Annotated in this window: 78 protein-coding genes and 1 riboswitch; of the genes, 37 read left to right on the top strand and 41 right to left on the bottom strand. The window is 65.3% G+C overall.

All coding sequences use genetic code 11. The features are described 5' to 3' along the window. Positions 1-363: 363 nt before the first annotated feature. On the top strand, positions 364-1,416 hold the full coding sequence (locus ACQR1D_RS24335; protein ID WP_434839227.1) for a hypothetical protein: 1,053 nt from the start codon (positions 364-366) through the stop codon (positions 1,414-1,416). 93 nt (positions 1,417-1,509) lie between these two features. Here the strand turns inward: ACQR1D_RS24335 and ACQR1D_RS24330 are convergent, their stop codons facing one another. Next, the gene (locus ACQR1D_RS24330) at positions 1,510-3,096 is read right to left on the bottom strand and encodes an alpha/beta fold hydrolase (protein ID WP_434839226.1); all 1,587 of its coding nucleotides are present in this window, start codon (positions 3,094-3,096) and stop codon (positions 1,510-1,512) included. A 417-nt stretch (positions 3,097-3,513) separates the two neighbouring features. Here ACQR1D_RS24330 and ACQR1D_RS24325 point away from each other — a divergent pair, with 417 nt between their 5' ends. Next, complete coding sequence (locus ACQR1D_RS24325) at positions 3,514-3,924, top strand: SRPBCC family protein (protein ID WP_434839225.1); 411 nt, start codon at positions 3,514-3,516, stop codon at positions 3,922-3,924. Between the two features lie 902 nt (positions 3,925-4,826). On the opposite strand, the gene ACQR1D_RS24320 is transcribed toward ACQR1D_RS24325, so the two are convergent. Together ACQR1D_RS24320 and ACQR1D_RS24315 are read right to left on the bottom strand one after the other, a co-directional pair. Continuing rightward, positions 4,827-6,176, bottom strand: a complete 1,350-nt coding sequence (locus tag ACQR1D_RS24320; RefSeq protein ID WP_434839224.1) for a malonyl-CoA decarboxylase — start codon at positions 6,174-6,176, stop codon at positions 4,827-4,829. 126 nt (positions 6,177-6,302) lie between these two features. Continuing rightward, positions 6,303-7,109, bottom strand: a complete 807-nt coding sequence (locus ACQR1D_RS24315) for an AraC family transcriptional regulator (RefSeq protein WP_434839223.1) — start codon at positions 7,107-7,109, stop codon at positions 6,303-6,305. A gap of 62 nt (positions 7,110-7,171) precedes the next feature. Between ACQR1D_RS24315 and ACQR1D_RS24310 the strand changes: the two genes are divergently transcribed. The 4 genes from ACQR1D_RS24310 to ACQR1D_RS24295 all read left to right on the top strand — a co-directional run bounded on the left by ACQR1D_RS24310 (position 7,172) and on the right by ACQR1D_RS24295 (position 10,775). Further along, the gene (locus ACQR1D_RS24310) at positions 7,172-8,365 is read left to right on the top strand and encodes an MFS transporter (protein WP_434839222.1); all 1,194 of its coding nucleotides are present in this window, start codon (positions 7,172-7,174) and stop codon (positions 8,363-8,365) included. Positions 8,366-8,526: 161 nt separating this feature from the next. After that, positions 8,527-9,414 (top strand): hypothetical protein, encoded by an 888-nt coding sequence (locus tag ACQR1D_RS24305; protein WP_434839221.1) that lies wholly within the window; start codon positions 8,527-8,529, stop codon positions 9,412-9,414. A 164-nt stretch (positions 9,415-9,578) separates the two neighbouring features. After that, entirely contained in the window at positions 9,579-9,812 is a 234-nt protein-coding gene (locus ACQR1D_RS24300; RefSeq protein WP_315805809.1) for a hypothetical protein, read from the top strand. A 165-nt stretch (positions 9,813-9,977) separates the two neighbouring features. Continuing rightward, positions 9,978-10,775, top strand: coding sequence for a transporter substrate-binding domain-containing protein (locus ACQR1D_RS24295; protein WP_434839220.1), 798 nt, complete (start codon positions 9,978-9,980; stop codon positions 10,773-10,775). Positions 10,776-10,842: 67 nt separating this feature from the next. Here the strand turns inward: ACQR1D_RS24295 and ACQR1D_RS24290 are convergent, their stop codons facing one another. The 3 genes from ACQR1D_RS24290 to ACQR1D_RS24280 all read right to left on the bottom strand — a co-directional run bounded on the left by ACQR1D_RS24290 (position 10,843) and on the right by ACQR1D_RS24280 (position 14,021). Next, on the bottom strand, positions 10,843-11,637 hold the full coding sequence (locus ACQR1D_RS24290; RefSeq protein WP_434839219.1) for a substrate-binding domain-containing protein: 795 nt from the start codon (positions 11,635-11,637) through the stop codon (positions 10,843-10,845). A 158-nt stretch (positions 11,638-11,795) separates the two neighbouring features. Then, positions 11,796-13,283, bottom strand: a complete 1,488-nt coding sequence (locus ACQR1D_RS24285; RefSeq protein ID WP_434839218.1) for a flavin-containing monooxygenase — start codon at positions 13,281-13,283, stop codon at positions 11,796-11,798. Between the two features lie 288 nt (positions 13,284-13,571). Then, positions 13,572-14,021 (bottom strand): cupin domain-containing protein, encoded by a 450-nt coding sequence (locus ACQR1D_RS24280; protein ID WP_315805785.1) that lies wholly within the window; start codon positions 14,019-14,021, stop codon positions 13,572-13,574. A 131-nt stretch (positions 14,022-14,152) separates the two neighbouring features. Between ACQR1D_RS24280 and ACQR1D_RS24275 the strand changes: the two genes are divergently transcribed. Further along, positions 14,153-15,196, top strand: coding sequence for an AraC family transcriptional regulator (locus ACQR1D_RS24275; protein ID WP_315805784.1), 1,044 nt, complete (start codon positions 14,153-14,155; stop codon positions 15,194-15,196). On the opposite strand, the gene ACQR1D_RS24270 is transcribed toward ACQR1D_RS24275, so the two are convergent. Further along, positions 15,186-16,406: a polyhydroxyalkanoate depolymerase gene (locus tag ACQR1D_RS24270; RefSeq protein ID WP_316177794.1), complete on the bottom strand. Its 1,221-nt coding sequence runs from the start codon at positions 16,404-16,406 to the stop codon at positions 15,186-15,188. The two genes, ACQR1D_RS24275 and ACQR1D_RS24270, sit on opposite strands and share 11 nt — an antisense overlap. A gap of 190 nt (positions 16,407-16,596) precedes the next feature. Here ACQR1D_RS24270 and ACQR1D_RS24265 point away from each other — a divergent pair, with 190 nt between their 5' ends. The 3 genes from ACQR1D_RS24265 to ACQR1D_RS24255 all read left to right on the top strand — a co-directional run bounded on the left by ACQR1D_RS24265 (position 16,597) and on the right by ACQR1D_RS24255 (position 18,812). After that, positions 16,597-17,250 (top strand): glutathione S-transferase family protein, encoded by a 654-nt coding sequence (locus ACQR1D_RS24265; protein WP_434839217.1) that lies wholly within the window; start codon positions 16,597-16,599, stop codon positions 17,248-17,250. A gap of 350 nt (positions 17,251-17,600) precedes the next feature. Further along, positions 17,601-18,035 (top strand): cupin domain-containing protein, encoded by a 435-nt coding sequence (locus ACQR1D_RS24260; RefSeq protein ID WP_434839216.1) that lies wholly within the window; start codon positions 17,601-17,603, stop codon positions 18,033-18,035. Between the two features lie 300 nt (positions 18,036-18,335). Then, positions 18,336-18,812, top strand: coding sequence for an HXXEE domain-containing protein (locus ACQR1D_RS24255; protein ID WP_315805781.1), 477 nt, complete (start codon positions 18,336-18,338; stop codon positions 18,810-18,812). A 23-nt stretch (positions 18,813-18,835) separates the two neighbouring features. On the opposite strand, the gene ACQR1D_RS24250 is transcribed toward ACQR1D_RS24255, so the two are convergent. Continuing rightward, on the bottom strand, positions 18,836-19,108 hold the full coding sequence (locus ACQR1D_RS24250) for a hypothetical protein (protein ID WP_315805780.1): 273 nt from the start codon (positions 19,106-19,108) through the stop codon (positions 18,836-18,838). A 185-nt stretch (positions 19,109-19,293) separates the two neighbouring features. Here ACQR1D_RS24250 and ACQR1D_RS24245 point away from each other — a divergent pair, with 185 nt between their 5' ends. From ACQR1D_RS24245 to ACQR1D_RS24225, 5 genes are all read left to right on the top strand, one after another. After that, positions 19,294-19,620 carry a hypothetical protein gene (locus tag ACQR1D_RS24245; protein ID WP_315805808.1) on the top strand — a complete coding sequence of 109 codons (327 nt, stop codon included), beginning with the start codon at positions 19,294-19,296 and terminating at the stop codon, positions 19,618-19,620. 49 nt (positions 19,621-19,669) lie between these two features. Then, a complete protein-coding gene (locus ACQR1D_RS24240) occupies positions 19,670-20,539 on the top strand; it encodes a GyrI-like domain-containing protein (RefSeq protein WP_409998001.1) in 870 nt (289 codons plus the stop codon). Between the two features lie 148 nt (positions 20,540-20,687). Beyond that, positions 20,688-21,614 (top strand): SMP-30/gluconolactonase/LRE family protein, encoded by a 927-nt coding sequence (locus ACQR1D_RS24235; protein WP_315805778.1) that lies wholly within the window; start codon positions 20,688-20,690, stop codon positions 21,612-21,614. A gap of 112 nt (positions 21,615-21,726) precedes the next feature. After that, the gene (locus ACQR1D_RS24230) at positions 21,727-22,320 is read left to right on the top strand and encodes a GNAT family N-acetyltransferase (protein ID WP_434839215.1); all 594 of its coding nucleotides are present in this window, start codon (positions 21,727-21,729) and stop codon (positions 22,318-22,320) included. Between the two features lie 63 nt (positions 22,321-22,383). Beyond that, on the top strand, positions 22,384-24,018 hold the full coding sequence (locus ACQR1D_RS24225) for a GMC family oxidoreductase (protein WP_434839214.1): 1,635 nt from the start codon (positions 22,384-22,386) through the stop codon (positions 24,016-24,018). Between the two features lie 140 nt (positions 24,019-24,158). On the opposite strand, the gene ACQR1D_RS24220 is transcribed toward ACQR1D_RS24225, so the two are convergent. Next, complete coding sequence (locus tag ACQR1D_RS24220) at positions 24,159-25,100, bottom strand: IS110 family transposase (protein ID WP_434839213.1); 942 nt, start codon at positions 25,098-25,100, stop codon at positions 24,159-24,161. 400 nt (positions 25,101-25,500) lie between these two features. Next, the gene (locus ACQR1D_RS24215; protein ID WP_434839212.1) at positions 25,501-26,646 is read right to left on the bottom strand and encodes an ABC transporter substrate-binding protein; all 1,146 of its coding nucleotides are present in this window, start codon (positions 26,644-26,646) and stop codon (positions 25,501-25,503) included. Between the two features lie 179 nt (positions 26,647-26,825). Between ACQR1D_RS24215 and ACQR1D_RS24210 the strand changes: the two genes are divergently transcribed. Then, positions 26,826-27,617 carry a helix-turn-helix transcriptional regulator gene (locus ACQR1D_RS24210; protein ID WP_434839211.1) on the top strand — a complete coding sequence of 264 codons (792 nt, stop codon included), beginning with the start codon at positions 26,826-26,828 and terminating at the stop codon, positions 27,615-27,617. An 86-nt stretch (positions 27,618-27,703) separates the two neighbouring features. Next, a complete protein-coding gene (locus ACQR1D_RS24205) occupies positions 27,704-28,882 on the top strand; it encodes a cytochrome P450 (protein WP_434839210.1) in 1,179 nt (392 codons plus the stop codon). A gap of 45 nt (positions 28,883-28,927) precedes the next feature. On the opposite strand, the gene ACQR1D_RS24200 is transcribed toward ACQR1D_RS24205, so the two are convergent. After that, positions 28,928-30,607 carry a methyl-accepting chemotaxis protein gene (locus ACQR1D_RS24200; protein ID WP_316217633.1) on the bottom strand — a complete coding sequence of 560 codons (1,680 nt, stop codon included), beginning with the start codon at positions 30,605-30,607 and terminating at the stop codon, positions 28,928-28,930. A gap of 303 nt (positions 30,608-30,910) precedes the next feature. Between ACQR1D_RS24200 and ACQR1D_RS24195 the strand changes: the two genes are divergently transcribed. Then, on the top strand, positions 30,911-32,047 hold the full coding sequence (locus tag ACQR1D_RS24195) for a PAS domain S-box protein (RefSeq protein ID WP_434839209.1): 1,137 nt from the start codon (positions 30,911-30,913) through the stop codon (positions 32,045-32,047). Positions 32,048-32,863: 816 nt separating this feature from the next. Here ACQR1D_RS24195 and ACQR1D_RS24190 read toward each other — a convergent pair. Then, positions 32,864-34,456 (bottom strand): ATP-binding protein, encoded by a 1,593-nt coding sequence (locus ACQR1D_RS24190; RefSeq protein WP_316177810.1) that lies wholly within the window; start codon positions 34,454-34,456, stop codon positions 32,864-32,866. A 271-nt stretch (positions 34,457-34,727) separates the two neighbouring features. Here ACQR1D_RS24190 and ACQR1D_RS24185 point away from each other — a divergent pair, with 271 nt between their 5' ends. Beyond that, a complete protein-coding gene (locus ACQR1D_RS24185) occupies positions 34,728-36,857 on the top strand; it encodes a phosphocholine-specific phospholipase C (protein ID WP_434839208.1) in 2,130 nt (709 codons plus the stop codon). A gap of 44 nt (positions 36,858-36,901) precedes the next feature. Here the strand turns inward: ACQR1D_RS24185 and ACQR1D_RS24180 are convergent, their stop codons facing one another. Further along, positions 36,902-38,416, bottom strand: coding sequence for a helicase HerA domain-containing protein (locus ACQR1D_RS24180; protein ID WP_434839207.1), 1,515 nt, complete (start codon positions 38,414-38,416; stop codon positions 36,902-36,904). A 228-nt stretch (positions 38,417-38,644) separates the two neighbouring features. On the opposite strand from ACQR1D_RS24180, the gene ACQR1D_RS24175 reads away from it, so the two are divergent. Beyond that, the gene (locus ACQR1D_RS24175) at positions 38,645-42,331 is read left to right on the top strand and encodes a PAS domain-containing protein (RefSeq protein ID WP_434894096.1); all 3,687 of its coding nucleotides are present in this window, start codon (positions 38,645-38,647) and stop codon (positions 42,329-42,331) included. Further along, on the top strand, positions 42,324-42,707 hold the full coding sequence (locus ACQR1D_RS24170; protein WP_315804509.1) for a response regulator: 384 nt from the start codon (positions 42,324-42,326) through the stop codon (positions 42,705-42,707). The genes ACQR1D_RS24175 and ACQR1D_RS24170 overlap by 8 nt, the downstream gene beginning before the upstream one ends. Positions 42,708-42,735: 28 nt before the next feature. On the opposite strand, the gene ACQR1D_RS24165 is transcribed toward ACQR1D_RS24170, so the two are convergent. Then, complete coding sequence (locus ACQR1D_RS24165) at positions 42,736-43,578, bottom strand: AAA family ATPase (RefSeq protein WP_315717852.1); 843 nt, start codon at positions 43,576-43,578, stop codon at positions 42,736-42,738. 97 nt (positions 43,579-43,675) lie between these two features. Beyond that, entirely contained in the window at positions 43,676-43,921 is a 246-nt protein-coding gene (locus ACQR1D_RS24160; RefSeq protein WP_315717851.1) for a GlsB/YeaQ/YmgE family stress response membrane protein, read from the bottom strand. A gap of 115 nt (positions 43,922-44,036) precedes the next feature. On the opposite strand from ACQR1D_RS24160, the gene ACQR1D_RS24155 reads away from it, so the two are divergent. The 3 genes from ACQR1D_RS24155 to sseA all read left to right on the top strand — a co-directional run bounded on the left by ACQR1D_RS24155 (position 44,037) and on the right by sseA (position 46,778). Continuing rightward, positions 44,037-45,212: a vWA domain-containing protein gene (locus ACQR1D_RS24155; protein WP_434839205.1), complete on the top strand. Its 1,176-nt coding sequence runs from the start codon at positions 44,037-44,039 to the stop codon at positions 45,210-45,212. A gap of 183 nt (positions 45,213-45,395) precedes the next feature. Then, positions 45,396-45,809: a rhodanese-like domain-containing protein gene (locus ACQR1D_RS24150; protein ID WP_315804511.1), complete on the top strand. Its 414-nt coding sequence runs from the start codon at positions 45,396-45,398 to the stop codon at positions 45,807-45,809. 111 nt (positions 45,810-45,920) lie between these two features. Next, positions 45,921-46,778 carry a 3-mercaptopyruvate sulfurtransferase gene (gene sseA, locus ACQR1D_RS24145; protein ID WP_434839204.1) on the top strand — a complete coding sequence of 286 codons (858 nt, stop codon included), beginning with the start codon at positions 45,921-45,923 and terminating at the stop codon, positions 46,776-46,778. 13 nt (positions 46,779-46,791) lie between these two features. Here the strand turns inward: sseA and ACQR1D_RS24140 are convergent, their stop codons facing one another. After that, the gene (locus ACQR1D_RS24140; protein WP_434839203.1) at positions 46,792-47,865 is read right to left on the bottom strand and encodes a hypothetical protein; all 1,074 of its coding nucleotides are present in this window, start codon (positions 47,863-47,865) and stop codon (positions 46,792-46,794) included. A gap of 293 nt (positions 47,866-48,158) precedes the next feature. On the opposite strand from ACQR1D_RS24140, the gene ACQR1D_RS24135 reads away from it, so the two are divergent. Beyond that, positions 48,159-49,385 (top strand): L,D-transpeptidase family protein, encoded by a 1,227-nt coding sequence (locus ACQR1D_RS24135; RefSeq protein WP_316177822.1) that lies wholly within the window; start codon positions 48,159-48,161, stop codon positions 49,383-49,385. 80 nt (positions 49,386-49,465) lie between these two features. Here the strand turns inward: ACQR1D_RS24135 and ACQR1D_RS24130 are convergent, their stop codons facing one another. Together ACQR1D_RS24130 and ACQR1D_RS24125 are read right to left on the bottom strand one after the other, a co-directional pair. Further along, positions 49,466-50,428 (bottom strand): D-2-hydroxyacid dehydrogenase family protein, encoded by a 963-nt coding sequence (locus ACQR1D_RS24130; RefSeq protein WP_315804515.1) that lies wholly within the window; start codon positions 50,426-50,428, stop codon positions 49,466-49,468. A 124-nt stretch (positions 50,429-50,552) separates the two neighbouring features. Further along, a complete protein-coding gene (locus tag ACQR1D_RS24125; RefSeq protein WP_315804516.1) occupies positions 50,553-50,771 on the bottom strand; it encodes a hypothetical protein in 219 nt (72 codons plus the stop codon). Between the two features lie 304 nt (positions 50,772-51,075). Here ACQR1D_RS24125 and ettA point away from each other — a divergent pair, with 304 nt between their 5' ends. The 3 genes from ettA (at position 51,076) to ACQR1D_RS24110 (ending at position 54,772) form a co-directional block, all read left to right on the top strand. After that, entirely contained in the window at positions 51,076-52,725 is a 1,650-nt protein-coding gene (gene ettA / locus ACQR1D_RS24120) for an energy-dependent translational throttle protein EttA (protein WP_315804535.1), read from the top strand. Positions 52,726-52,870: 145 nt separating this feature from the next. Beyond that, on the top strand, positions 52,871-53,452 hold the full coding sequence (locus ACQR1D_RS24115) for a TIGR00645 family protein (protein ID WP_315804517.1): 582 nt from the start codon (positions 52,871-52,873) through the stop codon (positions 53,450-53,452). Between the two features lie 72 nt (positions 53,453-53,524). After that, complete coding sequence (locus tag ACQR1D_RS24110) at positions 53,525-54,772, top strand: lytic murein transglycosylase (protein WP_315804518.1); 1,248 nt, start codon at positions 53,525-53,527, stop codon at positions 54,770-54,772. Between the two features lie 82 nt (positions 54,773-54,854). Here the strand turns inward: ACQR1D_RS24110 and ACQR1D_RS24105 are convergent, their stop codons facing one another. Both ACQR1D_RS24105 and ACQR1D_RS24100 read right to left on the bottom strand, forming a co-directional pair. Continuing rightward, positions 54,855-55,136: a hypothetical protein gene (locus ACQR1D_RS24105; RefSeq protein WP_315804519.1), complete on the bottom strand. Its 282-nt coding sequence runs from the start codon at positions 55,134-55,136 to the stop codon at positions 54,855-54,857. A 214-nt stretch (positions 55,137-55,350) separates the two neighbouring features. Further along, complete coding sequence (locus ACQR1D_RS24100) at positions 55,351-55,671, bottom strand: hypothetical protein (protein WP_315804520.1); 321 nt, start codon at positions 55,669-55,671, stop codon at positions 55,351-55,353. A 169-nt stretch (positions 55,672-55,840) separates the two neighbouring features. Here ACQR1D_RS24100 and ACQR1D_RS24095 point away from each other — a divergent pair, with 169 nt between their 5' ends. The 3 genes from ACQR1D_RS24095 (at position 55,841) to bfr (ending at position 57,188) form a co-directional block, all read left to right on the top strand. Continuing rightward, entirely contained in the window at positions 55,841-56,110 is a 270-nt protein-coding gene (locus ACQR1D_RS24095; protein WP_434839202.1) for a hypothetical protein, read from the top strand. A 187-nt stretch (positions 56,111-56,297) separates the two neighbouring features. Beyond that, on the top strand, positions 56,298-56,582 hold the full coding sequence (locus tag ACQR1D_RS24090; protein WP_315804522.1) for a (2Fe-2S)-binding protein: 285 nt from the start codon (positions 56,298-56,300) through the stop codon (positions 56,580-56,582). A gap of 120 nt (positions 56,583-56,702) precedes the next feature. Further along, entirely contained in the window at positions 56,703-57,188 is a 486-nt protein-coding gene (bfr, locus tag ACQR1D_RS24085) for a bacterioferritin (protein ID WP_315717837.1), read from the top strand. Positions 57,189-57,281: 93 nt separating this feature from the next. Here bfr and ACQR1D_RS24080 read toward each other — a convergent pair whose 3' ends face one another. The 5 genes from ACQR1D_RS24080 to ACQR1D_RS24060 form a co-directional block, all read right to left on the bottom strand. Then, complete coding sequence (locus ACQR1D_RS24080; RefSeq protein WP_315804523.1) at positions 57,282-57,593, bottom strand: DUF3240 family protein; 312 nt, start codon at positions 57,591-57,593, stop codon at positions 57,282-57,284. Beyond that, positions 57,590-60,664 carry an efflux RND transporter permease subunit gene (locus tag ACQR1D_RS24075; RefSeq protein WP_434883945.1) on the bottom strand — a complete coding sequence of 1,025 codons (3,075 nt, stop codon included), beginning with the start codon at positions 60,662-60,664 and terminating at the stop codon, positions 57,590-57,592. Before ACQR1D_RS24075 ends, ACQR1D_RS24080 begins: the two co-directional genes overlap by 4 nt. Continuing rightward, positions 60,665-61,786, bottom strand: coding sequence for an efflux RND transporter periplasmic adaptor subunit (locus ACQR1D_RS24070; RefSeq protein WP_434894095.1), 1,122 nt, complete (start codon positions 61,784-61,786; stop codon positions 60,665-60,667). It abuts the gene before it with no gap. Positions 61,787-61,949: 163 nt separating this feature from the next. Then, positions 61,950-62,303 carry a hypothetical protein gene (locus ACQR1D_RS24065; protein WP_315804358.1) on the bottom strand — a complete coding sequence of 118 codons (354 nt, stop codon included), beginning with the start codon at positions 62,301-62,303 and terminating at the stop codon, positions 61,950-61,952. Positions 62,304-62,324: 21 nt separating this feature from the next. Then, positions 62,325-63,386: an alpha/beta fold hydrolase gene (locus ACQR1D_RS24060; protein WP_434894094.1), complete on the bottom strand. Its 1,062-nt coding sequence runs from the start codon at positions 63,384-63,386 to the stop codon at positions 62,325-62,327. Between the two features lie 96 nt (positions 63,387-63,482). Here ACQR1D_RS24060 and ACQR1D_RS24055 point away from each other — a divergent pair, with 96 nt between their 5' ends. Next, positions 63,483-63,755: a DUF2277 domain-containing protein gene (locus ACQR1D_RS24055; protein WP_316177828.1), complete on the top strand. Its 273-nt coding sequence runs from the start codon at positions 63,483-63,485 to the stop codon at positions 63,753-63,755. Between the two features lie 30 nt (positions 63,756-63,785). On the opposite strand, the gene ACQR1D_RS24050 is transcribed toward ACQR1D_RS24055, so the two are convergent. Continuing rightward, complete coding sequence (locus ACQR1D_RS24050) at positions 63,786-64,313, bottom strand: collagen-like protein (RefSeq protein ID WP_316177830.1); 528 nt, start codon at positions 64,311-64,313, stop codon at positions 63,786-63,788. 161 nt (positions 64,314-64,474) lie between these two features. Further along, entirely contained in the window at positions 64,475-64,744 is a 270-nt protein-coding gene (locus tag ACQR1D_RS24045) for a helix-turn-helix domain-containing protein (RefSeq protein ID WP_316217617.1), read from the bottom strand. A 437-nt stretch (positions 64,745-65,181) separates the two neighbouring features. Between ACQR1D_RS24045 and ACQR1D_RS24040 the strand changes: the two genes are divergently transcribed. Beyond that, positions 65,182-65,622, top strand: a complete 441-nt coding sequence (locus tag ACQR1D_RS24040; RefSeq protein ID WP_315804362.1) for a hypothetical protein — start codon at positions 65,182-65,184, stop codon at positions 65,620-65,622. A gap of 1,084 nt (positions 65,623-66,706) precedes the next feature. Here the strand turns inward: ACQR1D_RS24040 and ACQR1D_RS24035 are convergent. Further along, a complete protein-coding gene (locus ACQR1D_RS24035) occupies positions 66,707-67,213 on the bottom strand; it encodes a mismatch-specific DNA-glycosylase (protein ID WP_434894093.1) in 507 nt (168 codons plus the stop codon). Positions 67,214-67,322: 109 nt separating this feature from the next. Here ACQR1D_RS24035 and ACQR1D_RS24030 point away from each other — a divergent pair, with 109 nt between their 5' ends. After that, the gene (locus tag ACQR1D_RS24030) at positions 67,323-67,943 is read left to right on the top strand and encodes a glutathione S-transferase family protein (RefSeq protein WP_434845479.1); all 621 of its coding nucleotides are present in this window, start codon (positions 67,323-67,325) and stop codon (positions 67,941-67,943) included. A gap of 162 nt (positions 67,944-68,105) precedes the next feature. Here ACQR1D_RS24030 and ACQR1D_RS24025 read toward each other — a convergent pair whose 3' ends face one another. The 11 genes from ACQR1D_RS24025 to ACQR1D_RS23975 form a co-directional block, all read right to left on the bottom strand. Then, entirely contained in the window at positions 68,106-68,375 is a 270-nt protein-coding gene (locus ACQR1D_RS24025; RefSeq protein WP_434887325.1) for a hypothetical protein, read from the bottom strand. 193 nt (positions 68,376-68,568) lie between these two features. Then, positions 68,569-68,826, bottom strand: coding sequence for a hypothetical protein (locus tag ACQR1D_RS24020; RefSeq protein WP_315804366.1), 258 nt, complete (start codon positions 68,824-68,826; stop codon positions 68,569-68,571). A 226-nt stretch (positions 68,827-69,052) separates the two neighbouring features. Then, positions 69,053-70,312, bottom strand: coding sequence for an acyltransferase family protein (locus ACQR1D_RS24015; protein WP_434894092.1), 1,260 nt, complete (start codon positions 70,310-70,312; stop codon positions 69,053-69,055). 466 nt (positions 70,313-70,778) lie between these two features. Beyond that, on the bottom strand, positions 70,779-71,165 hold the full coding sequence (locus tag ACQR1D_RS24010; RefSeq protein WP_434894099.1) for a RidA family protein: 387 nt from the start codon (positions 71,163-71,165) through the stop codon (positions 70,779-70,781). A 60-nt stretch (positions 71,166-71,225) separates the two neighbouring features. Continuing rightward, complete coding sequence (locus ACQR1D_RS24005) at positions 71,226-72,476, bottom strand: hypothetical protein (RefSeq protein WP_434894091.1); 1,251 nt, start codon at positions 72,474-72,476, stop codon at positions 71,226-71,228. Positions 72,477-72,672: 196 nt separating this feature from the next. Continuing rightward, positions 72,673-74,574, bottom strand: coding sequence for a phosphomethylpyrimidine synthase ThiC (gene thiC / locus ACQR1D_RS24000; RefSeq protein ID WP_434894090.1), 1,902 nt, complete (start codon positions 74,572-74,574; stop codon positions 72,673-72,675). Positions 74,575-74,954: 380 nt separating this feature from the next. Then, the gene (locus ACQR1D_RS23995; RefSeq protein WP_434839193.1) at positions 74,955-75,563 is read right to left on the bottom strand and encodes a thiamine phosphate synthase; all 609 of its coding nucleotides are present in this window, start codon (positions 75,561-75,563) and stop codon (positions 74,955-74,957) included. Continuing rightward, a complete protein-coding gene (locus tag ACQR1D_RS23990; RefSeq protein ID WP_316177847.1) occupies positions 75,550-76,332 on the bottom strand; it encodes a thiazole synthase in 783 nt (260 codons plus the stop codon). The genes ACQR1D_RS23995 and ACQR1D_RS23990 overlap by 14 nt, the downstream gene beginning before the upstream one ends. 128 nt (positions 76,333-76,460) lie before the next feature. Beyond that, complete coding sequence (gene thiS, locus ACQR1D_RS23985) at positions 76,461-76,658, bottom strand: sulfur carrier protein ThiS (protein WP_316238372.1); 198 nt, start codon at positions 76,656-76,658, stop codon at positions 76,461-76,463. Continuing rightward, positions 76,649-77,662: an FAD-dependent oxidoreductase gene (locus ACQR1D_RS23980; protein ID WP_434839192.1), complete on the bottom strand. Its 1,014-nt coding sequence runs from the start codon at positions 77,660-77,662 to the stop codon at positions 76,649-76,651. Before ACQR1D_RS23980 ends, thiS begins: the two co-directional genes overlap by 10 nt. Beyond that, positions 77,650-77,761: riboswitch (TPP riboswitch) on the bottom strand. It overlaps the preceding gene by 13 nt. Positions 77,762-77,839: 78 nt before the next feature. Continuing rightward, the gene (locus ACQR1D_RS23975; RefSeq protein ID WP_434839191.1) at positions 77,840-78,631 is read right to left on the bottom strand and encodes a transglycosylase SLT domain-containing protein; all 792 of its coding nucleotides are present in this window, start codon (positions 78,629-78,631) and stop codon (positions 77,840-77,842) included. Between the two features lie 214 nt (positions 78,632-78,845). Between ACQR1D_RS23975 and ACQR1D_RS23970 the strand changes: the two genes are divergently transcribed. The 3 genes from ACQR1D_RS23970 to ACQR1D_RS23960 all read left to right on the top strand — a co-directional run bounded on the left by ACQR1D_RS23970 (position 78,846) and on the right by ACQR1D_RS23960 (position 81,987). Next, complete coding sequence (locus tag ACQR1D_RS23970) at positions 78,846-80,333, top strand: hypothetical protein (RefSeq protein WP_434839190.1); 1,488 nt, start codon at positions 78,846-78,848, stop codon at positions 80,331-80,333. Between the two features lie 164 nt (positions 80,334-80,497). Then, positions 80,498-80,764, top strand: a complete 267-nt coding sequence (locus ACQR1D_RS23965) for a hypothetical protein (RefSeq protein ID WP_316238376.1) — start codon at positions 80,498-80,500, stop codon at positions 80,762-80,764. A gap of 686 nt (positions 80,765-81,450) precedes the next feature. After that, positions 81,451-81,987: a PRC-barrel domain-containing protein gene (locus ACQR1D_RS23960; RefSeq protein ID WP_316238377.1), complete on the top strand. Its 537-nt coding sequence runs from the start codon at positions 81,451-81,453 to the stop codon at positions 81,985-81,987. A gap of 70 nt (positions 81,988-82,057) precedes the next feature. Here the strand turns inward: ACQR1D_RS23960 and ACQR1D_RS23955 are convergent, their stop codons facing one another. Then, positions 82,058-83,464 carry an ATP-binding protein gene (locus ACQR1D_RS23955; protein WP_316177860.1) on the bottom strand — a complete coding sequence of 469 codons (1,407 nt, stop codon included), beginning with the start codon at positions 83,462-83,464 and terminating at the stop codon, positions 82,058-82,060. Positions 83,465-83,488: 24 nt separating this feature from the next. Continuing rightward, positions 83,489-84,229, bottom strand: a complete 741-nt coding sequence (locus ACQR1D_RS23950) for a response regulator (protein ID WP_315717811.1) — start codon at positions 84,227-84,229, stop codon at positions 83,489-83,491. Positions 84,230-84,293: the final 64 nt, after the last annotated feature.

Here is an 84,293-nt window from a genome sequence, read left to right as displayed (position 1 = left end):
GGCCACCCCAACTTGCCAAAAACCCACAACAGTTGAGCCTCGCAATATGCGGAAGCTGAACCGGACAGCCGTGGGCTCGTCCCGGGCATCCACGTCGGCCTTCTGGGCTCGGACGTGGATGGCCGGGACAAGCCCGGCCATGACGAGTGGAGAGAGCGTGAGCCAACGAGGGCACGGCGCCCGGCGCCAAACAGCAACCCTTCACTCAAAAACATGAGCGACGCTCAGAATTTTCTTGAACGTCGCTCAAGTTCCGTTAGACTACCCCCTGTTCGCACCGGCATCCGCGTATCGCGACGCGCAACGCAATAGCGTTCGCGCGAACGCCACGGGCATGTCCGGCGCGCCCATGAGGTGACGACCATGTCCTATTCCGACCACGATCTCCGTGCCGCCGAAACTGCCGGCGCGATCGGTCCCGACGAGCTGCAGCGCCTGCTCGCCTTCCTGCACCAGCGCGTCGCAACGGCAGCGCCCCGCGCCCAATTCGATGCCGCGCATCTGCTCTGGTACGCCGGCGCGCTGATCGTGATCGGCGCGATGGGCCTGTTCTCGACGGTGGCGTTCTCGCAGCTGGGCGGCCGCGCGCTGACCGCCTGCGCGCTCGCTTACGCCGCCGCTTTCGGTCTCGCCGGCAACCACCTCTGGCGCCGCGACCTGCGCGTCCCCGGCGGCCTGCTGATCGCGATCGCCGTGTCGATGGCGCCGCTCGCCGTCTACGGCATGCAGGAGGAGCTCGGCTGGTGGGGCAGGTTCGGCAAGCCCGGCACGGTTCAGGACTTCTACGTCTGGATCAAGGGCAGCTGGCTGTTCATGGAGCTCGCCACCCTCGCGGCCGGCGCGATCGCGCTACGCTTCTATCGCGTGCCCTTCGTCGTTGCGATCATCTCGGTCGCGCTGTGGTTCATGTCGATGGACCTCACGCCCTGGATCTTCAACGTCAGCCACATCAACTGGGAGATGCGCCGCATCGTCTCGATCTGGTTCGGTCTCGGCATTCTCAGCGTCGCCTGGATCGTCGACTACAACAGCAGGAGCCGCGACTTCGGCTTCTGGCTGCACCTGTTCGGCCTGATGGCCTTCTGGGGCGGCATCAGCGCCACCGAAGGCGCGACCGAGCTCGGCAAGGCGGTCTACTGTCTGCTCAACGTCGGCCTGCTCGCCATCGCCGTCATCATCGTCCGCCGCGCCTACGCCGTGTTCGGCGCCATCGGCATCACGATGTATCTCGGCCATCTCGCCGACGTCGTCTTCAAGAACTCGCTGCTGTTTCCGTTCGCACTGTCGCTGATCGGCGTTGCGGTGGTCGCGGCGGGTCTGGCGTATCACCGGAAGCAGAAGGTGATTGCGGCGTGGCTGGCAGCCAATCTGCCGGCGGCGGCGCTGAGGTTGCGGCCGCAGGACGTGATGGGGTGATTGATCGAATAAGCCGCTGCCGTTGGTATGGTTTGTGCGCTGGCAGCCTTGGTCTGAAGATCATAGACAATTCTAGAAAGGCTTAAGCGACTCTCATATCGCTCTAATCAATCCGACAATTAGGATGGCCCCCAAAGAGAAAAGCAAAGCCGTTGGCGATAGCGATACGATTGCACTCGTAAGACTTTCCCACTTCGAGTAGAGGCAATAAGCCGTCCCGAATGCAATTGATGATGCAACGCCAAAAGAAACGTAGGGCGCAAAGCGAGATAGAAACGCAAATCGCGGATTCGGCTTGTTTTTCTGTAACTCTCGGTCCTGGCTCCGATTGATCTGGTCCGTCATTAAGGACCGGATCAGGGGCCCAATGTTAGTTTCAGTCAATGCCTTGCTGTGTCCGCCGTCGTGGTAAAAGATTTCTAAGGTTCTCTCGTCCTTAAAATCAAATCCATGAAAGCCGGCAGACCCCACATCTCGCATCCCGAGGCCTCTTAGCGCGCTGCAAAGAATTCCGACCGGGAAGTCGCGATTCGCGCGGTCATTGCGCAACAACTCGACTTGACTTCTGGCAAATACCTTCTGCCAATCGTACGTGCGTGGTAACACGCTGCCCACTAGAATCACGCGTCTAAAGCACATGCCAGACACTCGCTGCAGAGACCGGCCTAGCAAGTATGTGCCGTTGCTATGCCCAAGGAAGCGGAAATCTGCATCCGGGTATCGAGCGTAGTAGTAACTATAGGCGTCTTTGAACCAGTTGATCTTGCGCCTGCGCAACACCGGGATCACGAAGTCAACTGCTGGGAGATAGCCGTACGAGGCGGTCACTATTTCGGCATTGGGGTGACTTTCTTCAATGTGACCCCTGGCCTGCTCGACCCATTCACTGTTGTTGGCTCGGATGCCGTGCAAAAGGAAGACCACATGGGTAACCATCTTTTTGGCCGGCGCTGGCTTAGTTTCAAATGTATCTAAGAAGGCGCTGCGTATGAGCTTATAATGGGATTCTTGATCTGCGCTCCTGTCGAACCGATGGAGATTCAAGTGGTTCGCGCCGGGAATTTCAATTTCTTCGGCGTTTGGAAACTGACTTACATCTATGCTGTCTGCTCGTGACACGATGCCATCTTTTGTGCCGAGCACCTGCACGACGGCCGGCGCATCGTCTCCCAGCTTTCGAAAATGCTTTATCCACTGGATACGAAGATCGGCAATAAAGTCGGATCCGACTTCAAGTTCCTTGTGTAGCTGGATCAGGGGACCGAACGGTCGAAGCGCTACGTAGAGAAAACGCAAGGCATGGAGATTTTCAGGATTCCATCCGCGGTTTATGGAGGCAAACAAAACGAAGCGTCTGACGTGAATACACCACTTGTCTTTGTGTTGGTAGTCTTCAAAGATTCCAGAGCCGAGCAAATAAGCTTGGCGTACGAGCACGCCACCAAAACTATGACCTACAAGAGTTATTTCGTCGAAGGGGCCTTTTGTGCGCCAGACATTGTCAATGGCGGCTCTCAGATCTATTGCGTAGGTTTCGGGCCTTTTGCGCCAGGCATGGTGATGCCATTCGAGCCATGTCGAGCCGGCAAGCTCAGGTTCCTTCTGCAGCCGCTGTTTCAGGGGAAGCCAGTGCTTCATGAATGCGAAGATGCCCGGCACCACTACGATTAGTTTCTTCATCTGGCGCCTCACAATGGGCTGACAAAATCTCGCGCCGGTTCAACTGCGTCGACACCTGCGGTGTCGGCTCCCAAAAGCATACTGTGTTGCTTGACCATGAGTGGACTTGATCTGCGTCAACTAAAGGTTGCTTCTGCTGTGAGGCGACGGCGATGGGAACAACACATTGACAGTGCACAAAACTCCTCGTCGAGTGCGCTGATCAAAGCGAGGCTGGCCGCAGCGAGAAATTTTGGGTCCGGATCTCGGGCGCCAACAGCCGCCAGACCCGCCCCGCAGACCGCGGACATCCGCTCTTTCATTTTTCGACGCATCGAGCGCTCGGGATGTCGGGACCTGCCAGTCTCGATCGTCCTTTGACCGACACCACTCCCTGCACACATGCAGCGAGCCGTTATCGAGCCAGGAGCAATATCCATGCGCATCACCGTCGAAACCACCGTCGCCGCCCCGATCGATCAGGTCTGGCTTGCCTATACGACGCCGGCCGACATCGTGAAATGGAACGCTGCCTCGGACGACTGGCATACGACCAAGGCCACGATCGATCTGCGGGAGGGCGGAGATTTCTCCTCTCGCATGGAGGCCAAGGACGGCAGCATGGGCTTCGACTTCGCCGGGACCTACACGAAGATCGTCGAGCACAAGCTGATCGCCTACGCCTTCGGCGACCGGAAAGCGGACGTCCATTTCGAGGCCGGTCCGAACGGCGTTCTCGTTCGCGTTGTCTTCGATCCTGAAACGACGCACCCGGTCGAGATGCAACAGCAAGGCTGGCAGGCCATTCTCGACAATTTCAAACGGCACGTGGAGGCGAAGGCGTCCTGAGCGTGCCGGGCGCACGGCGTCCCGATGGGGGGCGTCGTGAACGGCCTGAATCTTCCCCCTTGACAAATTCCGAAAATCAGCAATATTGCTGATATCCTGCCTCATCGCAGAGGGGCGTACGCGTCGTCACGAACGTCGGGGCAGGGATGCGGTGGCTGTGAGGATGTCGGCAGACGACCGGCGTCCTTGCGGACGGAGAAGTCGTGTGGTCCTGGCCTCTCGACGCTGAGGTCAAGTCCGCGTTGTTGCTTGACGGCGCGCGCGGGCGATGGGGGCAAAAGAGCCCGATCCCCAGGGAGAGCACGAAGGACACCGTGAAAACCATCGCGCAGGGAAGGCCGGAATGCACCGGTCGTACCTGTGGTTCCTGCCCCGTGCACTATTTCACGCACGGGGGCCATGGGTTGCGGCCAGCACCCGGTCTTCCCTGCGCCCTCTGTTTTGATCGGAGGGACATGCTTCGCAGCAACTTGGGCGCCATGCGCCGCGAGGATGTTGTCGTACGTCCCCAAGCTGTTTGAGATGTGAAAGCGGTTCTCCCACAGCGTCGTCCCGGCGAACGCCGGGACCCATACGCCGCGGCGGATGTTGGGCGCGAGCAGGTCATGACGAGCCTGCCTCAAACGGCTGCCGGTGGTTATGGGTCCCGGCGTTCGCCGGGACGACAGCGGTGTTTGAGGCGTGAGCACGCCATCTCACCACGCGTCATTGCGAGCGCAGCGACGCGTCCGCCGAAGCCCGGCGGGCGTAGGCGGAAGCAATCCAGGGCGACGCGCGAGACTCTGGATTGCTTCAGCGCAAGGGCGCCTCGCAATGACGGAGTTTGGAGTGGGCGGCGTGCCTCGAGCCAATGGGCTTCGAGACGCCAACAGCGGACGCGATCGAACGCGTCCGTGCAATCCCTACGACGACAACCTCATATCCAGCAGCCGCCGGCCTTCGCCGCGCAGCAGCTTCTTCACCGCGCTGGAGGCGACGACCTCGCCGTCATTGGCGTAGGCCTCGTGGTTCTTCTCGATGTCCTCGAGCCGGTACAGGTAGTTCACCATCACGGTTGCGGATTCGCGCTGGCCCTTGGAGGAGAGGTCGCCGAGCCAGTTGATGCGCTCGAGTCTGGCGCCATTGCCGAGGTGGAAGCGGGCGACGGGATCGATCACCTTGCCCTTCGACGTGCGCGCTTTGAGGAAGTAGTGCGCGGCGAGCGGCTCGATCACCGGGCGCAGCTCGGCGGTCATTTCGGCATCCTCGACCCAGCGCGGCTCGTTCAGCAGCTTGAGCACGTTGCGATCCTCTTCGGTCGCATCGGGGGTCGACTTCAGCCAGTTCATGAAGCCGGGCACCGGCGACAGCGTGACGAAGGTGTCGAGCTTCGGCAGCTCGCGGCGGAGCTCCTCGACCACCTGCTTGATCAGGAAGTTGCCGAACGAGATGCCGCCGAGGCCGCGCTGGGTGTTGGAGATCGAATAGAACACGGCGGTGCGGGCGCGGTCGGCGGGCACCGGCGGACGGTCGACCGCGAGCAGCGGCGCGATGGCGCCGGGGATGGTCTCGGTCAGCGCGATCTCGACGAAGATCAAGGGCGCGTCGGGCATCGCCGGATGGAAGAAGGCGTAGCAGCGGCGATCGACCGGATCGATGCGGCGGCGCAGGTCGTCCCAGTCGTGGATCTCGTGCACCGCCTCGTAGCGGATGATCTGCTCCAGAATGTTCGCCGGCGTCGACCAGTCGATCTTACGCAGCACGAGAAACCCCCTGTTGAACCATGAGCTCAAGAGATGCACGACGTCGCGATCGAGCGCGGCGAGTTCCGGATTGCCCTTGATGAGATCCAGGAGATCGGTGCGCATCGCGACCAGTTCGGGCGTGCCGCCCGGCGCGCGGTTGAGCCGGCGGATCAGCTCCTGCCGCCGCGGCTCCGAGGCGAAATGCAGCGCGCTCGCGCCTTCGTCCGACGGCGCCGCGCGCCAATCATCGATCGCCTTGGCGAGCCTGGCCTTGTCGGGCCCGAAATCATGCACCAGCGCGGTGAAGAACGCCTTGCGGCCCTCGGGGTCGAGATCGTGATAGCCGTCGAGCACGTCGCGGGCCATCGCCGTGCCCGAGGCCTCGCCGGCGCCGGACACCAGCGCCTCGCACAGCTCGGCCAGGCTTTTCGCATCATGCTTGTCGGTAGGGGCGCCGCCGCCGCGCAGCAGCGTCCGGCCTCGCTCGGAAATTGTGGTGATCAGGTCGGTGAAAAAGGCATTGGCCATCTGATGTCAGTCGAATCCCGGAGCGTGATGAGGGCGATGTTACATGGATTTATGGCAAAGCTGGCGACATTCAAACATAACAAATCGTCAACGCCGCCGTCGCGGCGTGCATATGCGGCCGGCGTGTCATGCACCTGTCTGCTCCGCGAATTCGGTCGGAGTGCGGCCGGTGACCTGCCTGAAGGCATGCGAAAACGCCGGCACGCTGGCATAGCCGAGATCGGCGGCGAGCTGCTTGACGGAGAGCTGACGGTCGGTGGACAGCCGCTCGATCGCGGCGGCGATCCGGGCGCGCTGGCACCACGCCTTGAAGCTCAGCCGCGTCTCCGCCGCGAACAGCCGCGACAGGGTGCGGGCCGAGCTGCCGACCTTGCCCGCCAGGGTCGCCAGATCCTCCTCACTCGCGGGAGAGGCGAGGACGAGCTGGGCGGCGCGGCGTGCGCGCGGATCCTGCGGCAGGGGGATGAAGGTCGAGGAATCCTCGGCGCGGCGCAATTCGAGCAGCGCGAGCCGCACCAGCAGCGCGGTGCGCGCACGGTCGCCGTCGGCGGCGAACAGCGCCAGGATCGCCTGGTGCAGCAGCGGCGAGACCTGCACCACGAACTCGCGGTCGAGCCGCACGCCCCGCGTCTCCCGCGTCAGCCAGTCCTGCTCGAAATACAGCGTGCGCATCTGGCTGTCGGCCAGCATGTCGATGGCATGGCCGTGACGCGCCGGAACCCAGACGGCGCGGTCCGGCGGCACCAGCCAGCGTCCACGCGGCGTCGTCACCTGCATCGTGCCGCGCGAGGCGTAGATCAACTGGGACTCGCGGTGCATGTGCGGATCGAGCCGGGCGCCCTTGTGATAGAGGCGCGCGATCAGGTGGACGCCGGGCTCGGTGGTCACCCGGTCGGCGCCGAGCGGCTTCAATGGCGTGTCCACGATGGTCATTGGCGGCTTCTCGTTGGTCGCGTCGACTATAACCGATCTGTCAGGAATCGAGGACAGCTCCCATGAACAGTCCCCGCCGCGTCATCGGCTTCGTCAACGCGGCCCATTTCATCGACCACTATGCGATGCTGATCTTCGCAGCCGCGGTCATCATCATGGGCCCCGCGCTCGGCATGGCCTATGCGGACCTGCTGCCCTATGCGACGCCGGGATTCATCGCCTTCGGCGCCGGCTCGCTGCTGACCGGCTGGCTCGGCGACCGCTGGAGCCGGCGGCACATGATGCTGATCTTCTATCTCGGCATCGGCCTGTCGATGATCTCGGTCGGACTGGTGCAGACGCCCTGGCAGCTCGGCGCGGCGCTGCTCGCGATCGGCCTGTTCGCCTCGATCTATCATCCGGTGGGAACCGCGATGCTGGTGTCCTATGCCGACCGGCTCGGCCGCGACATGGGGCTGAACGGCGTGTTCGGCAATCTCGGCGTCGCCTCGTCGGCGCTGGTGACCGGCGTGGTCGGGCAGTATCTCGGCTGGCGCTTCGCCTTCATCGTGCCCGGCGTGATCACGGTCGGCATCGGCCTGGTGTTCGCGCTGGCGGTCGCGCATGAGGACCGCCGCGGATCGAAGCAGGCGGCGGCGCAGGCCCGGGTCGCGCGTGATCAGATGTGGCGCGTGGTGCTGGCGCTGCTGCTGGTGGTGATCGCGATCTCGACGACGTTCAACGCGATCACCGTGGCGCTGCCGAAGCTGTTCGCGGAGCGGCTGGCGGGGCTGACGCAGAGCCCGGCGCTGCTCGGCGTGATCGCGGCCGGCGTCTACGTGTTCGGCGCCATGACGCAGTATACGATCGGGCGGCTGCTCGACCGCCACGCGCTGAAGACGATCGCGCTGCCGCTGTCGCTGGTGCTGGCGCCGCTGCTCTATCTCGCCGCGGATGCCCGCGACTGGGCGCTGATCGTGGCCTCGATCGGCATCGTCATGGGGGCATTCGGGCAGGTCACGGTGAACGACGCGATGGTCGGCAAGTACACCGCCGAGGAGTGGCGCTCGCGCGCCTATGCGGTGCGCTATTTCATCGGCTTCACCGCGGCCGGCGCCTCGGTCGGCCTGGTCGCCTGGCTGTATGAGCACGGCGGCTTCGTCACCATGCTGCAGGCCTTCGCCGCGCTCTGCCTGGTCGCGGTCATCGCCGCGCTGATCCTGCCGCCGGAGCTTCCGGCGGCGCAGCCGGCGCTGCGGCAGGCGCCGGCGGAGTGAGAATGCGATCCACCCAAATTTTCCCAATTGCCAGGCCTGCGCCGCCGGCGCAGCCTTGGCCGATATGCGCGTGCTGATACTGACGAGACCCGATTGGCCACCCTGCGGGCGACTGCGGTGGCGACAAGAGATTGAGGCACGATACCATTGAGGATCCGCCGATGATCAATTGCTTCAAGAGACTGCTGGTGCTCGGGATGGCCGCGGCGGCCGGCCTCGCAGCAACGCAGGCGCTGGCGCAGAGCGATGCGCAGCGCAACGCGATCAAGTCGGCATGCCGGTCGGACTACATGTCGAAATGCGCCAGCGTGCCGCCCGGCGGCGCGGCGGCCTTCCAATGCCTGCAGAAGAACATCGCGGGGCTGTCCTCAGCTTGCCAGACGGCGGTCAAGGCGCTCGAGCCCGCGGCAGAGGCAAGGCCTCCGGCAGACGCCAAGCCTGTCGTGGAGGCCAAGCCGGCTTCGGCGCCACCGGCCGCGAGCGGGCCGGTCGCCGCCGAGGCGAGCAAGCCTTCCGTCGAACCTCTAAAGGCTGCGGCGCAGCCGGCCGCGTCCGTCCCGGCCGCGCCTGCCCAGTTGGCCACGGCTGCGGCCAAGCCGGCTGCGGCGGCGCCTGCGGGCAAGCCGAGCGAGGCCCAGGTGGCCGCGATCCGAAGTGCCTGCGGCGCTGATTACCGCAAGGTCTGCAGCAGCGTGCCGCCGGGCGGCGCGGCGGCACTGCAGTGCCTGGAGCAGAACAAGGTCAGAGTGTCCGGCCCCTGCGCTCAGGCGATGGCGTCTTCGAGCGGGGCATCGACGGCGACCGCGGCTATTGCCCGGCCCGCGGCGACAACCGCCGCTGCACCGGCGGCGCCCGCGCTGGTGTTGCGACCGCTGCGGCCGCTCGAGGAGTTGCGTATCGTGAGGGCCGCGTGCGGCGCGGACGCGCGGGCGTTGTGCAGCGGCATCGAGCCGGGCGGCGGTCGAATCGCGCAGTGCCTCGCGGCCAATGCCGGTGCGCTGACACCTGGCTGCAAGGGCATGCTCGCGCAGTTTGCGGCCAATCGCTGATGCAGGGCGGCTGTCGCCGTTCACGGTTACCACTGCAGTGCACGCGGGGATGCACAGGAGAGCGAATCCACCCAAATTGTCCCAATTGTCCGGCTGTGAAGTTGGAGGCAAGGTCGCGACAGGGTGGATATTTGACCAATCAGATCATGATCAGGAGTTTGAAGATGAGCGCCATTCTTTCACGTGCCATTATTTCCACGCTGTGCGGATTGTTCATCCTGGCGGTAATGCCGTTCGTGTCGATGTCGGATGCCAACGCCGTGGTCTGCGCACGCGGCGTCGTGCGAGCCGGCTGCGCCGGTGCGGCGGGCGCCGTGGTGGTTCGCAAGCCGCCGGTGGCGGCTGCGGCGTGCCGCACGGTGATCGTCAATGGCGTCGCGGTTCGGCGCTGCGTTTAAGCGACGCTTAATTGGTTTTCGGTATCGAGTTATTTGAAACCGTAATTGCGACGCGCAAGTTTTGCGCGTCGCATGCTGCTTTGCGCAAGCGAGGTAAGCTGTATTTAACGGTGCTCCCGGCAAGGTGCGGCTCGTATCCAACTTGCAATTCGATGGGAGAGGGCCATGGCGTTTTGGCGCTGGCTGCGTGACGCAGCCCTGGCAGCTGCGGTAGTCACGTTTGCCGGCAACGCCGCCGGCGCAGCCGGCTTGAAGGAAGAAATCGCGCCGACCGGCAAGCTTCGCGTCGCCATCGCCGTCGGCGCCGCCGGCGGGGCGTTCTGGTGCGTCAAGTCGGACAGCGGCTATTCAGGCGTTCCGGTCGAACTGGGCAAGGCCATGGCCGCGCAGGTCGGTGTGCCCGTCGAATTCGTCGAGCATCCGAATTCCAATGCGATCACCGAAGATGCTGCGCGGGGCATCTGGGATGTGGCCTTCATGCCGAAGGACGCGGAGCGCGAAACCAAGGTCTCGTTCGGTCCGGTCTACGATTCGGTCGAGACCACCTTCATCGTCCGCGCCGGTCTCGACGTCGCCAACATCGCGGCGCTGGACCAGGCCGGCACCGAGGTTGCGGCCATCAACGATACGACCGTGATGCGCGGCGCCAAGGCCTTCCTGAAGAAGGCGACCGTCACCGGCTTCAAGTCCTACGAGGAAGTCTATGCGCTGCTGAGTGCCGGCGAGATCGACGCGCTGGCCTTGGCCCGCGATCAACTGACTCTCATCGCCAAGCAGATTCCCGGCACCAAGGTGCTGGCCGAGACCTTCAAGAAGACGGACACCGCGGTTGCGGTGCCGCTGAAGCATCCGCAGTCGCTGGCTTTCGTCACCAAGTTCATGACGGAGTCCAAGGCGAACGGTCTGCTCAAGAAGGCCTACGGCGCCAACAATCTGAGCGAGTCGACGCTGCTCACCCAGTAAGCATTCCAACGGCTGCTGCACTCTCCCCGCGCGCACGGCGGGGAGAGGCTATCCTCTCCCGCCCACGTCAGTTCGGCGCCCGCCGCACGATCGGGTCGAGGCCGCTTTCGGCGATGACGTGGCGTGCATCCGGTGATTGCAGGAACTTGATGAGCGCCTTGCCGGCCTCCGGCTCCTTGGCGGCCGTGGCGATGCCGGCGGAGAACACGGTGATCTTCTGCAGTCCGGCCGGCAGCGGCCCGACGATGTCGATGCCCTTCACCGGCTTGAGCTCGCTGATCTGCTGAAAGCCGATCTCCGCTTGGCCCTGGGCCACGATCTCGCCGACGGGAGTGGCCGGAATCATCCGCGCCTTGCCTTTCATCTCGTCCTTGATGCCAAGCTTGTCGAACATCTCGGTGGAGACATAGACGCCGCTGGCGCTGTCCGAATAGGCGATGGTCTTGGCGGCGATCAGCATGCGTTTCACGGCTTCCGCGTTCGAAATATCGGGATGCGGCGTCCCCGACTTGACGGCGACGCCGATCGGCGAGTTGGCGAGGTCCGCACGGCTATCCGGCGTCACCTTGCCCTTGGTGGTGAGATCGCTGAGCGCGTAGCCCACCATGATGAGGACATCGGCAGGTTCGCCACGCTCGAGGCGAACCGGAATCGCATTCGTGGTTGTTCCCATCGACGGGCCGTACGCAATCGCGACCTTGTGACCCGAGCGCCGCTCGAACTCCGGCACCAGGGATTTGAATGCAGCGGTCATGCCGCCGGAGATCATGACGTGAACTTCTGCGGCTTGGGCCGCGGTGGTCAGGAGGAACGCGGCCGAAGCGGCGAGACCGATGGTGCGGAGATGGGGCGAGAGGATCATGGCAGGCTCCGAGGCGAACGGCTGGAGGCCGGGGGCGCTTTGGATAGCCCGACTGTGCCGGGAAGGCCAGCGCCCCGCGGGGCCGGCCACCCCTCCGCAATGCGTCTCGCTCGCGGCGTCACTGTGTCTGCAGCGCGGCGAGACTGTTCGCCGCCACCTCAGCCGGCCTGATAGGCCGGCGCGGATGCGAGAAAGTCGTTATACGCGTCCGCATCGGGCGGCGTGAACATCTCCGCCAATGGATTGCGCCGTCGGCGCCGAGCGCCGATGTCGGCAAGCAGTTCGTCGAAATGCTTGAAGTGATAGGGCGCGACGCAAAGTCCGCCATACACGCCCGCGGCAGGGCGCTCGATCCGCTTGAAATGCAGCATCATCTCGATGTTGTCGCGCATCTCGCGCTCGCTCGGTTGATGCGCCAGCTGTTTGTCGGCGTAGCGCACCAGCCAGTTGGCGGCCATGTCCGCACAGAGCACGGTGCAGAAGCTCGAATTGAAGCCGACGAATCCCATGTCGGGAAGATCGGGATTGGCGATCAGCCGATAGAGCCGGTACTGCCCGTCCGGATCGACCAGTCTGGCGCGGTCGGCATCCGACAGAAACGGGACCCCGAGCTTGTAGCCGATGGCGAGGATCGCGACGTCGGCCGGAATCCGTTCACCGCCGCTGGTCACGATGGTGTTCGGCTCGTAGTGGTCGAAGGTGCCGTACACGGCCTTGATCCGGCCGTCGGCGACCATCGGGAAGAAGTCAGGCGTGGCGATCGGGACGGAGCAGTTCACGCCGTCCTCGATCCTGCCCTTCGGCACCATGTTGCATTTGGCGAGCTTCAACTGCGTCTTGAGCACGCTCTCCAGGCCACGCCAATTGGCCCAGACGAGCGGCTTCGCCAGCAGATGGGCAGCGCGCGCGAGCGGGCCGATGCCCCAGCTTGCGAACATCTGCTCCTGGGCACGGATATAGAGGATGCGCTTGAAGTTGATCAGGCCGCCGATGAAGTAGGGAATGCGCCACACCGCTTCGCGAAGCACGATCGTGACCGAGCGCGCGCCGGAGCGCACGGCGTTGACCGCGATGTCGGTTGCCGATTTCGAGCCGCCGAGGACCACCACGTCGCGCCCCTTCGTGAGCGCGGCATTGTTGTATTTCGAGGAATGCAGGATCAAGCCGCCGGCGGCCGCGAACTGATCTTCGCCGCCAAGCGACAATGTCTGCGGCTCGTTGAACTGACCGGTGCAGACGGCGACGAAATCGAAATCCTCCCGGCTCGTTCGGTCTCCGGTTTTGAGGTCGAGACTCCATCCAGGCTTGCCGTCACTGCGGCGCTGCATCGCAAGCACGGTCGTGTTCAACCGCATCAGGCGGACGAGGTCGTGGGATTTCGCGTAGTCGGCAAGATACGCATAGACCTGCGGTCCCTTCGGCCATTCGGGGTAGTGATCCGGCATCGCCTTGTCGGTGTAGCGATAGAGCTCCTTGGGGCTCTGCGTCTGCACGTCGGGATAGGACCGCGCGGGCTCCCAGACGCCACCGAGATCGGCGCTCCGCTCGACGATGGTGACGTCGTGCCCGCGGGCGGTGAATGCTTTGGCTGCAGCCAGGCCGGAGACGCCGGCGCCGATCACACAGACATTCTTTCGGCTGATCATGGGACCTCCTTGTTGTCGAGCGCGCAGCCGCGTTCGGGCGGCATTCGCCCGCCGCGCTGCAGAAGCCCGCGAGAGTTCGATGGTGACGAAGGTCGCTCGGCGCGACCGAGACGTGCGATGCCGACGGATGGGTCGGCATCGAAATCAGGGCGAGAAGGATCTCGCCGGTCGCATCTCGTCCGAGCGCAGCGGCTGCTCATGCTGCAGGCGCACGGAGCCGACAGCGATGATCGCGCGCCGTTCGTACCGCAACAATCGGGGGGCGCTCGCTGGGGCCCGCGCTGTCGCCTAGTCGTTGGCCTCCGGCGGCAGGAAGTCGACCTCGTGCTCCGCCGAGATTCGCACCACTTCGGCCGGGTCGGCGAGATTGTGCAGCATGTTGAACAGCGCCTCCAGCTTCTGCATCGGCGAGACCCAGAACAGCGCGCGCGCCGGCTTGTCGGATTTGTTGAAGTAGCCATGCGGAATGCCGCGCGGCATGCGCACGAGGTCGCCGGCATTCGCCTTGACCCAGACGCCGTCGAGCTTGAGGTCGAGTACGCCTTCCTGCACCAGGATGAACTCGTCCTGGGTGGGATGAACGTGAACCGGCACGAACTGCCCGGGCTCGCTGTTGGTCTCGAAGGCGAACGTGGAGTCGGTGACGGCTTTGGGATAATAGAGCTGACCCAGGATATTCCAGGTCTTGCCGGCATAGCCGGTACCTGCGCGCGTGATGCCTTTTTCGAGTGTGATCATGGCGGATCTCCTTGCTGCACGCATGGGAGGATCGAGCCGGGGCCTGCCCAAGTCTATCCGGAAAACGAATCCCTCGACGTCAGTTGCTAATTATTATAGGTTTCAAACGATCTCGACGGGCGATGTAGGCCATGACTGCAGATGCAGCCGCTGATCGTAGTTGGAAGTCACCGGCGGTGCCGCGGCTGACCGCCTATGGTCGTGTTGCAACGCACGATGTCGATGAGGCCGCTGAACAAATAGGCCGCATCTTCTGTCCGCATGGGCTGCAACCGGAGGCGGATACTGCGCGCGATTTCCTCGCTCTGCATAATTGCGCGGCATTCGATGGCTTTTCCATCAACTACGTCGCCTATGGCGGTGCGGTAACCATTGATCCGGGCTGTCTCGACCGCTTCTTCCTGCTGCAGCTCCCGCTGGCGGGGACCGCGCGGGTCTTCGCCGGGACCGGCGAGGTCGCGACGGCGCCGGATCATGCGGCGTCGCTGCTGTCGCCGACATTGCCCACGCGCATGGTCTGGGAGGGGTGCGCTCAGTTGATCCTGTTGCTCGACCGCCGTCTCGTGGAACAGCGCGCAGCAGCGCTGTCCGGGCGCGCGGTGCAACCGATCGAATTCGATCCCGCAATCGCGTTGTCGGGATGTCATGGCTCGCGGCTCCGGGCTCACATGCTCGGGCTCGCCGACCTCGCCGAGCGTCTCGGCGGTGGGCGCGGACTGCCAGCGGTCGCGGCCGCCAATTGGCGCGAGACGCTGCTGGATATTCTGTTCGCGCAGCCGGGAAATGGCCTGGCGGAGGCGATCAGGCTGCATTCCGGCCGGGTCGAGACGCTGCCGCAGGCCGTCCGCCGGGCGCGTGATCTCCTGGCAGCGCACGCAGCCGAACCGCTCGATCTGGCGCAGCTTGCGGCATCGTCAGGCGTGGGGATCCGGGCGCTGCAGGGCGGCTTCCGCCGCCATTTCGGCATGTCGATCTCCGACATGCTGCTCGACATCCGGCTGGCGCGGCTCAATGCGCAATTGATGACGGCTGCGCCGGAGGCGCGGATCATCGACATCGCCTTCGACCTCGGCTTCACCCATCTCGGGCGGATGGCGGGGGCCTATCGCGACAAGTTCGGGGAGGCGCCGTCGGCCACGCTGCAACGCGCACAGCGCGGCCGCTTCACGAATTGACGTGCACGAAATCCCGCAGCAGCGGATAGATCTCGTTGTTCCACTTCTTGCCGCTGAACACGCCGTAATGGCCGACGCCGGCCTGCATGTGATGGACGCGGCGATAGGCGCGCACGTTGGTGCAGATGTCCTGCGCCGAGAGCGTCTGGCCGATCGAGCAGATGTCGTCGCGCTCGCCCTCGACCGTCATCAGGCCGATGCGCCGGACTGCCTTCGGGTCGACGGGACGGCCGCGGTGCATCAGTCTGCCCTGCGGCAGCAGATGGTCCTGGAAGACGTCGCGCACCGTCTCGATGTAGAACTCCGCCGGCAGATCCATCACCGCGAAGTACTCGTCGTAGAAGGTCTTGATCGTCTCGGCCTTCTCGACCTCGCCTTTGGCGAGATGGTTGGCGAGATCCATGTGCTGCTTGACGTGGCGCTCGAGATTCATCGAGACGAATGCCGTGAGCTGCACGAAGCCAGGATAGACCTTGCGGAAGGCGCCCCTGCATTGAAAGGGCACGTAGTGGATCAGGTTGTCCTCGAACCAGTCGATCGGCTTGCTCTTGGCGAACTCGTTGACCTTGGTCGGCTGGATCCGCGTATCGATCGGTCCGGCCATCAAGGTCAAGGTGGCTGGCCGCGACGGATGGTTGTCCTCGCACATCACGGCGGTGGCCGCGAGCGCGGAGACCGACGGCTGGCAGATCGCCACCATGTGAGGGCGCGGCCCGAGCTGGCCGAGGAAGGTGATGAGATGATCGGTGTAATCTTCGAGGCCGAAGCGGCCATGATCGCGCGGGATGTCGCGCGGATTGTGCCAGTCTGTGATATAGACGTCGTGATCCTGCAATAGCGTCTTCACGGTACCGCGCAGCAGGGTGGCGAAATGGCCGGACATCGGCGCGACAAGCAGCACCTTGGGCTGATCCGGTGCGGCATCCTTCTTGAAGTGCAGCAGCGAGCCGAACGGCGTCTTGAACGTGACCTCTTCGGTGACGGCGAGCTCGCGGTTGCCGACCATCACGCTGTCGATGCCATAGGCCGGGCGGGCGTAGGTCAAGGCCGAGCGGGAGATCAGCTCGAGCGCGGCGGACAGACGCCGCATGGCGCGGCTGGATAGCCCTGATGGGATCAGGTTGAGATAGCGCATGGCGGCTGCCGCGCTCTGGCGCCACGGCTCGGTCAGGTCCATGTGGTTCTGATAGGCTTGGTACAGCAGCGCCATCGCGTCCGATCCATTACATGCATTGGTGTATGCAATATCGAAGCCAGAGCGGCCGAGTCTTGCCTGAAAAACTGGCATGTCGCTTGCTCGATGAAATCTCTCACATATCCGGCTCCGCCCATCGCGCCGCTTGCACGAGCGGCACGATGGGCGGACGACAATCGACAATGCGGCAACAGGGTAGGGCGACATGGCCAAAGCGACGTTGACCATCAGTAGCAAGAATTACTCGTCGTGGTCGCTGCGCGGCTGGCTGCTGGCCAGGTTTGCCGGACTGGATTTTGACGAGGTGATCGTCGGTCCGGACGACGCGTCGGCTCGCGCCGAGATCCTGCTGCTGTCGTCCTCGATCCTGGTGCCGTGCCTGCGCCACGATGGTGCGACGATCTGGGATACGCTGGCGATCGGCGAGTATCTCAACGAGACCTTTCCGGAGGCGGGCCTGCTGCCAGCCGACCGCGTCCAGCGCGCGCATTGCCGCTCGATTTCGGGCGAGATCCATTCCGGCTTCACGACTCTGCGGGCGTCGCTGCCGGTCAATCTCAAGGGCCACTTTCCGGGCTTCAAGGTCTGGACCCGGGCGCAGGCCGACATCGATCGCATCTGGGCGATCTGGCGCGACTGCCTGGAGAGATCCGGCGGTCCATTTCTGTTCGGCCAGCGCGGCATGGCGGATGCGATGTATGCGCCGGTGGTGACGCGCTTCGTGACTTATGACGTGAAGCTGGAGCCGCAGCTCAGGGCCTATGCCGACCTGATCATGGCGATGCCGGAGATGCAGCAATGGATCGAGGCCGCCAAGGCCGAGCCCGAGGAGATCGAGGAGCTGGAGGTCGAGTACTAGGTGTCCTGCCGTCAGCGGACCATGCCCGCGGCCCTTTGCAGCCGCCGGCCCCGGCGAGAACGGCTCATGTCGCGGGCAGGTGCTGCTCAATTTGAAGCCGGATTTGCGTCCTCTCGGCGCGTGGCGTGAGCTGTCAGCACGTCACCATTGCCGTGTGGCGTCGGCCAAAACCCCGTTGTTGGCAATCAGTTCGGCGCGCGATGCCGTCACCGCCTGCCGATCTTTGCGTTGCGAACAGGGCGTGGCGTGGTTTTCGCATGGCACAATCCGCTTTCTGACGTGGTGGCCGCTGTGGCCGATCGATGGGCCGCAACGGTCGCCGATGTCGCAATCAACCGGTGGAGGCCGTCATGAACCAGCATGCAGTGGTGACCAAGTTCTCGCACGTGAAGCCCGAGGATACCGACTACAAGGGCGGTGGGTTGCGCGACTTCTTTCTGTATCGCGATCTCGGCATCGCCGACGCCACCGGCGGGCAGGTGATCTGCCACCTCGTCAAGGCCAATCCGGATTGTCCGCCGGTGGATGGCACAGGCTGGCATCGCCATGATTGCGATTTCCAGATCGTCATCATGATGAAGGGCTGGGCCCGCTTCATGTACGAGGACAAGCCGACCCTGGTGAAGGCCGGCGACGTCGTGCACCAGCGGCCCGGCATCGTGCACTACCTCTACGATTATTCCCCTGACATGGAATATATGGAGATCGTCAGCCCGGCCAACTTCAAGACGGTCGAGATGCCGCCGGCGACCGACAACGTGCCGCCGGTCACGCCCTGGACCTGAGCGCCTTCTCCGTTAGTCTTTGGCATCCGGTTGCGGCAAGCGGCCGGAGGCGTCTCCTCACGATGTGGTGGGTCGTCTCCGATGTGTCCGACATCTAGCGTGAACAGATCGCGCACCAGATGCGGCGTCCGATTCGGACGCGATTCGTTCCGGCAGCGTTCCAAGGATTAAGACTGCAAGGCAGCGCCGTCGCGTTTTGACACACGGCACGCGCGCTGCCTGTCTCGCGCCTTGGTGCTCCACATTGCCCCTTGCGACCGGTCTGGTGCCGGTCCATCACCCGCAAGGGGAGCATCGATCATGACCTTGACCACATTGGCTTGGCTCGCGCTCGCGGCCTACGGCGCGCATATTCTCGAGGAATACACGTTCGATTGGCGCAATTGGGCGCGTACGGTGATGAAGCTGCCGGTCGAGTGGAGCGACTTCTACGTGACGAACGCGCTGGTTGTCGTGCTCGGCGCGGTGCAGGCGGAGCTTGCCGAGACATGGCCGCCGGCCGCGCTCACCTACGCGGCGCTGATGATCATCAACGCCATCTTCTTTCACATTCTGCCGTTCCTGCGCAGCGGAGGCAGATTCTCGCCGGGGCTGGCGACGGCGCTGATTCTGTTCTTTCCGATTGCCATTGCAATGTGGCGGCGGGCGTGGGGCGACGGTGTGCTCGACGTTGGAACGGTTGTCCTCGCGGTCGTCGCCGGCGCGCTGCTGATGGCCTATCCGGTCGTGATGCTCAATCTGCGTTCGAAACCATATTTTCGGCAAGACCGGCCCTGAGCAGAACTCAGGGCCCGGCATGATCAATAAGACGAAGCGCGATCGGCAACGAAGCTCGGCTGCGGACGGCGTCCATTGCGCTCGTCAAATCGCGAGCGTGGGAAGCGCCAGCCGATGACGGTGGCTTCGAGCGCGCCGCCGGATTCCTTGTTGTGCCATTTGCCATCAATGTAGAAACAGGGGAACGGTAGTTGGTAGGTGCCGCTGTGATCCTCGCACAGCACCTCGACCGTCTGTCCGGGCGGCGGCTCACCGCTGCCGTCGAATTGCGCCAGCCGTTTTTCGCGCGTAGCCATTCTGTCCATCTCCCTAAAAACGGGTCCCGGCCGGAACTTCAATGCGCGATTGAGGTCTCAGTATGGTATCAATCAGGAAACTCCTTCAGTTCCACGCAAAATCATGTGTTGGGCAAGCCAATGAGAAAATTGTGATGCGAAGAATCGTTGCTGCGGGAATCATTTTTGCCGCGAGTGTGCTCGCGATGTGTGTGAGTTCTGCCGCATATGCGCAGGATATTCCGGGCATCGAGATATGCACTGCAGAAAAGGCGATGGATCGTCGGACATCATGTCTGCAGAGCAACATCGATTTCCTGCAGAAGACGATGACCAAGCAAGCGCTCGATCAGCAGCAGAAGCTCGATGCGGCGAATCGGCAGATCCAGGCGCTGAAGGCTGCGCTGATCTCGCAGCAGGGCCTGATCGACGAACTGAAGGCGTCGCAGGCGAAGCTTGCGGACGAACTGAGGAAGAAGGCCGATGCGCCGGGCGCCAAGGACGCGGCGCCGGCGAAGCCGGCCGGCAAATAGCACGGTCCGCAGCGCAATAACGATCAAGCGCACGAGGACGTCCGCGCGCATGATCGGCCGCTTCGACAAGGAGAGGCGCGTGTCCAACAACCCGGCCGAGAGGGCGCTCTGGTTCATCGAGAGCCATCTGTCGGCGCCGTTGACGTTGGATGATGTCGCTGCCATTGCCGGCGTGTCGCGCTTCCACATCGTGCGCGCGTTCGCGGCGGCGACCGGCGTCTCGGTGATGCGCTATGTCAGGCTGCGCCGTCTCAGCGAGGCGGCACGGGCTCTGGCCTCGGGAGCGCCGGACATTCTCAGTCTCGCGCTCGAGGCCGACTACGGCTCCCACGAAGCGTTCACGCGCGCGTTCCGCGACCAGTTCGGCGTCACGCCGGAATCGGTGCGCGCCAGCTCACGCCTCGATGGCCTGTCGCTTCAGGAGCCGATCATGATGGACCAGACCCCGCTCGCCGATCTCGCCGCACCACGTTTCGTCACGGCCAAGCCGCTGCTCGTGGCCGGCGTGGCCGAGCGCTTCAGCCATGACAACGGGGCCGGCATTCCGGCGCTCTGGCAGCGCTTCCACCTGGTCGAGCAGGATATCCCGGCGCGCGTCGGCGACGTCGCTTACGGCGTCTGCTGCAACGGTGACGACGCCGGAAACTTCGACTATATCGCAGGCGTCGCGGTAGCCGACTTCTCCAACCTGCCGCGCAGCTTCGCCAAGGTTCGGATTCCCGCGGCCACCTTTGCCGTGTTCGCCCATCCGGGCCACGTCTCGACCATCCGTCGCACCGTCAGCACGATCTGGAATCACTGGTTGCCGCAATCGGGCTGCACGGTCGCCGATGCACCGAATTTCGAACGCTACGATCAGCGCTTCGATTCCAGGACCGGTGATGGCGGCTTCGAGATCTGGGTTCCGGTGATTCGCTGAGGCGGTCCCGAATTGTGTCGAGACGCTGCAGGCCAGCCCTGCGGCGCCGGACCCTGCCGATTGCTTGGCAAGCAGCGGCACGTTTGCGATAACCTCACGCCTAACAACAATGCGCCGCAGCGCGGCGACGAAAGCGGGAGGTCGTCCGATGTCCGACATGCGCGTGCTCGCCACCGATCTGGAATTTCCGGAAGGGCCCGTGGTGATGCCCGACGGCTCGGTGGTGCTGGTCGAGATCCGCGGAAAGCGCCTGACGCGGGTGTTTCCCGACGGCCGCAAGGAGATCGTGGCGCAGATTCCGGGGGGGCCGAATGGCGCGGCGCTGGGGCCCGACGGCAAGATCTACATCTGCAACAACGGCGGTTTCTCCTGGATTCCGACCGGCAAGATGATCATGCCGGGCCCGCAGCCCGAGGACTATCTCGGCGGCTCGATCCAGCGCGTCGATCTGCAGAACGGCAGGATCGAGACCGTCGTCAGCCGCTGCGGCGAGCACGCGCTGCGCGGGCCCAACGATCTGGTCTTCGACCGTCACGGCGGCCTGTGGTTCTCTGACCTCGGCAAGCGCCGCGCCCGCGACATGGACGTCGGCGCGTTCTATTACCTCAAGCCCGGCATGAGCGAGATCGTCGAGGCCGTCCACGGCATTCTGCCGGCCAACGGCATCGGGCTCTCGCCGGATGAAAAGACCGTCTACATCGCGGAGACGCCGACCGCGCGTCTCTGGGCCTACGACGTTCCGGAGCCCGGCACCGTCAAGCCGCGCGAGGTGATCTATCGTGGTGAGCGCGGCCGGCCGATCTGCGGCCTCGGCGGCTACCAGATGTTCGATTCGCTCGCGGTCGAAGCGAACGGCAATGTCTGCGTCGCGACGCTGATCTCCGGCTGCATCAGCGTGATCGCGCCGGACGGCACGCTGGTCGAGCAGGTCCCGACCGGTGACCGCGTTACGACGAACATCGCCTTCGGCGGTCCCGAGCTGAAGACGGCCTACATCACGCTGTCGGGCCGGGGCGAGCTGGTGGCGATGGACTGGCCGCGGCCCGGCCTGCCGCTAAATTTTCTGAACAAGTGACGCGCTGCGTGATAGTTCCGTCATTGCGAGCGTCAGCGAAGCAATCTAGGGCGGCACGCGTGGCTCTGGATTGCTTCGTCGCTTGCGCTCCTCGCAATGATGGAATCCGCTGATGCCCTTTCTCGAACCGGTCACCCTGCGCGGCACGCACGCCAGCCTCGTGCCGCTCTCGCCCGACCATCACGACGCGCTGGTCGAGGCCGTCAGTGACGGCGAATTGTGGAACCTGTGGTACACCGCAGTTCCGAAACCCGAGACCATGGCCAAGGAGATCGAGCGTCGGCTCGGCCTGCTCGCGGCCGGCAGCATGCTGCCGTTCACGGTGCTCGACGCCGACGGCCGCGTCGCCGGCATGACGACCTACATGAACGTCGATGCCACCAACCGCCGCGTCGAGATCGGCTCGACCTGGTACGCGAAGCGGGTGCAGCGCAGTGCGCTCAACACCCAGTGCAAGCGGCTGCTGCTGGCGCATGCCTTCGAGGCGCTGGACTGCATCGCGGTCGAGTTCCGCACCCACTTTTTCAATCACCAGAGCCGCCGCGCCATCGAGCGGCTCGGCGCCAAGCAGGACGGCATTTTGCGCAGCCACCAGATCGCGCCGAACGGCACGCTGCGGGATACCGTCGTCTACAGCATCACCGCGGCCGAATGGCCGACCGTGAAGGCGCATCTCGACTACCAATTGAATGACAAGCCGCGCTGACCGCGCTATGGCCGCTTGCCGCCTCGCGCGGCTGATGACGACGAGACCGGGACGAACGACCAGATGGATACCTTCGACTATGTGATCGTGGGCGCCGGCTCCGCCGGCTGCGTGCTGGCGAGCCGCCTCAGCGAGGACCCTGAGGTCACGGTGTGCGTGCTGGAGGCGGGGCCGCGCGACTGGCATCCCTACATCCATCTGCCGGCCGGCTTCATCAAGACCTTCTACATGAAGAGCATCAACTGGGGCTATCAGCAGGAGCCGGGGCCCTACACGGCCGGGCGCAGCATCTATGCACCGCGCGGCAAGACGCTCGGCGGCTCCTCCTCGATCAACGGCCACGTCTACAATCGCGGCCAGCGCCAGGATTTCGACACCTGGGCGCAGATGGGCAATCGCGGCTGGAGCTATTCGGACGTGCTGCCGCACTTCAAGCGCATGGAGAAGCGCATCGGCGCCGGCGAGGACCAGTATCGCGGCCGCGACGGCAACCTCATCGTGACCACCATGGAGTGGAAGGACACGCTGTGCGAGGCCTTCATGGATGGCGCCGTCTCGCTCGGCATCCCGCGCAACCCGGATTACAACGGCGCGATCCAGGAAGGCGTCTCCTATGTCCAGCGCACGATCCAGAACGGCCGCCGCGTGTCGTCAGCGACCGCATTCCTGCGTCCGGCGAGCAAGCGGCCGAACGTCGAGGTTCGCACCCACGCACATGCCACCGGCGTCGTGCTGGAAGGCAAGCGCGCGGTCGGCGTGCGCTACAGCCGCGGCGGGCGCGGCGGCGTGCCGGTCGAGGTGCGCGCGCGAAAAGAAGTGATCCTGTCGGGTGGTGCCTATAATTCGCCGCAGCTCCTGCAGCTCTCCGGCATCGGCGCGCCCGAGCTGCTGCGGGAGCACGGCATCGAGGTGCGGCATGCACTCCGAAGCGTCGGCGAGGGCCTGCAGGACCATTACGCGCCGCGCACGGTGGCGCGTGTCAAGAACATCAAGACCGTCAACGAACTCGCGCGCGGCCTCAATCTGTGGGGCGAGGCACTGAAATGGGCGGTGACGCGGCGCGGCATCCTGTCGCTGTCGCCGACCATGGTCTACTGCTTCTGGCATTCCGGCGAGACCGCCGAAAGCTCCGACCTGCAGCTCACCTTCACGCCGGCGAGCTACAAGGAGGGCGTGCAGGGCCAGCTCGAGGACGAGCCCGGCATGACCGTGGCGTCCTGGCAGCAGCGTCCCGAGAGCCGTGGCTATGTGCGGCTGCGCTCGGCCGATCCGTTCGCGCCGCCGCTGATCCAGACCAACTACCTCACCGCCGAGCTCGACCGCCGCGTCGTTGTCGCCGGCATGAAGCTGGCGCGCCGGCTGCTGGCCTCGGCGCCGCTCGCGCCGTACTACGCCTACGAGGATTTTCCGGGACCGAAGGTGAACAGCGACGACGAGTTCCTGGCCGCGGCGACGCAGCGCGCCACCACCACCTTTCATCCCGGCTGCTCCTGCCGGATGGGACCGGCGGACTCGACCTGGGCCACGGTCGACGACCAGCTCCGCGTCCACGGCCTCTCGGGCCTGCGCGTCGCCGATGCCTCGATCATGCCGCGCATGATCTCCGCCAACCTCAACGCTGCGACCTTGATGATCGGCGACAAGGCGGCGGATTTGATCTTGGGCAAGGGCGACGCGGGAGAGCGGCTGTCGGCGTAAGCGGCGGGCTCACTCAGCGCGGAAGCAGCTCTATCCGTCGCTCTCTTGTCAGCTGAATTCGAGCGCTCGCGGAATGGTCGGTGCGCTCCCTCTCCCCGTTCTTACGGGGAGAGGGAGCGGGTGAGCGACTATCTGGATTGTCAAGTTGCAAGCGCATGTTCCGCGCGCGCCTCGCGTGCTTTTGCGTTGAGAACGACGAGGAGCTTGCGAGCCAGGGCGATCCGGATGACCATCTCTTCCTTTCCGGCCTTGACCAGCCGATCGCGGAAGTTGCGAAGATTCTCGTCATGTCGGGCGACGCCGGCCGCGACGACGAAGAGTATGGTTCGAACTCCCTCGCGGCCGCCGCGGGTGGATCGTTTGCCCTTGCGCCTCCCGCTGTCGTCGGCGATCGGGGCGAGGCCGGCAAGCTTGGCGATGGCCTTGTTGGAGAGAGTCCCGATCTCCGGCAACTCCGCGTGCAGACGCGCGACGGTTCGTCCGGCGACGCCTTTCATCTCACGCCAGGTGTCGGCGAGTTTTGCCCACAGCGGGTCGTCATCGATCATGGACGCTATCTCCCCCTCGAGCGAGCGGGATTGACGCTTGAGCAGGGCGATCACTTCGTCGAAGCTGGCCAGCATCTCCGCATTATCCAACACACTGGAGCGGCGCTGCTTCTGGACGATCAGATCGCCAGTGATCTGCCGGAGCCTTGCCACAAGCGCTTTCAAGCGCAGCTGTGCCTGGCTGGGCAGTGGCGTCGGCGCCAGATTCTTGGCGTCGGCAAAGCGGGCGATGACAGAGGCATCGATCCGGTCTGTCTTCTCCAGAACCCCCATCGCCTCGGCGTAGAGCCGCACGCTGCGGGGGTTGGTCAGCGCACAGCTGATGCCGTGTCCCCACAGCTCGACGAAGGCCCGTCTCTCGTAGCCGCCACTTGCTTCCATCACCACCAGTTCGGCAGCGTTCTCTCGGCAGAACTTCGCGAGTTCTGCCATGCCCGCGGCGTCGTTGTCGAAGCTCGCGAACCGATGCCCCGGCTCGATGCAGACATCGAGCTTGGCCTTCGAAACATCCACTCCACAAATCGTCTTCTTCACGGTAACCTGCCTTGTCCATGCGATTGGAACTCAAGCGACTGTTCGGTCGTACGTGACATGGCGAAGATCCCAGAGCTCACCCACGGTTGTAGCCGGAGGGGTATCGGGCGACATCGCCACGCGCCGTGGCCGGTGGCCACCGGCCACGGCGCTAAGTCGCTTGAACCACAAAATTCATGGCCTCGCAGATACAAGGGGCAGCCGCGGGGGCAGACGCACGGGTGGTGCTATTGCTCTGCGACCCGGAGCCGTCGTGCTCGTCCGATGGACCGGTGATCCTGGCCGCTGATGTGCCATGCCCCTCACCCGGATTGCTGCGCAATCCGACCTCTCCCCGCAAAGGGCGGGGAGAGGTTGCACCGCCCGTGCTGAAATAGTCGGGCCGACAACGCGACGTTACCTACTTCACCAGCCTGAACCTCCCGCCCTCGACCTTGATCAGGAACGCCGAGCGTTCGTCGTAGCCGTTGTGGTCGGTCGGGCTCATGTTGGAGAGGCCGTTGTTGAGATAGACATCCTTGCCGCGCTCTAGTTCGTCGCGCAGCGCGGCGCGGAATTCCGGCGTGCCGGGCTTGGCGGCCTTCAGCGCGCCGGGAATGGCGCCCTTGAGCAGGGTTGCGGTGTCCCACAGATGCGCGGCAAAAATGTTGGGCTTGTCGCCATTGGCGGCCTGATAGGCGGAGACGAACGCATCGTTGGCGCGGCGGAACGGATCCTCGGGCGCCAGATCGTCGGCGATCGAGAACGCCTCGCCGGCGAAGATCGCGCCCTCGACATTCTCCTTGCCGAGCTTGATGAACTCCTGCGTCGCGACGCCATGGGTCTGGAAGATCTTGCCGGCATAGCCGCGCTCGCGCAACGCCTGCTGCGGCAGCACCGCGGGCGTGCCGGCCGAGGCGATGAACACCGCATCCGGATTGGTTGCGATCACCTTCAGCGCCTGGCCGGCCGCGCTGGTGTCGCCGCGCGCATAGACCTCGTGGGTGGTGACGGTGATGCCGAGCTTCGGCGCCAGCTTGCTCACCTCCTGATAGTAGCCCTCGCCATAGCCGTCGGACACGCCGATGAAGCCGAGCGTCTTCACCCCGCTCTTGGCGATGTATTTGAGCATGGCCGCCGCCATGATGTCGTCATTGGGCACGACCTTGAATGCCCATTTGCGCTTGTCATCCATCGGCTGCACGATCGCGGTCGAGGCCGCCAGCGACAGCAGCGGCGTCCTGCTTTCGAGCGCGACGTCGAGCATCGGCATGGTCACCGGCGTCAGCGACGAGCCGATGATGACGTCGACACCGTCCTGGATCACAAGCCGGCGCGCGTTCTGCAATCCCTTCACGCTGTCGGATTCGTCGTCGAGCGCGATGTAGACGATCTTCTCGCCGCCGATCTCCTTCGGTAGCGCAGCCACCGCCTTGATCTGCGGCTGGCCGAGCGCCGAGCCCGGCCCGGTCGCGGACACCACGATACCGACCTTGATGTCGGCGCGCGCGGGCGAGCCGAAAGCCATCGTTGCAGCAATTCCGATCGCCGTGAGCGCGGCTCTCATCGCGTATCCTCCCCGTTGAGCGTGCTCGGCGCGTTGACTGGCCGAGGCTTTGGCTGATGAGCGTAGCCGGACCGGCAGCCCCCTGTCTGTCCCCGTAGTTGGTGACGCAGGGCGCGGCGCTTCCAGCCGAGGCGAGTTGCTGCTAGGTTTCGGCGAACAAAAAGATCCGGGAGGAACGCATGGAGGCTCAGGAGCCTGGCATCGAGGCGGCCGGCGCCGTCGGCGCGATGGTGCTCGCGATCGGACAGCCCGCGTTTCCGCAAGTCCTGATCGAGGCGTTGCGCATCGTTGCCGATGTCGGTCACTGCATGGTGTTCACCTTCGAGAACCAGCGCTCGGCGCGCTGCCTGCTCAGCACGGGCAACATCGCGATCGGGCCCGACCTCGGCGCGGCCTATTCGGAGCATTTCCACACCGCCGATCCGAACCGGGAGGCGATCTTTCGCGCGCGCGGAGACGCGCGCCACATCCTGCTGCCGAACTTCGCGCGCCGCATGTACCCGAAGGGCTACCGCAAGCTGTTCTTCGAGGATTCCGAGATCGTCGACAAGGCCGCGACCGCGATCTGGGTCGGCGATCACTGCACCTACGTGAATTTCTATCGCACGGCGGCGCAAGGCGGCTTCGCGCCGGACGAGCGCGAGCGCATCACCGCGGTCGCCCCGATCGTGGCGGCCATCGTCGCGCGGCACTGCCAGGCTCGCGCCGCCGCGCTGGATCCCGCCGACAAATTTGCCTTGCTGTTCGCCGCCGGCGGTCCGCTGTCGGTGCTGACCGCGCGGGAGAAGGACGTCTGCCGTCGCATCCTTGAAGGCTTCACCTCCGAGGCGATTGCCGGGGATCTCGGCATCGCCCTCAACTCCGTCTTCACCTATCGCAAGCGCGCCTATGAGAAGCTCGGCATCGCCTCGCAGAACGAGCTCTTCGCGATCGCCCTTCGGCTGATGGCGACACCGCGGCCGCTGAACTGAGCGGGGCCCGCCTGCTGTCACCCATCACCGGGACAGACGCCGCCGGAGCGTGCAGCTAGCCTGCGCCGTCAGACCGGAGACCGAGAGTGAGCACAGCACCGCATTTCGACATCGATCACGCCGCGTTCTGGGCCGATCCCTATCCGGCGCTGGCGCGCATGCGCCGGGAGGCGCCGATTGCGTTCGTGCCGCAGCTCGGCAGCACGCTGTTGTGCCGGCGCGACGACATCTTCGTCTCCGAGAAGCAGATCGACGTCTTCAGCTCGCATCAGCCGCAAGGGCTGATGAACCGGCTGATGGGCCACAACATGATGCGCAAGGATGGCGCGGATCACATGGCCGAACGCCAGGCGATCGCGCCGGCGGTGTCGCCGCGCGCCGTGCGGGTGCACTGGCTGGCGCAGTTCCAGGCCCATGCCGACCGGCTGATCGATGCGCTCGATCCGGCCATGGATATCGATCTCGTCGGCGATTTCGCGCTGCCGTTCTCGGCCGAATGCCTGAAGCTGATCACTGGCCTCACCAACATGCGCTTCCAGGACATGAATGCGTGGTCGCAGGCGATGATCGACGGCATCGCCAACTACACCGGCGATCCCGCGGTCGAGGCGCGTTGCAACGCCGCGACATCAGGCATCGACGCCGCCATCGACGACATGCTGCCGGTGCTGGAGAAGACCCCGAACCAGAGCCTGCTTGGCGTGATGCTCGCCACGCAAATGCCGATGGAGAGCATCCGTGCCAACATCAAGCTCGCCATCTCGGGTGGCCAGAACGAGCCGCGCGATGCCATCGCCGGCACGGTGTGGGCGCTGCTGACGCATCCCGAGCAGCTCGCGCTGGCCATCAATGGCGAGGTGCGCTGGCTCCAGGTGTTCGAGGAATATGCCCGCTGGATCTCGCCGATCGGCATGTCGCCCCGGCGCATCGCCAAGCCCTGGACGATTCGCGACGTTGCCTTCGAACCGGAGGAGCGGGTGTTCCTGATGTTCGGCTCGGCCAACCGCGACGAGGCGCATTTCACCGACCCCGATCGCTTCGACATCCGGCGCGACGTCTCCAAGAGCATCGCCTTCGGCGCCGGCCCGCACTTCTGCGCGGGCGCCTGGGCCTCGCGCGCGATGATCGCCGACGTCGCGCTGCCGACGTTGTTCGCGCGGCTCAAGAACCTGCGCCTGCGTGACACCGAGCCGGTGCGCATCGGCGGCTGGGCGTTTCGCGGTCTGCTCAATCTGCCGGTGACCTCGGACGCGACGCGGGATTGATCCTGGCCGCGGCCCTCGCGGGGAAGCGCCGCGCTCGGGCGGTCTCTACGCCCTGCCTGCTGCGATCGCCTGTGCCTCTGCGGCTGCGCGCTGCATGCTGGACGACATCTCGCCGGTGACCGTGCTCTGCTCCTCGACGGCGGCGGCGGTCGAGGTGACGTATTCGCTGACGTTCTGGATCTCGACCTTGATCGCGTTCAGCGCATTCACGACCTCGCTGGAGATCCCGTTCAGTCCGGAGATCTCCGCGCCGATCTTGTCGGTGGCGGCCTTGGCCTGCGTGGCGAGATTCTTGACCTCCGACGCGACCACGGCAAAGCCGCGGCCGGCATCGCCGGCGCGCGCCGATTCGATCGTGGCATTGAGCGCCAGCAGGTTGATCTGCCCGGTGATGTTGCCGATCAGTTCGACGATGCCGCTCATCGCCTGTGTCGCCTCGCTCAACCGCTTGGCCTGCGAATCGGCTGAGGCGACCCGGTCAGCCGCCCCCATGGCGGTCTCGCGCGACTTGGTCATGGCCTCGGAAATCTCGCGCACCGAGGCGTTCAACTCCTCGGCACCCGCTGCGACGGACTCCATCATGCCGCGAACGCGCTCATTGCCCATCCGCACCAGCACCTGCTTGGTGACGTCGGTGGCGTATTTCACGACCTTGAACGGCTTGCCATTGAGGTCGAGGATTGGATTGTAGGAGGCCTGAATCCAGACCTCGCGGCCGCCCTTGCCGATCCGCTTGTATTCCGATGCCTGATATTCTCCGCGGTTCAGGGCGGCCCAGAAGTTGCGATAGGCCGGACTGTCGCGCTCCGACGGATCGACGAACATCGAATGGTGACGGCCCTTGATCTCGGACAGCGTATAGCCGAGCGCCTGCAGGAAATTGTCGTTGGCGTTGATGATGGTGCCGTCCAGTTCGAACTCGATCACGGCCTGCGATTTGCTGATGGCGGCGATCTGTCCGGCGAGATCGGCATTCCGAAGCTTCTGGGCGGTCACGTCGGTGGCGAACTTGACGACCTTGAAGGGCTTTCCGTTCTGATCGAACACCGGATTATAGGACGCCTGAATCCAGACCTCCTTGCCGCCCTTTCCGATCCGCTTGTATTCTGCGGCCTGGTATTCGCCGCGGTTCAGGGCGGCCCAGAACTCGCGATAGCCGGCACTGTCGCGCTCCTGCGGCGAAACGAAGATGCTGTGATGCTTGCCTTGGATCTCCGGCAGGCTGTAGCCAAGCGCATGCAGAAAGTTGTCGTTGGCGGTGACGATCGTGCCGTCCAGGTTGAATTCGATCACGGCCTGTGATCGGCCGATGGCCGCGACCTGGGCGCTGTAGTCGAGGTTCTGCAGCCGCACGCTCGCGTCGGACCACTCGACGACTGTTCCGGCGCGGGTTCCATCCGGGTGTTTCAAGGGCTGCGCGACCAGATCGAACGTCCACTTCCCGATCTTGATGGTGGCCCGGTGCTCGGACGTAAGGGCCTGCAGCATGCGGCGCTGGTGCGTCGGGTCCTTGTGGAACACGTCGATGTTGGTGCCGATGAGTCCGTCGACGCGGAAGTTCGGCAACTGCGCCTTGAGATCGGCCTCCGCCTCACGCATCAGCGCCCGTACCGCCTCGTTCATGTAGACGATGTTGAGCTTGTCGTCAGCGACCATCACCTTCGCGGTGATCGCGTTTGCGGCCAGGGCGGCCAGGGATGCGGCGTTGTTCTTGCGGCCAAACATGATGGTCTCCTGTGCAAGCGATCACGCCAGCGATGTGCACATGCTCGTGATCACGCGATAGTTGCCGCGATCCGGAGACGGCGCTGACTGCGATCATTCCTGAATTCGATGATCCCCGTAAATTCCCGGGGGCTTTATTCAATCTAACAGCTCGTCAGTAAGATTCGGTTAGGCAGCAATCTGCAGCGATGTTCTGATTGTGCAGGAATGGCCGTGAATCTGCGGGGCGTGTTCAGGTGTCGCAGGGCCGGGATTGCCTTAGATCAAGATCGAGATGATCCTCGGCGCTAGGCTCCATCCGGATTGGATGGTATCGGCTTCGACATGCCAGGGAAGGACATTGCCGAAGTCATCGCGGTGCCGAGGGTGTTTCTGGACAGCCTCGGCATCGGCATCTCGATCGTCGACAGTGCAACGGGACATATCCGGTTTGCGAACGCCGAATGCTGCCGGATCGTCGGATACACGCTGGAGCAGCTCAAGACCAGTGGGCTGACCTTTGTGGATCTGACGCATCCAGAGGACCGGGAGCGCAATCGGCTGCAGCACGAAAAGCTGCTTGCAGGCGAGATCGCGACTTATCAGCTCGACAAGCGCTACTTCCGGCGGGACGGAAGCGTCGTGTGGGGACGTGTGACCGTCAATCCGATCAGGGACGCCAGGGGCCGCCTGAAGTGGTTCTGCGCCGTGGTCGAAGACATCACGACAACCAAGATCCTGGAAGAACAGCTTTCAGCCGCGGAGAAGCTCGCTGGGCTGTCGACGTTCAACCTGATCGTCGATGCAGACGATTCCAAGGGAGATTTTCCGCCGGCGTCTCCATCGTCGCTGCGCGACATGCTGTGCCACGTGCATCCCGAGGATCGGAACGGGCTCGAGCAGGCCATCCGTCGCGCGATCATGAAGCGAACCGGCTACACGCGCGACTACCGGGTGCTTGGTAGAGCCGGTGCGGTGCGCTGGGTCCGTGGCATGGCGACCTCTGTCTACAGCCCGTCCGACGGACGAACCCATCTCGTCGGTGCGACGATCGACGTCACCACGGATCATCTCGATCGCGATGGCCAGGTGCCGGAGTCCATTCGCAGGATCCTGGAACACATTGAGACGAACTGGGATCAGAAGATATCGATCCAGCAGCTCGCGGTTCGCTACGGCGTCAGCCCTCGCACGCTCTATCAGTACTTCGCGAAGAGCGGCGTCTCCTTGGCCGAGAAGATCAAGCTGACGCGAATCCAACATGCGCACCGCTTGCTGTACGATGCGAAAGCAGGTGACACGGTGACGTCGATCGCCTTGCGATGTGGCTTCAGCAATCCCGGGCATTTCGCCAGGGAGTATCGAAAGATCTACGGTGAGACGCCGTCGGAAAGTCTGAGGCAGGCGTCATTGCCGCTTGCGGCGCGGGGGGAAGCCGCCGCTGCTCCGTCCGTCCGCTGATTGTCAGCCGATCTTCACGGCTTCACATCTGGATGGAGCGCCGGCCAGATGTGCCCGACGGGCAATCTCCGCATGCTTCGTATGCGCGAAATGCCCGTCGAGTTAGTTTGCCGCAGCCGCGCCGGCTTGCGTCGTCGGGCAAATCAGGACGATGGTCTTGCCCATCCCGCCTCGAGCAGAGGGACGTACGCGTCGTCACGAACGTGGAGGCGGGCTGCGATGGACGTGACGGCTGTGCCAGACGAGTGCAGTCGTGACGGACGGCGAAGTCGTGTGGTCCTGGCCTCTCGACGCTGAGGTCTGCGCAACGCGCCAAAGGCGCGTTGTTGCAAAATGGGGGCAAGAACGCCGATCCCCAGGGAGAGCACGAAGGACACCGTAAAACCATCGCGCGGGGAAGGCCGGGTCTGTCCGGCTGTACCTGTGGTACCTGCCGCCTGCATTCTTTTGAGCAGGCGGGCCACGGGCCTCAGCCGAGGTCCGGCCTTCCTCGCGCCCTCTCGTTGTTCAGGAGGGACAAGATTGCCGCATCACCTGCGCCTCATGGGCGGCGGGAAGGCGGCGTCGCGTCTTTATGGGTTGTCTCGGGCACAGTGTGATGGAAGGCGCCAACCGCGATCTCAGCCGTCGTCCCGGCCTTGCACAGGGACCCATAACCCCAGGAAGATGTGTGAGGCACGCTGGTGGATCGATCTCGCTTCACCACCATGGCCGGTGGCTATGGGTCCCGGCGCAGGGCCGGGACGACACCGGTTGTGACGCGCGAGCTCTGGCAAGCGAGACATCGACCGACCGGCGCCACCATCGCGGTTCGCCTCACGCTTCCAGCGCCGTCCTGATCATGCGCGCGAGATCGGCGCTCATATACGGCTTCGCCAGCAGCAGCACGTCGGCATCGAGCCGGCCATGATGCACGATCGCGTTCTCCGTGTAGCCCGATGTGTAGAGCACCTTCAGTCCGGGACGGCGCTTCTCGGCCTCGATCGCGAGCTGGCGGCCGTTCATGCCGCCTGGAATGATGACGTCGGTGAACAGCAGGTCGATGCGTTCCGGATTGTCGATCAGCGCCAGGCCCTCGGCGGCGTTGCTGGCGGCGAGCGTGCGATAGCCGAGCCGCCGCACCTGCGCGACCACGTAGTCCCGCACCAGCGCATCGTCCTCGACGATCAGAATGGTCTCGCCGCCGCGCGCCACCGCCGGACGTGCCGTGTCGGCGGCGGGCAGCTCCGGCGCGCCCGCGGCCCGCGGCAAATAGAGCTTCACGGTGGTGCCGTGGCCTTCCTCGCTGTAGATCTTGACGTGGCCGTTCGACTGCTTGACGAAGCCATAGACCATGCTGAGCCCGAGGCCCGAGCCCTTGCCGACGTCCTTGGTGGTGAAGAACGGCTCGAACACCTTGTCGAGCAGCGGGCCGGGAATGCCCTGGCCGGTGTCGCTGACCGCGATCATGACGTAGCTGCCGGGCTTGGCGTCGCGGTTCAACTGCGCATAGTGCTCGTCGAGCGTGACGTTCTTGGTCTCCAGGGTCAGCTTGCCGCCGTCCGGCATCGCGTCGCGGGCGTTGAGCGCGAGGTTGAGGATCGCGGTCGAGAGCTGGCTCGGATCGATCAGCGCCGGCGCGCTGTCATGGGCCAGCATCGATTCGATCTCGATCTGCTCGCCGAGGGTCGGCCGCAGCAGGCGGCCGGCCTCGACGATGAGTGCATTGATGTCGGTGGCGCGCGGCTGCAGCGGCTGGCGGCGCGAGAAGGCGAGCAGATGCCGGGTCAGATCGGCGCCGCGCTCGGCGGCGGCGCTGATCATGCCGGCGATGCCGGCGAGCTGGGGCTTGTCCTTGACGGCGTCGGCAAGGATCTCGATCGTCCCGGTGATGACGGTCAGGATGTTGTTGAAGTCGTGCGCGACGCCGCCGGTGAGCTGGCCGATCGCCTCCATCTTCTGCGCCTGACGGACCTGGGCCTCGTTGGCCTCGATTTCCTGGAATCGCCGCACCATCGCTTCCGCGGCGCGGCGCTGCCGGATCTCCTCCTCGAGCTGCGCATAGGCTTTCTGCAAGGTGATGCGCGTCGGCAGGACCAGAAGCTGAGGCAGCATCTTGATCATGATGACGATGATTCCGATCGAGGTGACGCCGAGAAAGACGTTGATGATGTCCGTGATGGTCGAGGTCGGCACCCAGAGATCGACGATCGCGAGCAGGCGGGTGACCCCGACGACGGCCACGAAGGTCGCAAGCGCCCCGACGATGCCGCGGAACATGACGTCGCGCCAGCGCCGCCGCAGGAACGTGCCGACGACGAAGGCGATGGTGAAGAAGGCGCTGGCGATCAGTCCGTTGGACACGACCTGCAGCCATGTCCATGCCACCGCGCCCTCCAGACCCGCCGCTTGCACCGTCAACGTCGGCATATGCAAACCATCCTCAACAACGCAACCCGCCAAATCCGGGCTCGCCCGGTCTGTCGTCGTCGCAACCCGAACGGATCATTCAGCTTTTCGTCTCGGGTGCAAGGGCAATGGCGGCTTCGACGTGCATCGCGGCAGGGCGCCCTCGCCGCGAATGCCGCTCCGCCGCGCGGCGTCAAAAGCCTGCCACACATCCTTTACCGCCCGGTCACGCGGTTGTTAACGCGCCGACCTAAGCCGCTCGACACCGTCATCACCATGGGGAATGAACGAGATGTCGAACACGATCGCGCACAACCGGCGCGAGTTCCTGCGGCTGCTCGGAGCGTCGGCTGCGACCGCCGCCCTCGGCCAGAGCATCGAGCGCGCGCATGCCATTCCGGCGTTCAATCGCCACGGCAGTATCGAGGACGTCAAGCACATCGTGGTGCTGATGCAGGAGAACCGCGCCTTCGACCATTATTTCGGTGCGATGCGCGGCGTGCGCGGCTTCAACGATCCCCGCGCGGTGAAGCTGCCGAACGGCAACCCGGTGTGGCAGCAGCCGAACGGCGCGGGGGCGGTGATGCCGTTCCGCGTCGACAATGCCGGCCAGGTCTATGTCGAGGACGTCGCCCATGGCTGGAACGACGGTCAGAAGGCCTGGAACAACGGCAACTACGACAAGTGGATCGCCAACAAGGGCACCACGACCATGACCTGCATGAACCGGCAGGATCTGCCCTGGCACTATGCGCTGGCCGACGCCTTCACGGTGTGCGATCAGTATTTCTGCTCGGTGATGGGACCGACCGATCCGAATCGCTACTACCTGTGGACCGGCTGGGACGGCAACGATGGCAAGGGCGGCGGACCGGTCATCACCAATGCGGAAGCCGGCTACGACTGGACCACGTTCCCGGAGCGGCTGGAGAAGGCGGGCATCTCCTGGAAGGTCTATCAGGACATCGGCACCGGGCTGAATGCAGCCGGCTCCTGGGGCTGGACCCAGAATCCGTGGATCGGCAATTACGGCGACAACTCGCTGCTGTATTTCCACCAGTACCAGAATTCGCAAGCAGGCAGTCCGCTGTACGAGAAGGCGCTGCGCGGCAGCAACATCGCCAATGGCGGCACGTTCGAGAACCTGTTCGACGGGCTGCGCAACGACGTCCGCAACGGCACCCTGCCGCAGGTCTCGTGGATCGCAGCTCCCGAGGCGTTCAGCGAGCATCCGAACTGGCTGCCGGGGCCGGGCGCCTGGTACATCTCCAAGGTGCTCGACATCCTGACGTCGAATCCGGAGCTGTGGAGCAAGACCGCGCTGATCATCAACTACGACGAAGGCGGCGGCTTCTTCGACCATGTCGTCGGTCCGTATCCGGCGATGTCGCAGGCCTGGGGACAGTCGACCGTCGATGTGAGCACGGACCTCTTCGCCGGCGATGGCAGCCACATGGCCGGTCCCTACGGCCTCGGCGTCCGCGTGCCGATGCTGGTGGTGTCGCCGTGGTCGCGCGGCGGCTTCGTGTGCTCGGAAGTGTTCGACCACACTTCTGTGATCCGCTTCATCGAGCGCCGCTTCCACCACAAGGCGCCCGATCTGTTCGAGAGCAACATCCCGGCATGGCGGCGCGCGGTGTGCGGCGATCTCACCTCGGCGTTCAACTTCACATCGCCCAACGAAGGCATGGCGCCGCTGCCGAGCACGGCCGGCTACAAGCCGCCGGTCGCCGACATCACCTCGGGCGCGCGCTTCGACGACTATCATCCGGTGCCGCCCGCCAAGCAGGTCCTGCCGCAGCAGGAGCCGGGCATCCGTCCGGCGCGCGCGCTGCCCTACGATCTGCGTGTCGACGGCGATGCCGATGCCGCGCACAAGACGTTCGGAATCCGCTTCGTCAATCCGGGGCAGGCCGGCGTCTGCTTCCACATTCGTTCCGGCAACACCGCGGCCGGCCCGTGGAGCTACACCGTCGAAGCCGGGAAATCGCTGCACGGCGTGTGGGACCTCGCGGCCAGCGCCGGCCAGTACGATCTGTCGGTGTACGGGCCGAACGGCTTCTTCCGCCACTTCAAGGGCGGCGTCGCCACCACCGCGGCGCTCGTCGATGTCGATACCGTCCATCTCTGCGATTGGGACGACGGCGACGATGCCCGCAGCCTTGCGATCGCGCTCACCAACAAGGGCGCGAGCTGCGTGGTGACTCTGGCCGACAACTACACCGGACGCAGCGAGCGGCACCGGCTGCAGCGCGGCCAGCGGCTGGAGACGCGGGTTCGCCTGCAGCAGACCCATGGCTGGTACGACCTGACGGTCACGACGGACGGCGACGCCAACTTCAACTGGCAGCTTGCAGGCCACGTCGAGAACGGTCGGCCCAGCATCAGCGATCCGGCGATGGGCAGGATCGCCGCGACCTGATCGCAGACGACGGCGGGAGGCGCCCGGAGCAAACCGGGCACCTCTCACGACGACGAAGCGACGAGGCCTTCGTTGGTCGCATCGTCGGCATTGGGATCGCCTGGCGCGGTGGCCCAGGCGAGCTCGACCAGGGTGACGATGCGGCGGCCGGCGCCGTCGAGCTGGCAGACGATGAGGCCCTGGTCCTCGATATAGGTCAGCAGGCGCTGCGCCCGGCGCAGCGAGTGCGAGCCGTAGGCGCGGGCGATCGCGGCATCGCTCGGGCAGGGGCGGCCGTCCTTGGCGGCGCGGGCGATCATCATGAACACGCCCTGCATGTCCTCGGGCAGCAGCGAGGCGCGCAAGGTGACGTCCTGCCAGCCGGCGTCGTCGGCCGCGTCATCGCCGCCGAGGCCGGCACGGGCGCGGGTCAGCATGCGGCGGAACTCGTTGAGGTCGGGCACGGCCGTGCCGAGCCCCTCGATGCGGCAGCGGACGACGAACTCCTGGTAGAGCACGCCGACGGCGCGGAAGCCCGCGTCGGGCTCGGCCAGCACCGCGCGCAAGACGCGCTCGACGCGGGCTTTGCGCTCGGCGAGCTCCTCCTCGCTGACGGCGGGCGCCGGCGGCTCGGGGCGCAGCTCGAGCGCAGCAGACTTCGCCGCCATCAGCTGGTCGAGCAGCTCGGGCTGCGGCTTGCGCTGCGGCCGCGCGTTGGTCTCGGGCGGCGGTGCGGCGAGAATCACCGCGCGGGCGTCTTCGAGCGACGCTTCCGGCAGCGGCATCAGCCGCGGCGTCGCGTTGCGCGGCTTGGTGTCGGTCGGGCCGATGCGCAGGCCCAACGGCCGGCGCGACAGCGCGGGGCCCAGCGCCATGAACTGGCCGCGCTCGAGGTCGCGGAACGCCTCGGCCTGGCGCCGCTCCATGCCGAGCAGGTCGGCGGCGCGGGCCATGTCGATGTCGAGGAAGGTGCGGCCCATGAGGAAGTTCGAGGCCTCGGCCGCGACGTTCTTGGCGAGCTTCGCCAGCCGCTGCGTCGCGATCACGCCCGCCAGCCCGCGCTTGCGGCCGCGGCACATCAGGTTGGTCATCGCGCCCAGCGACGCCTTGCGGGCCTCGTCGGAGACTTCGCCCGCGACGGCCGGTGCGAACAATTGGGCTTCGTCGACCACGACGAGCATCGGGTACCAGTGGTCGCGGGCGATCTCGAACAGGCCGTTGAGAAAGGCGGCCGCGCGCCGCATCTGATTCTCGGCGTCGAGGCCTTCGAGGTTGAGCACCGTCGAGACGCGATGCATCCTCGCCCGTTCGCCGGCGACCTGCAGCGCGCGCTCGGTGTGGTCCTCGGCCTCGATCACGAGATGGCCGAATCGCTCGGCCAAGGTGACGAAGTCACCCTCGGGGTCGATGATCGTCTGCTGCACCCAGGGCGCGCTCTGCTCCAGCAGGCGGCGCAGGAGATGCGACTTGCCGGAGCCGGAATTGCCCTGCACCAGGAGCCGGGTCGCCAGCAGTTCCTCGAGGTCCAGGGCGGCAGGCGATCCCGCCGCCGTCTGCCCCATCTCGATCGCAACCGTCATGTGCCCCGACTCAACCCCGCTTCACGCAGAGGCTGGCGCTTAACAAGCGCAGCCGCGCACGTCGAGCGTTTGCGTTGGACTGTCCCAAGTTGCGAGATCGGCTGTGGATGGACGGATGGATCCCGCCGCGCCGCCGAGTTCCTCGTTGATGCGCTCGTTGCCCGTTCGGGCCAGTGCTTGGCGCCCGCGCGCATTTCACGATATTGTGCGATGAAAAAGGGGCCAGGAGTGAACGAGCATTCGGATGCCGGTCGCGCGACGTTTCAGGCGTTCGCGCGCGGGGCCGACTTCCTGCAGGGAGGCGGGGAGATGGGAGCGCTCATGCGCATCCATGATTGGTCACGGACGCCGTTGGGGCCGCCCGAGAGCTGGCCTCAGTCGTTGCGCACGTCGATCAGCACCTGCCTGGACTGCGCGTTCCCGATCCTGATCTGGTGGGGCCCGGAGCTCGTCATGCTCTACAATGACGAATATCGCCCGATCCTCGGCTCGCAGAAGCATCCGGCCGCGCTCGGGGCGCCGGGGCACGCGGTATGGTCCGAGATCTGGGAGGTCATCGGCCCGATGTTGCGGCACGTCGTTGGGCTTGGCGAAGCGACCCGTTCGCGCGACATGCCGCTGTTCATCGACCGCCATGGCTACCTCGAAGAGACCTATTTTTCGTTCTCCTATTCGCCGATTCGCGACGAGACCGGCGGTGTCGGCGGTGTCTTCACCCCCGTCATCGAGACGACGGCCCGGGTCGTGGGCGAACGCCGCATGCGGACCTTGCGCGATCTCGCCGCGCGCGGCCGTGCCGACAGTCTGGCGGATGCTTGTCGCGAAGCCACCGACGTCCTCGCCGAGAATCCGCATGATGTCCCGTTTGCGCTGATCTACCAACTCGGCGAGGACCAGCGATCGGCACGGTTGCTGAGCGCCGCGGGGGTACACCCGGACAGTGCAATCGCGCCGGCGCAGATTGCCCTCGACAGCGATGGGGACGGGCTGTGGCCGGTCCGGGCGGCGGCGCGCGCGGTGGCGCCGATTCGCGTCGTGCTGGATCGTGCGAAATTTGCCGGCGTCCCGACCGGCGCATGGCCCGAGCCGCCGCAGCTGGCACTGGCGCTGCCGGTTGCGACGGGGCGGGAGCAGGCGACGGCGATCCTGATCTGTGGCGTCAATCCGCGCCGCGCCCTCGACGCCGAGCATCAGGGCTTCTTCGATCTGATGGCCGCGCAGCTCGGCAGCGCCTTCGCCGAGACGCTCGCCTATGAGCAGGAGCGGCGCCGCGCTGAGACGCTCGCCGAGATCGATCGCGCCAAGACCGCGTTCTTCGCCAATGTGAGCCACGAGTTCCGTACGCCGCTGACGCTGATGCTCGGTCCGCTCGAAGATGTGCTGCGGTCGCAGAGCTTGCCGCCGGCAGATCGCGACCGGTTGGAGATCGCCCAGCGCAATGCCTTGCGGCTGCTCAAGCTGGTCAACACGCTGCTGGATTTCTCTCGGATCGAGGCCGGCAGGATGCAGGCGGTCTACGCGCCGGTGGACCTCGCGAGCCTGACCGCGGAGATCGCCAGCACCTTCCGCTCGGCGATCGAAGCCGCCGGCCTCAGGCTGATCGTGGATTGCCCGACGCTGCCGGAGCCGGCCTATGTCGATTGCGAAATGTGGGAGAAGATCGTCCTCAACCTGCTCTCCAACGCGTTCAAGTTCACCTTCACGGGCGACATCGAGGTCCGGCTCGTCACCTGCGATCGTCATTTCGAGCTGAGCGTGAAGGACACCGGGACCGGCATCCCGCAGCACGAGCTGCCGCGGCTCTTCGAGCGTTTCCATCGCGTCGCCGGCGCGTTCGGCCGCACCCATGAAGGCTCGGGCATCGGGCTCGCACTGGTGCATGAGCTCGCCAAGCTGCACGGCGGATCCGTCGCGGCGACCAGCGAAGCCGGGCAGGGGAGCACGTTCGCGGTCAGAATCCCCAGGGGACGAAGTCATCTCCCGTCCGATGCGGCGCCGGCGCAGGAACCGATGCTTCGCGGTGCGCGGCCGTTCATCGCGGAGGCATTGCGCTGGCTGCCGGATCCGCCGTCGCTCGACGCGCATGCCGTTCCGGACATCGACATCACCACCACGTCAGCCGACAGGGCCGGGCCGCGCCCCCGCATCCTCCTGGCCGACGACAATGCCGACATGCGCGACTATGTCCGCCGCCTGCTCGCCGCGCGCTACGATGTCGAGACCGTCGCCGATGGTGAAGCCGCGCTCGCGGCCATCGCCCGCGACAAGCCCGACCTCGTTCTGTCCGATGTGATGATGCCGCGCATCGACGGCATGCAGTTGCTGGCACGGCTGCGCGCCGATGAACGGGTCGGTACCATCCCGGTGATCCTGCTGTCGGCCCGGGCCGGAGAAGAGAGCCGCGTCGAAGGCATGGAGGCCGGTGCGGATGATTATCTGATCAAGCCGTTCAGTGCGCGTGAACTGCTGGCGCGTGTCGAGGCGCATCTCAAGATGGCCCGTCTGCGTGCCGAAGCGACGGAGCGACTGCGCGCCAGCGAGGAGCGCTATCGCGCTTTCGTAACCGCGAGCTCCGACGTCGTCTATCGCATGAGCCCGGACTGGCGGGAGATGCGCCAGTTGCAGGGCAAGGACTTCATCGCCGATACGATGAAACCGAGCCAGGGCTGGCTCGCGAAATACATTCATCCGGACGATCAGGCGCAGGTGACTGCGGCGATCAGCAGGGCCGTCGCGACGAAGGGCATGTTCGAGCTGGAGCACCGCGTGATCAGGATCGATGGCAGCCTCGGCTGGATCGATTCGCGCGCCATCCCCATTCTCGGGCGTGACGGCGAGATCATCGAGTGGTTCGGGACGGCGCGCGACATCTCCGAGCAGAACAAGGCCGAACGGGAATTGCGCAAGAGCGAGGAGCGCCTGCGCAGCGCGGTCGAGGTCGGGCGGCTCGGCCTGTGGGACTGGAACGTCGCAACCGGCGAGGTCTATTGGTCGGACGAGCACTTTCGCATGGAAGGCTATGCTGTTGGCGAGCTGACCCCGAGCTACGAGGCCTGGGCGGCGCGCATCCATCCCGACGATCGTCCCGCAGCCGAAGCCGCGCTTCACCGCGCGATGGAGGCGCACCAGGAATATGTCAGCGAGTTTCGCGTGGTGCATCCGGGCGGCGCAATTCGCTGCCTGTACGGCCGTGGGCGCTTCTTCTATGACGACGCGGGACGACCGATCCGCATGACCGGCGCCATGGTCGACGTGACCGAGCGGCGTGAATGGGAGGAGCGGCAGAAGGTGCTGGTGGCCGAACTGCAGCATCGCACCCGCAACCTGCTGGGCGTGGTCCGCTCGATGGCCGACAAGACGGCGCGTGCCAGCGCCGATCTCGGCGATTTTCGCGCCCGCTTCCGTGATCGGCTGGATACGCTGTCCCGAGCCCAGGGCCTGCTGTCCCGCCTCAAGGAGAATGATCGCGTCACCTTCGACGATCTGATCCGTAGCGAGCTGTCGGCTGTCGCCGGCGGTTCGGAGCGCATCGGGCTGTCGGGACCGTCCGGCGTCAGGCTGCGGTCGTCGACCGTTCAGACCCTTGCCATGGCCCTGCACGAGCTCGCCACCAACGCGGTCAAGTATGGCGCGCTGGCGCAGCCCTCGGGCCGGCTCTGCGTGGTCTGGTCGCTCGAGCGCGAAGGCGCGGAAGGCCAGCCCTGGCTGCATATCGAGTGGCGCGAGAGCGGCGTCGACATGCCACCGCCAGCCACGATGCCCGTCGGCACGGGGCAAGGGCGCGAGCTGATCGAACAGGCCTTGCCCTATCAGCTCAGCGCGAGGACCTCGTACGCCTTCGCATCCGACGGTGTCCGTTGCACGATATCGATTCCCGTTTCGCTCACCACGCTGGAGCTTGAGGATCATGCCTGAACGCTCGCTTCGCGACCGTCATATCCTCATCGTCGAGGACGAGTATATGCTTGCCGACGAGCTGCGCTGCGCCTTCGGTAGTGCCGGCGGCACGATCCTGGGCCCGGTCGGAACCGTCCCTGACGCGCTCGCCTTGATCAAACGCGAGGGGCGGATCGAAGGCGCCGTTCTCGACGTGAACCTGCGCGGCGACATGGCGTTTCCGGTCGCCGATCTGCTGGTCGAGCGCGGCGTGCCCTTCGTTTTCACCACCGGCTATGACGAATCGGTGATCCCGGACCGCTTCTCGAAGATCCTCCGCTGCGAGAAGCCGATTGCCGTCGATGGGATCATGCGTGCGCTCGGACGCCTGATCAAGAGGACGGCGCCGCAATGACGCGCCGGTCGGATTGAGCCGGGCGCCCTCACACCTCGCGCCGGCTGAGGAAGGCGAGCCGCTCGAACAGGTGGACGTCCTGCTCGTTCTTGAGCAGCGCACCGTGCAGCGGCGGGATCAGCTTGCGCGGATCGCGCTCGCGCAGCTGCTCGGGACCGATGTCCTCGTTGAGCAGCAGCTTGAGCCAGTCGAGCAGCTCGGAGGTCGACGGCTTCTTCTTCAGGCCGGGCACGTCGCGGACCTCGAAGAAGATGCGCAGCGCTTCCTCGACCAGCCGCTTTTTGATGTTCGGGAAGTGCACGTCGACGATCCGGCCCATCGTATCCGGATCGGGGAACTTGATGTAGTGGAAGAAGCAGCGGCGCAGGAACGCATCCGGCAGCTCCTTCTCGTTGTTGGACGTGATGATGACGATCGGGCGCAGCTTCGCCTTGATGGTCTCGTTGGTCTCGTAGACGTGGAATTCCATCCGGTCGAGCTCGAGCAGCAGGTCGTTCGGAAACTCGATGTCGGCCTTGTCGATCTCGTCGATCAGGAGCACCGGCCGCTGCTCGGCCGTGAAGGCCTCCCACAGCTTGCCGCGCTTGATGTAGTTCTTGATGTCGGACACCCTGGAGTCGCCGAGCTGGCTGTCGCGCAGTCGCGAGACGGCGTCGTATTCGTAAAGGCCCTGCTGCGCCTTGGTGGTCGACTTGATGTGCCAGGTGAGCAGCGGCGCGTTGACGGCCTTGGCGACTTCCTCGGCCAGCACGGTCTTGCCGGTCCCCGGCTCGCCCTTCACCAGCAGCGGGCGCTCGAGCACGATCGCCGCATTGACGGCCACTTTGAGGTCGTCGGTGGCGACGTAGTCCTGGGTGCCGGTAAATTTCATCGCGTCTCGCTCATCGTTCGAACTTGTGTTGAGTGGCTACGCAGCGGCAACGCCGCTGCGGCTTTGAGATGATGGCTGCCATCGGAAGCAGAAATAATCAAGCGCGCCTGATCAATGAGAGGATCACGAGCACGATGACGGCGCCGATCGTGGCGTCCAGGATCGCCCCCAGCGTGCCGCTGGCAAGCGCAATGTGCAGCGCCGGCAGCACGTAGCTTGCGACCAGCGCGCCGATGATGCCGATGACCATGTTGCCGATCAGGCCGAAACCTGCGCCGCGCACGATCAGCCCCGCCAGCCAGCCCGCGACGGCGCCGATGATCAGTGCTGCAATGATACCCATGAAAGCCCCCATTCCGCCTGTTGTTCCAGGGATTGTAGAGCAAAATGCCGGCGGGTCCAGCGCGGGGCGGGGAGCGGCCCTTGACGTGCCCTCCCAGCCGCGCGATCTAATGGGCATGTTCCTGCAATTCTTTACAGCACTGCGCGACGCGCAGGTCCCGGTCTCCTTGCGTGAATATCTCACGCTGATGGAGGCGGTCGACGCCGACCTCGCCGAGCACTCGGTCGAGAATTTCTACTATCTGTCGCGCACCGCGCTGGTGAAGGACGAACGCAATCTCGACAAGTTCGATCGCGTGTTCGGCTCCGTGTTCAAGGGGCTGGAGAGCCTGCTCGACGCGATGGAGAAGGCCGAAATCCCCGAGGAATGGCTGAGGAAGCTGGCCGAGAAATACCTCACCGAGGAAGAGAAGAAAGAGATCGAGGCCATGGGCTGGGACAAGCTCATGGAGACCTTGAAGAAGCGCCTGGAAGAGCAGAAGGGCCGTCACCAGGGCGGCAACAAGTGGATCGGCACGGCGGGCACGTCGCCGTTCGGCGCCTATGGCTACAACCCCGAAGGCGTCCGCATCGGCCAGGAGAAGAACCGCAACAATCGCGCCGTGAAGGTGTGGGACCGGCGCGAGTTCAAGGATCTCGACGGCAATGTCGAGCTCGGCATCCGCAACATCAAGGTGGCGCTGCGCCGCTTGCGCAAGTTCGCCCGCACCGGCGCGCCGGACGAGCTCGATCTGGACACCACGATCCGCGAGACCGCCAATCACGGCTATCTCGACGTGTACATGCGGCCCGAGCGGCGCAATGCGGTGAAGGTGCTGGTGTTCTTCGACATCGGCGGCTCGATGGATTCGCACATCGCCCAGGTCGAGGAGCTGTTCTCGGCCGCCAAGAGCGAATTCAAGCACATGGAATATTTCTACTTCCACAACTGCCTCTATGAGGGCGTGTGGAAGCAGAACAAGCGCCGCTTCACCGACCGCACGCCGACCTGGGACGTGCTGCACAAGTACCCGCACGACTACAAGGTCGTGTTCGTCGGCGACGCCTCGATGTCGCCTTATGAGATCATGGTGCCCGGCGGTTCGGTCGAGCACGTCAACGAGGAGCCGGGGTCAGTGTGGCTCGACCGCGTCATCCGCACCTATCCCCACGCGGTGTGGCTCAATCCGGTGGCGCAGAAGCATTGGGACTATTCGGAGTCCACCACCATCATTCGCCGCATCTTCTCCGAGCGCATGTATCCGATCACGATCGAGGGATTGGAAGCGGCGATGAAGGAGCTGGTGAGGTAAGGCGCTCGTTCTGCGGCGCGCGATGCAAGGCCGTCGTTGCGGGCGGTCGCGATAGCGACCAAATCCGGAATATCGAGCTTGTGCGATCGGCTCTGGATTCCGGGTTCGGTCCTGACGGACGACCCCGGAATGTAGACGCGAAACGACGCCGCTCGGCGGCTGGAAAAGACGAAGGAAGAAGACATGCCCCAGACCATCACGCGCGGGATCAAGGCGCTGCTCGATGAAGCCAATGCCGAGATCGAGACGCTCTCGGCGGCTGAGGCGATCGCGGCGGCGAAGCGCGACGATGTCGTGATCGTCGATATCAGGGACCCCCGAGAGATCGAGCGTGAGGGCAGGATTCCCGGCGCGTTCTCGTGCACCCGCGGCATGCTGGAGTTCTGGATCGACCCGCAGAGCCCCTATGCCAAGCCGGTCTTTCAGCAGGACAAGACGTTCATCTTTCATTGCGCCGGCGGCCTGCGCTCGGCGCTCGCGGCCAAGACCGCGCAGGACATGGGCCTGAAGCCGGTCGCCCATATCGGTGGCGGTTTCGCGGCGTGGCGCGACTGCGGCGGGCCGGTCGAGGCCTGGGCGCCGAAGAAGAAGGATTGATCGCTGCCCGTCGCACGCGGGCTTGACCCGCGTGTCGATCGCTTCGACAAGGTGGATCGCCGGATCAAGTCCGGCGATGACGATCGAATGTGAAGCCCGGAGCTTTTGCGCATGACCATCCACGACGACCCTCTCGTCTCCACCGACTGGCTCGCTGCGCATCTGGGCGATCCCAAGGTGAAGGTGCTCGACGCGACCTTCAAGATGCCGGGTGTGCTGCCGCTGCCGAAGGACGATTACCTGAAGGCGCACATCCCCGGCGCCGTGTTTTTCGACGTCGACGAGGTCTCCGACCATTCCAATCCGCTGCCGCACATGTATCCGAGCGCCGAGCAGTTCGGCCGCGACGCGGGCCGGCTCGGCGTCAGCAATGGTGACACGGTGGTGGTCTATGATTCCGGCGGCTGGGTCGCGGCGCCGCGCGCCTGGTGGATGTTCCTGTCATTCGGCCACACGGATGTACGCGTGCTCGACGGCGGACTGAAGAAGTGGATGGCGGAGGGGCGCCCCGTCGATAGCGGACAGGTCACGCCGGCGCTCGGTACTTACAGCGCGACGTTCGATGCCGAGCGCGTGCGCCGGATCGAGCAGATGGTTGCCAATCTCGCCGGCAATGCCGAGCAGGTGATCGATGCGAGGCAGGCGCCGCGCTTCGCGGGCGAGGTCGCCGAGCCGCGGCCCGGTCTCCGATCCGGCCATATCCCCGGCAGCCGCAGTCTGCCCTATGCGGAGCTGTTCGACGCGGCGACCGGCGTGATGAAGCCGCTAGACGAGCTACGTAAGGCGTTCGGCGCCGCTGGCGTCGATCTCGCCAGGCCGATCGTCACCTCCTGCGGCTCCGGGGTGTCGGCGGCGGTGCTGACGCTGGCGCTCTATCGTCTCGGCATCCGCGACACCGCGCTCTACGACGGCTCGTGGTCGGAATGGGGCGTCGAGAACGGTCCGCCGGTTGCGACCGGGCCGGCCTGATCGCTAGCTCCGCCTACCGCGTGCGCGGCCCGGCAGCCTGCTGGACGGCCGCCTGCGGTTGACCAAATGGCTGCTGTCCGAATGGATCGGGGAACGCGGTCTGTTGCTGCAGTGGGGCCGCTGCCTGCCGCGCCGCCCTGACGCGCTGGGCGATGCGCCGCTGCTTGGCGCGGCGCGCCGCAACCTGCTTCTCCCGGGCCTGGCGCTTCTTGAGGATGCTCCGGCGCAACTGAACGCTCGCGACCTTCACCGAGGCACGATGCTCGCCGGCCGCGGGCCGCTCCTGGTGCGCCGGCTGCTCGGCCAGCGCGGCGAGCTTGGCCGCGATCGGGTCGAGCACCGCCGGAACGGGCGCGGCGGCGGCTGCGGTCGTCATCATCGGATCGGCGCTGGCGAGAATCTGAGGAGCCGGCGGCGGCGGTGAGACCACGGCGGCCGCAGCTTCGGTCGACGCCGGCGGCGGGGGCGGCGCTGCAGTCGCGGGCGAACTGTCCATGCTCGGCCTGTCGGAGACTTTTTCGACCGGAACGACGATCGAAGCGGACGTGTCCGGAATGGGGCGCTCCGGTTTGGTGCTCTCGATCCGGTCGTTCGTCACGGACGCGGTCTCGACGATGGCGGAGGTGCGGGACGTGTCGACCGTTTCCGCCGGCAGCGAGGGCGTAGGCACATCGGTGGCCACCGCAACGGGCGTCGCCTCGGGTGTCTCGGCGGCCGGCGCCGCCGTCGACGGCGCGCTCGGCGGCTCGGACGCTGCCGGGGGAGCATCGGCCACGACCGGCGGCGGCGTCACCGGCGGTGTCGGAATCGAATCCACCCGCAGCACCGCGAGCACCGGCGTGGGTTCGGCCGGCGGCAGGAACGTGGTGAAGCCGGAGGCCTGAGTCGTGCGCCAGGACGCGTTGCTGACGAACTGCTCGTGGGCCGCGCGCAACAGGGCCGCAGCCCCCATGCCGAAGATGGTGAGAGAGATGGAACAGACGATCGCGGCGACCAGAAAACGAAAGCCGGGAAGCATTGACGGTAACTCTCGCCACGGCAGCGTGACTGCCGAGACCTTAGAGCCAGTAGGGAACGCGGTGATCACAGGGAATGCCGCGTTCGCGACGAGGCCGGCTTCTGCCGTGCATCGCGAATCAGGCTCAGGTCAGAATACCGGAAGTGTTCCCGTCCGCTCGGCAAATCACGGCATCCATGGGGCCTGCGGGGGCTCCGCCGCACTTTTTCAGCGGCGTGAGACTTCCGTGCAACGACGGAGACATGATCACAAATTGCCGAAGTCGGGCCGCTCAGGCCGGAATTGTCTTGAATGCGCCGCTATCTTCGGCCATCTGGCACAGCAAAGGTCCCAATCGGCGGCTTGGGGATACTGCAAGGGCGATGATGATCAGACAAATCCTGACGGTTTGCGCGGTCGCGGCAGCGGGCGTGACGGCAACTTCGTTTGCCGAGGCACAGCAGGTCTATCAGACCGCGCCTGGAGCGTACTCACCGGCGCCGACGCCTTACCCGGCCGATGCGCGCGGGCAGGGGCAGGATTTTGACGCGCTCGACGATGAGAATGCGCCTGGCAATTCCGCGGCGTTGCCGCCGCCCGGCCCGGTGATCTCGCCGGACGATCCGCGCTACGGTCGTCCAGCCAATGCGCCGGTTTATGGTGCTGCGGCTCCGACCGGTCCCATCCTTTCTCCCGACGATCCTCGTTATGGACGTCCGGCCGGTGCGACGGTCTACGGAGCCGCTCCGACCGGCCCGGTGATGTCCCCGGATGATCCGCGCTATGGCCGCCCGGCTGGTCCGCCCCCGGTAATCTACGGTGATCGTCCTGCCTCCAGCCAGCAGGCCTATGGTGGCGCCAGCGCGCCCGGTGGCGACGCAGGCGCGCCGCGGCCGCCCGGCGCCGTCGGTGGCGCTCCGGCCGTCGCGGGCGCGGCACAGGCCCCGGCCGCCGGAGATCGGCCGATGACGGTGGCAGCTCTGCCGCCCGAGGAACAACCCGATGCGGCGCCGGCGCCGCTGCCGCCGAACCTGCGCCGCCAGGAGGTCGACTTCGTCACCAAGGAGCCGCCGGGAACGATCGTCGTCGATACGCCCAACACCTACCTCTATCTGGTGCTCGGCAACGGCCGGGCGATGCGCTACGGCGTCCGTGTCGGCCGCGAAGGCTTCACCTGGACCGGCGTGCAGAAGATCACCAAGAAGACCGAGTGGCCGGACTGGTATCCGCCGAGCGAGATGATCGAGCGGCAGCCCTATCTGCCGCGCTTCATGGCCGGCGGTCCCGGCAATCCGCTCGGTGCCCGCGCGATGTATCTCGGTTCGACCGTGTACCGCATCCACGGCACCAACCAGCCGTCGACGATTGGCAAGTTCGTGTCGTCGGGCTGCATCGGCATGCTGAACGACGACGTCGCCGACCTGTTCGACCGGGTCAAGGTCGGCACCCGTGTGGTCGTGATGCCGGGCGGTGCGCCTCCAGGTTCCAGCAAGAACATGGCTGCTGCCGCGGCCCCGGCCCAGGCGCCCGTCCAGGCCCAGGCGACCGTGCCGGCGGCTGGCCAGCCCGCCAACATGCAGCCGCTGCCGCCGCCGGTGACGATCCGCTGAGGCGGGCGCGTGCGAGCTGATCACGTTGAAAACACCCTCCTCGGAGGGTGTTTTGCTGTGAGGGCCGCTCTCGTCTGCTTTTAAGCCAGCCGGCGCGGCGGCTCGGCCCCTGCGAGCCAGGTGGCGATGCAATCGACCATCTGGCCGTAATGGGCGCGAAAACTCTCCTCGGTGACGTAGCCGAGATGTGGTGTGAGCACGACGTTGCCGAGCCCGCGCAGCGGATGGGTGACCGGCAGCGGTTCCACCGAGAACACGTCGAGCCCGGCACCGGCGATGCGCTGGTCGCGGAGCGCCTGCAGCAGCGCGGCCTCGTCGACGATCGGCGCGCGCGAGGTGTTGACGAGATAGGCGGTCGGCTTCATGCGCGCGATGTCGGCCGCGCCCACCAGCCCACGTGAGCGATCGCTGAGCACGACGTGGACGGTGATGACATCGGCGGCGGTGAACAGCTTCTCCTTGGTCGCGTAGCCTACTCCCGCCGCCTCGCAGCGTTCGGGCGTCAAATTGGGACTCCAGGCGATCACGTTCATGCCGAACGCCTTGCCGAGCTCTGCGACCTTGGTGCCGAGCTTGCCCAGCCCGATTACGCCCAGCGTCTTGCCCTCGATCTCCACGCCGCCCAGCGCCTGCCAGGGCTCCCCGGCGTGCATGCGCGCGTTCTCCTGGCCGATCCTGCGCGTCAGCTCCAGGATCAGGCCCATGGTGAGCGGTGCGGTGGGGTCACGGCCATATTGCGTGCCGCAGACGACGACGCTGCGTGCCTTGGCGGCCTCCATGTCGATGGCGGCGTTGCGCATGCCCGAGGTGATCAGGAGCTTCAGCTTCGGCAACCGCTCGATCAGGGAGCGGGGCAATGGCGTCCGCTCGCGCATCGCGCAGATGATGTCGGCATCGGCGAGCGCGCTGGCGGCCGCTTCCTCGTTGCCGAACGGCTGTGTGAAAGCCGTCACATCCACCCTGTCGGCCAGCCGGGGCCAGTCGGCTAATGAGAGGGCTGTATCGTAATAGTCGTCGAGGATCGCACAGCGCAGCCGTGTCATCGGCAGGGTCCATTCATCGGGGGACGGCGGCAATGGTGAATGCCGTCAGGAATGGAGCCATGCTTGCGCGCAACGGGCTGGTTGCGCAAGGCATCGTGACGCTCTTACGCAGACCCAGGCGACGTCAATCGAGGCGGGACTTCAGCCGGAACGCGGCGTCATGGCCGTACTTGGCGCGCCAGGCGGGGCCGGGGCCGCGCATGTAGTGCAATTCTGGCCGGTACGGGTTGAAGGCGCGCGCGACGAATTCGCGCCAGAAGCCGCGGATGTCGTCCGCGATCCCGGATCGGTCTTTGCGGTGTGCCGCCGAAGCGGGCAGGGAGGCTGACGTGAAGGCTGCCATGACGGGCTCTCGCTGTTGTCGGTCGCGGCTTTTGCCGCTTGGGCACGCGGGTCTTGCGGGCCGAGACCGAGTGTCCCGCCGAATTAATTAAAAGATGGTTGCAATTGTCGTGATCGGCCGCACACAAGGTGCCGGACCCGTAATCGTCCGTGGACGGCAGGCCGGGCCGGCGCGAAGTTTGACCGGGATTCTCCCGGCATTTGTTCCGGCCGAGACCGGCTCGCCGGTTGCCCTTTGGGGACCGCGCGGTTACATCAGCGGCAACCATTTTCCGAAAATTCCGGCAGGCTTCAAGGGACACGCGATGGCGCGCCAGTTCGTCTACTTCATGCAGGGTCTGTCCAAGACCTACCCGACCCGCAAGGTGCTCGATAACATTCACCTGTCGTTCTATCCGGACGCCAAGATCGGTGTGCTCGGCGTCAACGGCTCGGGCAAATCGACCCTGCTCAAGATCATGGCCGGCATCGACAAGGACTATACCGGCGAGGCCTGGGTGGCCGAGGGTGCCCGCGTCGGCTATCTCGAGCAGGAGCCGCAGCTCGATCCGAAGCTCACGGTGCGCGAGAACGTCATGCTCGGCGTCGGCAAGCAGAAGGCGATCCTCGATCGGTACAACGAGCTGGCGATGAACTACTCGGAAGAGACCGCCGACGAGATGACCAAGCTGCAGGACGAGATCGAGGCGCAGGGCCTTTGGGATCTCGACAGCAAGGTCGACCAGGCGATGGATGCGCTGCGCTGTCCGCCCGACGATGCCGACGTCACCAAGCTGTCCGGCGGCGAGCGTCGCCGCGTCGCCTTGTGCAAGCTGCTGCTCGACCAGCCCGAGCTGCTGCTGCTGGACGAACCGACCAACCATCTCGACGCTGAATCGGTGTCCTGGCTCGAAGGTCACCTGCGCAATTATCCGGGCGCGATCCTGATCGTGACCCACGATCGCTACTTCCTCGACAACGTCACCAGCTGGATCCTGGAGCTCGATCGCGGCAGGGGCATCCCCTACGAGGGCAACTATTCGTCCTGGCTGCAGCAGAAGCAGAAGCGGCTGGAGCAGGAGGGCCGCGAGGATGCCGCGCATCAGCGCACTTTGGCGCGTGAGCAGGAGTGGATCGCGGCGTCGCCGAAGGCCCGCCAGGCGAAGTCCAAGGCGCGCTACCAGCGCTATGAGGAGCTGCTCAAGAAGGCCAGCGAGAAGCAGACCCAGACCGCGCAGATCATCATTCCCGTCGCCGAGCGGCTCGGACAGAATGTGGTCGATTTCGACGGGCTGTCCAAGAGCTTCGGCGATCGCGTGCTGATCGACAACCTCACCTTCAAGCTGCCGCCGGGCGGCATCGTCGGCGTGATCGGTCCGAACGGCGCCGGCAAGACCACGTTGTTCCGCATGATCACGGGACAAGAGAAGCCGGATGCCGGCACCATCACCATCGGTGAGACCGTGCATCTCGGCTATGTCGACCAGTCGCGCGACGCTCTCGACGGCAACAAGACGGTATGGGAGGAGATCTCCGGCGGCAACGAGCTGATCCTGCTCGGCAAGAAGGAAGTCAACTCGCGCGGCTATTGCTCGGCTTTCAACTTCAAGGGCGCCGACCAGCAGAAGAAGGTCGGGGCACTCTCGGGCGGTGAGCGCAATCGCGTGCATCTCGCCAAGATGCTGAAGTCGGGCGCCAACGTGCTGCTGCTCGACGAGCCGACCAACGATCTCGACGTCGACACCTTGCGCGCCCTCGAAGAGGCCTTGGAGGATTTCGCCGGCTGCGCCGTCATCATCAGCCACGACCGCTGGTTCCTCGACCGTATCGCGACCCACATGCTGGCCTTCGAGGGCGACAGCCACGTCGAATGGTTCGAAGGCAATTTCCAGGACTACGAGAAGGACAAGATGCGCCGTCTCGGCCAGGACAGCGTGATCCCGCACCGGGTCAAGTACAAGAAGCTGACGCGCTGATCTCAGGACATCGCGAGGCGCGACGCTGTCTTCGTTCCGGGACAAAGCGTCGCGCCCAGGCTGCGGCCAGTTGTCGCTTCCATGTGCGACGTGATTGCGTAGATAGTCGTTCCGCAATCCCATCCAGCCGCGAGAAAATCCCATCATGTCTTCCCCCGACGCGACCCTGTCCTCCAAGGGCGGAGCGCTGCGCCCCATACCCATGCTGATCTTCGGCTCGCGCTGGCTGCAGCTGCCGCTCTATGTCGGGCTGATCATCGCGCAGGGCGTCTATGTCGTGCTCTTCCTCAAAGAGCTCTGGCACCTGTTCGCCCACGCCTTCGATTTCTCAGAGCAGCAGATCATGCTCGCGGTGCTCGGCCTGATCGACGTGGTCATGATCTCGAACCTGCTCGTGATGGTGATCGTCGGCGGCTACGAGACCTTCGTGTCGCGGCTCAATCTGCAGGGCCATCCGGACGAGCCGGAATGGCTCAGCCACGTCAATGCCAGCGTGCTGAAGATCAAGCTCGCCATGGCGATCATCGGCATCTCGTCGATCCATCTGCTGCGCACCTTCATCGAAGCCGGCGCGCTGTCGTCAGGCAAGTCGAACTACACCGAGACCGGCGTGATGTGGCAGACCATCATTCACACGGTCTTCATTCTCTCCGCCATCGGAATCGCCGTCGTCGACAAATTGTCGAATGCCGCGATCGAGGAGGCGAAGCAGGCGGCGGGGCATTGAGCGGAAGAGTCGGGTTCCGGCGCATGGCCTGCTGACGTTCACAACCGCCGCGAGCCATGCTAACCCTATTGCATGGCTCGGCAGTTGCTCTTCGGTTTGCGCAGGCTCGTCCTGATTGGTGTGGCGCTCTGCATCCTCGGCGATGGCCAGGCGAGCGCCGCCGACGGCGACTTCACGCAATTCGTGGCTTCGCTCTGGCCCGAGGCCAAGGAGCAGGGCGTTTCGCGCGCGACGTTCGATGCCGAGACGCGCGAGCTCGAGCCCGACTACAAGCTTCCCGACCTGCTGCTGCCAGGCCGTCCGGCAACAGGCGCTCCGGCGCAGGCCGAGTTCGTGCAGGTGCCGGCCGACTACATCAAGGAAGCCTCGATCGCGCGGCTCGCCGCGTATGGCCAGAAGCTGATCCAGCAATATCGTCCCGCGCTCGCCGAGATCGAGCGCCGCTTCGGCGTTCCGGGACCTGTCGTGCTCGCCATCTGGGGCCGCGAGACCGATTTCGGCCGCTACGCGCTGCCCTACGATGCGCTGCGCGTGCTGGCGACCCAGGCCTATGTCGGTCGCCGCAAGGACCAGTACCGCACCGAATTCATCATGGCGCTGAAGATGCTGAGCGACGGCGTGGTGTCGCGCCGCGATCTCAGGGCGTCATGGGGCGGGGCGGTCGGGCTCACACAGTTCCTGCCGTCGGAGTACTACAAGCACGGTGTCGATCTCGATGGCGACGGCAAGGTCGATCTCTGGCATTCGGTGCCGGACGCGCTGGGCTCGGCGGCGCTGCAGCTTGCGAACAAGGGCTGGCAGCGCGGCGTGCGCTGGGCCTACGAGGTCAAGCCGCCGGCAAATGTGGACTGCGCGATCGGCGTGCCGGAGGTGAAGAAGCCGATCGGCGAATGGCTGCGCGCGGGCTTCGTGCCGGTGCGCGGCCAGCGGTTGAGTGCTGCCGAGCAGCAGCAGCCGGCGTCGCTGCTGCAGCCCGAGGGCATCTATGGTCCGGCGTTCCTGACGACGGCGAACTACTTCGTCATCAAGGAATACAATTTCTCCGATCTCTACGTGCTGTTCGTCGGTCACCTCGCGGATCGCATGACGAGCCCGGCCCCGTTCGCGACACCATGGTCGGCGTCGAAGCAGCTTCGGAGCAAGGACGTCGAGGCGATGCAGAAGGGCCTGATGCGGCTCGGTCTCTACGGCGATAAGCTGGACGGCAAGGCCGGCATGCAGACCCGTGCCGCACTCGGCGTATTTCAGAAAAAGGCGGGCCTGAAGGTCGACTGCTGGCCGAGCGAATCAGTGCTGCAGGCGATCGACGCCGCGCGCTGATCGAGTGAAATCAGCCGAGCAGGCGGGCAGCAAAAAGCCCGGCCGCAGGGCCGGGCTTGTTGCGAGCTATGCGTCGTCGGGATCAGTAGCAGACGCGAACCGGGCGGGACACCCAGCCATAACCGTCCCAATAGCGCTCACGACGCCACACGCACGGCGGCGGGCCCGGCGGAGGGGCTTCGACGTAGACCGGACCGCCATAGGCCGGACGGCTGGACGCGATCGCGCCGCCGAGCAGGGCGCCGCCGATCAGGCCGGCAGCCACGCCGGCACCGACGTCGCCGGCCTTGGCGGCCGGTGCCGTCATGCTCAGCGAACCGGCGATGGTCGCAACCGCAAGCACTGCGGTCAGGATCTTCTTCATGTTCCGAGATCTCCTGGAAGGCGCCCTCGCGAGCGCCGGGTTGGTGATTCACGCACGATCAGGGCCGTCAGCGTCGCGAGAAAACACGACAATCCGTCAACCCTTCGTAAACTCTGTCCGACCTGATGCGACGGAAAAACGGTTTTTTCTGGCCGTGTCAGCCGCCGTTCTCGAAATTCCGGTGCAAGGTCATGGAATTAATGAAGGTGAACGATCACTCGCAAACCCGGACGCGGCGAATCCGCCAGCCGTAGCCGTCCCAGAAGCGCTGGCGCTGCCAATAGCAGGCGTAGCCAGGATCGGCGATGTAGGCAGGCCCGCCGTAATAGGAGTAGCCCGGCCCGTAAGAATATCCGGGCCCATAGTAATAGGGATTGCTGCCCGCAGCGATGGCGCCACCGATGAGGGCGCCGCCGAGCAGGCCGGCAGCGACACCAGCGGCGACACGACCATTGCGCGCTTCAGCAGGAGCAGGGGCCAGCGCTGCGGTCGACAGCGTCGCGACGGCGGCCAGAGCCGCAAGAGTCTTCTTCATGACCTTAACCTCTCTCACTCCAGGTCGGCGGATCGCGCATCAGGCGATACGGCAGGTTCACACATCCCGCTTGAATGATCAATGAACGGGCGCGTCCCATTGGACGACCCATCTCCGGGATACGTTCAATGCTGCATTGCACAAAAGTCGCCGCCGGTCAGGAGCAGGCATGACCCCCGTGATGACGATCGTCGTGGCCATCGGATTGACCTCGGCCGCCTGCTACGCGCTGCTGGTTCGCGCCGGCCGCCGGCCCCACCACCGCCGCTCGTCCGCGGACAGCACCAGCGTCGATTCCGATGGGGCGTCCAGCTCCAGTCAGGGGAGCGGTGTCGCAGGTTGGTTTTCCAATACCTCGTCGGACGTGATGGGAAACCCGATCGACGGCGGAGGTGACAGTGGCGACGGCGGGGGAGGGGACGGTGGTGGGGGCGACTGAGTTGCAGCGGCTTGATCGCCGCCCGCCCATATTCGGCGGCAACTTTGATCTGCGGCAAGCTCGTATAGTTGGAGGCATTCTAGATTGATCGGGAAATTGGAATAGCTTCAAAAGCGCCGTTTTCCCTTTGCGCGGGTAGCTGCGGATGACTATCGATACCTGACCAAGGACGATTGGCCGGTTTCTCATGATTGTTTGTTCCTGCAACGTCATCAGCGATCACGACATCCGCAACGCGGTAAAGTCCGCGGACGAACTGCCGCGGAACCCCAAGCAGGTCTACGGTTGCCTGGGGTGCAGCGCGGAATGCGGCCGCTGTGCGCGCACGATCAAGACGATCATCGACGAGGCGCTGGGTCCCTGTGCCCGCGCCTGCCAGGCCGGCTGTCAGCACGGCCACCATCATGGGACGACGCCGGCGAAGGCGATCGATGACGACCTTCAGAGCCGTTTCGCGCTTGCTGCCTGCTGACAGGCATTGCACTCGGTCGCGTCGTTCTCCGCCCGAAAAATGCACATGAACGGGGGTCGTCTCCGCACTTCGAACCTGTTATTGAGCGCCTGCGGCCTCTAACTTTTTCGGAGCTTATCCATGCAGGGCGACCCCAAGGTCATCGAATATCTCAACAAGGGATTGCGCAGCGAGCTGACTGCCATCAACCAATATTGGCTGCACTATCGCCTGTTGAACAATTGGGGCCTTCTCGACATGGCGAAGGTCTGGCGCAAGGAATCCATCGAGGAGATGGAGCACGCCGACAAGTTCACCGACCGCATTCTCTTCCTCGACGGCTTCCCCAACATGCAGGTGCTCGATCCGCTGCGCATCGGCCAGAACGTCAAGGAGATCATCGAATGCGATCTCGCCGCCGAGATCGGTGCGCGGACGCTGTATCAGGAGGCCGCCACCTATTGCCACGGCGTCAAGGACTACGTGTCGCGCGACCTTTTCGAGCAACTGATGAAGGACGAGGAGCATCACATCGATTTCCTCGAGACCCAGCTCGACCTCATCAACCGCATCGGGCTCGAGCTCTACACGCAGAAGCACGTCGGCGGCCTCGAGAGCGAGCACTGACGGCGGCGGCGAGGGGGCAGTCCGCTTCGGAACGGGGCGATTCAGGGCTGGTGTTTCAAGCCTTGAATCGACCGCCTTCGACCTCGGGCGTGCCTACTGGATGATGCCGAAGGCGGTGACGGGCACGACCCAATAGACGAGCTGCGTTCCCGCAAACGCGCTCCTGAGCCGCTCCAGTAGCCGCTCGAGATCCTCTTCCGGCAACACGATCCGCACGACGACCTCGTCGGCATGTCCTTTCACCCGCTCTGCGGCGCTCCGCAGCCGGACGCGCGCGCCGTGTCCGGCCGCTTCCGAGGCGGTGAAGCCCGTCACGAGATCGGTCTGCTCGCTCAGATGGTCGAGCACCTCGCTGTGAAGCGCATCCGGCACGATCAGGGTCAGGCACACGGCTTGGCTGCTCATGTCGCTTCCTTCGCAGCGGCGCCGTAGCGACGATACAGGATCGGCAACAGGATCAGCGTCAGCAGCGTGGACGACAGCAGGCCGCCGATCACGACGATCGCGAGCGGACGCTGGACCTCCGATCCGGGCCCCGATGCAAACAGCAGCGGGATCAATCCCAGCGCCGTGATGCTCGCCGTCATCAGCACAGGCCGCAGCCTGCGCTTGGCGCCTTCGACCACGATGCGCTGCTCGGGGACCCCGTGAGCGCGCAACTGGTTGAAGTAAGACACCAGCACGACACCGTTGAGCACCGCAATTCCGAGCAGGGCGATGAAGCCGACCGAGGCCGGGACGGACAGGTACTCGCCACTCAAGACCAGCGCGAACACGCCGCCGATCAGCGCAAAGGGAATGTTGACGAGGACGAGCAGGGCCTGGCGCACCGAGCCGAACGTGGTGAAGAGCAGCACGAAGATCAAGCCGATCGCGACCGGCACCACGACGGACAGACGCGCGGCCGCACGCTGCTGGTTCTCGAACTGCCCGCCCCATGTCAGCCGATAGCCGGACGGCAGCGGCAGCTCGGTTGCGACCCTTTGCTGGGCCGCCTGGACGAAGCCGACCATGTCGCGGCCGCGGACATTGCTGCGAACCACGCTCATGCGGTTGCCGTCCTCCCGGTCGATCTTCACCGGGCCGTCGACGCGCTGGATGCGTGCGACCTGAGAGAGTGCGACATGCTGGCCGGACGCAAGCGTCAGCGGCAATGCCGCCAGCATCGTGGGCGCCTGCCGCGTGGCCTCGCTGCCGCGGACCAGGATCGGCGTCCGGCGTCCCTCCTCGAGCGCGGTGCCGATCGTCCGGCCTTCGATCTGCGTGCGCAGGGAGGCCGAGATCGAGTCCACCGTGAGCCCGAGGCGGCCCGCCTCCATGCGGTTGACGGCGATCGTGTAGTACTGCGCGCCTTCGTTGAGCGTCGTGTAGACGTCCTGGGCGCCGTCGATGTCGGACATGATCGCCGACAGCTTGGCTGCGATCTCGTTGAGCTTGGTGATGTCCGGGCCGAAGATCTTCACCGCGACGTCGCCGCGCACGCCGCTGATCATCTCCTGCACGCGCATGTCGATCGGCTGCGTGAAGCTGAGCGAGACGCCGGGAAAGCCGGTCAGGACCTCGCGAAGCTTCTCGAGCAGGGCATCCCGATCGCTGGTCTGCCTCTGGTCCGCCGGCTTAAGCACCAGGAACGTGTCGGTCTGATTGGGGCCCATCGGATCGAGCCCGAGCTCGTCGGAGCCGGTGCGCGCGATGATGCCGGCGACGTCGGGCACCTTCATCAGGGCCGCCTGCAGCCGGGCATTGATGGCGAGGGACTCGTCGAGATTGACGGACGGCAGCGTCTCCACGCTGACGATGACGTCGCCTTCGTCCATCGTCGGCATGAAGGTCTTGCCCAGCTGGGTGTAGCCATATCCTGCGGCAACGAGGCCGACCAGCGCCGCTATGATCACCTTGCGCTCGTTCCCGAGCGCCCAGTCGAGCGCGGGTGCATAGACGCGCTGCGCTGCGCGGATCAGCAATGGATCGTCATGCGACGCGGATGTGAGCACGAAGGATGTTGCGACCGGAAGCACCGTCAGCGCCAGCAGCAGCGACGCGGCCAGGGCGAAGATGATCGCCAGCGCGACCGGAATGAAGAGCTTGCCCTCCAGCCCCTGCAAGGTCAGCAGCGGAACGAACACGATGATGATGATCAGGACGCCCGAGGCGACCGGCTGCAGGACCTCGCAGACGGAGCGGTAGACGATGTGGATCAGCGGCGTGGTGCTTGCGTGATCGTGCTTGGCGAGATTGCCGACGATGTTCTCGACCACCACGACCAGCGCGTCGATCAGCATGCCGATTGCGATCGCAAGGCCGCCGAGACTCATCAGGTTGGCGGACATGCCGACAGCCCGCATCACGATCAGCGCCATTACGATCGCGAGCGGCAGGCTGAGCGCAATCACCAGCGAGGCGCGCCAATTGCCGAGGAACAGCAGCAGCAGCACGACGACGAGCACCGTGGCTTCGCCCAGCGCCCGGACCACCGTGCCGACGGCGCGGTTGACCAGCCGGCTGCGGTCGTAGAACACGTTGATGGTGACGCTGCTCGGCAGCGACGGCTTCAGCTCATCCAGCCGGGCCCGAACGTCGCGCACCAATTGTCCGGCGTTGGCGCCGCGCAAGCCGAGCACGAGCCCCTCGACCGTCTCGCCCTTGCCGTCTTTCGTGACGGCGCCATAGCGGGTGAGGGCGCCGATCTTGACCCGCGCGACGTCGCTGACCCGGATCGGGATTCCGTCGCGGGTGTCGACGATGATCGCGCGGATGTCGTCGATGCCGCGGATGCTGCCCTCGATGCGGACCAGCGCGCTGTCCTCGCCCTGGTTGACCCGCCCGGCACCGTCGTTGCGGCTGTTGGCCTCGATGGCCTTGCGAAACAGCTCGGACGAGATGCCGCGCGCCGCCAGCGCATCGTTCCGCGGCACGATTTCGAAGGCGCGAACATAGCCGCCGAGCGCGTTGACGTCGGCAACCCCGGGCACCGTGCGCAGGGCCGGGCGGATGACCCAGTCGAGCAAGGTCCGGCGCTCGGCCAGCGACAGATCCGGACTGTCGATCGTGAACATGAACATCTCGCCCAGCGGACTGGTGATCGGCGCAAGGCCGCCGCTCACGCCCTCGGGGAAGTCGCGCGAAATGTTGGAGAGGCGCTCCGACACCTGATTGCGGGCCCAGTAGATGTCGGTGCCGTCCTCGAAGTCGACGGTGATGTCGGCCAGCGCATATTTGGTCGCCGAGCGCAGGATCTTCTTGTTCGGCAATCCGAGCAGCTCCAGCTCGATCGGAACCGTGATGCGCTGCTCGACCTCTTCCGGCGTCAGGCCGGGGGCCTTCATGATGATCTTCACCTGGACCGGCGAGACGTCCGGAAAGGCATCGATCGGCAGGCTCGGCAGGACGACAGCGCCCGCGCCGATCACCAACAGCGTGCTCAGGATGACGAAGAGCCGCTGCGACAGCGCGAATGCGACCAGCCGCTGCAGCATCTACTGCCCCAGTCGCGAGAGGATGCCGCGCAGCGCCGAGATGCCGCCGATGGCGATCTCGTCCTTGTCCGTGAGGGGGCCGGCGATGACGACGTGATCCTGATCCTCCGCGAGCAGCGTCACGGGGACGACCCGGAAACCGCCTTCCGTGGCGACGAACACCGAGGTCTGCTCGCCGCGACGGACGAGGCCGCTATAGGGAATCTCCCATGCGCTTTCGCCTGCCGAGATGAAGCCGATGCGAGCGGCCGCCATCTGTCCGGAATGCAGCTCGCCATTGTTGGGAATCTCGGCGCGGACGAGAATGGTCTGCGTGGCGGCATCCGTGGTCTCGGACACCAGGATGACCTGGCCCGGTGTCGCATAGCCTTCGATGTCGACCTTGGCGCCGGTCTTGATGGCGCCGATGTTGGTCGCGGGAATCGCGATCTCGGCCCAGAGCGGCGACAGCCGCGCGAGCTTCACCAGGGACGCGGCCTGCTCCAGGCGCTGGCCCGGCGATACCGCGATCTCGACCACCGACGCAGCACGCGGCGCGGTGACGGTAAGCGTGGCGCTGATCGCCGCATCGCTGCTAAGCCGGGAGATCGCCTCGTCGGACAGACCGCTGATGTGCAGCATCTGCCGGCGTTCGGCGACGACGATGCTGGCCTGGCGCGCTTCCGCCTGGCTCGACTCCAGCACGCGTTGCGGGATGGCCTTGCCTTCGAACAGGTCGGCGTTGCGCTTCAGCTGCTGAGCCGCGAGGCCCTCCTGGGCCAGCGCATGCAGGTAGTCGCGCTGCAGTGAGACGAAGCTCGGACTTTCCAACGTAAGCAGCGGCTGTCCGACGGCCACGCGATCGCCGCGGGCGACGGCGAGGTTGGTGATCATCCCCGCGACCGGCGCGCTGACGACCCACAGCTGAGGCGTGGGAATGACGATCTGCGCGGGATAAGGCAGCGTCCTGTCCATCCGGCTGGAGATCGGATGCGTCACGCGCACGCCGAGGTTCTGCGCCTGGCTCGGCGTGAGCTTCAGCTCATCATCGCCTGACGCGGCGCAAGGCCCGACGACGAGAGCCAGCGCGAGAGCTGCGCGGCACAGACGGGCCGCAGACCGGTGGAGGAATCGCTTGGGCATCTCGACTAGGAATCTTCAGGTGCATGCATGACACATTCTATACACTATTTCGGCAGATTTCCGCGACTGTTGACTTGGGTCAATCGGAGCTGGTCACGAACCCGGGAGGTTACTTCTCGTACCGCCAACGAGTCGCATTGGTGGCATCGCACGCGCCAGCGTCTCACACGGCATCGGCTGGAACGAAACAGCTGATGATGATGTCGCCGCGGTGATGGACGTACCACACCACGGCTTCGCCGATCGGGTTGCCGCGGTCGCGGATGATGGCGCGCTCCGGTACCGCCATCCATCGGCCCTCGATCGGTACCCAATAGGTGCCGTCGCGCACGTCATAGGTCGTGCGGTGGCCGTCGGAGATATCGCAGCACGGCACGCCGTTGGGCGCGATCACGCTCTTGAACCACGCGCGAATGTCGGGCGGGACATTGTCGAACTGCCCGTTGTCGAAAGCGGCCGCCACGGTCGCGCAGGCGAGCGAGCCGATCGTGAGAGCAGCCACCACCATCCTGCGCATGCGCTGCTCCCTTTCGTCGATCTACATGCCGCGCTGCGGCGCCGTCGCCAGCAAGTCGCGCAGCGGCTCGGCGTAGAACTTCGCATTCCCGGTGGTCAGGTGGCCGCGCGTCGCGGCCGAGGTCGGGATGAGAAAGAGCTTGCCGTTGGCGACGCGCTTCATCGCGTCCACGGTCACGCCGGTCTCCGGCGGGTTGCGCTCGTCGTCGGCCGAATTGATCAGCATCACGGTCGCCTTGATCTTGTCGAGATCGGCGGACGGATTGTAGTCGTGCGAGGAATCCCACTGATAGATGAAGTCGTTGGCGTCGGCGGAGATCGGCGTGGCGAGCCGCTCCTCGACCAGCTTGTCGGCCTTGGCGGCGGTCGGCGCCGCGAGCTGATAGGCGACGGTGCCGCCGGCCGAGGCGGTGGCGTAGGCCGTGACGGCGTATTTCATCATGCGCGGCTGTGCGGTGTAGTTGCCGCCGTTGTAGTCGGGATCGTTGCGGATCGTCTCCAGCATCAGCCGGCGCAGCATCCAGTTGCGGGCCGCCATTTCGGTCGGCTGCGAGGCCATCGGCACCGCCACGTCCATGAACTCCGGATAGCGCGTGGCCCACACCCAGCTATGCATGCCGCCCATCGAATTGCCGATCACGAGCCGCAGGTGCTTGATGCCGAGCCCCTCGGTTAGCAGACGGTGCTGCGCGTCGACCATGTCGGCATAGTCATAGGCGGGAAATTTCGTCTTCAGCCCGTCGGAGGGCTTTGACGATTTGCCGTGGCCGATGCTGTCGGGGATGATGATGTAGTACTTCCTCGCGTCGAGCGGCTGGTCCTTGCCGAACAATTCGCCGGCGAAGGTCGGCACTAGCATGCTTGCGCCGGAGCCGCCGGTGCCATGCAGCACCAGCACCGGCTGTCCGCTCGGCTCGCCGACCGTCGTATAGTGCAGCCTCAGCTCCGGCAGCGTTTCGCCGGTGTGAAACTTGAAATCCTTGACGACGAAGTCGCCCTGCTTCGGGGCGGGATAGTCGGCGGCGCGGGCCGGCGCGCAAAAAACGATGACGGCGGCAAAAACGGCGGCAAGCGGTCGAAACATGGACTCCCCCTGATCAAGCGCAGCTCTTCCGGCTGCGTCGGGGGCATGATAGCACGGTCCGCGACCTGGTTCAGTACCGGATTGATGGGACCCATCATGTGCCGCAACATCAAGACGCTGTTCAATTTCGAGCCGCCGGCGACCGAGGCTGAAATCCAGGCCTCGGCCCTGCAGTTCGTGCGCAAGCTGTCCGGCTTCAATGCGCCGTCGCAGGCCAACGAGGCCGCCTTCACCCGCGCGGTCGAGGAGGTGGCCGACGCCGCGCGGCGGCTCCTGACCTCGCTGCACACCCAGGCGCCGCCGCGCGACCGCGAGATCGAGGCGGCCAAGGCGCGGGAGCGCTCGGCGGCCAGGTTCGGCCCGCGCTGAGGCCCGCCGCACCCGGACGCAAGCCGAAGCTCAGAAGCCCTCATCGTCGTGGTCGTCGCGGCCCTCGGCGTGTTTCTCGTGCTTCTTCTTTTTCTTGCCCTTCTTCTTTTTCTTCTTCTTCGGGAGGTCGATCTCGTGCGGATCGTCGTCCTCGAAGGCCTCGTCCAGCGCATCGTCATGCGTGGTGGCGGCGAAGATGTCGCGCACCGCGACCAGCTCGGCCTCGCGCTCATGCGCCTCGCGATCCCGCGCGCGCTTGTAGTCGTCATAGGCGGCGAAGATCTGCTCCAGCCAGGGCATCAGCTGATCGATCGTCGGCAAGGTGCCCGGCGGCCCCGGCTCGCCCTGCGGACCTTGCGGTCCGGCAGGTCCCGGCTTGCCGGGCGGACCGGCCTCGCCGCGCGGCCCCTGCGGACCGGGCCTGCCTTGCGGACCCGCCTTGCCGTCGGGACCGGGCTTGCCGCGCTGACCATCCGGTCCGCGCCGCCCGGGCTGCCCTTGCGGGCCACGTGGACCCACCAGGCCCTGCAGGCCGCGTCCGGCCGGATTCTTTGCCACTACCGCAACTCCGCTACACGTCTTTGATTCGCAGCGAAGCCTAACAGAGCGGCGACGACGGCAGCAATTGCAGCAGGGCTGCGAGGCCGATTGATCAACATCAATCGGCGCCGCATCCTGATGAGTTCCACGCGATGGGATATCGCGTGGCCGCCGTCGGATCAGGCCGAGTAGGCCGGCACCGCGATGCCGTCGGCCGTGTAGCTGCGGATCTTGTTGCGCAAGGTGCGCACGGGCATGCCGAGCAGCCTTGCGGCGTGGGTACGGTTGCCGTTGCAGCGCGCCAGGGTCTGCACGATCAGCTCGCGCTCGATCTCTGACAGGGGCGTGCCGATCAACAGCGGCAGGATTTCCGCCGCGGAGCGCGACGGTGGCATGGCAAGCGGCACGAGTGACGGACTTGCGGCTTCGGATGACAACTCTTGCGACATAACACCTCCCGATCAACGCCCGCGCCGACAGAAACGACGCGCAAACATCGAGACCAACTAAACATCCAGCCCGTAAATCACCGTGGTCGGACAAGGTTAATGGGGCCTTAACGCCGGCGCCCGGCGGCCTTGCACGCGCCAAATACCCCGAAATGGCCTTTGTTCTGCGCGGGTCTCGACCCATTTCGCCAGCGCCCGCGGTCCATCGCGGCTCGGCGGGTCCGCGTCCCATCCATGCCGGCGGCTGACATTCGCACCGCCAAGTTCCTGCGCTGCTTTCTGCACTGCGAGCGCGTCATTTCGAACACACCGGCGGCGGCGCATGCGCGGTGCCGCGCAAAGGGCTAAATTCGGCCGGATCGATTCGCTTGATGGGGCGCGATCGTCACACGTGGCCATCGAATTACCTCAAGTTCACTTCGCTGGAGACTTCATCCATGAGAATTGCATCCTTCGTCCGTGGTCTGCTGGTGGCGCTGACGGCCGCAGCCTTCGCCGTCCTGCCGGCCACCGCGCGCGCGGACGGCGGCTTCATCACGCTGACCATCTACAAGGCGGGATGGATCATCGGCGGCTCCGGCGGCAGCGGCGTGTTGCATTTCCATGGCCGCGCCTATCCGCTGTCGACCGGCGGTCTCGACTGGGGCCTTGTGTTCGGCGGCTCGCGCACGGTGCTGCGCGGCCGCGTCAGCAACATCTGGCGTCCGTCCGACGTCGAGGGCGTCTACGGCGCCGCGGGTGCGGGCCTTGCCGTCGGCCGCGGCGTGCGCGGCATCGTTCTGACCAACCAGAAGGGCGCGGTGCTGGAGCTGTCGGGCGAGCAGATCGGGCTGCTGGCGAACGTCGATCTGTCGGGTCTGGCGATCACGATCAGGTAGTTGCGGTGGTGTTCGGTCAGTGCCGCGCGATGAGTTGCCATCGTTCGCCTGCACGGGCGATGACAGTTTTTCCTGAGGTGAGCGACTGCCAACATCGTCCATCTGCAGCGCGTGATTCCACGTTCTCGCCGCACCGCGTGCGCGAGGGATGCATCGTGAGAGCCCCGGTCGAAAATCGAGAGGGGCAGGGAAGGCCGGGAGCTCGCCGCTCCCATGGTCCGCGTGCAACAAAAAGCACGCGGCAGAACCACAGGTTCGGCGGAGACATCCCGGCCTTCCCTGCGCGCATGGTCTGACGGCTTATACGTGGTCTCCCTGGCGCGCCGGCTTGTTGGCCGCCATTGCACGCGTCACGCTTCCGCATGAGCACGCACGTGATACCAGCGTCGGGGTATCAGGACATCACGACTTCGCCGTACGTGACCACTCGCGCTCGTCCGGCGCAGCGATCACGTCCACCGCGGCCCACCTCCACGTATCGTGACGACGCGTACGTCCCTCTGCATGAGGCGGGTTGAGCGAAAACATCGTCCTGATTTGCCCGACATGACAAGCTCTAATGCCTGCGGCAAACTAACACGACGGGCAGTTTGCGCATGGCACGGATGCGCGGATTGCCCGTCGGGCAGAATAGCTTTGAGCTGCTTGCGACTGCGCCCTCTCCCCTTGTGGGAGAGGGCGTCGCAAGCCTGTCAACTCGCTCGCTTGGGTGAGGGGTTCTTTCCGCGAGTCATGCTCGTTGATACAAACCCCTCACCCAAGCGAGCTTGCCGCTCTGTCCTACATGCCCTCTCCCACAAGGGGGCCCACAAGGGGAGAGGGCGCAGTCACCAAGCATTGCGGTGGGCTCGATTAGTTCGTGGCGCGTCGCCATGATGATGTTGTCATCACCTGTCATCATGTGGATCCGTGAGGATGGCAAAGACGCGCGCATGCTGCTGGTTGCGCGATACGGTGTGCGATGCGCGCCGTGCCCACCGCCTGCTTGCGCCCATGCGGATGGACGGTGGGCACGCGACCGCCCTGCGGGCGGCTGCTTTGCCCACCCTACCGATCCTCATCGAAAGCGGTGACAGGCGCTGCTTCAGACGCGATCCCCGGCGACATGCGCCGCCAGCTCCCGCCACGGTTCGAGCGTCCACGCGCCCGATGCCGCGCCGGAGGGGGAGGCGAGCACGAACGTGGTCGGGAAATCATGCTGCTCCGGCTGCCGCCCGAGCGCGATCGCACTGGTCGGCCGGGCGTAGAACAGGCTTGCGGCCTTCTTGCTGGTGAAGGCGACCGTCGCCGGTCGATAGTGCCGGATCTTATCGGCGAAACTGGCGAGGTCGACGCCGGCCTTCAGCGCGACGTGGTCCATGCCTGCGCCCAGCTTGCACAGATCGGTGAAGCCGATGCCGATCGACAGCAGCGCCGGAAACTCCTGCGGCTGGTACAGCCGCGGCGTCAGGCCGACCGCGAACAACGTGCGCCAGAAGCGGTTGCCGGGATGGGCGTAGTAGTGCCCGGTCGCGGCCGAGCGCTCGCTCGCGGCGGTGCCGACGAAGACGAGGCGCAGGCCGGGCCGGAGCTGATCGGGCAGGCGGTCCATGGCTGGCGTTGTCGCATTGTTGCGTCCGCTGCAACAGGCCGTTGCCACGAGGCTGCATTGTTGCCGCGGTGTCCCTGGTCTAGCTGACGCGGAGCCACGGGAGCACCTGATGTCACAACGTCGTCTGTATCATTTCGCCCTCTCCGGCCACGCGCATCGCGCGCGGCTGATGCTGAGCTTGCTCGGCCTGCCTTGCGAGATCGTCGAGGTCGACCTCAAGGGCGGCGCGCACAAGCGGCCGGACTTTCTCGCGCTCAATCCGTTCGGCCAGGTGCCGGTGCTGGTCGACGGCGATGCCGTGATCCCCGATTCCAATGCGATCCTGGTCTATCTCGCCGGCCGCTATGACGGCGCGGCGACGTGGCTGCCCCGCGATCCGCTCGGCCAGGCCCAGGTGCAGCGCTGGCTGTCGGCGGCGGCCGGCCCGCTGGCGTTCGGCCCGGCGGCGGCGCGGGTTGCGACCCTGTTCGGCGCGCCGCTGGACATGGCGAGGGCGCACCAGCTCGCCCACGGCCTGTTCACGGTGATGGAAGGCGAGCTCTCTGCGCGGCCATATCTCGCCGGCGCGGCACCGACCATCGCCGACGTCGCGCTGTTCAGCTACACCGCGCACGCGCCGGAAGGCGGCGTGTCGCTGACGCCGTTCCCGAACGTGCAGGCGTGGCTGGCGCGGATCAGGGATCTGCCAGGCTTCGTGCCGATGCCGGCGAGCGCGGTCAGCGCAGCCTGACCGGCGCTAGATCATGATGCGATTCCACGGAATCGCATCATGATCTCATCTCCTTGTTTGAGCGTGATCTCCGCGCAAACGCCTTCGGCGTTTGTCGCGAGGGAAAACCGGTTTCCACTTTTCCGGATCATGCTCTCATGCACGACGGCGTGCGAACGCCGCTTACAGGAAGCAGCGGCGCTCGTCGCGCAGCTTGAGCTGGATGTTGGTCGCCTCGACGAAGGTCGGCACAGGCTTGGACACGATCTTGTAGGTCGACGGCCACTCCACCGGCTTGGACTGGAGTTCGGTGTTCCAGATCTGGCAGATGCCGGTGTTGTCCCAGCGGATCACGTAGTAGCCGGACTTGGGCGCAGGCGCGGCGAAGGCGGTGGGCATGATCGAGGCGGCAGCAATGGCCGCGGCGGCGGCGAGCGTGGTCAGGCGACGCATCATCAATCTCCTCAAACGAACAGCGACAATCGCCCGCCCGCGCGGGCCACCGGCCGTGCGGCCGGACCAAGGCGAAAGTGGTGCGACAAAAGCGCGCGCAACGCAAGCTTGCGCGTGCCGTCATTCACAGCGATGTCCGGGATGTGAACGACGACATGCCGCCGTCACATGATGCCATCAGGCGGGCGCGGGCTCAGAGCGTGCAGCGGCCCTGCTGACGCAGCCTGATCTGCCGGGTCACGGCGTCGTTGAACGTCGGCACCGGCCGGCTGATGACCTGATAGCTCGACGGCCATGCGACCGGCTTGAATGCGAAGGCCTCGCTCCAGACCTGGCAGATGCCGGTATTGTCCCAGCGGATGATGTAGTAGCCGGCCTGCGCCGGCGCGGCGGCCAGCAGGGTGGCCGCGGCGAGGCCTGCGGCCAAACAGACTGTGGTGAAACGAGGCATCGTGAAAACTCCGGCAACAAACTGGCCCCAGCCCGCGGCCGGCCCTATGTCGGAGCGGTCTCGTTCATTTTGAAGGCAGCCGCGCAGGAATCATGCGGCAAAAGCGCGCGATCACGGCTGACGAGGCGGATGGCAGCGAACGGAGCCTCACCGGATGCGCGGCGCGCCGCATGGATTGCGGCCGCCGCCATCCGACGCCGTCACGTCGGCGACGTCGGCGCGAGCGTCAGGGGCGGACGGTCTCGGTGCCTTGGCGGGAGGAGAACCTGAGGTCCGCCGCGAAGCTCGCTGTCGGGACGAAAGCCGGGACCACGCCGATGGGGGGCGGCTGCGAGGCCACCGGCCGCGCGCGGCGGCGCAGGAAGTGGCGCTCGAGATAGGCGTAGGACAGCGTGGCCGCCAGGACCGACAGCGGCAGCCCGATCGCGAGCCGCAGCGGCCACCACACGCCGTAGCTGTCGAGGAAATTCAGGATCGGCAGGTGCCAGAGATAGATGCCGTAGAAGATCCGGCCGAGGAAGAGCGCGACCGGCCATTCGAAGATGCGGTGGATAATCGTGCCGTGGCTGCGCGCCAGCATGGTCAGCGCGAGGATGCCGGGAAGCACGCCGCACACCATGCTGCCGAACAGATAGTAGTTCATGCTCGGTCCGTCCGCCGGCCAGAACAGGAAGGTGACCGTGCCCCAATAGATCAGCAGCGGCCACGCCAGCTTCGGCCAGAGCCGGTCGAGCGCGGGTGAGGCGCCGTGCGGCACCAGCCTGAGCACGACGGCCATCGCGCAGCCCGCCATCAGGGCGTCGGCGCGGGTGTCGAACGCGGTGTAGAGCCGCCGCCATTCGGCGCCATCGAGCACCAGCGCCACGCGCCAGGCCCAGATCGCGGCCGCAATGGCACAGATGGCGCCGACCAGCCGCCAGGTGACGCCGAAGCGCTTCACCAGGAACACGAAGGTCAGCGGCCACAGCAGATAGAACTGCTCCTCGGTCGACAAGGTCCAGGTGTGGCCGATGTCCTCGATCGTCTTCGGATCGAACACGTACCAGTAGTTGGACATGTAGGAGAGCGCGATTGCGACGCGCTCCAGCGCCGGCAGGAACGGCGGCCGCAGCAGCCAGGTGAACAGCAGGTAGGCGGCGAGCATCAGCAGCAGCGGCGGCACGATCCGGGCGAAGCGCCGCGCATAGAACTGCCGGAACCTGATGTGGCCGTGCTTGTCGATGTCCCGCAGCAGCAGGCCGGTGATGTAATAGGCGCTGGCGACGAAGAACAGGTCGATATAGAGCACCGCGCCCGGCACGAGCGTATGCGAGACATGCGCCGTGACGACGCCCAGGGTCATCAGCCCGCGCATGCCGTCATGCGAGGGAACGTAGCCGAGCGGATAGACCTGGGCCTGGAAGGCCTCCCGGATCGCCTCCCGCAACGGCGCCGTGGCGGCGGCCGCGAGGCGGAACAGGGCATGAATCGGCCATGGATAAAACATTTATCGTGAGATTTTCGGAGATAATGTTTCGGACTATTAAATCCTATTTAAAAATTAAATCGGCCGCAAGTAGCGAAATAGCAGGGCGGGTGTCATGACGACGCAGGGTTGCGATGAAATGAGGCACGTCGCCAGATGCGGCGGCAGATGACGGCGTCAGTGCAGGTGATGCGAGGGGAACTCGTGATGCCGATGCGGAGCGCAACGGCGTATGGCGCGTTCGGCGTATTCCGCTCGTCTCGTCTTCGCCGCCTGCACGGCAAGCCGTGTCGGCCGATCGGCAGCACGATTGCCGGACGACCATCGTAGCCATTGACTGTTCCTCATCGGCAGAACCGCAGGGTGGGCAAAGCGATGTCTTGCTCACTGCATCACCGCGCGCCGGCGGGAGCGTACCCACCATGTCCACCGCGGCGGGCACGCCTCCGCCGCCGCTCTGCGAGCGCCGTCGGACTCTTTGCCCACCCTACGGTGTCGCGATCGTTGCGACGCCCTCGATCTCGATCAGCATCTTCGGATCCGGCAGCGCCACCACGACGCACGTCGTCCGCGCCGGGTACGGCGCCGGCCCGAACGCCGCGGCATAGAGCCGGTTCATCGCCGCCACATCGGCCGCACACGTCAGCAGCACGTTGACCTTGACGAGGTCGCGCAAGGTGGCGCCGCCCTCGGTCAACACCCGCGTGAAGTTGGTCACGACATTGGCGAACTGCGCCTCGAACTCATCGGGCAGGTTGCCGTTGGCGTCGAAGCCGGGAATGCCGGAGATGAAGAGGAGATCGCCGACGCGGGTGCCGAACGACAGCGGCGGGGCTTTGATGTGGGGTGGGGCAGGGATGTGATGGATGGGGATGTGACCCTCCACAAAAAGAAGCCCAGAATATGAGCTGCTGGAAAAGAACCGGAGGCGGTTCTATCGTTTTAATTGCTTTATTGTATCCTCAATCCAAAGTATGACCGGAAGAAGCCAGGCCTTGCTGCTGTCCATCGAGGCATAAAGCTTCGCTGCTGGAAGTAGTCTTTCTATGTATGTCATATACTTGATTTGATGTTGTGTTGCGTTCTTTTGAATGGACTTTGCGGCATTGATGACGTGTCGAATGTTGGTTTTTAGGAAGTTTTCAACCGAACGCCACACGCCGAATTCGGCGGTCTTGTTTGATGAAATGTCATCGTTCGTCTCGATCAGGCGATCGAAGGCTTCAATAACGCGGTCACTCGCGATGCCGGTAGAGTTCCTCGTTTCGCTGGCAACTTGAGACAGCAATTCCGTCTGCTTTGTAGTGATCTCTTCGTTAGGATCAAATTTTGACGCTTCGGCCTCAAAGGCGCGCCACATTGGAAACTGCCGTAGAACGCGCTCTTGCGAAAGTAGTAGTGCTGAGACTTCGGCAATAGCGAAGCCAGGTATTTCATCTCTCATTTCTACTAAATGAAAACGTAGTCTATTCGAGATCAAGTCGATCTTGATCGGCGAGAAATGCTCTTCTGTAAGGGCATCGATATAGTCGTGAATCGCCGAAACGAACCTTCGATCAACATTGGTCTGTGTCAGAGTCTTGGCCAGCTCGTGGGCTTGTTTGACAAGAGCTGCGAGTCCCTCGGTTGCATTTGGTGGGTTATCGAAGGGAGGTGGGTTGGTCAGTTCAATTACGAAATCGACTATTTCAAATAGATATGGCGCATCCAATTGGTCGAACCGTTCGCGCATCACGGAATGGTAGATTTCCTTTTTGGCATCTTCGGAGCCGTTGACTGCAGATCGAAGCGTCTCCATCTCCTTATCGAGAGAAGCAATGTCTGCTTGGTAGTTAGCTAGTCGTTCGTCTATATTTGTGTATCTGGTGAAGTAGCTTCTGGTGGATAAGAAAAAATCAGAAATGGTGTTTAGTTCTCCTAGTATTCTAGATAAGACCTCAAGTTCCTTATCGGGAGTGGCTGGTTCTATGGCGTGAAAAGCGCGGTATAGCTGTGCGATTTCGTAGTTTTTTTCGCGACCGCGTCTCTGTATCTGCGCAGGAACTCTCTGGGATCGATTCAGTGATTTCCTGGCGTCATCTAATACTACAGCGTAGCCGTAGCTGAGCGCCGATCGGAAATGTTTGAGTAAATCAAGTGCGTAGATCCGAATAATTGGATCTTTGATGCTGTCAAACTCCGTCACGCAATGCCTCGCTAGCCTTTGACTCTGGGGAGTCGTCTGATTGCCTAGAGGGTGCACGTCCATAAACCACGAACCTAGGTTGAGTATCAAGATCCTAGAATCTAATAGAAAATGCAAAAAAAAGCCGGGCTTGCGCCCGGCTTGATGGATGGCCGGGTCAAGCCCGGCCATGACGATGGTGGGAGCGGAGCGGGCGTCAGGACAACGCCTTGTTGCTCTCCTTCACCTTCTCCGCGTCCAGATACACGCTGCCGCCCATTTCCTTGAACTTGGCGCTCATCTGGGCCATGCCGTCCTCGATGGTGCCGCTGATGGTCATGCCGACCGTCGCCGGATCATTCAGCGTGGCGGCGTAGTCGCGGACGTCCTGGGTGATCTTCATCGAGCAGAATTTCGGGCCGCACATCGAGCAGAAATGCGCGACCTTGTGGGCTTCCTTCGGCAGCGTCTCGTCGTGGAAGCTCTTGGCGGTGTCCGGGTCGAGGCCGAGGTTGAACTGGTCGGTCCAGCGGAACTCGAAGCGGGCGCGCGACAGCGCGTCGTCGCGCAGCTGCGCGGCGGGGTGGCCCTTGGCGAGATCGGCGGCGTGGGCGGCGATCTTGTAGGTGATGACGCCGGTCTTGACGTCGTTGCGATCGGGCAGGCCGAGATGCTCCTTCGGCGTCACGTAGCACAGCATGGCGCAGCCGAACCAGCCGATCATGGCGGCACCGATGCCCGAGGTGATGTGGTCGTAGCCCGGGGCGATGTCGGTGGTCAGCGGCCCGAGCGTATAGAACGGCGCCTCGCCGCACTCCTTGAGCTGCTTGTCCATGTTGATCTTGATCTTGTGCATCGGCACGTGGCCGGGGCCCTCGATCATGACCTGGCAGCCCTTGTCCCAGGCGATCTTGGTGAGCTCGCCGAGGGTTTCCAGCTCGGCGAACTGCGCGCGGTCGTTGGCGTCCGCGATCGAGCCGGGGCGCAGGCCGTCGCCGAGCGAGAACGAGACGTCATACTTGCGCATGATGTCGCAGATCTCCTCGAAATGCGTATAGAGGAAGCTCTCCTTGTGATGCGCGAGGCACCACTTGGCCATGATCGAGCCGCCGCGCGAGACGATGCCGGTGACGCGGCTCGCGGTGAGGTGGATGTAGGCGAGGCGCACGCCGGCGTGGATGGTGAAGTAGTCGACGCCCTGCTCGCACTGCTCGATCAGGGTGTCCTTGTAGAGCTCCCAGGTCAGCGCCACCGGATCGCCGTTGCACTTCTCCAGCGCCTGGTAGATCGGCACGGTGCCGATCGGCACCGGAGAATTGCGCAGGATCCATTCGCGCGTGGTGTGGATGTTGCGGCCCGTGGAGAGGTCCATCACGGTGTCGGCGCCCCAGCGGATCGCCCACACCATCTTGTCCACTTCCTCCTCGACCGACGACGTCACCGCCGAGTTGCCGATATTGGCGTTGATCTTGGTGAGGAAGTTGCGGCCGATGATCATCGGCTCCAGCTCGGCGTGATTGATGTTGCAGGGGATGATCGCGCGGCCGCGCGCGATCTCGTCGCGGACGAATTCCGGGGTGATGAAGGCGGGCACGGAGGCGCCAAAGCTCTCGCCGTCGGCGAGCGCCGCTTCGGCGCGCGCGAGCTGGGTCTTGCGGCCGAGATTCTCGCGCTCGGCGACGTAGATCATCTCCTTGGTGACGATGCCGGCGCGGGCGAATTCGAGCTGGGTGATCTTGTGACCGTCGAGGCCGCGCAGCGGCTTGTGATGCGCGGTGAACGCCTTCGCCGCCTTGTCGGCGCCGACATTGCCATTGTCCTCCGGCTTGATGTCGCGGCCGACATATTCCTCGACGCCGCCGCGCTCGCGCACCCAGGCGGAGCGGGCGCGCGCCAGGCCGGCATTGACGTCGATGGTGACGGAGGGATCGGTGTAGGGACCGGAGGTGTCGTAGACCGGCAGGTTGGGCTCGGAGGCGGCTTCGGAGAGAATGATCTCGCGCAGCGGCACGCGCAAATCGGGCGCGGAGTCCGGCACAGCATAGATCTTGCGCGAGGACGGCAGCGGGCCGGTGGTGACGGCGGGCAGGGTGGTGTCGGGATTGGAGCGGATGTTCATGGGGTCCTCCTTCTCAATTGTTGTTGTCGGAGTGAATGGGGGCCGTCATTGCGAGGAGCGAAAGCGACGAAGCAATCCAGGGCGGCACGCGCGGCCCTGGATTGCTTCGCTCCGCTCGCAATGACGATGGAGAGAGTTGCGGCTCACATTGGCTCGCCGCTTATGCCGAGCGGAGATGATTTGGCGCTGTGAGGGGGGCACGCTGCTCAGGCTCCCTCCCCCCTTGTGGGGGAGGGTTGGGGAGGGGGGTAAGCCGCACCCACCGCCCCCGGGGCTACCCCCCTCCCTAGCCCTCCCCCACAAGGGGGGAGGGAACGACGGAGAGCGGGGCGACATCAGGGCCCAATCACTGTCAGACGCATTCGCAAAATCCGCGCGCATTACGCCGGCTCCCTGGTCGCATCGAGCCAGGCGCGGACGCGGGCGTCGGGGTCGGGGTTCTGGGTGACGTCGCTGACGACGGCGATGGAGTCTGCGCCCGCCGCGAAGATCTCCGCGGCCTGCTCCAGCTTGATGCCGCCGATCGCGACCAGCGGGATGTTGCCGACGCGCTTCTTCCATTCGCCGATCTTCGCAACGCCCTGCGGCGCGAAGCGCATCGCCTTCAACGTCGTCGGGAAGATCGGGCCGAGCGCGACGTAGTCGGGCTCGGCGGCGAGCGCGGTCTCGAGCTCGGCATCGTCATGCGTCGACAGGCCGAGCGTCAGGCCGGCCTGCTTGATCGCGGCGACGTCGGCCTCCGCCAGATCCTCCTGGCCGAGATGGACGTGCTCCGCCCCGGCGACGACGGCGGCGCGCCAGTAGTCGTTGACGATCAGCTTCGTCGCGGTGCCCCTGGTGATCGCCAGCGCATCGGTGACGATCTGCAGCGCCTCGCCGTCGTTGAGGTCTTTCGCGCGCAACTGCACGGTGCCGACGCCGAGCTTGGTCAGGCGCTCGACCCAGGCGAGGCTGTCGACGACGGGATAGAAGCGGTCAGGATACGGCATGCCAGAACGGGGTCCCAACGACAGGGGTGGAGGGCGAGGCGAAATCGCGGGCGTCCATCAGCCCGGCCTCGTAGGCGGTGCGGCCGGCCTCGACCCCGAGCCGGAAGGCGCGGGCCATCGCGACGGGATCGGCGGCTTTTGCCACCGCGGTGTTGAGCAGCACGGCGTCGTAGCCGAGCTCGAGCGCTTCCGCGGCGTGGCTCGGCGCGCCCAGGCCGGCGTCAACCACGAGGGTGATGTCGGGCAGGCGGTCGCGTAAAAGCTTCAGCGCATCGCGATTGGTGATGCCCTTGGCCGAGCCGATCGGCGCCGCCCAGGGCATCACGACCTTGCAGCCGGCATCGACCAGCCGCATCGCGACCGTGAGATCCTCGGTGCAGTAGGGGAAGACCTCGAAACCGTCCTTGATCAGGATATCAGCGGCTTCGACGAGACCGACCACGTCGGGCTGCAGGGTGTCGTTGTCGCCGATGACTTCGAGCTTGATCCAGCTCGTGCCGAACAATTCGCGCGCGAGCTTCGCCGTCGTCACCGCCTCGCGCACGCTGCGGCAGCCGGCGGTGTTCGGCAGCACGGTGACGTCGAGCGCGTTGATCAGCTTCCAGAACGCGTCGCCGGTCTTGCCGCCCGCGGCCTCGCGCCGCAGCGACACCGTGACGATCTGGGCGCCTGAGGCGCGGATCGCGTCCTGCATGATGGCAGGCGAGGGGTACAGCGCGGTGCCGATGAGGAGGCGGGAGGCGAAGGTCTTGTCGTAGAAGGTGGGCATTAGTTGTCTCCGTCGTTGCGGACGGTGGTCGTCCCGGCGCTATCACCGCGGCGGGTGGCTATGGGTCGCTGCTTTCGCAAGGACGACAGCTGCAAGTGGCGGGCGAGCGCGCGTCTCACGGCCATCACTCACCCTCCCTGCCGGGGGGTGATGATCTCGATCTCGTCGCCGGCCTTCAAGGCCGTCTCGGACCAGCGGCTCTTCGGCACGACGTCGTAGTTCAGCGCGATGGCGAAATGGGTGCCCTCGTAGTCCAGCTCGGACAACAGCGCGGTCACGCTGGTCGCGCTGATGTCGCGGGCCTCGCCATTGACGGTCACGCGCATCGCATCACCTCGTTGTCGATCTGGCCGTGCGCGAGATAGTTCAAGGTCGCCTGCGCCAGCGCCGGCGCGATCAGGAAGCCGTGGCGATAGAGGCCGTTGACGCGGATCTCGCGCTCACCCTTGATGGTGATGCGCGGCAGATTGTCGGGATAGGCCGGCCGCAGCCCCGAGCCGAATTCGAGGATGCGGGCCTCGCCGAACGCCGGGTGCACCGAGTAGGCGGCGCCGAGCAGCTCCAGAGCGGAGCGCAGGCTGACGCCGGTGTCCTCGGCCTCGAGCGAGGTCGCGCCCAGCATGAACAGATTGTCCTCGCGCGGGATCAGATAAAGCGGGAAGCGCGGATGCATCAGCCGCACGGGCCGCGCGAGCTGCACCTCGGCGGTCTCGATCAAAATCATCTCGCCCTTGACGCCGCGCAGCTCGGGCTCGGCGTCGCGCGCCTCCAGCCCGCGGCAGTCGATCACGAGGCCGTCGAGATCATCGGCCGTGACGTCGCTGTTGAACAGCACCCGGCCGCCGGCCTCGACGATGCGCTGATGCAGCTTCGGCAGCACGCGGCGCGGCTCGACATGGCCCTCGGTCGGATAGAACAGGCCCTCGCGGAAGCGGCCCTCCAGCGACGGCTCCAGCGCGGCAAGCTGCTGCGCGTCGAGCCGCTGATAGCCGGAGGTGCGGCGGGCGAAGCGGTCGTAATCGGCGCGGTCGCGGGCATGCGCGATCACCAGCGAGCCGTTGAACGGCGTGTCCGGCAGCTCGCGCCGCCAGATGTCGAGCGCGGCGAGGCCGAGGCGGCTGATGATCGGCTCGGCGACCTCGCTCTCGCAATAGGGCGCCAGCATGCCGCCGGCCCAATGGCTGGTGGAGAGCATCAGATCGGAATCGCTGCGCTCGTGCAGGGTGACCTCGCGGCCCGCGCGCGCGAGCAGCAGGGCCTGCCAGGCACCTGCGATGCCTGCACCGATGATGGATACGGGGACATGCCCGCGCGTGGTTGTCTGCTGCATCCCTGTCCCTTCGCCGGCATGACCCGGATCAGGTTCAAAGGGTCACCGCATCACGCTGCGGTATCTCAGCTCCCCCTCGGAGCTCCCCTCGGAACGCGCTTAAAATAGACCGATACGGCCCCGTGTCAACGGAGTGTCACGGAAAGACAGTTTGGGGCGGTGAGGAACCAAGCGCCGTCAGTGCGCCCGCGCGTGGCGGCCGGTCGCGATTTTCGGGGTGATGTCGAGCGGGCCGCTCGTGCGCTCGGAGCGGCCGGCGGGCCGCGCGTCGGCGAGGCGCTGCCGCTTGGCCTCCTCGTAGTAGCCCCTGGCGAAGTAGAGCACGGCGCGGTCGTGGTCGCCGCGGGCGGCACGGTAGGCGCCGGCGAGATAGCGCACGCCATAGGTGAGATTGGTGTTCGGATCGTGCAGGCCCTGCGCGTCGCCGGTGTAGCCGAGGCCGCGCGCGGTGCCGAGCTTGATCTGCATCAGGCCGATGCAGCCGCAGCGGCCGACCAGGTCCTTCTGGTATTTGCTCTCGCGCACGATGACGCGGTGGATCAGCGATTCCGGAATGTTGTTGGCGGCGGCGTGCACCGCCACCAGCGCGTCGATGTGCGGATGGCCGGTGTCGATGTGGCGCGGCTTGGTCTCGGCCGCCCTGCGCTCGGCCTCGCGGGGCTCGGCCGCAGCGGCCGGGATGGCGTCGGTGTCGGCGGGCGCTGAGGCATTGGCGTCCATCGGCGGCGAGGTGTCGGCGCTGCTGACGGCCTCGATCGCCTCGACCTCGCGCGCGGCCTTGGTCACCGCGCTGCGTGCGGCCAGCTCCCTGGTGCCGTCGGAGCGGACATGGGCGAGCTTGACCTTGCCGGCCTTCGGCTTGGCCGCATTGTCCGATGCGGTGCTCGCATCATCGGCAGCCATTGCGAACGGCACGGGACCAGCCATCGCGAAGCCTGCAATGCAGGCCGTCAGCACAAGACGTCTCATGTGTCAGGATCCCCCGGGAACCGCACGCATGCCGAGCAGCCCCCCAGCACGCGCTTTACACTTTGCACACCGTAATTGGCGCGAACGCCGGGCGATAATGTGGCAATAATGGGGCGGAGACGCCGGGCGAGTGCGGATGCGCCGGCGGTTTACCGCGAATTATGCCGTGCATGCTTGGCTGGCGGAGCAATTCCGCCAACGGGGCCCTGCCGCGATGACGCTGTCCGTCACCCACACCGAAGCGACCGCCGGGCGCACGCAGGCGCTGCTGCCACTATGGGTCGGCGCCGGCGTCTATGCGCTGCTGCTGATCTCCGGCAACCGGCTGCTCAACGATCCCGACACGCTGTGGCAGATCACGGTGGGGCAGTGGATCATCGACCACCGCGCGGTGCCCGAGGTCGACGTCTATTCCTTCACCATGCGCGGCGCGCCCTGGATCTCCACGCAGTGGCTGGCGCAGGTCGCCTATGCCGCCGCTTACAGGTTCGCCGGCTGGACCGGGCCGGTGGTGCTGGCGGCCTCGGCGACCGCGCTGTCCTTCGCGCTGTTGGCGCGCGCCCTCAGCCGGCATCTGCGCGACGCCACGACATTGGTGTTCGTGGTCGCGGCGTTCCTGCTCTGCCTGCCGCATCTGCTGGCGCGGCCGCATGTGTTGGCGTTTCCGATTCTGGTGGCCTGGATCGCCGGACTTGTCGATGCCGCCGATCGCAAGGCCGCGCCGCCATGGCCGCTGGTGCTGCTGATCGCGCTGTGGGCCAATCTGCATGGCGGATTCGTGTTCGGCCTGTTCTTCATCGCGCCCGCCGCGCTCGACGCGCTGGTCAATGCCGATGCCTCGGCCCGCCGTAGCCTCGCGCTGCGCTGGGCCGGGTTTGCAGCGCTCGCGCTGGTGGCGAGCTGCTGCACGCCCTATGGCTGGAATGCGCTGCTGGCGTCGCAGAAGATCCTCTCGCTGGGTCAGGCGCTGCCGCTGATCGTGGAATGGAAGGCGACCGATTTCCAGGGGCTCGGTCCGTTCGAGATCTGCCTGCTGATCGCCATCGGGTTCGCGCTGTTCCATGGCCTCAGGTTGCCGCCCGTGCGCATCATGATGCTGCTCGGCCTGCTGCACATGGCGCTGGCGCAGGCGCGCGCGGCGGAGATCCTGGCGCTGGTGGGCCCGCTGGTGCTCGCCGCGCCGCTGGCGCGGCAGGCGGGCGCGTCGCCCATGCCGCCGCAGGCGCGCGTGCCGGGCGCGGCGCTGACGGCGGCAGTGATGCTCGCGCTCGGCGCCGGCACCATCGCGTCGGCCGCGATCCTGAACTACGCGCCGAACATGCGCGGCACCCCCGTCGCGGCCGTGACCGAGCTGAAGAAGCTCAACCTCACGCGGGTCCTCAACGACTATGATTTCGGCGGCTACCTGATCTCGGCCGGTGTCGCGCCGTTCATCGACGGCCGCACCGAGCTCTATGGCGAAAAATTCTTCGTCGACCACAATGCCGCCTCCGGCCTGATGGAGCCGGATAATCTGTTCCGCCTGCTCAAGGACTACGACATCGAGGCGACCCTGCTGCGCACCCAGAGTGCTGCGACCAAGCTGCTCGATCACGTCGACGGCTGGCAGAAGGTCTATGCCGACGACATCGCCACCATCCATCTGCGCAAGGCGGGCGCCCGCCACGTCGCGGAACCGGCGGTCACCTCCGGCTGCAATTGAATCAAAGACGTCGATCCCATCCGCGTGAGGTCGGATGTCGCGCGGCATCCCGGCGCGTGCAAATCCGCCGCCGCGTGGGTAAGATCGCGGCCGTCAGTTCGACAGCATGCCTGACTCATTCAACCTGACTCATTCAAGAAGACTGAACAGAGAGGGAGCGCGTCATGGCCGTGAAGGCAGCCGACGATCATTCACCCCGCATTGACCGTTCATTCGACATCGACGCGACGCCATCCACGGTTCGCGTCGTGGATCTGCCGCGAAACAATCCCTGCGCCCAATGTGGCGAGGCGATCGCATTGCCGTCCTGGGTCGAAAAGGACGGCCGCCGCACCGCCTATCTCTGGCACTGCCGCCTCTGCGACTATCGGTACGAAACCATCGCCTTCTATGCCGAGTCCGTCGATCAGGACGGCGCGATGGCGGCGTAGGGGCAGGCGTCCCGCAGCCGAGCAATTCAATTGGCTTGGACGGAATGCTGAACAGATGGTCTATCGGTTGATGCCGATGTGAGCACGGCGATTGCGGCTTGCTCCGCTCGACCTCTCCCCGCTTGCGGCTGGGCGATCGCATATGGTTTTCCTGGGCGGAACCTTCATGGCCTCATGGTTCGAGACGCGTCGCAAGAGCGACGCTCCTCACCATGAGGTTCAACAGCTTTGCGGCGGAGAAAGGCCCTCATCCTGAGGAGCCCGCCGAAGGCGGGCGTCTCGAAGGATGGTCGCGAAAAGACGGCGCGCCCAGCCTCTTTCACCATATGCGATCGCCCTGCCGCAAGCGGGGAGAGGTCGGATTGCATCGAAGATGCAATCCGGGTGAGGGGGGACAGGTCTCACCATGCCCACCACCGGTGCGGCTGCCCCTCACCCCAACCCTCTCCCCGTAAGAACAGGGAGAGGGAGCCGACCGTCACCGCGGTCAGCAGCTAACAAGCTCCACGCACCTGCGTCATACCGTACTGACGACGTCAGCCATGTCCACCCGAACCGTCACAAACTAACACTTCCGCGTCGCAGTGAGACCGCTTGTCGCGCAGCGTGACGAAATCGTGGTTCCCTGGGAACGCCGACTGTCCATTGCCGTTCTCTCGTCACCATTCACTGAGAGGAGACACCACATGGTGATGAAGACTGTTGCGGCCGGCCTCGCCGGTTCCCTGCTGCTCGCGACCGCCGCCTTCGCTGCGGAGAGCACCACCACCACGACCAGCACCACGATCAAGAGCAACACCACCGCTGCGTCCTATCAGGGCGACTGGCGCAGCTCGAAGCTCGTCGGCGTCAAGGTCTACAACAACAACAACGAGAACGTCGGCTCGATCGACGACCTGCTGGTCGACAAGAGCGGCGCGGTCAAGGGCGTCGTGATCGGCGTCGGCGGCTTCCTCGGCATGGGCGAGCACCTCGTCGCGGTCTCTTTCGACCAGGTGAAGTTCTCGGATCAGCCGGTGCAGTCGACCACGGCTTCCAACGCTCCGGCTTCTGGCACGACCTCGTCGACCAACCCGCCGGCTTCGACCACGACGACCGGTGCCGCCACCGGCACGTCGTCCTCGTCGATGAGCTCGAAGAACCGCTGGTATCCCGACCATGCGATGATCAACGCGACCAAGGACCAGCTCAAGGCGATGCCCGAGTTCAAGTACTCGGAGTAACGGCGTCACAGACGATTAGTCGATCGTCTCGATCGCGGCGCGCCCGGATCCGTCCGGGCGCGTTCGCGCGTCATGCTGCGGGGCGCAAGGTGGTCTGGCCGAGCGGCAGCTCGATGCGGGCGATCAGCCCGCGCGGCTTGCGATCGTGCAATGACAGCTCGCCGCCATGCGCCTGGACGATCGCCTTCGCGATCGAGAGGCCCAGGCCGAACCCGGTGGCCTCGTCCATGTTGCGGGCATCGTCGCCGCGCACGAACGGCTCCAGCATGTCGGGCTTGCGCGCATCGGCGATCCCCGGTCCGTCATCCTCCACGTCGATCGTCAGGCACTTCCCAGACGCCGACAGTCTGATCACGGTTTCCTTGCCGTACTTCACGGCGTTCTCGACCAGGTTGGTGACCGAACGCATCAGGTCGTCGGGCCGCACCGTTGCCATCGCGTGCGCCGGGCCGACATAGGTGACGCTGTGGCCGACATCGGCGAACTGGTCGGCGACGAGCTGCAGGATGCTCGCGATATCGACCAGCGTCATCGGCTCGAGCTTGCGGCCGTTGCGCAGGAATGACAGCACCGAGCCCAGCATCGCATGCATCTGATCGAGATCGGCCAGCATGCGATTGCGCTGCAGTTCGTCCTCGACGAACTCACAGCGCAGCCGCATGCGGGTCAGCGGTGTCCGCAGATCGTGGCTGATGGCCGCCAGCATCTTGGTCCGGTCGTTCATCAGCGCCGTGATGCGTTGGCGCATCCGGTTCAGGGCGCGCGCCAGCGACCGGATCTCTTCCGGTCCGCGCTCGGGCAGGGCAGTGGCATCGCCATCGAGGCTGAAGCTCTCGGCAGCCTTCGCGAAGCTCGACAGCGGTGAGGTCAGCGCACGGGCCGCCCACAGGCCGAGCAGTGTCGTGCTGATCAGCGCGAACATGATCGTCGTCAGCCATGGGGCGCCCCAGAACGGTGGCCGGTGTGGCCGGTCGGCCATCCGCGCAGAGACCATGTTGCCGTCGGGAAGGGCGAAGACGACGGTGCGCGTCTGGGAGCCGGGCGGCGGCATGAAGATGCGATAGCCGGGGCCAAGGCCGCGAAAGCCGCCTGGACCGTGAGGCCGTCCGTCGGCCATCTCCTGAGGCGCCGGGTGGCGCTCGTCGCCACCGGTCCCGGCCTCGACGTCGGGGCCGGCCGGCTCGCGCCGGCGGCCATCCGGCAGAGGTCCCGCGTGAGGCTTGAGCTCGAACTCGGGATAGGCGCGGGCAATGTCGGAGATCAGTCGCGGCCGTTCGGCAGCGGGCGCGCGTCCAAGAATGCGGATGGCGGTCGCGAGCTGAAACGGCCCGACTTCGTTTTCGGGGTCGGGCTGCTCGGCGCGATAGATCAGGAACGTCGCCGTGATAATGGCATGGAGCGCCACGATCGAAATGGCCACCAGCGCCGTGATCTGGCCGCGGATTCCCTTGAGGTTGAGAAAGCCGAACGACATCATGACATCGCCATTCGATCCGGCCGGTCAATGGCTTTGCGGGCCGGTCACCACCTCGACGACGGGCGTGAACATGTAGCCGCCGGAGCGCACGGTCTTGATCATGGTGGCCTCCTGCGGGTCCGGCTCGATCTTGCGGCGGATGCGGCTGACCAGCACGTCGATCGAGCGCTCGAACGAGCCGGCGCTGCGGCCCTGCGTCAGGTCGAGCAGGCTGTCGCGCGACAGCACGCGGCCCGGCCGCTCGCAGAAGGTGCGGAGCAGATCGAATTCGGCGCTCGTCATCGCGACGCGCGCGCCTTCGGGATTGCGTAGTTCGCGGAGCCGGAAGTCGATCGTCCAGCCGAGGAAGCTCAGCGCGGTCGCGCCTTCGGTTGCGCTCGCCGTCATCGCGGCCGCCTGTCGGCGCAGCACCGCGTTGATGCGGGCGAGCAGCTCGCGCGGATTGAACGGTTTTGGCAGATAGTCGTCGGCGCCCATCTCCAATCCGAGGATGCGGTCGACGTCCTCGCCGCGCGCGGTGAGCATGATGATCGGCACTTGCGATTCCGCGCGCAGCTTGCGGCACAAGGTCAGGCCGTCCTCGCCGGGCAGCATGACGTCGAGGATCAGGAGATCGACACGGTGGTCGCCCATGATGCGGGTCATCTCGCGGCCGTCGGTCGCGGTGGTCACGTTACAGGCATTGTTGCGCAGATATTTCGCGATCAGCGTCCGCGTCTCGCGGTCGTCCTCGACGACAAGAATGTGTGGTTGTGTCTGGGCCATACCGACAAGTGACCTAGAATCGCGGCGTTTTGCGAAGAATTTTGTTACGGAATGTTTCCTGCGA

The organism is Bradyrhizobium sp. HKCCYLRH2047, assembly GCF_051168175.1.
Taxonomy (GTDB): Bacteria; Pseudomonadota; Alphaproteobacteria; order Rhizobiales; family Xanthobacteraceae; genus Bradyrhizobium.
This window is presented reverse-complemented; position numbering and strand designations above follow the sequence as displayed.

What these genes read in the sequence shown, in the direction of transcription:
- ACQR1D_RS24200 (WP_316217633.1), bottom strand. Translation starts at nt 30,607, where the DNA reads ATGTTTGGCCGCAAGAACAACGCCGCATCCCTGGCCGCCCTGGCCGCA.
- bfr (WP_315717837.1), top strand. Translation starts at nt 56,703, where the DNA reads ATGCAGGGCGACCCCAAGGTCATCGAATATCTCAACAAGGGATTGCGC.
- ACQR1D_RS24055 (WP_316177828.1), top strand. Translation starts at nt 63,483, where the DNA reads ATGTGCCGCAACATCAAGACGCTGTTCAATTTCGAGCCGCCGGCGACC.
- ACQR1D_RS24240 (WP_409998001.1), top strand. Translation starts at nt 19,670, where the DNA reads ATGATCGGCCGCTTCGACAAGGAGAGGCGCGTGTCCAACAACCCGGCC.
- ACQR1D_RS24035 (WP_434894093.1), bottom strand. Translation starts at nt 67,213, where the DNA reads ATGGACCGCCTGCCCGATCAGCTCCGGCCCGGCCTGCGCCTCGTCTTC.
- ACQR1D_RS24075 (WP_434883945.1), bottom strand. Translation starts at nt 60,664, where the DNA reads ATGCTGCAGCGGCTGGTCGCATTCGCGCTGTCGCAGCGGCTCTTCGTC.
- ACQR1D_RS24235 (WP_315805778.1), top strand. Translation starts at nt 20,688, where the DNA reads ATGTCCGACATGCGCGTGCTCGCCACCGATCTGGAATTTCCGGAAGGG.
- ACQR1D_RS24015 (WP_434894092.1), bottom strand. Translation starts at nt 70,312, where the DNA reads ATGTTTTATCCATGGCCGATTCATGCCCTGTTCCGCCTCGCGGCCGCC.
- ACQR1D_RS23995 (WP_434839193.1), bottom strand. Translation starts at nt 75,563, where the DNA reads ATGCCGTATCCTGACCGCTTCTATCCCGTCGTCGACAGCCTCGCCTGG.
- ACQR1D_RS24270 (WP_316177794.1), bottom strand. Translation starts at nt 16,406, where the DNA reads ATGGCGCTGCTGTACCAAGCCTATCAGAACCACATGGACCTGACCGAG.
- ACQR1D_RS24180 (WP_434839207.1), bottom strand. Translation starts at nt 38,416, where the DNA reads ATGACGGTTGCGATCGAGATGGGGCAGACGGCGGCGGGATCGCCTGCC.
- ACQR1D_RS24265 (WP_434839217.1), top strand. Translation starts at nt 16,597, where the DNA reads ATGGCCAAAGCGACGTTGACCATCAGTAGCAAGAATTACTCGTCGTGG.
- ACQR1D_RS24095 (WP_434839202.1), top strand. Translation starts at nt 55,841, where the DNA reads ATGACCCCCGTGATGACGATCGTCGTGGCCATCGGATTGACCTCGGCC.
- ACQR1D_RS24060 (WP_434894094.1), bottom strand. Translation starts at nt 63,386, where the DNA reads ATGTTTCGACCGCTTGCCGCCGTTTTTGCCGCCGTCATCGTTTTTTGC.
- ACQR1D_RS23990 (WP_316177847.1), bottom strand. Translation starts at nt 76,332, where the DNA reads ATGCCCACCTTCTACGACAAGACCTTCGCCTCCCGCCTCCTCATCGGC.
- ACQR1D_RS24275 (WP_315805784.1), top strand. Translation starts at nt 14,153, where the DNA reads ATGACTGCAGATGCAGCCGCTGATCGTAGTTGGAAGTCACCGGCGGTG.
- ACQR1D_RS23955 (WP_316177860.1), bottom strand. Translation starts at nt 83,464, where the DNA reads ATGATGTCGTTCGGCTTTCTCAACCTCAAGGGAATCCGCGGCCAGATC.
- ACQR1D_RS24170 (WP_315804509.1), top strand. Translation starts at nt 42,324, where the DNA reads ATGCCTGAACGCTCGCTTCGCGACCGTCATATCCTCATCGTCGAGGAC.
- ACQR1D_RS24245 (WP_315805808.1), top strand. Translation starts at nt 19,294, where the DNA reads ATGTGTGTGAGTTCTGCCGCATATGCGCAGGATATTCCGGGCATCGAG.
- ACQR1D_RS24025 (WP_434887325.1), bottom strand. Translation starts at nt 68,375, where the DNA reads ATGCGTCGCCTGACCACGCTCGCCGCCGCCGCGGCCATTGCTGCCGCC.
- ettA (WP_315804535.1), top strand. Translation starts at nt 51,076, where the DNA reads ATGGCGCGCCAGTTCGTCTACTTCATGCAGGGTCTGTCCAAGACCTAC.
- ACQR1D_RS24250 (WP_315805780.1), bottom strand. Translation starts at nt 19,108, where the DNA reads ATGGCTACGCGCGAAAAACGGCTGGCGCAATTCGACGGCAGCGGTGAG.
- ACQR1D_RS24125 (WP_315804516.1), bottom strand. Translation starts at nt 50,771, where the DNA reads ATGGCAGCCTTCACGTCAGCCTCCCTGCCCGCTTCGGCGGCACACCGC.
- ACQR1D_RS23975 (WP_434839191.1), bottom strand. Translation starts at nt 78,631, where the DNA reads ATGAGACGTCTTGTGCTGACGGCCTGCATTGCAGGCTTCGCGATGGCT.
- ACQR1D_RS24225 (WP_434839214.1), top strand. Translation starts at nt 22,384, where the DNA reads ATGGATACCTTCGACTATGTGATCGTGGGCGCCGGCTCCGCCGGCTGC.
- ACQR1D_RS23970 (WP_434839190.1), top strand. Translation starts at nt 78,846, where the DNA reads ATGACGCTGTCCGTCACCCACACCGAAGCGACCGCCGGGCGCACGCAG.
- ACQR1D_RS24260 (WP_434839216.1), top strand. Translation starts at nt 17,601, where the DNA reads ATGAACCAGCATGCAGTGGTGACCAAGTTCTCGCACGTGAAGCCCGAG.
- ACQR1D_RS24185 (WP_434839208.1), top strand. Translation starts at nt 34,728, where the DNA reads ATGTCGAACACGATCGCGCACAACCGGCGCGAGTTCCTGCGGCTGCTC.
- thiC (WP_434894090.1), bottom strand. Translation starts at nt 74,574, where the DNA reads ATGAACATCCGCTCCAATCCCGACACCACCCTGCCCGCCGTCACCACC.
- ACQR1D_RS24165 (WP_315717852.1), bottom strand. Translation starts at nt 43,578, where the DNA reads ATGAAATTTACCGGCACCCAGGACTACGTCGCCACCGACGACCTCAAA.
- ACQR1D_RS24135 (WP_316177822.1), top strand. Translation starts at nt 48,159, where the DNA reads ATGATGATCAGACAAATCCTGACGGTTTGCGCGGTCGCGGCAGCGGGC.
- ACQR1D_RS24115 (WP_315804517.1), top strand. Translation starts at nt 52,871, where the DNA reads ATGTCTTCCCCCGACGCGACCCTGTCCTCCAAGGGCGGAGCGCTGCGC.
- ACQR1D_RS23980 (WP_434839192.1), bottom strand. Translation starts at nt 77,662, where the DNA reads ATGCAGCAGACAACCACGCGCGGGCATGTCCCCGTATCCATCATCGGT.
- ACQR1D_RS24215 (WP_434839212.1), bottom strand. Translation starts at nt 26,646, where the DNA reads ATGAGAGCCGCGCTCACGGCGATCGGAATTGCTGCAACGATGGCTTTC.
- ACQR1D_RS24150 (WP_315804511.1), top strand. Translation starts at nt 45,396, where the DNA reads ATGCCCCAGACCATCACGCGCGGGATCAAGGCGCTGCTCGATGAAGCC.
- ACQR1D_RS23950 (WP_315717811.1), bottom strand. Translation starts at nt 84,229, where the DNA reads ATGGCCCAGACACAACCACACATTCTTGTCGTCGAGGACGACCGCGAG.
- ACQR1D_RS24320 (WP_434839224.1), bottom strand. Translation starts at nt 6,176, where the DNA reads ATGGCCAATGCCTTTTTCACCGACCTGATCACCACAATTTCCGAGCGA.
- ACQR1D_RS24155 (WP_434839205.1), top strand. Translation starts at nt 44,037, where the DNA reads ATGTTCCTGCAATTCTTTACAGCACTGCGCGACGCGCAGGTCCCGGTC.
- ACQR1D_RS23960 (WP_316238377.1), top strand. Translation starts at nt 81,451, where the DNA reads ATGGTGATGAAGACTGTTGCGGCCGGCCTCGCCGGTTCCCTGCTGCTC.
- ACQR1D_RS24040 (WP_315804362.1), top strand. Translation starts at nt 65,182, where the DNA reads ATGAGAATTGCATCCTTCGTCCGTGGTCTGCTGGTGGCGCTGACGGCC.
- ACQR1D_RS24080 (WP_315804523.1), bottom strand. Translation starts at nt 57,593, where the DNA reads ATGAGCAGCCAAGCCGTGTGCCTGACCCTGATCGTGCCGGATGCGCTT.
- ACQR1D_RS24190 (WP_316177810.1), bottom strand. Translation starts at nt 34,456, where the DNA reads ATGCCGACGTTGACGGTGCAAGCGGCGGGTCTGGAGGGCGCGGTGGCA.
- sseA (WP_434839204.1), top strand. Translation starts at nt 45,921, where the DNA reads ATGACCATCCACGACGACCCTCTCGTCTCCACCGACTGGCTCGCTGCG.
- ACQR1D_RS24020 (WP_315804366.1), bottom strand. Translation starts at nt 68,826, where the DNA reads ATGCCTCGTTTCACCACAGTCTGTTTGGCCGCAGGCCTCGCCGCGGCC.
- ACQR1D_RS24065 (WP_315804358.1), bottom strand. Translation starts at nt 62,303, where the DNA reads ATGCGCAGGATGGTGGTGGCTGCTCTCACGATCGGCTCGCTCGCCTGC.
- ACQR1D_RS24030 (WP_434845479.1), top strand. Translation starts at nt 67,323, where the DNA reads ATGTCACAACGTCGTCTGTATCATTTCGCCCTCTCCGGCCACGCGCAT.
- ACQR1D_RS24300 (WP_315805809.1), top strand. Translation starts at nt 9,579, where the DNA reads ATGAGCGCCATTCTTTCACGTGCCATTATTTCCACGCTGTGCGGATTG.
- ACQR1D_RS24255 (WP_315805781.1), top strand. Translation starts at nt 18,336, where the DNA reads ATGACCTTGACCACATTGGCTTGGCTCGCGCTCGCGGCCTACGGCGCG.
- ACQR1D_RS24230 (WP_434839215.1), top strand. Translation starts at nt 21,727, where the DNA reads ATGCCCTTTCTCGAACCGGTCACCCTGCGCGGCACGCACGCCAGCCTC.
- ACQR1D_RS24130 (WP_315804515.1), bottom strand. Translation starts at nt 50,428, where the DNA reads ATGACACGGCTGCGCTGTGCGATCCTCGACGACTATTACGATACAGCC.
- ACQR1D_RS24295 (WP_434839220.1), top strand. Translation starts at nt 9,978, where the DNA reads ATGGCGTTTTGGCGCTGGCTGCGTGACGCAGCCCTGGCAGCTGCGGTA.
- ACQR1D_RS24330 (WP_434839226.1), bottom strand. Translation starts at nt 3,096, where the DNA reads ATGAAGAAACTAATCGTAGTGGTGCCGGGCATCTTCGCATTCATGAAG.
- ACQR1D_RS24325 (WP_434839225.1), top strand. Translation starts at nt 3,514, where the DNA reads ATGCGCATCACCGTCGAAACCACCGTCGCCGCCCCGATCGATCAGGTC.
- ACQR1D_RS24090 (WP_315804522.1), top strand. Translation starts at nt 56,298, where the DNA reads ATGATTGTTTGTTCCTGCAACGTCATCAGCGATCACGACATCCGCAAC.
- ACQR1D_RS24285 (WP_434839218.1), bottom strand. Translation starts at nt 13,283, where the DNA reads ATGATCAGCCGAAAGAATGTCTGTGTGATCGGCGCCGGCGTCTCCGGC.
- ACQR1D_RS24160 (WP_315717851.1), bottom strand. Translation starts at nt 43,921, where the DNA reads ATGGGTATCATTGCAGCACTGATCATCGGCGCCGTCGCGGGCTGGCTG.
- ACQR1D_RS24100 (WP_315804520.1), bottom strand. Translation starts at nt 55,671, where the DNA reads ATGAAGAAGACTCTTGCGGCTCTGGCCGCCGTCGCGACGCTGTCGACC.
- ACQR1D_RS24105 (WP_315804519.1), bottom strand. Translation starts at nt 55,136, where the DNA reads ATGAAGAAGATCCTGACCGCAGTGCTTGCGGTTGCGACCATCGCCGGT.
- ACQR1D_RS24315 (WP_434839223.1), bottom strand. Translation starts at nt 7,109, where the DNA reads ATGACCATCGTGGACACGCCATTGAAGCCGCTCGGCGCCGACCGGGTG.
- ACQR1D_RS24045 (WP_316217617.1), bottom strand. Translation starts at nt 64,744, where the DNA reads ATGTCGCAAGAGTTGTCATCCGAAGCCGCAAGTCCGTCACTCGTGCCG.
- ACQR1D_RS24280 (WP_315805785.1), bottom strand. Translation starts at nt 14,021, where the DNA reads ATGATCACACTCGAAAAAGGCATCACGCGCGCAGGTACCGGCTATGCC.
- ACQR1D_RS24110 (WP_315804518.1), top strand. Translation starts at nt 53,525, where the DNA reads ATGGCTCGGCAGTTGCTCTTCGGTTTGCGCAGGCTCGTCCTGATTGGT.
- ACQR1D_RS24290 (WP_434839219.1), bottom strand. Translation starts at nt 11,637, where the DNA reads ATGATCCTCTCGCCCCATCTCCGCACCATCGGTCTCGCCGCTTCGGCC.
- ACQR1D_RS24335 (WP_434839227.1), top strand. Translation starts at nt 364, where the DNA reads ATGTCCTATTCCGACCACGATCTCCGTGCCGCCGAAACTGCCGGCGCG.
- thiS (WP_316238372.1), bottom strand. Translation starts at nt 76,658, where the DNA reads ATGCGCGTGACCGTCAATGGCGAGGCCCGCGACATCAGCGCGACCAGC.
- ACQR1D_RS24070 (WP_434894095.1), bottom strand. Translation starts at nt 61,786, where the DNA reads ATGCCCAAGCGATTCCTCCACCGGTCTGCGGCCCGTCTGTGCCGCGCA.
- ACQR1D_RS24310 (WP_434839222.1), top strand. Translation starts at nt 7,172, where the DNA reads ATGAACAGTCCCCGCCGCGTCATCGGCTTCGTCAACGCGGCCCATTTC.
- ACQR1D_RS24305 (WP_434839221.1), top strand. Translation starts at nt 8,527, where the DNA reads ATGATCAATTGCTTCAAGAGACTGCTGGTGCTCGGGATGGCCGCGGCG.
- ACQR1D_RS23965 (WP_316238376.1), top strand. Translation starts at nt 80,498, where the DNA reads ATGGCCGTGAAGGCAGCCGACGATCATTCACCCCGCATTGACCGTTCA.
- ACQR1D_RS24210 (WP_434839211.1), top strand. Translation starts at nt 26,826, where the DNA reads ATGGAGGCTCAGGAGCCTGGCATCGAGGCGGCCGGCGCCGTCGGCGCG.